Below are 115,343 nucleotides of genomic sequence, written 5' to 3'. Positions count from 1 at the left end.
AGACGATCAGTATCATTAATCCGCCGTGACCAGACACCACTTAAATTATGTTTTAAGGGTTCTGGCTTTCCGAGTCCCTTGTTATAACCGTCACGCTGGATAGATCTAATTAGCTTATTAATTCGCTTTAGAGTTTTCCTATCTTCATTTTGCCAAGCTACGTACTCTTCCCAAGCTTCTTCTTTTCAGAAAAACATCTAATCTTCCCCCAAAAGATCATGCTTCTCAATGCCTTTATCTTGTTTATATTCTGCGTACCGTTTTTCAAGCTCCTTGATATTGGCATCACTGTAAAAAGGACTGGCTTTTATTTCAAAAGGAATTTTTCGTTCATTGACCAATGCTTTGGTGGCAAGGGTAATCCAAACAGAGAAGTTTAATCCCATGTCATCCAAAATATCTTCAGCTTCTTTTTTCAATTCAGGATCCATACGAGCTGACACTTTTGTTGTGTTTGCCATATTAATCACCTCTTGTACCTATATTGTGGCTACATTGTACCCCAAAAATAATGAGAATTTCAAATCAAAAAGCCCGATACATTGCAGTACCGAGCCTAATTTAATTTTGATTAGCCTAACCAAGGATCATGCAAAATAATCGTCTGCTCACGGTCTGGGCCGACTGAGATCGTAGCCAATGGCGTTTGTGACAATTCACAGATCCGCTTTAGGTAGTTCTTGGCATTTTCTGGCAGCTCATCATAACTCTTGATCTGCGTAATGTCGCCTTCCCAACCTGGCAGCTCTTCATAAACCGGTTCGCAGCGATCCAGTTCGGCCAAGCTGGCTGGGTAGTAGTCGATTTCTTGACCATCCAGACGGTAGGCCTTGCAGATCTTGACCGTTTTCAAGCCAGACAAGACGTCAAGCAGGTTCAGACTCAGGTAGGTCATGCCATCAACTCGACGCGCATGGCGCATGGCAACTGAGTCAAACCAACCAACCCGCCGTGGACGACCGGTTACGACCCCGTATTCATGACCAACTTCGCGAATGTGGGCACCAATCTCATCATGTAGCTCAGTTGGGAAAGGACCAGCCCCAACCCGCGTGCAGTAAGCCTTGCAGATGCCAACGACCGTATCGATCTGGTTAGGTCCCACACCCGCTCCGGTTGGCGCTCCGGCAGCTCCCGAATTAGAAGAGGTAACGTATGGGTAGGTACCATCGTCAATATCCAGCATCGTTCCCTGCGCGCCTTCAAACAATACTTTTTTGCCGGCATCCAATTCATCATTGACCAACAGAGAGGTGTCAGTAACGTATTTCTTCAGTTCTTGACCGTACTCGTAATATTCATTAAAGATGTCATCAAATTTGAGCGGCTCAACATGGTAGATCTTCGTAAACAGCTCGTTTTTGGCAGCCAGGTTAGCTCGCAGCTTTTCAGCAAAGACATCGCGTTCCAATAAGTCGCACATCCGAATCCCAGTTCGCGCAACCTTATCCATATAGGTTGGACCAATCCCTTTTTGCGTCGTGCCAACCTTCTTGTCACCCTTAGCCTCTTCTTGGCACTTGTCAAGAAGCAGGTGGTAAGGCAGGGTAACATGGGCGCGGTTAGAAATTCTAAGACCATCCGTGCTGATGCCATTATCATTTAAGTAATGGATTTCTTCAAGCAGTGCCTTAGGGTTTACCACGACCCCATTACCAATCACGGAAAGCTTTTTAGCGCCGAAAATCCCTGATGGAATCAAGCGCAGAGCAAATTTTTTGCCGTCAAAGCTGATGGAATGGCCGGCATTGTTGCCCCCCTGCGAACGAACGACGACATCGGCTTCCTGACTAAGATAGTCGGTCATTTTGCCCTTGCCTTCGTCGCCCCATTGACTGCCGACGATTACTACTGATGCCATTAATTAGTCACCTCATCTAAAATTTCTTTATGAGCACGTACTTACTTAATGATATTATACGATTTACCAAAAATTTGCAAGATATTAACCGAACGTTTTCAAAAACCCTAATCAGAAATGTGCGTTTTATGCTTGACGGCATGAATTTGTTTGTGCATAATAGCTAAGGTTTAACGTATTACATTTTTACCAAAAAGGAGCCTTGACTCATGGAAACTTTTGATTACGATGACATTCAACTGGTGCCTAACAAGTGCATCATCAAGAGTCGCAGCGAAGCCGATACCAGCGTTAAGTTTGGTCCCAAGACTTTCAAGATTCCCGTCGTTCCTGCCAACATGGAGAGCGTAATTGACGAGGATCTGGCAATCTGGCTGGCCCAAAACGACTACTACTATGTAATGCATCGTTTCCAGCCCGAAGACCGTGCCGATTTCGTTAAGCGCATGCACGACCGCGGTTTATTTGCCTCTATTTCGGTTGGAATCAAAGATAGTGAATACGATTTTATCGATCAATTAAAATCCGAACATTTAGTCCCAGAATACATTACAATTGATGTTGCTCACGGACACTCAGACTATGTAATTAAAATGATTCGTTATATTAAGCAACAATTACCTGAATCATTCTTAACTGCCGGCAACGTTGCCACTCCTGAAGCTGTTCGGGAACTGGAGAATGCCGGTGCGGATGCTACCAAGGTCGGCGTCGGTCCTGGTAAAGCCTGCATCACCAAGCTCAAGACCGGCTTTGGAACTGGTGGCTGGCAACTAGCCGCACTGCGTCTGTGCAGTAAGGCCGCCAGCAAGCCGCTGATTGCCGATGGTGGAATTCGGCATAACGGTGATATTGCCAAATCGGTTCGTTTCGGCGCCTCAATGGTCATGATTGGCTCGCTCTTGGCTGGTCACCAGGAATCTCCTGGTCATCTGATCACCATCGACGGCAAGCGCTACAAGCAGTACTGGGGCTCGGCTTCCGAAGTGCAAAAAGGTGCCTACCGCAATGTCGAAGGCAAGCAGATGCTGGTCCCATTCCGCGGTTCAATTAAAGACACGCTGCTGGAAATGCAAGAAGATCTGCAGTCTTCAATCTCATATGCCGGGGGCCGCGACCTTAAGTCAATTACCAAAGTTGACTACGTGGTTGTTAAAAACTCCATCCTAAACGGCGACTACTAACCATGAAAGGATCAGTCTTGCCTGACTGATCCCTTTTTATTTATATTAGCTGCATCAAAAAAGTCGCCCCGCGTTTTGCGAGACGACTCTTTTTGCTATTGGTATTAATGCTTAGGAGACTTACGTCAGTGGATTTAAGGAGTTATTTTGAACTAGCCATCAACGATAACCGTACCCAGCTTGCCAGCCAAGGCATCCTTCAAACCGCTCAGTGAAGTGATGATGGCTTCACGGTCTGGATGATCCTTAACGAATGACATGCAGGCTTCGATCTTAGGCAGCATACTGCCGGCAGCAAACTGCTTTTCGTCGATGTACTTCTTGGCTTCAGAAATCGTTAACTTCTTCAGCGTCTTTTGATCTGGTTGGTTGTAGTGAACATAGACATAGTCAACCGCCGTCAAAATGATCAGCTTGTCGGCATTGATGTTGTCGGCCAGCAGGGCACTCGTCCGGTCCTTGTCGATAACGGCTGGCACGCCTTGCAGACCTTCATCAGTAAAGACAACGGGAACCCCGCCCCCGCCACCTGCGATTACCAAGTCGCCGGCTTCGATCAGCTTGTTGATGCTGTCGATTTCCAAAATCCGCTTTGGCAGCGGTGATGGAACGACTTGACGGTAGCCGCGACCTGCGTCTTCAACAAACGTGTAGCCTTTTTCTTTTTCGATTGCTTCGGCTTGTTCCTTAGTATAGAAATCACCAACTGGCTTCGTTGGATTCTCAAAAGCTTGGTCCTTTGGATCAACAGCAACTTGCGTAACCATCGTAACCACGTTCTTGTTCATCCAGCGACGATGCAGTTCGTTTTGCAGACTTTGCTGCAGGTGGTAGCCGATGTAGCCTTGGCTCATTGCACCACATTCTGGGAATGGGAAGGCAGGTGCCTTGCCATTTTCAGCGGCATAGTTCATACCCAGGTTGATCGCCCCAACCTGTGGACCATTCCCATGACTGATAACTACTTGATTGCCTGAAGATACCAGGCTGATCAAAGACCAAGCCGTGTTCTTAACCAATTCAAGCTGTTCTTCAGGTGTCTTGCCTAAAGCATTGCCCCCTAATGCAACTACTACTTTAGCCATATGCAGTTCCCCCTTGGTAATAGAATCAATTAATAATTTGGATGTTTAATTATTCACCAAGAGTGGCAACCATAACGGCTTTGATGGTGTGCATCCGGTTTTCGGCTTCACGGAAGACAACGGAGTGCTTGCTTTCAAAGACTTCGTCAGTAACTTCCATTTCCTTAAGGCCAAACTTCTTTTCGATTTCACGACCAACTTCAGTGTCCAGGTTGTGGAATGCAGGCAGACAGTGTTCGAAGATAACGTTAGGGTTTTCAGTAGCCTTCATAACGTCCATCGTTACTTGGTATGGCTTCAGCAGCTTGATGCGCTTTTCCCACATGTCGTCGGATTCACCCATGGATACCCAAACGTCGGCGTAGATAACGTCCATGCCCTTGACACCTTCTTTGATGTCGTTGGTTACGACGATCTTGGCACCAGTTTCCTTGGCGATTTCGTTAGCCTTGTCCAGCGTTTCCTTAGTTGGTTCAAGTTCCTTAGGCGTTACAACGTGGTATTCCATCCCCATAACAGCGGCACCCAGCATCAGAGCGTTGGATACGTTATCTTGACCGTCACCAACAAAGGCAAACTTGATGTCTTGGTAGTTCTTCTTCAGAACTTCCTTAGCCGTCAGGAAGTCAGCCAGAACTTGGGTTGGGTGGTCTTCGTCAGTCAGACCGTTCCAAACTGGAACACCAGAGTACTTAGCCAGGATTTCAACGTTGCGTTGGGAGAAACCACGGTATTCAATACCATCGAACATCCCACCCAATACGCGAGCCGTGTCCTTAACGGATTCCTTGTGGCCAATGTGAGAACCAGATGGGCCAAGGTAAGTTACGTGAGCACCTTCGTCTTTGGCACCAACTTCAAATGAACAACGAGTACGAGTAGAACTCTTTTCAAAAATCAGGGCAATGTTCTTGCCTTCCAGACGCTTGCCTTCATTGCCCGTGTACTTAGCCTTTTTCAAATCTTCGGCCAGGTTCAGCATGTATTCCATTTCACGGGTGTTAAAGTCAGCCAGTGTTAAGAAACTGCGGTTACGTAAGTTAAATGACATTTTTAAGTTCCTCCTTCTTAATTACAGTCTCTATCATAGAAACCGTTTTCAATAATCTTCATAATGATTCAAAATACTTCAAAAGAAAAATTTATTTTTTTGGTTATCTTAATCTTGATATATCAAGGAATGTAAACGCTATCTTAGAAATATGCATTAAATCGGTGCATAAAACATTACCACTCAAAAAGGGATGTTGCCAATCAACTAAAAATGTTAAAATTCAAGAAGCATCAAAAAGTTTCCAAAAACTTCAATTTGAGAATGTTTATGCTTTAGGAGGTATTTTTATGAATTTTTACATTGCTGACGATGATCCGGATACCATCGATCTGCTTAGCGATTTGATTGAAAACGACTTTAACAATTCAATCGTTGGCGTCGCCGATAATCCTCAGCAGGCCTATGATGATCTTTTACGGCTGCGCGTCGATATCATGCTGGTCGACTATGGCATGCCAGTAATGTCAGGAATTCAGCTGATTGAGAAACTAAAAGCCGCTAACAGTCAGCCGCATTTTATCATGATGTCTTCGGTAAGTGATTCTAAGACGCGGACAGCTGCCTACCAGGCTGGCATTGACTTTTTCCTGGAAAAGCCAATCAACCTGGCCGAAACCAAGCATGTTATTCGGCTCATTGCCAGCTATACGCTAATGACCGACAAACTCAACCGTATTTTTGAGCTGGTTGGCAGCAGCGCTCCTTATCATCTCCCCCAGTCGCAGCAGCGTCAGCAGGTTGACCGTATCAAATCAATTCTGCGCTTTTTAGGCATCACGGCAGAAACCGGCTGCCAGGATATTATTCGCATTATTTCACTAATGGTGGATCAAAAACTGGGCTTCAACGACATTGATTTTGCCAACGTACTGCATTTTGACGCGCATACCAAAAAAATTGTCTTTCAAAGAATTCGGCGGGCTTTAAAAGTCGGTCTCAACAATCTCGGCAACATGTTTTTGGACTATCCGGAAAATGAGATCTTAATGGAATATGCCAACAACCTTTTCGGCTATAAAAACGTGCATAATGAAGTGCTCAAGCTTAAAGGCGTTCAAACCAATGGCGGACAGATCTCACTGCAGCACTTTTTTGACGGTCTGCTGCAGGAAAGCATCATTGAAAAATAGCCAAAATGGGAAACAGCTGCTACCGTTTCCCATTTTTTAGATCTCTTTTAACTCACGGGCAGCCACCAGATACAGCCAGCGATGCGCAACTTTTTGCCGTTCGATATTCTGCAGCGCGCCGGCATACAGGTTCAACTGACCGCTGTAACGATCAACGATCCGCTGCTCAGAACGTTCCTTTAGCGCCGCCGTTGATTGATCAACATGGTCGGTTTTATAGTCAAACAGTTCCAAACCATCATCACCGACAAAATAGCCGTCGATAATCCCGTGAATCAATACGGGAGCATCCTCTTTTTCATCTGCCAGATTCTTAAAGAGCTGGGCGGCATTGATCAGCATGGAAAAAGGTGCCTCCCGCCGCAGACTGGCCGCGTGCGCCAAAATTCGCTGACCAAGCTCAGTTTGATAGAAGGCTACGATGCCATCAACGTCAATGGCATCGGCCAGCTCATCACTGCTTAGCAACTGATCCATTTTTAATTGAGCAATCGTTTGACTGACTAGCTCAGCATCTACCTTACCGCCGCTTAGGTCCAGTTTTTGAAAAACCAAATGCGTTGCCGTTCCGATTTCAGTTGCCGAGGGCTGATGTTTTTGAGTCATCATAAACTTAGGCTGGGCAAAATCATCACTGCGATACCAGCCGCTTGTCTTGACCTGCTGTTGATCAAAAGTCAGCCGCCCCATTTCACGATCGTCAGGGTCCTGGACGGCAAACAGCTGCTTGATATCGCTGACTGCTTGATAGGCCGTTGTCATTACTGCTTCAGGATGCGAATACTTCATTTCCACGACCTGTTTAAAGGCCTGCTGCTGTTTAGGCGTCAGCTGTGTTGTTGGAGCAGTGGTTTCCTTAGCCTGTTCGCCACGCTGGGCCGCCAGATTCTCAAGCTGTTTTTGAACCTGTGTTTGATTATAGCGCTGAGCAAAGAAATCGCCTTCGCTGGTCTGCCAGGCAGCTTCATCATCGTTGGCCTCCATTCCCAGATCAGCCAGATCAAAATCAGCTGCCCGCACCATTCCCATACCGATCCAGTCCAAAAACGAATGAGCATTGAGCCGAGCCTGGGAGCCAATAACGGCAGTACTGCTCTGCAGGGCCTTTTGCCAAGTTTTGGCGGTCTGCTTCAATCCTGAGCGACCGGTGCCTTCTTTATTTTCATTGACTGAACCAGTAATGATCAAACGCTGCTGAGCCCGTGTCAAGGCAACATACAAGACCCGCAGATCCTCCGCCCGGCTGCTGGCTCGCTGGGCTTCAATAATCAGATTGCGCTGTGGCAGATCATAGAGAATCTGTGGCAATGCGTCAGGTGCCTGGTCCGCGGCTCGACCAAGATACTTGATGCCCAGACCCGCGTTGGCATCAATAATCGCCTTGCCGTTTTCATCCTTAAAGCCGTGCGCCGTGTCGATCAAAAAGACCACGGGAAATTCCAGCCCCTTGGCACCATGGATCGTCATGACGTTAACGGTATCGCTGGCAAGCTGTGCGGGAGCCTCACCAAGATCCTGATTGCGTTTTTGCATGCGCTCGACGAACCGAATGAATTGATACAACCCCTTAAAGCTGCTTTCTTCATAGCCATGTGCTCGTTCATACAAGGCATGCAGATTAGCCTGCCGCTGCTGACCGCCTGGCATACCAGCCACATAGTCCAGATAACCGGTTTCTTGATAGATCGTCCAAATCAATTCAACCAATGAACGTCGCTGGGCAATGTCATGAAACTCATGCAGCTGATCCAAAAAGCGGGCCGTCCTTTGATACAGCGCTGCCAGGTCAATACCATACGGATGATCATCAAGCAGCTTTAAATCATGATAGGTCGTTACGAATCGCTCCAAAGCTTGGAAATACTGGTCATGCCGGTCATTGATGCGCAGATAGGCCATTTCCGGCTCCGTCAGTCCAACGATTGGCGAGCGCAAAACGGCAACCAGCGGAATATCTTGATATGGATTGTCGATAATCTTCAACAATGAAACGATCGTCCGCACCTCGGTCGATTTAAAATAGTTTTCCACGCCATGAACAGTCAACGGAATATTCAATGAGGCAAACTCATTAACCAGCGTGTTGTTGATTGACTTGGCCCGTTCCAAAAGTACGATATCGCCTGGTTTGATGTCACGATGACCATCGGGAGCTTCAGGATCAAAAATCTGTTCATGATTATCCAACATTTGACGAATCCGCATGCCGACCATCCGCAGCTCACCTGACTGACGATCAGCCTCATGACTGGCATTGGCATCGTTGTCCTCAGCATTGGCATCATAGAGCATCACCTCGACCGGCTTAACCTGCTCTTTAGGATACCATTGCGCGGCAAACTTCAAATGGGCCGCCTCATCATAGTCCATCTCACCAACCTGATGATCCATCAGCTGACTGAACAGCAGGTTGGTAAAATCGGTCACGTTAGGCATGGAGCGAAAGTTTTCGGCCAGGTTGATCAGCTCACCTGGTGAATTCGGCTGCAGCTGATCAACACTGACAAACGTTTCATATTTATGCAGAAACATCGTCGGGTCAGCCTGCCGGAACCGATAGATCGACTGCTTGACGTCACCAACCATAAACAGCCGATTAACGCTTGGGTCATGGAGCTGTTGAAGAATCTTTTCCTGCAGCGGATTGGTGTCTTGATACTCATCAATCATAATCTCTTTAAAGTGTCGCTGCAGGTTCTTTAAAGTCTGCTTGCCGGCATTCGTATCAACTGTCAGAATCTGATAGGCATAGTGCTCCAAGTCGGAAAAATCAAGCAGGTGCCGCTGCAGCTTGACTTGCTGATAGTTTTTTCGATACTGCCAGGCTACCTGAACCAATTCATCAACGACCTTTTTAGCCCCCGCCGACAGCTTGACCAGTAGATTGGCATCCATAAAGTAGTGATCATGCAGACTTTGAATCTGTTCGCGCAGCTCGTTGCGTGAATCCTTGATCGCATCATATGCCGCCAATGCAGCCGTTTCATCTTTTTTTGGCCGCCCTTTGATCGTTGGAAACATTTTTTTGGTCAGTTGGGCGCCGATTGCTTCCCAAGTACCGGTTTGCGTCAGCTTTAGCAGCTGCACGACCCGCTCGGCATCGTCAGCCAGCAGCTGTGAGGTCGTTACCAAGTCAGCTGCCTGGGCCTGATGAGTCAGCGTGACAAAATCGGCATGAATCTGCTTTAGTTCACGCTGCAGAACTGGCAGCAGCTGTTTTTGATAAAAGTTCGACTTGGTCGGCTCTTCATCGTTCAGCTCATATAATTTAGGTAACCGCCAAAGCCAGGCCTGCGGGTCAGCCTGCGCGTTGGCAACTCGATCCAGTTCCATGACGATATCGCTCAGCGCGTCATCACTGCGATCATTGACAAAGTTCATCACCAGCCGCTCAAATGGCCGCTGGCTGGGATCCTTAATCAGCGCGTCTCTGGCATACAGTTCTTCTCTAAGATCGTCCCAGACCTGGTCTTGCAAAAGGAGCGTCTCGGTTTCATCGGTCAGGAGGCGAAACTGCGGATCCAAATCAATCAAATAGTAGTAGCGCTTGATCAGCTGTTGGCAAAAGGCATGAATCGTACTGATATGGGCAATCGCCAGCCGGTTGATCTGATCGCGCAGATGACGATTGTTGGCCTCTTTTTCCAAGCGGCGCCGAATCCGATCGCGCATGTTGTCGGCTGCTTCGTTGGTAAAAGTAACCATCAGCAGCTGATCGATGTTGAGATTAGGATCTTCTTTCAGCATTTTGATAACGCGGTCAACCAATACCGTCGTTTTCCCCGCGCCAGCCGATGCCGATACTAAAATATCATGGGTTCTGGCATCAATGGCTCGCTGCTGCTGTGGCGTAAACTTGGTATCACTCATGTTTTTCCCCCTGTGATTCTTGTTTCAGCTTTTCCTGCACGTCGCGTTCGGTTAGTAGAATGTCACGGTAGTTCTTTTGATCCAGCATTGGGTCGAAACGGTAGATGTCTTGATAGTCGCTGTATTGCAGACCATCTCGCTTATCGAGCCGATATGGCCGCAAAGACGTATCCCCAGCAAAGATCTGAGTCGCCGCGTTAACGATGCGTTCCTGATTGCGCTGCAAAAGAGCGGCTAGCTGCGCTTCGTCAACCAGTGCCATGCCGCTGTTAGCCTTAATACTGCCGTTCTTAAAGGCACGCAGGCTCAGAATCTGCGGCTTGAAATTGTCAAAGCCCTGATCCAGATCATTCAGCAATTGCCGATTGTTCAGCAGGACCCCTCGGTAGCGATGACTCTTTAATTCTTCAGATGCCAGACTGCCGCTGAGATCCTCCCATTTAAAGACGGGGTTCTGCAGGTGCAGGTACATAGCCCCGGCGATCTTGGCTGACTGCTGATTCAGTTTAAGCTGGTGGCTGAGGCTGTTTAGATACGACAGCATCTGCAGTGCCAAGCCGTCATAGGCCTCGACCAGATTAAACTGCTGATTGCCAGATTTGTAGTCGACCACCATCAAATACGGCTCCTGATTCAGCTCAACGGAATCAATCCGGTCGATTCGGCCACGCAGATAGACCTTGTGACCATGATCAAGCGGGTAAATCAATGGCGCAAAGCTATGCTGGCCTTGATCATTCAAGTCCATCACGCCGAATTTCTGTTCCGTTACCACGTTTTTGGCACGCGTCAGCTTGGATTGATCACGCAAAACCCGCGTCATTGTTTCTACCAGACGTTCCAGCTGCCGCTTGCGAAAGGCCAATCGCTGATAGTTCTGCGTCAATTGAATCAACTGCGGCTGCTGATCAAAGGCCCAAGCCATTGCCTGATGGGTAAGATGCTGCAGCTGATCATCGGTCAATTGGCTGAGCTCTAAACCTTGTTCACTAAGCAGCCGCATGAAGCAATCCAGACTGTCATGGAAAAACGTCCCGGATTTATCGGCCGAGATTTCCAGCTCTTCTCGTTTTTGAATGCGCAGCCCATATTTAAGAAAGTATTCATATGGGTTGCGATAATAGTCCTGCAATTGAGAGATTGAGGCATACAGCGTGTCATGCTGCAGCGCGGGCACGATTTCTCGTGGCTGTTCGCCATTCTGCAATGCCTGCGTCCGTGCATCCAATGCTTCCGGATCCCATTGGCCATACAGCCGTTCCGCCAAATCAGCCGGCAGCGGCGTCGTTTCGTTGGTATAATCAAGACTTTGTGCCGTCCAGTCATAGCGCTTGACTTTTTGTTCCATCAGCTCGCTTAAAAAGCGCCAGGCCGCGCCCAATGGCTGATGATCATCCAATGCCTGCCGTTTGACCCGCATCAGCGTGCCCAACACTGCAAATGGCGCGCTGACAAATGGCCAGGCAACGGTTGCGGTATCTTGCGGCTGGGCCATAAACGGCAAATCATCTTTGAGGCATTTCTTGTCAGCATCCCACCGATCAAACGCCATTGCCAGATCAATCATATAAGGCGACATGCCAAGCGGTTTTTCATCATTGCCGATCTGCGGTGCCGAAATAATCAAACGCTGACGACCGCTCATAAAGCCTAGATAGTTTAAAAACGGCTCGTTGCGCATTTCTTCAACGCCACTGGCTGGCAGAAACTGCTCATCATCTAGACAGGCATTCAGCAGCTCACGGTCCGGATCACTAAGCAGGCCTGTAGCTGATTTGGCTTCTGGCATAACGTCGCTGGTTGCGCCCATCATAAAGACGACTTTGCGCGTGGTGGTTTGAACGATCCCGGTTTCTGAAATCACGATCTGATCCAGAGTTGACGGAATCTGCGAGTATTGCGCGGCCTCAAAACCAGCCATCAGCAAATCAGCAAACTCATCAATTAAAAATGGCTGCTGCTGACCTAAAATCTGGACGTACTCATCCAACAGATTACAAAAAACCTGCCAGACTTGCTGGGGTTCTTGAGCCCTTGCCAGATCAGAGTGGCTGTCGGCAATTGACCATTCCTCCAGCCGCTTGACAACGCCGGCGCTGACCAAAAAGCCATACAGTGCCTTGGCCGCCGCCGTACCGTTTTCTGCTTGATCAAGCTGGCTGAAGAATTTTTGCAGTCCGCGGACGTAATCCTTGACGACGTTTAACGGTGCCGAGGCATACTGATCGCGTTTCTGCATATCCGGATGGTGCCGCAGCTCTTCGGTATCTACGTTAGGATCAAAATGCCATTTCTGACTGCTCAGCCAATCATCACCTGTACGGCCATACTGGAGACACCAGTTTTCCGTTTGGTAGACGGCCTTTTGGAAATATTTTTGGGTAACGGGCCGTCCCAGATCATCATGCATTTGTTGTGGAATCAGCAGTCCTGTTTTTAAAAGATGCATAACATCGCTGGTCGCAAAATGACGCTGATAGACCTTAAACAACGCTTCGATCAGATTTACCAAGGGATGATTGTTCATTAAGCGCTCAAGGTCATTAAAGATCGGCACCTCATGCGCTTTAAAAACCGACTCAAGCATCGTGGCATAGCCGTCCAGATGACGCGTCAAAATCAAGAAGTCACGGTAGCGGTACTGGCCCGTACTGACCAGCTGACGGATCTTGGCCGCGATCAGATTCAGCTCGGCCACGCGATTGGGCGCCGTAAAGAACTGAATGCTTTTAGAATCTTGAAGCGGCGCGCTCGGCAGTTCATTCAGCATCTGAGCCTGAGCCGCCAAGACACGATCCAGCACCTGCAGATCTGCAGTCACGCGCGGCTGGTCAGCCATCACGTCAGCCAACTGCTTGACGCCCGGCGTTTGTTTGGCGAACTTGGATAAGCGGTAGTACTGACGCCCCGCTTCATAAAATAGATTATGCTCATCCGGCAGCTGACTTTGGTACGGACGATCCAAAACCAGTGCAATCGTAGTCGCCTGGGCATTTTTGATCAGTGCTTGTACGATCTGCAGCTCACGAGCCGTAAACTGTGAAAACCGGTCCAGATAAAAATAGGCATGTGACAGATCCTTTTGCTGCAGATATTTCACCAAAAGCGCGTCAATCTGACTGATATCTTGATAGTCGCCCAGTGCCTTAACGAATTTGCCATAAATCAAAAAAATAACTTTAAGCTTAGCCTGCCAGACGTCATCTAAGATCTGATGATTGTCTTTAGCCCAGGTCTGCGCGCGTTCTATAATGGCAGCATAGTCGGTTGGTGCAATCCGGGCCGTCTGCAGCTCAGTCAGCTGTTGAGTCAGTTCTTTGATAAAACCTGGCCGCTTGATTTCGCCGGCAAACATCTGCATTTCATTTTGATGCTGGTTGACGATCTGAGCCGTCAGCATCGTAAGCCCAGTTGGCGAAAGCCGCGGTGCCTGAAAAGCCGGCGTGTCGCGCAGCAGGTACCAAGCTAGACGACTAAACGACAATACCTGCACCTTCATCTGAGCATATGGCTGATCCTGATCCTGTTCAGCTGTACTTTTCAGCCGATTCAGTACTTCGATTTCAGTTGCAAACTTAATATGGTTGGGAACCAGGTAAAAGAACTCGCCTTTGGGGTCAGCAGCCAGCTGATGTTTCAGCTCAGCCAGCAGATTAGCCTGATGATCATACGCGGCCGTCCCCAAAATAAATCTTAAGCTGCTCATTAAATCGCTCCTCCGTTTTGATTGATTGACTTAATTTTATCATGCACCCCCGCCGTTAAAGACCGTGACTACCAATTCTGTTTTTAATTATAATCAGCAAAGTTTGTGATTTAGTGATCAATAATATCACGCATTAAGAATCCCTTTAATATCAACATTTTTCATCGTTTTAAAATAAAAATCACAAATTTTAATTTCTTGGTTGTCTTTGTTAGATAAAAGTGGTTTAATGTAATTGTTACTTAGTGAGCAATAACTAAGTTAAGGTTAGGACTTCCATCCCAATAAAGTCATCTTTTATCTCAAATTCAAATCTCTCTACTCCATACTTGGTGGTTTTTAATCGCCTCAATGATAACTTTTTTGATATGTCAGTCCAACTGACGTCCTAACCCGTTGAAATAAAAAACACGGTGGCCAATCCTTGGTCATCGTGTTTTTTATTATTCGGTCATCCAGCATTACAGAATCGGTGAGAACAGGCGCGAGAACGTCTGCTTAAAGCGCAGCCATACTGGTTGAGTCGCGAACATTTCCGGCGTCATTACCTTACAGTCGCGAATATCATTGACAAAGATCTGTTCCAGTTGATCCGTTATGCGGTGATCATACATAAAGGCATTGATTTCAAAGTTGAGCTTGAAGCTGCGAAAATCGAGGTTGGCCGACCCAACTGAGGCCATCTTGCCATCCACGACCATGGTTTTGGCATGCAGGAAGCCATTTTGATAAAAGTAGATGGTTGCCCCTTCGTTAGCCAGCTGATGAGCATAGTACTGCGTTGCCCGGTAGACGAAGGGATGGTCCGGTTTGCATGGAATCATGATGCGAACATCAACGCCAGAATGAATGGCAATCCGCAAAGCATCCAAGACACTGTCGTCAGGAATCAGATAAGGCGTTTGAATCCAGATATGATCCTGCGCCGCGTTGATCAGCCGCAGATAGCCAAGCTTGATTTTTTCCAATGGCGATTCTGGGCCATTGGCAACGATCTGCAAAGCGGTGTTGCCCTGCTTAACCGTAATCGGTGGGAAATATGGCCGATAGTGGATGATCTTATCCTGCATGTGGCGCTGAGAAGCGTTCCAGTCACGAATAAATCGCTGCTGCAATGAGTAGACGCCCCCGCCGATCACGCGCAGATGCGTATCACGCCAATAACCAAACTTAGGCAGTCTTCCCAAGTACTGGTCACCGACGTTAAAGCCGCCCACGTAACCAATCTTGCCATCAATGGTGACGATTTTTCGGTGATCACGATAATTCAGTCGAAAATCAAACAAGTTACTGTGTGTCATCAAGAAAGGCTCAGCCAGACCGCCATTTTGTCTTAAAGCATCATAAAAACTGCGCTTGACACCCATTGAGCCCCACGAGTCATATAAAACTCGGACCTCAACGCCTTCTGCTGCCTTCTGCTCCAACAGTGTGCGCAGCTGATTGCCGATCTGGTCGTTATAGATCGTGTAAAACTCAATATGGATGCTTTTTTGGGCATTAGCTAGATCATCAAACATCTTTTGAAACAGCCTTTGCCCATCCGTATAGATATCAACCTGATTATGCCGAGTCAAAAACGCGTTGTCGATGCTTTGAAACAGCATGATCGTCCGTCGATACATGCGCATGGTCTGTTTTTTAGGCCGTGGCATATCCAAAAACTGTTTTTTCTGTTCTTCTAAGGCCGCGCTCAGTTCCAGTTCCGTTTGCGACTGAATCCGTTCCATCTTGTCCTGGGGCAGTTTGCGTCCTAAAAATGCATATAGAATAAAGCCCAGCACCGGGATTAGGGTTAAAACCAGCAGCCATGCCCAGGTCGCGGCAATATCGCGCTTTTCACGAAATACCGTATAAAGCGCGGCAATTTCGTTGATTAAGATAATTCCCCAAATAATCAACTTGATAATCTGCCACGTCGTTAAAAGCATTGTTCTACCTTCCTTTCGCTTGCTTTTTTTATTCTAACGCACCTTTTGATTCGAACCAACAACTTAATTGCGCTATAATTTTTCGAAATATGATAACTATTGTTAAAAAGGAATGAACGACTATGTTTAACTCACTGCCATTGGGAATCGGCCAGTACCATCTGTTTCACGAACTGTTCAAGGCCAATCCACGACTGGCGATTATCGTTTTGGCGCTGATTGTCATTTTGGCAATCTATTTGAATCGACGCCATTAAAAAAAGAGCTGGCTTTTTACCAGCTCTTTTTTGCTTATTCAGCTTTTGGTGCTTGATAGTCTTTGTTTTCGCTAATAACCAGCTTGCCATCCTGCATGTCGGCGCGCAGATGCTTAACGTCCAGGTGATCCAGATAGTAGTCGGTAACCTGGTCGCGAATCTGCTGTTCAACGACCCGCCGTAATGGACGAGCCCCCATTGCCTCATCATAGCCTTGGTCAATCAAGAAGTTCTTGGCTTCCTCGCTGACTGCAACGTCCATGCCTTTCTTAGCCAGGGTCTTGTTGACGTCTTTAAGCATCAGGTCAACGATTTGCTTGAGATCCTCTTTCGTCAGGTGGTGGAATTCGACAATGGCGTTAAATCGATTGAGGAATTCAGGACGGAAGTATGGCTCCAGCCGCTTGGTTAGGCTTTCTTCATTATTGTCAGCCGCCTTGATCATGGCATCACTGGAATAGCCGGCATTGGAAGTGGCAATAATGATCGTGTTCTTAAAGTCAACCGTATTGCCTTGACCATCCGTCAGCCGCCCATCATCCAGCACTTGCAAAAGCAGCGTAATGACTTGCGGATCAGCCTTTTCAATTTCATCAAGCAGCACGATTGAGTAAGGATGACGACGAACCTTTTCCGTCAGCGTATTGCTGTTGTCATCATAGCCAACGTAGCCGGCCGTAGTCCCAATCAGCTTGGAAACGGCCGTCCGATCAGAGTATTCGGACATGTCGAGTCGAATAATGTCGTCTTTGTTGCCGAACATATCCAAAGCCAATTGCTTAGCCAGTTCAGTCTTCCCGACCCCGGTTGGTCCAACGAACAGGAAGCTGCCGATGGGACGATTGCCTTCATCAAAGCCGGCCCGGTTCCGCCGAATTGCACGGGCAACGGCATCAACGGCCTCATCTTGACCGATGACCTTGCTCTTGAGTCGACCAGCCAGGCCTTTAAGCCGTTCAATATCACTGGCGCCCATCTTGGAAACCGGAATGCCAGTCAGCCGTTCAACCGAATCAGCAACATCACTAGGCGTTGCCGTAACTTTTTCAGAAGCCGAGTGATCTGCCAATTCCTTTTTCAGATCGGCAATCTTATCCTTGCACTGCTGAGCCTTTTGATAGTCTTCTTTTTCAGCAGCTTCGTTTTGTTCTTTTTCAATCCGCTTGATCTCGGCTTCAATCTCTTTGGCATCCTTGACTGGGTGCTTAGCTGCCAGGTGTGCGGCCGTCATGTCGACCAGGTCAATGGCCTTGTCTGGCAAGCTGCGCTGTGGAATGTATTGAACCGAATAGTCAATCGCAGCCTTTAAGACATTATCCGGCAGCGTGACGTTGTGATGCTTTTCATACAGACCACGAATCCCCTGCAGGATCTTAAACGTATCTTCCTTGCTTGGCGCGTTAACGACCACTGGATTGAACCGCCGCGACAAGGCTGCATCCTTCATGATCGTGTTGCGGTATTCGTCCTGCGTCGTGGCACCAATAATCGTAATCTCGCCTCTGGACAGGGCCGGCTTCAAAATGTCAGACATCCCTTTTGAGCCATTGCCATCGCCAGAGCTGCCGGCACCAATAATCTGATGAATCTCGTCAAAGAACAGGATCACGTTGCCAGCTTTTTTGACTTCATCAACCAGCTTTTGCATATTTTCCTCAAAGCTGCCTCGGTATTGCGTTCCGGCTTCCAGACTGGAAATATCGATGCTGATGATCTGCTTGTTTTTAATTGCGGCTGGGACATCGCCGTTAACGATGGCTTGGGCCAAACCTTCAACGACCGCCGTCTTACCAACCCCGGCATCACCAACCAAAACTGGATTGTTCTTGATTCGGCGACTGAGGATTTCCGCGGTTTCTTGAATTTCTTTGTTACGACCAATGACTGGATCCAATTTGCCAGCCTTGGCTTCTTCTGTTAAATTGCGCCCCAGCTTTGCCAGCATGCCGCCTTTTTTAGGTGCCTTCGCAGTTGGCTGCTTGGCATCTGCTTGCGGCAGCTTACCGGTTCTTCGATACTGAGCGTACTCTTCTGGGGTCACTTCACGTCCATTGATCAGATAGCGGCGATTTTCGGTATTAAAACCATTCAAGCCGCCCATCATCTGGTTAAAAATGTCATTCATGTCATCGAATGGATCTACTGGAATTTGTGCCATAAGCTATTCCCCCTATTGTTGATATTCAATTGTAGTTCGCTAAATCAGTGGTCAATAAAAGGCCCAATGCTGTTACACTCGACCTCCTACTGCTACACTATGCGATTATCGCTCTAAGTAATGCTCTTCCAGCTCTTTTAGCACTTCCCACATTTTGCGGTGCTGTGCTCGCGCCAAAGCATCCAAGTCGCGCAGATTAAGCGGCGTGGCACTGGTCTGCTCCTTGTTGAACGATTTGTGCAAGGTCGTGTAGCCGTAGCCGGATCGCTTGGACACTTGATAGATCGTCAAGTGATTCACGTCCAAATAATGCTTGATGTCGATTCGCACCATGCTCACTTCCTTTACGTTTTTTATTATATCACGTTTGTGCTATAACACAAGTGTAAAATAACACATTTGTGAAATATTTTTTATCAAATTAAAAAGTTCTCTTCCCTTTATATGCTTAGTTTTGGCACCGCTTTTAAAAAATGTTGAATCAATGACTGGGCAAACTGACTGATGACGGCCATCTTCGTGCATAGAAAAATGGATAAAAAATTTTAATCATTTTCTCACTTTATCTGTCAATAACATGAAATACCGTTACGCAAACGTTTAGCGCAAGTAGGCATTCGATAATCTGCTTTGTTTATCTTTTGCATAAAACTAAAAAAATATAAAGGATTGTTGACTTTTTATTCGTTTTTCTGTATATTTAATGACAATTTATAAATCAATTATAAATTAAGAGCAATCAGAAACAGAAATATCGGAGGAAGAACTTATGAAACAAGAAAAGGAAAAAATCGTTTTAGCTTATTCTGGCGGCCTGGATACCTCAGTCGCTATTGCCTGGCTTAAGAACAAAGGCTACGACGTAATTGCATGCTGTATTGACGTTGGTGAAGGCAAGGACCTGGAAGCCATCAAGGCCAAAGGAAGTCAAGTCGGCGCCTATGCATCCGTCGTTATCGATGCCAAAGAAGACTTTGCGGAAAACTTTGTCCTGCCCGCTCTGCAAAGTAATGCCATGTACGAACAAGAATATCCCCTGGTTTCTGCTCTTTCCCGACCTCTGATTGTTCAAAAGCTCGTTGCCGTTGCCAAGGAATACGGTGCTACCGCCATCGCCCATGGCTGCACTGGGAAAGGCAATGATCAGGTTCGCTTTGAAGCCGGCATCCATGCACTGGCTCCCGACATGAAGATTGAAGACCCAATTCGTGACTGGCACTGGTCACGGGAAGAAGAAATCGACTACGCCAAGAAGAATGGCATTCCCGTTCCAATCACCATGGAAAGCCCCTACTCGATTGACGAAAACCTGTGGGGCCGTGCCAATGAATGTGGGATTCTTGAAGATCCATGGGCCAGCGCTCCAGAAGACGCCTATGACCGGACCAACCCAATTGAAAAAACGCCGGACACGCCAGAAATCATGGAGATTCAATTCGCACACGGCAAGCCGGTTGCCCTTAACGGTGAAGCCATGCCACTGGCCGAACTGATCATGAAGCTCGACAAGATTGCCGGCAAGCACGGAATTGGCCGGATCGATCACGTTGAAAATCGGCTGGTCGGTATCAAGTCGCGTGAAATCTACGAATGTCCTGCAGCTACGGTTCTTTTGAAGGCGCACAAAGATCTGGAAGACCTGACTCTGGAACGTGAAGCAGCTCACTTCAAGCCGGTCGTTGAACTGAAGATGGCCAACCTGATTTACAATGGTCTGTGGTACTCGCCATTAATGAAAGCCATTCAAGCATTCATTAAAGAAACGCAAAAAGACGTCAACGGCACGGTTCGGGTCAAGTTGTTTAAAGGCAACGTTGTCTGTGAAGGTCGGAAGTCACCTAATTCCTTATACGACAAGAATCTGGCTACCTACACCTCTGCCGATGAATTTGATCAGGAAGCTGCTGGTGGCTTCATCAAGCTTTGGGAACTGCCTGACAAGGTCTATGCTCAAGTGCAGGCCAATGCTGCCAAGAACCAATCTGAACCTAGCGTAAAGGGGGAAACCATCAGTGCCGATTAAGCGGATGTGGGGTGGACGGTTTGAAGAGTCTGGCTCCGATTTGGTAAATAAATTCGGGGCTTCAATCACCTTTGACCAAGAGATGGCCCAAGAAGACATTCAAGGATCATTGGCCCATGTCAAGATGCTTAAGGCAACCAAGATCCTTGACGCTGCCGACGCCGATGCCATCATCAAAGGACTGGAGACGCTTGCTGAAAAGCTGAAGCAAGGCAAACTGTCTTTCAATATTGAAAATGAAGACATTCATATGAACATTGAGGCACTCTTGACGGCAGAAATCGGTCCGGTAGCCGGCAAGCTGCACACTGGGCGGAGTCGAAACGACCAGGTTGCCACCGATCTGCATCTGTACGTCAAAGAGCGGCTGCCTCAAGTAATTACGGCCATCAAGCAGCTGCAGCAGGTCCTGGTTGACAAGGCCAGCGACAATGTTGAAACCATCATGCCGGGCTATACTCACATGCAGCATGCCCAGCCGATCTCATATGGTCATTATCTGATGGCATATTTCCAGATGCTGCAGCGTGACGCTGAACGATTCCAATTCAACATGCAGCATACCGACGTCTCTCCGTTGGGCGCGGCGGCTTTGGCGGGAACGACCTTTCCAATCGACCGTCAATTGAGTGCGAAGTACCTTGGTTTCTCAGATATTTATCACAACTCGCTGGACGCGGTATCTGATCGTGACTTTGTCTTGGAATTTCTCAGCAGCGCCAGCATTTTGATGATGCACCTGTCGCGGATGTGCGAGGAATTGATCTACTGGTGCAGCTATGAATTCGGCTATATTGAGCTTTCCGATGCCTACTCCACGGGCAGCTCAATCATGCCGCAAAAGAAAAATCCCGATACGGCCGAACTGATTCGGGGCAAGACTGGCCGGATCTATGGCGACTTGATGGGACTTTTGACTACCATGAAGGGCCTGCCGCTCGCATACAATAAAGACATGCAGGAGGATAAGGAAGGCGTTTTTGATGCCGTTAAAACCATCATCCCTAGTCTCAAGATTATGGCCGGCATGGTTGAAACGTTGAAGGTCAACCAAGCTAAGATGGAGCATGCTGTCCACAATGATTTTTCAAATGCTACTGAGCTGGCGGACTATCTGGCCAGCAAAGGCCTTCCATTCAGACAGGCTCATGAAATCGTTGGCGAGCTGGTCTTAAAGGGATTAAAGACCGGCAAGAATCTTAGCGATATCAGCTTGGCGGAATATCAAAAGATCAGTCCTCTGATCACTGAAGACGTTTATCACGTGCTGCAGCCCAAAGTAGCCGTTGAACGTCGGAATTCAGCCGGCGGTACCGGTTTTACCCAAGTTGAGGCTCAGATCAAAGCTGCCAAAGAACTATTGAAAGATTAAGAAAAGTCCTGCAAGGCTCATGAAGTTTTGCAGGACTTTTTATGTTTTTGCCATCATTGACAGAAGGACTCGCAGTCAGCTATCCATTATGCATCCCTAATCGCTATTTCATTTGTTATATAGAAACATTAAACGTTTTACATACTTCAGCAAGACACTTGTTAGGGCTTTGTCGATTGATTTTTGCTGCCTAATCCGTTTCGATATTATATGTGGATACTTGCAAATATTAGGGAGACTCAAATTGAAGTTAAAAAAATTAACCATTAACTGGTTCAGCATCCTTTGGCTGACGGTCCTTTTGCTCATAACAACCGCAGTCAGCACTACCGCTCGCCAAATGCTCTCTCATGCTGCTGGCCAGTCTTTTTTGTTTTTATGGCTGATTAAAAACGCGGCCGCTTTGAGCGTGTTGATTCTGCCAATGATGCTGGGAGCTTTTAACATCAAGATTCCGCATCGGCAAACCGCCGTGATTCTATCAGCGGGAACCGGCCTGATCTTGTTTGGCTTGGCCAATCACCTTACGCAGCCGGCCGTTTTGGAAAGCGTCCCTTCTGCTGAGCGCTATGTCGTCCAAAATATCTTTGTGACCTGGTTAGCCTATTTGGCACTGCTGCTTTTCGCTCCCCGACTGAAAAAATGGCTACATCAATTCACGATCAAACAGCGCCGGCGCATTTTAATTATCTTGACGCTAACGATTTGGCTGCTCAATCTCAACCATGCCGTGGGGGTCTTAGGACTGGCAGGCGGCAGCAGCTTTTTATGGTTTGCCTATCTTTTTGCCATGGGTGATTGGCTGAACAGCGATCAGGCACTGCTGCAGTTATTAAAGACTGGCTGGCTGATAATTAGCGATCTGCTGGTCTTTTTGGCAATGTCTCTGGCTGCCTGGTTTAATATCAACCAACTGACCTATAATCCGCATGATGGTCTGCTTTTGACCACTCACTATCAAGTTGCCATCAATGCCTTTCAAAACGTCTATCTGGCAATGGCAATCCTAGTCATCATCACGCTGGTTAAGCTGTTGCCGTCACGATCGTTAAGCGGTTTTTATGGCATTTTGGGCGGTTTGATGCTTAATCTGCTGGCCATTCCTAAATTGTTCGTGCCGTTCTTAAAATATCAGCCGCGCTGGCATCTACTGATTGTAATTGCAGCAAGCTGGGCAATCAGCTGGGGGCTGGCGGTTTTGCTCAGTCAGTGGACGGTCCGCTTTGACTGGCAGCTTAAGCTTGATTTAGCCGTTTGCTGGGATGTTTTAAAGAACGCCTTTGCCAAATACTGGCCAATTTTATTGACGACCGTTGTTATCTGGGGAATGACAATCTGGTCGTTTGGCTACCTGTGGAACTGGCAGCTCAACATGCTGCAGTGGATCATCACAGATCATAATGCCATCGTCTGGGCCAATGTAATGATCATGATGGCCCTGGCTGGGATTATGATGGCGCTAACCAATCGTTGGTATCTTAGCAGTGCTTTAACGATCATCATCTATGGTGGCTGGCTGACGGCCTCGCTGCTTAAGATTCAGGCACGGGCTGAGCCAATTCTGCCAACCGATCTGGCTACGCTGACTGCACCTAAAGAAATGCTGGGCATGGTCGAGCCAACGATTCTGCTGGCCGCGGGCATTGTCATCATCATCCTGCTTGGCTTTGCAGTGGCAATTGAAATTCGCCATGGTCGAAAATGCCGCCTTAAGATCCAGTGGCGCTATCTGATCGGCGCGGCTGCTATTCTTTATTTAAGCGGCTTTGCTTTTATCAACCACACCAATTCACCAACCTATCGCTGGGCTGAAAAAATCAACGACACGCCTTATTTTTACGCGCAGCTGCGTGGTGCCAAGGTTAACGGCACGCTCCTGCAGTTTGCCAATAACGTAGACGTCCGCGTAATGGACAAGCCAAAGGGATATTCAAAAGATCGCATGGAAAAAATCGGTCAAAAATATCGTAAGCAAGCTAAAATCATCAATCGGCAACGAACCCATGCCACCGTTGGCAATCAGCGGCTCGTCTTTATCCTCAGCGAAAGTTTTGCCGATCCACGACGCGTGCCAGATCTAAAAGTCAGCGGCAACCCGCTGCCCTACTTGGATCAGCTCAAGCATCGCACGACCAGCGGCTTGATGATCAGCACTGGTTATGGTGGTGGGACGGCCAATATGGAATATCAAGCCTTGACCGGACTTTCAATCGTCAACTTCTCGCCAACCATGCCAACGCCATATTCACAGCTGGTCCCCTATCAAAAACGCGCCGTGGCCATCAATCAACTGTTTTCTTATAGTGACGGGATTCATCCGTTTACCGCCAATCTATACAGTCGCGTAAAAGTCTATCGCAAATTCGGCTTCAACCGTTTCTATCACCTTGATGGCGGCAGCCGCCTTTCCTATACGCATAAGATTGATAACAGTCCTCGTATTGATGACTGGTCAGCTTATCAGCAAGTATTGTTAAACCTTAAAAATCATCATGGCAATCAATTTATTCAATTAGCTACCATGCAAAATCACATGCCATATGACAATTTTTATCATCACAATAACTACAAGGTCAGTGGAACGGCCTATCGAACTCCTCAGGCTCAGCAGCAGATTGAGACCTACACGCAGGGCATCCACTATACTGACGAGGCACTCAAAAAATTCATCAGCCGTTTAGATCAAAGCAACCAGCCGACCACCGTTGTCTGGTATGGCGATCATTTGCCTGGCATCTATAATGGCGTTTCGATGGCTAAACATGGTCTGGTCATGCATGAAACCGACTACTTTATCTACAGCAATCCTGCCGCTCAAAAATTCAATCACAGCCGCGTTGACAAAACCAAAATCGTCAGCCCCAACGAGTTTATCCCAATGGCAATGGCGCAGATGGATCTGAAGGTTTCGCCATATTACGCACTCTTGACGCAGGTTCATGAAAAGCTGCCGGCCATTACGTTGGACACCAACGTTCACAGTCACAGCAATCGTCCGCACAGCACGGCCGTTGAATACGTTGATCAAGATGGCCTGCAGACGACGCTTTCTTTAAAGCAGATGCGGTTGTTTGACGACTATCGAATGGTTCAGTATGATCTGACGGCCGGTCATCATTACCTGCTGCATAACTGGTTCATGCTTAAGGTACCGCATTAAGTTCAATCACTGCCAAATCAGATCAAGAGCAGCTCATCATAACCTAGCGAACTGATTTCCGCCCTTTCTAAAAAAGACGCTCAGCAATTGAGCGTCTTTTTATTTGATTCGATCAGCCACCTCGTCAATGACTGCCTGCAGCGTAATCTGCTTCATCATAGCTTCTGCAGCCGCTTGAATCTGATCATAAGCCTTGCCTAATACTGGCTGAATGTTTTTGCCAACTGGACACTGCTGATTGGTCTGTTCATCAACATGCAGCAGATGGTGATTTTCTTCGACCGCGTAATAGACATCCAACAGCGTAATTTCAGTCGCCGGACGACTCAGCTGTGGTGCCGGCGCGGCTGACTTTGGCTTGAGAATGCCGGCCTTGACCATTTTGGCAATCAGACTGCGAATCAGACTGGGATTGGCATCCACACTGGCTGCTAGATCCTGACTACTGATTTTTTGCCCATGATAGATCTCCAGGTAGGTCAGAATATGCACGGCATCACTTAAACGATGAGAATACTTCATAATTCAGCGCACCTTTATTTATGATAGGGAAGACCATTGATAATCGTAAATGCTCGATAGATCTGTTCGGTTAAAACCAGCCGCATCAATTGGTGAGGCAGCGTAAAGCGTCCGAAGGAGATCTGCTCGTTGGCCCGTTTTAAGACAGCCGGACTCAACCCCAAAGAACCGCCAATCACAAACGTAATGTCGCTATGACCATAAGTTGCCAGCTGATTAAGCGTCTGGGCAAATTCTTCCGAGCTGCGTTCTTTGCCGTTAATTGCCAAGGCAAAAACATACTCGCGATCCTTAATCTTGCTTAGGATGCGTTGACCTTCCTTGAGCATGACTTCATCCATCTCGGCTTGACTCAGCGATTCGGGTGCTTTTTCATCCGGAACCTCCACGATCTCAAACTTGCAGTATCGCCCCAGACGCTTGGCATATTCGGCAATTCCAGCCTTAAAATATTTTTCCTTTAATTTGCCAACCCCAATTATCTTAATGTTCATTTAAAACTCCTTTTAATCAATCGTTCGGTAATTACACCAATTTAGCTCCCAACTAACCACGGTTGGTTATCCACAGCTTAAAACCAAAACAGCCGTTTGTATTTAACCGTCAAATCCATTGATATAACAGCATTTATCAATCATCAATAAATATGATAAAGGGTTTTCCACAATTCTGCAATCTTTACTTGTGGATAACTAAAAGTACCGATATTAATGAATTTGATTCTTATTTTCCAAGCCACCATCTTTTACACGAAACGTGGCGTTGAAAATGACCATTTTATAGTTATCCACTATTTTTGGAACATTTATCCACAGAAATTGTGGATAATTCGTCAAATAAAAAACGTGATCTTAACAATCAATTAATCATTAAGAACACGTTTTTACGCTACTGGTTGTCTGATGAGCTGCTGCTGTCGGCGCTGGCAGATTGAGTCAGCTTAACCGATACCGTCTGCTGCTTGCCTTGCCGATACAGCGTCAGCTTAATCGTGTCGCCAACCTTGTACTTGTAGAGCTGAGTCTTCAGATCACCGCCATCATTGACTTTTTTATTGTTGATCTTGGTGATTACGTCATACTTTTGAATTCCCGCCTGATCAGCTGCCGAGCCGCTCTGAGTCTTCATAACCACGACCCCTTTAGTAATGCTCTTTGGCAGTTTCAGGATGTCTTGCTGATCCTGACCATCCACGTTGCTTAGATCGATCATCTCAATGCCAAGCGATGGTCGCGTAATCTTGCCATTGGCTACCAATTGATTAATAACCCGCACGACCTCATTGCTTGGAATCGAGAAGCCCATTCCTTCTACGCTGGTCCCTTGACTGTCGCTGGCTAGCTTCATTGAGTTGATGCCGATGACCTGACCAGCCATGTTGATTAGCGGACCACCTGAATTACCGGCATTGATCGCCGCGTCGGTTTGGATAACCGTGGTATTGGTACCTGAGTTGCTTGAGCTGGCGCTGATCGTTCGTTTTGGTGCCGAAATGATCCCTTTCGTAACCGTATTGGCATATTCACTGCCCATTGGCGAGCCAATTGCCAAGACGTCTTGACCAGCCTTGATCGAGTTGGAATTGCCGAACTTGGCAACCGTTGTTACATTAGCAGCACTGATCTTCAAAACGGCCAGATCAGTCGTTGAGTCCGTACCAACCAGTTCAGCTTGGACCTTCTTGCCGTTGCTCATGATTACCTGCAGCGCGCTGGCTCCAGAAACCACATGATTATTGGTAACGATATAGGCAGTATTGCCTGACTTCTTATAGATTACCCCTGAACCTTCACTAGCCGTCTGCAGCGAACTGGAATTGGAGCTTGATGAATCTGAATCTGCACCAAATATCGACAAAATATCATTGTCATCAGAGGAGCTGGTCTGCTTGTTAATGACGCTGACCACGGCCCCTTTGACTGCGTTATAGGCCTCAGTTGACTGATTGCTCTTGGTGTCTTCATTTTTATTGATCTTAGTGCCCCCGGATTTGTTTGATCCAGATGGCACTTTGGTAGCTTCGTTTTGCTGATGAGTGACGATTGCATTACCCACGCCATACGAAACACCGCCACCAACCAGGCCCGCTAAAAGTCCTACCCCTGCAACTTTGACGATTAACCGCTTGCCTGCCATAATCTAATACTTCCTTTGTTTTTTTTCAGTATAACAAAAAAGTATGAATATTAGTTGAAATATTTACAAAGCCAACAGTTCACTTGGCTGGTCAGGCTCGGCATCCTTTAAGTCAAAGTCCTGATCCACACCCAGATCATGCTGCTCTAAAATCGTGGCAACCGTTAGATGAGCCAACGAGCGGATATTGTTGTGCTGACTGCGGTGACCCAAAAAGACCTGTTTTGTGTTAGTGCCGATTACATCCAAAAGCGCCTGGGCACTCTCCTCATTGGAAAGATGACCTTCATCGCTTAGAATCCGCTGCTTGAGCGGCCAGGAATATGGTCCCATTCTAAGCATTTCAGTATCATGGTTGCACTCCATCAAGTAGGCATCAGCATTTTCAATCGTTTTAGCTACGCGCTGCGAAACATAGCCCGTATCTGTCAAAATACAGAAAGTCTGATTATCATGATGCATCTGATAAAACTGAGGACAGGCAGCATCATGCGAAACGGCAAAGCTTTCGACTTCCAGATCACCAAAATCCTTCACTTTGCCGGGCTCAATAATATTTTTCTGAGCCAGCGGAATCTCGCCCACTTTTTTGGCCATTGCCTGCCAGGTCTTAGCATTGGCATAAACATCCATACCATAGCGCCGTGCCAAAACGCCGACGCCCTGAACGTGATCGCTGTGCTCGTGCGTTACGAACAGCGCCTCAACGTCTTTAAGTGAGCGGCCAATCGCCTGCATTCGCTCTTCCAAACGCTTGCCGCTAAGCCCCGCGTCAATCAGAATTCGATGATGAGCGGTCTCTAGATAGGTAGCATTACCTGAGCTGCCACTGGCTAAAATGCTGTAATAAAGCTTGTCATTCGAATTTGTCACTGCTGTTTTTCCTTCTTTTGGTTATTGATTCAGCTGCGTCGTATCGATTTCTTCTGGCGTATCGCGCATCAGTGTACTGTTGAATGCATTGACCCTGAGGCGTTGGACGTCATCAGAATTTTTAGTCTTGATCTCAACATACCAGGTTGGCACATAGACTGCTTGATCCTTAGTCAGTAAGGTTTTGGTATAGCCAAGTTTTGCCCAGCGAATCTTTGAGTTGTTGGGAATATAGTTATGCTTATACAGCCAAGTCACGGCTTCCTGCTGACTGATCGTGACTGTGCGTGGCCTTAAGACTTGAATGGCGTTCAGATAAGTTTGTGTATAGGCATAGACTTTATGATTCTTGCTGACCTTAAAGCGCAGCTGCCCCTCACCGCCAAACACCGGACGTCCTTCCATCATCTGGGTATAGACGATCGTGTTGGAACTGGACAGGGCTTTATTGTAGAAATAGCGCGATCCATATAAAACGTGATGCGAATTTTTAATATAGTCGTTCAGCTGCCGTTCCGGATGCAGCATGCTGACTTTAAACGGCACGTTCAGTTCACTGATTAAGGTTCCATTATTCAGGCGCACTGTCTGATCGTCAAGCTTAGCGGCCGAGCTGGTCAGCTGATTGTTGGCCCGGTTGGCGGAAATATAATATCCCATCGGCTGCTTGGTTGAAAGTTCAGCAAAACTGATCTCATCATTATGCATTTCCTTTAAGATCAGCTGCTGTTGACTCTGCTGCTTGACCATCGCCGTAAAATGAGTGCCGATTAAAAAATAGCTGGCTAAGACGATATCAAAGATCGCAAAGGCAATCACGAAGATCCATTGAATTCGTTTAAAATTCATGCTGCGTCCTCCTATTTATCGTCGATCAGCGTCTGGTAGGCAACCCACTTGCCATGATAGTAGACATAGTAGGTTGGCTCCAGTTTAACGACTCTGCCTGCATTCTGATCATCCCAGCGATAGCCGATTCTTAAGCCAGTAACATCCTTATCCTTGTCAGCCTGCCGCAGCTCATTATAGACAACTGAAGAAGGCGGCAGCTTGACTTGCGCTTTCTTGATCGGCAACGGCACGCCCAACCCAAACAATGACAACTGACAGCGTTCGACGCCATCTGCATTGGCCTGCAGTTTAACCGCACCATAGCCATGTTCATTAAAGATTGGGAAGCCTTCTACATAGCTGCGGAAAACGATGGTCTGCTTTTTTTCGCTGACCGAATCAAAGCGCATCCAATCAAGCGTCGTCCCAGTAGCCGTCAAGCGTTTATATAGATGACGATACAGGCTGGCTCCCTGATAGGTGCTATCCTTGCCCAGGTAGTTGTTAAAACTGACCGTATGCGTATCGCGATGATAGTCAAGCCGCTTGCTGGCCCCATCCATATAGGTCGTATCATTGCCCTTTTTCTTAACGGTAAACGCCGCAGCATTAGTCGACCGCAGCAGATTCTGCGTCAGATTGTCGATATTCTGCGTTGACAGCTGGTAGGCAAACACCGGCAGCTTAATGGCATGTGGATAGGTCACGATTGGCTGATTATCAACGATTTTGTGATCAACGTCGATCCGTTGTCCCGATTTTTGTACCAGCTTTTTGATTTTAGATCGGTTGGCATTTTGCGTAATATTCAATCGATAGACCGTAAAATCATCATCATCAAGCAGATAGACCACGTCACGACCCTTAAGCGGTATCACAATATGATTGATATGCGAAATTTTTTCGGTATCGATCGACTGTGAAAATGTCTGATTAAAGATCCCAGTTGCCATGGCATCTGGATAAGACAACATGATTGAATCATCATTGCGCAGATAGTTTAGATAATCTGAAGAATCATTGCGAGCAACGCGGCGGAAACCGGCCAGCTGCCATTTTTGCATCTCCTCGCGCAGAGTCAGTACCAGATTCTTTTTTTGTCCATATAAAAGCTTTTGCGACTCATCAGAATTGGTTAGGATCACCTGCGTTGGCAGATAGATATCACCGACCGACTGCAGGGCCGTCTGCTGCGATGATCCTTTTTCCGAATCGTTATTGGCAACTCGTTCATAGCCAAGCGAGTTCGTCCACAGCAAAGCCGAAAAGATCATACTGAGAATGACGACCACAGCCAATAGAATGCTCAGCCAGTTTTCTTTGATTTTGGCCATTAATCCCAGTCATCTCCTTCATCATCATAAGGTACATAAGGCAGTGAGATATAAAATGTTGATCCCTTACCTTCCACACTGTCGACCCAGATCTGACCGCCCAGCATGTTAACGACTTCCTTTGAGATCGCCAGGCCAAGCCCGCTCCCGCCTTGCTTGCGGCTGCGGGCCTTGTCAACCCGGAAGAAACGATCGAAAATGTGGCTCAGATCCTTTCTTGGAATCCCCAGCCCTTGATCGCTGATACTTAAGATCACATGGTTATGCGTTTCCAGCAGACGCGCTGTAATCACGCCACCATCCGGCGAATATTTAACGGCATTGTTCATAATGTTGTCCACAACCTGCGTAAACTTATCCGGATCGATCTCAACCCAAAGATCCTTGCGCGTAAAGTGCCGCTCAATCGTATAACGCTTCTTTTGAGGATCCTCTTCTTTTTTGATGATCATATCAAAACGATCCAGAATATAACTGAACAGCTCGTTGATGTTTACATATTCCAGATTCAGTTTGGCCGTTCCCGAATCCATCCGTGACAGACTTAACAGATCATTGATCATCCGAATCATGCGCTCGGTCTCATCCTGCACAACCTTCAAAAACTGGGGTGCAATCTCAGGATCTTTCCAAGCGCCATCGCTTAACGCCTCAACGTAGCTCTTAACGCTGGTCAATGGCGTCCGCAGCTCATGTGAGACGTTGGAGACGAACTCCTTGCGCTCACGTTCTTCTTTTTGCTGGCTGGTAACGTCATGCAAGACACATACTAAACCAGAGACAAAGCCTGATTCGCGCTGAATTGGCGAAAAATAGGCGCTCAAGATCATGTCATTGCCATCAACGTTTAAATCAAACAACGTCTGCTGCTGAGAATTGTCGATCAGCTGACGTACCGTATAGTCGCGCCGTACGTCTAAGACATCCAAAATCGACTTGCCCAAGACGTCATCTTCTGAATCAATATCCAGCATCTGCAGGGCCATATTGTTGATAATCGTAACGTTGCCGCGTCGATTGGTTGCCAGCACCCCATCGCTCATATGTGACAAGACGCTGTCCAAACGCCGCCGCTCAGAATCAGTTGACTCTTGAGCCTCTTCAACGCGGACGGACAGGTTGTTGACCGCCCCCGCCAACTGCCCCAGCTCATCGTTTCCCATAACTTTGACCTGACCAGAATAGTCGCCCCGCGCGATTCTTAATGCCTGTTTGCGCATTTCTTCAATTGGCCGCGTAATCTCACGCGAAATCAAGACCGCCAGCCCAAGCCCAAGCACCACGGTAATCAAGGCCGCGGAAAGATAAATCAATGAAATACCATTGACGCTGTCATAAACGCTCTCCAAGTTGGCCCGCAGATAAACGGCGCCCACGACATTATTGGTTGCCGCGCCAACTAACGGAATAACGTTAACGTAGTAGCGGTTATGACTGGAATTGTCATAAATATTTTCAGTATGGGAACGATTATTGAGCAGCGTATTCTTAACCGCTTCATCAGTTGTTCTTTGTCCAATAACGTCTTGATTGCCGGCATTGCTGGTACCACGTACGATCCCCTTGGCATCAACCACGCGAATCTCAGAGATGTTGTTGTTCTTGACTTCAGAGAGAATCTGCTTAATCTGCCGGTTAGCAGCCTTTTCGTTGGTGCGGCTCAGCTGTTTGGCCAATGAGCTGTCAACATAGGTCGGCAACTCGATCTGCTGCTTGAAGGTATTGAGGTTTTCCTGCTCTAACTGACGCACAAAAACCGCCCCAACGACTTCTAAGGTCAGCATCAGCATTAAAGCAAACACTAGGGCGATTTTAAAATGAATAGTTTGATAAAATTTGATTTTGCTGTTCAAAACTAACGAACCTTTTTAGTTTTGGCTTGGGTTGGCCAGATAGTAGCCGACCCCACGACGAGTAATCAGCCATTGCGGATGACTTGGATTATCCTCGATTTTTTCGCGCAAGCGCCGAACCGTTACGTCAACCGTCCGCACATCGCCAAAATAATCATAACCCCAAACCGTCTGCAACAAATGCTCACGATTGATAACCTGACCGATGTGCTGTGCCAAATAATACAGCAGTTCAAACTCACGGTGCGTCAGATTGATATTTTCTCCGCGCTTGGTGACCGTGTAGGCATCAGGATGAATCGTCAAATCACCAACCTGAATATCGGCATTCTGGGCTTCAGCTGCTGGTGCCGCGGCGGCTTCTTGACGGCGCAGGTTGGCTTTAACTCGCGCTACCAGTTCACGATTGGAAAATGGCTTGGTAACATAGTCATCGGCCCCCAGCTCCAAACCTAATACCTTATCCAGCTCAGAGTCCTTCGCCGTTACCATGATAATCGGCGTTGTATGCTTGGCCCGGACGCGTTTGGCCACTTCCAAGCCATCGATTTTAGGCAGCATCAAATCCAAAACGATCAGATCCGGCTGCTCGCTTTCAACTTTTTCCAAGGCTTCCTCGCCATCATAGGCAACTACGACTTCATAGCCTTCTTTTTCCAAGTTAAACTTAATAATATCCGAAATCGGTTTTTCGTCATCAACTACCAATATCTTTTTCGCCATTGATTATTCCTCCATGGAGTTATTGATTTACGCTCAAACTTTAATTTTATCGATTCGCAGAGGTTATTTTTTACCATAAATTGCGGTTCTATTATAGCATAATTGAAGAAGTGCTTTTAAAACTGTTATTTTTTTTTGCTAAAACCGTTGACAAATTACCTCAAAGCATTTAATATATATAACTGTTGTTGATGTTCAACAGCACTTAACATTTTGGGCAGTTAGCTCAGCTGGCAGAGCAACGGACTCTTAATCCGTGGGTCCAGGGTTCGATCCCCTGACTGCCCATCAGAGGTTTACAAAGCGATTGATCATTTGGTCAATCGCTTTTGTTTTTGCCATAAACGTTCATTTTAATTTGATTTTTCGTTGATTGCAACTTTTTTCAGCTTTTTCTCGGGAAAAGTATTGCATTAATATTATATATCTGATATTATAATATTCGTTGTTAAGGACATGGGCAGTTAGCTCAGCTGGCAGAGCAACGGACTCTTAATCCGTGGGTCCAGGGTTCGATCCCCTGACTGCCCATCATGTCGCCATCGGCTCTTGGTCGATGGCTTTTTTATTACTTAAATTCAAACAAGCTATTAAAAAAGATCGCGTTTTAACTGACGCGATCTTTTTGTTTAGTCTGCTAAATCAGCCGCGGTTGGGATAACTTTAGCGTGCTTAAGCCGACTGATTTTATTTTCCTGGCCGGCGTTGACTTCAAACTCATCCACAAAGCCACAGTTAACGCAGGCCACCACGATCTGATAGCGCTGTGAATGATCTGAATTAGTCGCTTCCCAATTGCGTTCGGCAATCACCAACGGCTTTTGATGACACTTGCTGCAGGCAATCTTTAAACTCCGGTCTTCGCGAAAGGGATCGCCAATCTTGCCGACCATCCCCCAGCGATCCTCACCGGAAATCTGATCAAAGTTATTGTAAAACATAATCTCACCCTGAATTATCAGAACTGTTCGGCAGCATGCTGGCGAGCCATCACCACCGCAATGACTACAGCCTCTACTGCCAAAATTGAAACCGCACAGATAATAAATAATGGCCGATACGAAAATCTTTCAATAATCAAACCGCCAAACAACGGTCCAATCGCCTTGCCGGTCGAAGCAAAGGCATTCAGCATTCCTTGATACTTTCCTTTATCGTCAACTGGTGACAAAAGATTGATAATTGCGGGAATCGTTGGAAAGGCGGTTGCCTCGCCTAAAGTCAGGACAACCATCGCCAACACAAACATCCCATAGCTTTTGGCAAACAGGAGCAGGATAAACGACAAACCGCACGTCATAATACCAAAATAGACAAAGTAATAGTCGTTGGTAATTTTTTTAGTCAGCCAGCTGATGATTGCCTGGAACAAAACGATCAAAATCCCATTGATCGTCCACAGCATACTGTACAGCGTCATTGAAATCCCCATATCCGTCATATAAACCGACATGTTGCTTGACCATTGCCCATACATGATCCAGATGATGGCAAATGAAACAAAGAGCGTCCAGATAATCTGCGCATTGGCCGCTGGCATCTTGCCTTGATGCGGGCCAAAATCGACGTCGACCGTGTGATGCTGACGCGGCTTGATCGGCGTGATCTGGAAAAACATAATTACGACCAAGAGGAAAAAGGCATACATAATCACCGTAATGGCAAACAAAGGCGACACGCTGTTATGTGCCAATTGATAAAGCGGTCCGACAATCGTAGTTCCCAAAACCATGCCCAAGTTGTTGGCAAAATACAGCATATTGAAGACAAAGCGACCGTCATGACTGCGGACACGAGTGCCAAATGAGTTGACCATCGTAATGATCCAACCATTAAAAAAGCCGATGATCGTCAACATTACCGGATAGATTGGCCAGCCATTGCTAAAGATCAAGACTGCCATCGAAATCATCGCCAAAATCAGGCCGCCGATCATTAAATGACGCGGATTTTTCCGGTCAAACAATAGTCCCGCGATGTAGCTACCCACAACATTGGCGCCAGAATAAAAAAGCAGTACGACCCCTGAAACGGTCAGCGACTGATGCAGCTGATCGTGAATATAGATCGTTGTCAATGGCCAGACAAAGCTATTACCGATGCTCCCCAAAAACGATCCTAAAAGCAGCCACTGCAGTTTAAAACCTGTTTTTTTCATTTATCTGCTCCTTTCCTTCTCAATAATCCTCTCTTAATTTTAGTGCGAATTTGTTGCAAGACAACAAACAAGCAGCTGCTGATCACTCAACTGCTGCTTGTCGTTTAAGCCGGTTCGGTGTGTTGATAGTCAACCGCCGCGAACTTGTTATAGGCTTTGTTAAAGAGCAGCTTGACGGTTCCCCGTGGGCCACTCCGGTTTTTTTCAATAATGATCTCGACTTCGCTAAGACTTTGATCGGGATCATTAAAGGTCTTCTCTTCTTTTTCGTCATCATCATCGGCGCCTTCGCGTTCATAATAGTCGGCCCGATACAAAAAGCTGACGATATCGGCATCCTGTTCGATCGATCCTGACTCACGAATATCAGAAAGCACCGGCCGCTTGTCCTGACGTTGCTCAACGCCACGCGAGAGCTGCGAAAGAGCAATTACCGGCACACTGAGCTCTTTGGCAAGCTTCTTTAGCTGCCGCGAGATTTCTGAGACTTCCTGCTGCCGGTTTTCCGGATTGCTCCCTTCAATCAGCTGCAGATAGTCAATCACAATCAGCCCCAGATTACCGTTTTCTTTAGCCAGCCGCCGACACTTGGCGCGAATTTCTGGAACCTTGATGCCCGGCGTATCGTCAATGTAGATGTTTGCCTGTGCCAAGACACTTGAGGCAACCATGAAGTTGTTCCATTCATCTTGATTCAACTGACCGGTTCTTAAATGATTAGCATTAATATTTCCCTGTGCACAAAGCATCCGGTTGACTAGCGATTCAGCACCCATTTCCAGACTGAAGATCGCCACCGTTGCATCGGAGCTGGTTGCTACGTTTTGCGCAATGTTAAGAGCAAAAGCAGTCTTACCCATGGCTGGACGGGCGGCAATAATTACCAGCTCATCTTCATGCAGACCCGTCGTCATTTCATCTAATTGCGGATAACCAGTCGGCAGACCCGTAACGTCGCTTTCGTTTTTGGACAGCTCATAGACATGATTGATCGAATCATTTAAGACAGTATCAATACGTTGAAATCCGGCCCGATTGCTGGATTCCGAAACGCGCAGAATCGAGGTTTCGGCTTCATCCAGCAGCTCATTGACGTTTTCTTGACCATCATAGCTTTTTTGAACGATTTCCGTTGCCACATCAATCAGACGTCTAGCCGTTGCCTTATCATGAACGATCTTGGCATAATAGCCAACATTAGCCGCAGTTGGCACCGAGCCAGCCAGCTCCGCCAAATATTCAGTACCACCAATGTTATCCAATTGATGTTCGCTTTCCAACTCAGCTTGCATCGTTAAGACATCAATTGGCTTTTCTTGGTCGTTAAGCTTAACCATCGCCGCAAAAACAATCTGATGCGCGCGCTGATAAAAGTCATTGGAGGAAACGAATTCCATTGCCTCCTCAATCGCTCCATGCGACAAAAAGGCCGCACCTAAAACGGCTTTTTCCGCGGCCAGATCACGCGGTGCGGTACGCGTTGAACTTAAACTGGCATTGTCCATTTATTGACGGCCTTTCATTTATTTAGCAGCCACATGCACGTCAATGGTTGCTTCAACATCATGATGCAGTTTGATCGGCACGTGGACAAAACCAGTTGCCTTAATTGGTGCAGGCAATTCAATCTTGCGCTTATCGATCTTTAAGTTAAATTGATCCTCCAAAGCCTTGGCAATCTGTTTGGAAGAAACCGAGCCAAAGATGCGGCCATCAGTACCCGCTTTGGCACTCAGTTCAACAACCGTGTCTTCGCTTTCCAGTACTTCCTTTAATCGCTTGGCTTCAGCAAGTTCTTCAGCCTCGTGCTTTTGAGCGGCCCGCTGCTGTCCTTTTAATTCGCTCATAGCAGCTTTGGTTGCCTCCTTGGCCAGGCCGCGCTTGATCAGGTAGTTTTGAGCGTAGCCATCTGGGACTTCTTTTAACTCACCGCGCTTGCCACGGCCACGTACGTCTTTAATAAAGATAACCTTCATACTTAGTACTCCTTTTCTGTTTCATCTGCTGACTGATCACCAGTCGTCAGCAGCTTAATCAGCTCAGCTTTTACTTCACTGACGGTTTTACCGGCAATCTGAGTTGCAGCATTAGCCAGGTGACCACCGCCACCCATTTTTTCCATAATAATCTGAACGTTGATGTTACCCATCGATCGAGCCGAGATGCCAATCTTGTCGTTAGCACGTTTGGCAATTACAAATGACGCATCGACTCCATCCATCTGCAGCAGGGTGTCGGCAGCCTGAGCAACAATGACCGGATCATAGGTACGATCATCTTCACCGGCACATAACGCCATTTTATCATTATTCAAAAACTCAACGGTAGCAATCAGATGATTTCTTTCCATAAAACTATGGACATTTTCTTTCATGAAATATTGAATCATCAAACCATCTGCCCCAGCTGAACGCAGATAGCTGGCTGCCTCAAACGTTCGGGTCCCAGCCTGCTGTGTAAACGACTTGGTATCAATCTGAATTCCCGTCAGCATTGCCGTGGCTTCCAGCTTGTTTAGCGACTCGCTCTCCCGCGGCTGATACTCAAACATTTCCGTAATCAGTTCACAAGTCGAGCTGGCATAAGGTTCAATGTAGACTAAAAGCGGATTTTCAGGGAATTCCTCGCCACGGCGGTGATGATCAATAATGATCGTTCGGTCCGCCAGCCGCTCATAAAGCTGTGGCGAAATTGACATGCTTGGCTTGGAATGATCGACCATTACCAAAAGACTGCTGTCGGTTGCCTTGCTGATTGCTTCATCTGGGGTAATGATCCGATCGCGAATACTTTGATAGTCATTGATTTCCATCATTAAACGGGCAATATCGCTATGAACCTTTTCCTTATCCAAAACGATCCAACACTCGTGACCATTCATTTCAGCAATTCTTCTGATTCCCAGACAGGCCCCTAAAGAATCCATATCTGGGTTGGAATGTCCTATTACAAAAACTTGATCGGCCTGGGTCATCAATTCCTGTAGTGCCTGGCTGATCATCCGGGCTCTGACTCGAGTACGTTTTTCCATTGGATTGGTACGGCCACCATAAAAGCGGGCCCGATGATCTTCTTCTCTGACCACGACCTGATCGCCACCGCGTCCCAATGCCAGGTCAAGGTTGCGCTGCGCCATGTCGGCTAGTTTGATCAAGTCGCTTTGACCATACGCGATCCCTACGCTTAGCGTTACTGGCGAATTCTGCTTTGAGGTGTTTTCGCGAATGATGTCTAAAATCTTAAACTTTTGCTTTTCCAATTTAACCAGCGATTGATAATGACCGATTACAAAATAGTTGTCTTCATTGATCACTCGCAACAGCAAATGGTTGTCTTTTGCCCAGTGACTCAATTCCGAAGTAACGTAATTATGCAGGTTGGAGACTGCCGAATCATTCATTCCTTGAGTCAGCTCAATATAGTTATCCAAATAAATATTTCCCAGGAAAATCTGCTCATGCTGATAACGCTCGCTGATCTGTTCATATTTGGTAACATCCAGTAGGTAACAGACATGATAGCGGTCCTGTACTAAAAACTCAAATCGATGATCACGCCATGAAACAACGACCGGTCCTTTATCATGACGATGCTCATCAATCAACTTGGCCAACTCATCATCAGCCTGCGTCAATGGCTTGCCAACAACATGCTCAAACTGAAAATAGCGCGCCATATATGGATTGATCCAGCTGACGATGCCGCGATGATTCAGCATCACCATTCCAATCGGCATCTCTAAAAGCGCCTCTTGCTGACCTCGTTGAACTTGGTAGGTTAGATTATTGATATATTCTTCAGTATCAACTACCAGCCGACGCAGCTGATGGGCACTGATCCAGATGCCCACAAAGGCAATTACCAATAATACCGTTCCTAGAATCCAGCTGGTTTTAAAAGCCAGCATCAGACAGATAATCGTCATCAAAGCCAGATAACAGAAATTCCAGCGGACTGCGTGATTCTCAATTAAAAAATTCCAATTGTTATGTCGAAAGAAATTACCCATATTTTTCTCCTATAACGACAATCTAGATATTCCTATCTTATCACAATCGGCTCTTTAACTCACCGTTCACGTTTTTGGCTACTAATTTGAATAAAAGCAAAAAAAAACATGATGACACTGGCCATCATGTTTTAAATTATCAGCTGAATTAGTCTTCAGCAACGAATGGCAGCAGACCCATGATCCGTGCACGCTTGATAGCGACCGTCAGACGACGTTGGTTCTTGGCGCTGGTACCCGTTACTCGACGTGGCAAAATCTTGCCCCGTTCAGAGATGAAACGCTTCAGCAAATCAGTGTCTTTGTAGTCAATGTATTCAATGTGGTTAGCGGCGATAAAGTCGACCTTGCGACGACGACGACCGCCACGACGTTGTTGAGCCATGAAATTACCCTCCTTAAATCATGTATTTGGTTTTAAATTAAAATGGCAAATCATCTTCAGCCGTGCTGTCAGCAGACTTGGCATCATTTGACTTTGGTGCTGCACTGGCATTATCTGAATCAGCGGCAGGCTGGCCATTGGTTGGCAAAACGCTGTCGTTTAGATCAAACGTAGCGACATCATTGTTTGATGGCGCAGCTGGCTGAGAATCTTCATTGCCGAATGGAAAATCATTGTGCACTGGCGTTTCTTGACCAGGCATTGGCGCATTTTCAAAGGGATTGTTGAATCCGCCTTGATTGCCAAATGATGAATTCCCCATTGGTTGAGAAGCACGACCGTTGTCAAAGCCTTGCTGATAGCCGCCATTATACTGTGACTGATTGTTGTTCCAGTTGCCTTGACCATTGCCAAAGTTTGACTGAGAACGACCGCCACTGTATGGCTGACCGCCATTACGACGCGGTTCCAGCAATGCAAAGTTATCAACCTGCACTTCTGTTACGTAAACGCGTTGGCCTTGATTGTTTTCGTAGCTGCGTGTCCGTAATGAACCATCAATTCCTACCAAGGCACCTTTATGGGTGAAGTTGGCAAAATTTTCGGCTGGCTTTCGCCAGATAACACAGTTGATAAAGTCGGCATCACGCTCACCTTGAGCATTCCGAAACTGACGATCAACGGCCAGCGTGAAGGAGGCCACTGATGTGCCGCCTTGAGTGTAGCGCAATTCAGCATCTCTTGTCAGACGACCGGTTAATACGACGCGATTAAGCATGGACCTCGTACTCCTCTCTAAAACTTATTCAATTTGGATTGCAACGCGATTTAGGCTTCGCGCTTAACAATCATGTGACGCAGAATGTCGTCGCTGAACTTAGCCAAACGGTCAAATTCGTTCAGAGCTTCGTCACTGTCAGCAGTCAGGTTGACTACGTGGTAAGTACCTTCAGTGTACTTAGCGATTGGGTAGGCAAACCGACGCGTTGACCAATCCTTTGAATCGATGATGTTGGCACCATTGTCAGCCAGAATCTTGTCGAAGCGAGCTACCAGTTCGCTCTTAGCAGATTCTTCGATGTCTGGACGAATGATGTAAGTAATTTCATATTTGCGTGTTTCCATGAATGTTACACCTCCTTATGGACTCTGGCTCTTATTTTTAAGATTAATAAGAGCAAGGAGAGCAGACGTCTTTACGTATACTCACAGACAAAGATATTAGCATAAATAAAAATCAATTACAAGTGATTCAATCATCTAATCAAAAAAGCTGAATTGCGGCCCTCTGATTAAACTATATGCCGTAATTCAGCTTTTGCATTTTATTTAGTTGTTTTCTGTTTCAGCTGAATCTTCTTCAGCAGACAAAGCATCATTATCTTGGTCTGTCTGGGCTTCCTTAGCTACCTTAGCCATCGTAGCTACCTTAGAGTCATCATCCATTCTGATTAGGTGAACTCCCACAGCGGCACGACCAGTCTGCGAAACGGTTTCGATGCCAAAACGAATGATCACGCCTTTATCGGTTACCAGCATGATATCCTCATCGCCCTTGACCGTTGTCAGACCAGCCAATAGACCATTCTTTGCCGTTATGTTGACCGTCTTGATCCCTTTACCGCCACGACCCTTGATTGGGTATTCAGCAGCTGGTGTCTGCTTGCCAAAGCCATTCTCACTAATCACGAAAACATTGCTGTCCGAATCAAGCGGTGCGGCGCCAATAACGCAGTCGCCATCCCGCAGCTTAGCTCCCCGTACGCCGGCAGCCGAGCGACCCATGGAACGAACGTCTTCGGCATTGAAACTGACTGCATAGCCAAGCCGCGTCCCTAGGATCATGTTCTGCTGTCCATCAATAATGTTGACATGAATCAGCTCATCGCCATCATGCAGATGAATTGCCTTCAGACCATTACTGCGAATATTGCGAAAGTCATCGACTGGCGTCTTCTTGACCGTTCCCTGCTTAGTTACAAAGAACAGGAACTTATCGGCATCATCAGCAGCGTTCGAAACGTTGATCACCGCAGTAATCTTTTCATGATTGTCGATGCCAAGCAGGTTGATGATTGGAATTCCCTGAGCTGAGCGGCCATATTCTGGAACCTCGTAGCCCTTCATAGAGAAGACTTTGCCTGAATTGGTAAAGAACAGCAGAATATCATGCGTAGAACTGGAGATCAGATGCTCAATAAAGTCATCCTTGTGCACACCCATTCCTTTAACACCACGACCGCCACGATTTTGCGACTTGAATTCATCGACCGGCAGCCGCTTGATGTAGCCGTTATGAGTCAGTGTGACAACGATATCTTCTTCTTCAATCAGATCTTCGTCTTCAATATCCGTAATATCACCGACCTGCAGCTCAGTCCGGCGCGGATCACCAAACTTGCGCTGAATTTCCAGCAGCTCATCGTAAATGATCTGATTGATGCGTTCTTCATGTGCCAAGATGTCTTGGTAGTCAGCGATTGCCTCAGTGAGCTTTTGATGCTCGTTTTCGATCTTTTCACGTTCAAGTCCGGTCAGCCGTACCAGCCGCATGTCCAAGATTGCCTGAGCCTGACGATCATCCAGCGTATAGCGGTCGATCAGCTGTTCCTTGGCAATCTCGCTGGTCTGCGCCTCGCGAATGATTTTAATGATCTCGTCAATATGATCAAGGGCAATCAAGAGTCCCTGTACGATATGATCGCGACTCTGCGCTTTTTTAAGATCAAATTCCGTCCGCCGCCGAACCACGTTGATTTGATGTTCGAGATAGTGCTGCAGGATCTGCTTGAGACTTAAGACTTTTGGTGCTCCGTTGACGATGGCCAGCATATTGAAATTAAAAGTTGTCTGCATCAGCGTCATCTTGTACAGATTGTTTAAGATGACCTCAGCACTGGCATCACGCCGGACGTCAATCACGATCCGCATCCCTTCACGATCGGTCTCGTCATTAATATCGGTAATGCCCTCGATTTCTTTTTCACGAGCCAGTTCGGCAATCCGCTCAATCAAGCGTGCCTTATTGACCATGTAAGGAATCTCGTGAACGACGATGCGCTGACGACCATTCTTGGATTCTTCAATATCAACCTTGGCGCGGACAATAATCGTTCCGCGTCCCGTCTCGTAGGCTTTGCGGATTCCAGATTTGCCCATGACTACGCCGCCGGTTGGAAAATCAGGTCCTGGCAGCACCTTCATCAATTCTTCAGTCGTAGCATCCGGATTCTGCATCAGCAGATGAATGGCATCAATTACCTCGCCTAAGTTATGCGTGGGAATGTTGGTTGCCATCCCGACAGCAATCCCAGAGGCACCATTGACCAAAAGATTAGGGAATCGAGCCGGCAAAACGGTTGGTTCCTTTTCACTGCCATCATAGTTGTCTTGGAAGTCAACCGTATTCTTATTGATGTCACGCAGCATTTCAACGGCAATCTTACTCATTCTGGCTTCGGTATAACGCATGGCGGCAGCCCCGTCGCCATCAACCGAGCCAAAGTTACCATGTCCATCAACCAGCATGTAGCGATAGCTGAAGTCCTGCGCCATCCGCACTAAGCCTTCATAGATCGAGGAATCGCCATGGGGGTGAAACTTACCCATAACGTCACCAACGATACGTGCGGATTTTTTATATGGCTTGTCAGGCGTCACGCCCAGTTCGTTCATCCCATAAAGAATTCGCCGTTGAACTGGCTTCAGACCATCTCTAACGTCTGGAAGGGCCCGGGCAACGATGACGCTCATTGCATAATCCAAAAATGAATTTTTCATCAATCCAGTCAGATTGACATCAGTAATGCGCCCTGGCATATCTTGATCTGCCACGTTTTTTCCTCCTTAGCTGATTTTACAGATCCAAGTTCTCGACAAACTTGGCATTTTCTTCAATAAATTCGCGCCGCGGACCGACTTTGGTTCCCATCAGCATTGGGAAGATCTTTTCCGCTTCAGCAGCGTCATCCAGGTCAACTCTCAGCAGATGACGTTTTTCTGGATCCATCGTCGTTTCCCAGAGCTGTTCGGCATCCATTTCACCCAGCCCCTTGTAACGCTGAATAACCGGCTTAGGGCTTGGCTGCAGCGTATTTAAGACATTCTGCAGCTCTTCGTCTGATTCAACGTACTTGACGAATTTACCCTGCCGAACCTGATACAGTGGTGGCTGTGCAATATAGACATAGCCATTGGTGATCATTGGCTTCATGTAGCGATAGAAAAGCGTCAGCAGCAGCGTTCGAATGTGAGCACCGTCCACATCGGCATCAGTCATAATGATCAGCTTGTGATAGTTGGCCTTAGTAATGTCAAAATCACCGCCAAAACCGGTCCCTAAGGCCGTAAACAGCGAACGAATCTCATCATTGGCCAAAATACGATCCATCCCGGCTTTTTCAACGTTGAGAATTTTACCACGAATTGGCAAAATCGCTTGCGTCAAGCGGGAACGCCCCTGCTTGGCACTACCACCGGCTGAGTCACCCTCGACGATGAATAATTCTGAAATTTCCGGATCCTTACTGGTGTTGTCGGCTAATTTCCCGGGTAATCTTGAAATTTCCAAGCCGCTCTTCTTACGCGTAACTTCACGAGCTCGTTTGGCGGCTACCCGTGCTTTAGAAGCCAGCATGCCCTTTTCAATAATCTTGTGCGCAGTATCCGGATTTTCCATCAAGAAGCGCGTGAACATCTCACTGAAGATATGATCAGTTGCCGTCCGCGCATCCGAGTTGCCCAGCTTGGTCTTGGTCTGTCCTTCAAACTGTGGATCAGGATGCTTAATCGAAACAACTGCCGTCAATCCTTCACGCACGTCATCACCAGAAAGCGTCGTATTGCCCTTCAGCTGACCGCTCTTTCGGCCATAGTCATTGATAACGCGCGTCAAAGCGGTCTTAAAGCCGGTTTCGTGCGTTCCGCCTTCATAAGTGTGGATATTGTTGGTAAAAGTCATCAGCGTGCTGCGGTAACCTGTCGTATACTGCAGGGAGACCTCAACCGTAATGCCCTTGTTCTCGCCTTCCACATAGATTGGCGGATCAAACAGTACTTCTTGACCCTCGTTTAAGAATTCAACGTAGTGCCGAATCCCGCCTTCATAATGAAAATCTTGCCGCGTGGGCTTGTCTTCTCGCTTGTCCTCAATCGTAATCTTTAGGCCCTTGTTCAAAAAAGATAGCTCGCGAATTCGATCCGTCAGCGTCTTGATGTTGTAGACCGTTGTTTCACGGAAGATTTCTGGATCCGGCTTAAAATGAACCCGCGTGCCGTGCTTTAATTCCGAAATGCCTTCTTTAACAACCTTCATTGGCGTCTTAACGTGGCCATGGTCAAAGTCCATGTAGTATTCCTTACCTTGCCGCGTTACGTAGACATCCAGCTCGGTTGACAGTGCGTTGACGACTGAAGCACCAACCCCGTGCAGACCACCAGATACCTTGTAGCCGCCGCTGCCAAACTTACCACCGGCGTGCAGAACGGTAAAAACCGTTTCTAGTGCCGGCTTGCCGGTTTCTTTTTGAATATCGACCGGGATTCCCCGCCCGTTATCGGTTACCGTAATGCTGTTATCTGGTTCGACAACGACATTGATCTCATCACAAAATCCGGCTAATGCTTCGTCAATACCATTATCGACGATTTCCCAGACCAGGTGATGCAGCCCTTGAGCACTGGTGGAGCCAATGTACATCCCTGGGCGCTTCCGGACTGCTTCCAGCCCCTTTAAGACTTGAATCTGGCTGGCATCGTACTCACTGGCCAGTTCCGCTTTCTTTTCTGCTTCAAGTTCTTTATCGCTCACTTTTTATCCTCCTTGTCAATCGTTCCATGGGCAATCTGAAAAATCGTTGGGCGATTGATCAATTGTCGTGCTACACCGCTTAAACTGGTCGTTGTCAAAAACGTCTGAACCTTATCCTGAATAGCTGTCAACAGATGGGTCTGACGATCATCATCAAGTTCGGATAAGACGTCATCCAGCAGCAGCAATGGGTACTCACCGGTCTGTTCATTCATCAGATCAATTTCTGCCAGCTTGACCGCTAATGCCGTTGTCCGCTGTTGTCCTTGAGAACCAAAGCGATGAACATCTTGATCATTGACCAAAAAACGAATATCGTCGCGCTGTGGTCCATAAAGCGTCGTTCCCAGCTTGATTTCTTGCGGCTGATGCTCGTGGTATAGCGTCTGCAGCTGCTCGGCGATTTCTTTTTCAGCCGTTTTCTCATCAATCATAACCTGGGAAATATATTTCAGCTTTAGGACCTCTTTTTGTTGGGAAATATGCTCGTGCAGCTGAGCCGACCATGTTTCCAGTCGCTTGAGCAGCTTAAAGCGCATTGCCATTACCGCCGCACCGCTTTCTGCCAGCTGATCAGATAAGACCTCCAATAATACTTGATCGACTCGGCTGCCATACTTCAGCTGTTTTAAATATTCATTGCGCTGCTTTAGGAGGCCTCTAAACTGACTGATGGCATATAGGTAGCGGCTGCTCATTTGACTGAACTCCGTATCCATAAACTGACGCCGTTCTTGAGGGGCTCCCTTAACCAGCGCGAGATCTTCTGGAGCAAATAAGACTACGTTTAGATTGCCGATATAAGTCGACAGCCGCGATTGGAAAAGATGATTAACCTTGACTCGTTTGCCGTGCGTACCCAGCAGTACTTCCAACGGCACCCGTCCCGTCTGCTTGATAACCGTGCCCTTAACCATGGCTTCTTTAGCCTGCCAGTTGATCAGCTCGCGATCATTGGCGGTTCGGTGGCTGCGCGTCATTGCCAAGACATAGATGGCCTCCAGCAGATTGGTCTTGCCTTGCGCATTTTCCCCAATAAAGACGTTGATGCCTGGGGAAAACTCAACTTGACGGTTCTCATAATTTCTAAAATTACGCAGCTCGATTTCCGAAAGATACATTGATTATTCAGCTACGATCTCAACGTCTTCAATACCGCTGATCTCGATTTGATCGCCAACGCGCAGCTTGCGACCACGACGCGCCTCTGATTCGCCGTTGACCTTGACTTCATGTTCCCGCAAAAACCACTTGGCAGCTCCCCCGGTGGGAATAATGCCTTCTTCTTTCAGCAGCTGACCAAGCGTAATGAATTCACTGCTGATTGCGACTTTTTTTGTATTTTGCATACTTTTCACCTACTTTATGCTTGCTGTTTTATTATAGCTTTTATAGGACGTAAAAACAAATTAAAGGGCATTTTTAGGCCGTATCAGCAAATCTTATCCCAATTAATCATTTTTATCTAAAACAGGTTATCTTTGCTCAGACGGCAAATTTTAGTGATTTAAGCGCTATCTTAAACCCGGGAATGATTTATCCACCAAATTTCGCCAATTTAGTCACTTTTCCACAACAAAAAAGCATCCACCGTGGATAAGTGGATGCTTTTTCAACAGATTTATTTGAATTTAGTAAGTCCGAACCGGCGTAATCAACTGAACAAAGTTGGCTTTCTCTTCAGTTGGCACCAGAGTAAATGGCCGCAGCGCCGTCGTAAACGAAATTAGAATCTTAGTTTGCCCAAATGACTTTAAGGCATCCCGCATATAGTCAGGGTTGAACGAAATTTCCAATGGGTTGCCTACGATCTGGTCAGCATTGATTTCCTCTTCAACGTTACCAACATCGGCTGACGTACCCGAAACCGTTGCAATCTTGTTTTCTGGATTGACGCTCAGCTTAACTACATTGTTGCGACTTTCATGAGACAGCAGCGAGGCCCGCTCAATCGAAGCCAACAGATCACTGGCCGTAATTTCCAAACGCGTGTCGGATGATTCTGGAATCAAGCGGCTCGTTTCTGGATAGTTGCCCTCCAGCAAGCGCGAGTAAAAATGCGTATTGCCAAAAATAAACAGGGCTTGATTTTCGGTAATCTGCATCTTAACGCCATCTTTTTCATCGGCAATCATTTTAGCCAGTTCCGTCATTGAAGCTCCTGGCAAAACGATGTCAAAATCACGATCAGCTGTTTCTGGCAATTCAACCTTACGTTGTGCCAAACGGTGACTGTCGGTAGCCACCGCAGTTAAAATGCCATTATTTAAGGCTACGTGAATCCCAGTCAGGATTGGCCGGCTTTCTTGTTTGGAAACGGCAATCCGTGTCTGATCAATAACTTCGCGCAGCATGTCAGAAGCCAGTTCAATCGTATTTTCGCTTTCAACTTCCGGCAGATGTGGATAATTGTTGGCATCCTGACCGTTGATCGTAAATTCGGCCGTTCCTGAGGTAATCCGCACTTGCAGACCATTAAAGACTTCAATCGTAGCCTGTTTGTCTGGCAGCTTTTTGATCACTTCATTAAAGAAGCGAGCTGGCAAAACAATTGCGCCAGGTTCTTCAATTGACAAGCCGTAGCTGCTATCGCTGGCATCCAGAGTTGATTCGATCGTAATATCGGCATCGCTACCAGTCAGGATGACGCTATGATCAGTTACGACCATTTTCAGACCAGTCAGAATTGGAATCGTGGTTTTGGATGAGATTGCTCTTAAGACATTGTTAAGCTGATTAATAAAGGCTGGACGATTAATGGTGAATTTCATAAATGAATCTCTCCTTGTTGCTATATATATATTATATAAGTTTAGTAGTAGTAATAGGACCTGTGGATAATGTGGAAAACTAGCCTAGATTCAGTAGTCATAAGTTTTCATAACTGTGGAAAAGCTGTGGATATCTTGGGGATAACTTTTTAGTTTTCCACAATCAAGGCTGCAGCTCCATTCTAAGGTTACGGATGTCGTCTTGTAAATTATCATCCTCGGCCAGCTGTTTTTCAATCTTATCGATGGCATGGAGAACCGTGGTATGATCTTTGCCGCCAAATTCTTTGCCAATTTTAGGCAACGAGCTTTCGGTCAATTCCCGCGCCAGGTACATGGCAATCTGACGGGGAAAGACGATCTGCTTGACGCGTTTTTTCCCCACGATATCAGACTGACGGATATTATAATAAGCCGCAACCTTTTTTTGAATCAAGTCGATCGAGATTACAGCCTCATCGGTAGCTTCCATGCCCTTGAGCGTTTCATTGGCCAGTTCGATCGTGATGGGCGCGTGATGAAGCTGAGCGGCTACGCGAACTCTTAGCAGCGCGCTTTCCAATTCGCGGACGTTGGTGTCAACCTTGCTGGCAATAAAGCTTAAAACGTCATTGGGAACGTTGATCTGTTCTTCTTCAGCCTTGCTGCGCAAAATAGCGGTCCGTGTTTCCAGATCTGGCGAGGTGATCTCAACCGGAACTCCCCAGACAAAGCGTGAGACCAACCGATCAGTTAAATCTGGGATCTGTTTGGGATTCCGGTCGGCTGTCAAGACGATCTGCTTGTTGTTATCATGCAGCGAATTAAAGGTATTAAAAAATTCCAGCTGGGTTCCTTCCTTATTGGAAAAGAACTGGACATCATCGACCAACAAAGCATCCAGATCACGATACTCGCGTCGGAACTGCTCTTGGTTGTTGTTTTTGATTGAATTGATGTAGTCATTGGTGAAAGTTTCGCTGGTAACGTATTTGATCTTAGCGTTAGGGTTATGCCGCAGCATGTTGTTGGCAATGGCCTGCATTAAGTGTGTTTTGCCAAGGCCAACGCCGCCATAGATCAAGAGTGGATTATAAAGTCCGCCAGGCTGTTCAGAGGCAGCATAGGCTGAGGCATAAGCCATCTGATTGCTGCGTCCTTCAACGAAAGCTTCAAATGTATATTCTGGATTTAAGGGCGTCTGTTTGGTCATGATTCCACCGACTGGCGAAGATGGAGTCATGAGCTCTCTCTCAAGCGTGTAGCGTGGCTCAATATGAACCAGGGTTTCGTTGAACAGCAGGTCTTTGAGCTTAGTAGTCATTTCGTTTTGCCAAAAGTCTCGGTGAGATTTGGTTGGCAGCTCAATGGTCAGCTGATTGTTTTCGAGAGAAATTGCTTTGGCTGGGGCAATTAGGTTGTTATAGGTTACGCTGCCAGTGGTCTTGCGAAACTCTTTTTGAACCGATTCCCAGAGCGAGTTTAGCTCAATCAAGTAAATTCCTCCTCATGCTAATTAAAAATCCAAAGAATATTTTAGCATTGTCTGGTAGTTTTCCACAAGGCTGTGTAAAAACTATTAACAAAATTCACAGACATGTTGATAAGTTTTCCACAAGGCTGTGGATTTGTGGAAAAGAAAAAGGCAGAATTAAGTTAATCACTGGCAAACTGTGGATAACTTTAGTCAGTTAAAAGTGCAATAATCATGTTTTCATAATTATCCACAGAGCTGTTAATAACTTTTTCCACAACCTGTGGGGAACTCTTTTTGCTTTGGATAACTCTGTGGATAAATAAAAAAGTCCCCAGTTTTATTTAGGCACTTGTGGAAAAAATTGGGGATAACTGGCCAATTTGAAACAGTAAAAAACGCTAAAATAACGCAAGATAATCATTTATTCTTGGCGTCGGATGTGTTATACTTCAAAAGTATGTTTGAAGAGATTGTCTTTTTGGACTGTAAATAAAATAATAAATACAAGCGAGGAGGTGCACTCAATGAAGCGCACATTTCAACCAAAGAAGCGTCACCGCGCACGCGTTCACGGCTTCCGCAAGCGTATGAGCACGAGCAACGGCCGTAAGGTATTGGCTCGTCGTCGTCAAAAGGGCCGCAAAGTATTATCTGCATAAAATCGGCCACTATTTAATTAGTGGCTTTTTTTCTAAAAGGGGCCGGGGCATTCATCCACTGCATCACATGCGGTTGTGCCTCAGTCCTTTTTGTATTTTTAAAGGTTGGAGCGAACATGCGAAAGTCATACCGAGTAAAAAAGGAAAGTGAATTTCAGCGGGTCTTTGAAACTCATGATTCTGTAGCCAATCGAAAATTCATCATCTATCAAATGCAAAAACCAGGTCAAAAGCATTTTCGGGTCGGCATCTCAGTCGGCAAGAAAATCGGTAATGCCGTACACCGCAACTGGCTGAAGCGGCGGATCCGCCAAACGCTGCTGGAGGTTAAACCGGCAATCAAGCCAGATGTTGACTTCCTGATTATCGCGCGGCCAGCTGCTGATGGCTTGGAAATGGCAGAAGTTAAAAAGAATCTGGTTCATGCACTGAAATTGGCCCATCTGTTAAAAGAAGATTAAGAGAGGATCGCACTTTGAGAAAAGGACACAAGAAAATCCTAAGCCTGGCGGGGATTATGAGTCTGGCAGTCTTTTTGGCTGCTTGTTCCAATTCACCAATTACCAGCCACAGTACCGGCTTTTGGGATCATTACATCATCTATAACTGCTCACGGTTCATAATCTGGCTGTCCAACAATTTTGGCGGCTATGGAATGGGGATCATCATCTTTACGATTATCGTGCGGATTATCATTCTGCCATTGATGGTGTACCAGACCAAAATGTCGGTCAAGATGCAGGAATTAACGCCACAGCTTAAGGAGATTCAAAAGAAGTATCCTGGACGCGATCGTGAATCACTGGAAAAGATGCAGGCGGCGCAACAAAAGCTTTATAAGGATGCTGGCGTGCACCCGTTTGCTTCGATGCTGCCACTGCTGGTTCAGCTGCCGGTTATGTGGGCGTTGTATCAAGCTATCTGGCGGACGCACGTTTTGCGTAGCGGGAGTTTCTTATGGCTACAGCTGGGCCACAATGACCCATACTACGTGCTGCCGATTTTGGCGGCTCTGTTTACGTTTATCAGTTCCTGGCTGTCGATGGCTTCAATGCCGGAACAAAATGCCATGACCAAATCAATGACCTGGTTTATGCCAATCATGGTCTTTTTCATGGCACTGGGCTTTAGTTCGGCGATTACGCTTTACTGGGTAGTGTCCAACGCCTTCCAGGTTCTCCAGGTGCTGATCTTCCAAAATCCGTTCAAGATTCGTCGCGAACGTGAAGAAAAACAGGCTGCTGAACGTCGTCACCGTAACAAGATTGCTAAGGCTAAGCGCAAAGCCTACCGCAGCAAGCGGAAATAATTGAGCAACGAGGGCGGCTTGACCGCTCTTTTTTGATAATGATTGAGGGGGAGCTTTATGGAAACTTTTGAGGCGCAGACAATTGATGAAGCAATCGCAGCCGCATCAGCCGCCTTTAAAGCCAATCGTGATCAATTAGACATCCAGGTCTTGGAGCAGCCACGACATGGTTTTCTTGGTTTTGGCCGCCGAAATGCTAAAATTCAGGCTGAATTAAAACGGCCGGTCCAGTCGCAAAAGCCAAGCGCAAAAAAGCTGGTCGCTAAGTCTAAGCCGGTCAAAAAAATGGTTTCGGCTAACACTGCTAAGCAGACAGCTAAAAAACGAAACGTCAAGCCGGCAGCCGATGATTCAAATGAGCCAGATGCCTTGGAAATGGAGCGTCGTCATCAAGCCAACGTGCACAAGATGAATCAAGCGGCCCAAGCACTTTGCGGCTACCTGAAAGACGTGCTGGCAGCGCTTGGAGTGACGGCTAAGCCTAAAATCGTCAAGCTGCGGACTCATGAATTGGTTGTTGATCTGCAGGCTGATAATTCAGGGCGAGTCATCGGTTTTCATGGACGGCGAATCAATGCCTTGGAACAGTTGGGAACGGCCTTTTTAAGCTATCATGGCGTTGATGATCCGGGACTGGTCCTGGATACATCGAATTACCGTCAGAAACGGCAGCAGTCGTTGGAAAAACTGGCTGCGCGCTGTGTCACTGAGGTAATTGCTACCGGCCAGGCTGTCTTTTTGGACCCGATGCCGGCTCGTGAACGCAAGTATCTGCACCACATCTTGGAAGACAATCCGCGGGTCAAAACCTATTCGCATGGTCGCGATCCATATCGCAGCGTCGTGGTAGCACCAAAGAATTAATTGATTGACAACCAAACGCTGAAAAACTAAAATAGCGATGTTAATTGAATTTACCGTTAGTTAGAGTAGTGAAAGTGCTTTGACCATGTTGATCCCAGAGTGGGGAGAGCGTGGACTCGGCGCTTTTTTTATTGCAGCGGAAAGGAGCAAAAAATGGCAAATTCAGAATTTGATACAATTGCAGCCATCTCGACCCCAGTTGGCGAAGGGGGCATCTCAATTATTCGGATTAGCGGTGAGGAGGCCATTGCCGTTGCCAAAAAGCTGTACCACGGCAGCAAGGATCTGGCAAAGGTGGCAACCAACACCATTAACTATGGGCACATCGTTGATCCCGACAGTGGTACGGAAGTTGATGAGGTCATGGTTTCAATCATGCGGGCCCCACATACCTACACCCGAGAAGACGTTGTTGAAATCAACTGTCATGGCGGACTGCTGGCCACCAACCGAATTCTGCAGCTGACGCTTAGCCATGGGGCACGACTGGCTGAACCGGGTGAGTTTACCAAACGGGCCTTTTTAAATGGTCGGTTGGATCTTTCACAGTCTGAAGCCGTGATGGATCTGATCCGTGCCAAAACTGACAAATCAATGAAGGTCGCTCTCAACCAGCTGGATGGTGATCTGTCCCGCTTGATCAAGGCTTTGCGCAAGGATATTCTGGACGTTTTGGCACAGGTTGAGGTTAACATTGACTATCCAGAATATGACGCGGTTGAAGAAATGACGACCAAGATGCTGAAAGAAAAAGCCCAAGAGGTTCAGCAACGCATTCAGGCCCTTTTAAAAACTGCCAAGCAAGGTAAGGTCTTAAGAGATGGTCTGGCAACGGCAATCATTGGGCGGCCAAACGTCGGCAAGTCCAGCCTGCTTAACACGCTTTTGCATGAGGATAAGGCGATCGTGACCAATGTGGCCGGAACCACGCGTGACGTGATTGAAGAATACGTTAACGTAGAGGGCGTGCCATTAAAGCTGATCGACACGGCGGGGATTCGGCATACGGAAGATACGGTCGAAAAAATCGGCGTTGAGCGCAGTCGCCAGGCAATCGACACGGCCGATCTGGTGCTGCTCTTGATCGATAGCTCCAATGCATTAACCGATGAAGATCGGGAACTGATCAAGCTGACGGCTGGCAAGCCACGAATCGTCATCTTGAACAAAACCGACCTGCCTAACCGGATCGATCTAAACGAGCTGCGTCAGCTAACGGCTGGTGATTGCGTGATTAAGACCTCGATTGTTGAGCATGAAGGAATGGAAGAATTAGGCCGTACGATCAGCCATATGTTCTTTGATGAAGGAATCGAAAGCTCGCAAAATACCGTTATGGTTACCAACGCCCGCCACATTGGACTGCTTCATCAAGCTAATGACGCTTTGAATGACGTTTTGAGCGGCATTGCAGCTGGGATGCCGGTCGATTTGGTCCAGATTGATATGACGCGGTGCTGGGAACTGTTGGGTGAGATTACCGGCGACAGTTATCAAGACGAACTGTTGGATCAATTGTTCAGTCAGTTCTGTCTAGGAAAGTAAAGGAGATAAAAATGCAGATTTCACAAGGTAAGCCGTTTGATGCCGGCAGCTTTGACGTAATCATCGTTGGAGCTGGACATGCAGGATCAGAAGCGGCATTGGCGGCGGCACGTATGGGCAATAAGACGCTGCTTTTGACGATCAGTCTGGAAATGGTTGCCTTTATGCCGTGCAATCCATCAGTTGGGGGACCGGCTAAAGGGATCGTAGTTCGTGAGATTGATGCCTTAGGTGGTGAAATGGGCCACAATATCGACAAGACCTATGTTCAGATGCGGATGCTCAATACGGGGAAAGGTCCAGCTGTCCGCGCGTTGCGAGCTCAGGCCGATAAGCATGCCTATCACCGAGCCATGAAACAGACGATGGAAGAAACGCCTAATCTAACGCTGCGGCAGGCCACGGTTGATCAGCTGGTGGTTGAAGATGGCGTCTGCAAAGGAGTCATTACCAATACCGGGGCTCGCTATTTTGCCAAGGCTGTGGTATTGGCAACAGGAACGGCAGCCCGTGGCAAGATCATTATTGGCGAATTGATGTATGAATCTGGTCCAAACAATACACAGTCAGCCACCAAGCTGTCCGAGAATCTGGAAGAACTGGGCTTCGATCTGCAGCGATTCAAGACAGGGACGCCGCCACGCATCAACGGCAATACGATTGATTATTCAGTTACCGAAGAACAGCCTGGTGACGAAAAACCGCATCATTTCAGTTTTGATACGCCAGACAGTCAATACATCGCAGTTACTGATCAGATTTCCTGTTGGCTGACCTATACCAATCCAACCACGCATCAGATCATTCGCGACAACCTTGATCGGGCGCCAATGTTTACTGGGGTGATCGAAGGGGTCGGTCCACGATACTGCCCTTCCATTGAAGACAAGATCGTGCGGTTTGCCGATAAGGATCGTCATCAGGTCTTTTTGGAACCAGAAGGCCGCGATACTGATGAATGGTACGTAGACGGAATGTCAACCTCGATGCCTGAAGAAATTCAAGAAAAAATGCTGCACTCTGTAAAGGGGCTGGAAAATGCCAAACTGATGCGGCCTGGCTATGCAATTGAATATGACGTGGTTGCGCCATATCAGCTGCACCCAACCTTGGAAACCAAGCTGGTCAAGAATCTGTTTACAGCTGGTCAGACTAATGGCACCTCAGGATATGAAGAAGCCGCTGGTCAAGGACTGATTGCGGGCATCAATGCCGGGCTGCGTGCTCAGGGCAAGGGACCGTTCGTGTTGAAACGCTCGGATGCCTACATCGGCGTCATGATCGACGACCTGGTAACCAAGGGCACTAAAGAACCATATCGACTGCTGACCAGTCGGGCCGAATACCGGCTGATCCTGCGTCACGATAATGCTGATCTGCGCTTAATGGAAAAAGGACACGCGATTGGATTGGTTTCTGATGAGCGCTTAGCTAAAATGGAGCATAAAAAAGCTTTAGTTGAAGCAGAAATCGCTCGTTTGAAAAAGATTCGCATCAAGCCAACCAACGAGGCGGCCAATAATCTGATTGAAGCGCACGGCGACAATCCATTGAAAGATGCCATCGCGGCCGCCGACTTTTTGAAGCGCCCATATGTTGACTATCAAACACTGATGGAATTGATTCCTGATCCTGACGAGCCACTCAGCCGCGAAGTAATTGAACAAGTTGAAATTCAGCTGAAGTACGAAGGCTATATCAAAAAAGAAGAAGTCAAGGTAGAACGGTTGAAGCGCATGGAAGCTAAAAAGATTCCAGCCGATCTGGACTATTCGGCAATTGATGGCCTGGCTACGGAAGGCCGTCAGAAGCTTGAGAAGATTCGACCCGAAACTTTGGCTCAGGCATCACGAATCAGCGGCGTCAATCCAGCTGATCTGGCTATTTTAAGCGTTTATCTGCGTCAAGGACGTTTAGCTAAGCTTAAGGATTAGAGAAGCCCTTGAAGGTACCTTGGGTTTGGATTATCATTAAGGTTTCAGGGGGCGTTTTTTAAGGCGCCGTTTAGACAGTATCACTAGAAAAATATGAGGATGATTTTAAAGTGAATGATCAAATTGATTTCCAGCCAATTCTGCTGGGAACGGATTTTAACTGCTATGGCATGGCACGTTCTTTTTATGAAGCCTATGGAATTAAAAGCATTGCCTATGGAGTTACACACATGGCACCAACTCGCTATACCAAGCTGGCTGATGTGCATGTAATTGAAGGATTTAATGAAGATCCAGGCTTTATCAAGTCGATGCGGGAGATTGCCAAGAACTTAAAGCCGGATAAAAAATACCTGCTGCTGTCCTGTGGGGATGGCTACACGGAGCTGATCGCCAAGCATTTGGACGAGCTGAAGCAATGGTTTGTCTGCCCATACGTTGACTATGACATGTTCCAAAAACTGGGTACCAAAGAAACTTTTTACGCCGCTGCGGAAAAGCATGGCCTGCCTTATCCAAAGACCAAGCTGATTGAGGCGGCTGAGTTTACGAAGCCAAAAGAAATTAAGCTGCCATTTGATTTTCCGATTGCCCTGAAGCCTTCCGACAGTATCGCCTGGCTGGACATTCATTTTGCCGATCGTAAAAAGGCCTATGTCTTGGATACGCGGGATCAGTTTGATAAGCTGCTGCCTGAGATTGCTCAGGCCGGCTATACCGGAAAGCTGATCGCCCAAGACTTTATTCCCGGCGATGATTCCAACATGCGCGTGGTCAACGCCTATGTTGGTCAGGATCACAAGGTACGCATGATTTGTCTTGGTCATCCCCTGCTGGAAGATCCATCGCCAGTGGCAGTCGGCAACTACATGGTGATCATTCCAGAAAAGAACATGGAAATCTATCAAACGATTCAAAAGTTCCTGGAAGAAATCAATTACGTTGGATTTGCGGACTTTGACATGAAGTACGACCGGCGCGATGGCAAATTCAAGATTTTTGAGATCAATCTGCGTCAAGGCCGCAGCAGCTACTACTGTACTTTAAACGGCTACAACCTGGCCAAGTACGTGGTTGACGATGCCATCTATCATCGTCCGTATGACCATACTGATTATGCAGACGGCAACAAGCTGTGGCTGAGCGTGCCTAAGAAAGTCTTCTATAAGTATGCTAAAGAAGGCCCAGACAAGGAACGCGCCAAGCAGATGCTCGAATCCGGCAATTGGGGTACGACGGCCTTTGACAAGCATGATACGCTCAAGCAGCGGCTGTTGATGCACTACGCCTTTTCATTAATGCCTAAGAAGTACAAGGAATACTTCGTGCAGCGCTAATTTATTCAAGAACATAGGAGAGTCATTATGTGTGGAATTGTTGCATTTGTGGATAATGAAAAACCACAAGTCAAAGAAAGCCTAATTCAAAAAATGATGGACCGGATCATCCACCGTGGTCCCGATGATGCCGGCCAATTCGTCGATGAACATGCGGCTTTGGGACATCGACGCTTGAGTTTCGTTGATGTTAAGAGCGGTAAGCAGCCGATCTTTAATGAAAACGAAAACCTGGCTATTTTGTTTAATGGTGAAATCTACAACTTCCAGCCACTGCGCGAGGAACTGATTGCTGCTGGCCACCATTTCTCGACCAAGACGGACACGGAAGTCATTCTGCATGGCTATGAGCAATGGGGCGATGATGTCTGCAAGAAGCTGCGGGGAATGTTTGCCTTTGTTATCTGGAATCGGCAAACCCAAGAAATGTTTGGGGCCCGCGATCACTTCGGCATCAAGCCGCTGTATTACGCCAAGATGAATGGGACGTTCTTTGTCGGCTCAGAAATCAAGGCCTTCTTGGAACACCCTAACTTTGACAAGCAGCTGAACAAAGAAGCGCTCAAACCATATCTGACGTTCCAATACCCAATTACCCGGGAAACGTTCTTTAAGGGCGTCTACAAACTGCCAGAAGGTCATTCTTTCCACTACACCAAGGATGGTCAGTTCTCAATGACCGAATACTGGGATGAGGACTTTGAACCGGCCGATGAGACCTTTGATGAGGCCGTTGACAAGATTGAAGCTGCCGTTACTGAATCAGTCAAGGCGCACTCTTTTGCTGACCAGGGCATCAAAGTTGGTTCGTTTCTTTCGGCTGGGGTTGACTCCAGCTATGTTACGGCCATGATGCGTCCTGACAACACGTTCTCAATCGGCTTTGACAGCACCTACGATGAAACCAAGGAAGCACGGGAACTGGCAGCCAAGCTGAATCTTAAGAACACGGATGCCAAGCTGACCAACGAGGAAGCCTTCCATACATTCCCATTGATTCAATACTATTTGGACGAACCCGATTCCAATCCATCCGTTGTGCCATTGTACTTTTTGACCAAGCTGGCTAAGGATAATGGCTATAAGGCAATGCTTTCAGGAGAAGGGGCCGATGAGCTGTTTGCCGGCTACATTGACTATGGCTTCTACACCAAGTCCAAGCTGATTCGTTGGATTACCGATCAACTGAAGAAAAAGCCGCGGCAAAAGCGCTACGAGATTGCCGAAAAGCTTAAAAACAAGCATTTCCATGGTCAGGCGCACATGTATGCCAACCTGGCGCCAGCCCGTGACACCTTTATTGGTGAAGCCTATATCTTCAGTCCAGAACAGGCCCAAAGCATTCTGCAGCCTGAATACAACTGTGGTCCAACGGTTAAGCAGATCGTTGACCCATACTATGACAAGGTTGAAGACAAAGATATTGATGAAGTTGCTAAAAAGCAATATTTGGATCTGCACTGCTTTATGCCAGGTGATATTTTGCTGAAGGCCGATAAGATGAGTATGGCCAACTCGCTGGAACTGCGGGTGCCTTTGCTGGACCGTGAAATGATGAAGGTTGCTCAGACCACGCCAACCAAGTACCTGTTTAACGCTAAGGGTACCAAGTGGGCTTTCCGGATGGCTGCCAACCGTCACTTGCCAGAAGAATGGGCAACGCGGCCTAAGATGGGCTTTCCTACGCCAATTCGGGCCTGGCTGCGTGAAGACAAGTACTACCAAGAAGTTCGCGAATTATTCAGCCAGGATTTTGTTAAAGAATTCTTTGATCAAGACAAGATCTTGAAGATGGCTGAAGACAACTTCCAAGGCAAGACTGACGATCGGCGTAAAATCTGGACCGTCTACACGTTCTTAGTCTGGTACAAGCTGTACTTTATCGACAACTTCAAGCCTGATGAATCAGCAATTGATCAAACCAAGCAAAAGGCGGCGAACTAAATGCTGACGGTTAAACAGACGGTAGCCGCTCTCAAGGAACGAGACTTGTTTAAGGAAATCATCGTTGACGGTCAGTGGCTGTATGATGTACCAGAAAAAATTGCTGATGTTGAGTTCAAGCAGCTTTCGTATGACTCGCGCGCAATTGAGCCGCAGACGCTTTTTATCTGCAAGGGTCAGCGCTTTAACCCACAGTATCTGGTGGATGCAATTCAAAAAGGCGCCACGGCTTGTCTGACTCAGCAGGTGTATGACGAGGAACTGGCTGGTCAGAACGTCTGGCAGCTTGTCGTTACCGATGTGCAAAAAGCCATGGCAACAGTGGCAAGAGCTTTTTATGGCGATCCCGAAAAAGAGCTGACGCTGATCGGTTTTACTGGTACCAAAGGCAAGACGACTTCAGTCTACTTTACGCGGCATATATTGGCGCATGTCTTTGATGATCGGGTAGCGCAGTTTTCTTCGATTGCTGAGTGCCTGGACGGTAAAAACTTTATCGAATCGCATTTGACCACGCCTGAATCATTAGATTTGTACCGGATGATGCGCCAGGCGGTCAACAATGGGATGAAGTATCTGGTAATGGAGGTTTCTAGTCAAGCCTACAAGAAGTCACGGGTTGATGGCCTGCATTTTGATATCGGCGTTTTCTTGAACATTTCGCGTGATCATATCAGCCCAGTTGAGCATCCAAGCTTTGACGACTATCTTTGGTGCAAGAGCCAATTGGTAAAAAATGCCGATAAAATGATTATCAATCGTGAGATGCCTTACTTTGATCTGTTAGCCCAAAAAACGCACGCCTTTGGCAACCAATTGATCACCTATGGCAGCGATGAGTCTGATGCCGACTATCGTTTTACCTTAGGCGAGCATGGTAACTTCAAGGTTGCTTCGTTTAATGATCAGCTACCGGCCGTAAATGGCGATTTTCGGGTCATGCTGCCAGGATCGTTTAACTGCAGTAATGCAACGGCGGCTTTGGCAGTTGCCGCGCAGCTAAGCGACAAAACCAGTGAGTTTGCGGCGGGGCTTTTAGAAACCAAAGTACCGGGCCGCATGGAAATCTTAAAGAACGAAAAAGGCTATGTGGCCTGTGTCGACTACGCCCATAACTACTTAAGCATGAGTGAGAGCTTCAAGTTCTTAAAGCATGAATATCCAGACGGCCGCTTGATCGTGGTTACTGGTTCAGTTGGCAGCAAAGCTGAGTCACGACGGCAGGATATCGGCCGTGCCTTATCTGAATATGCCGATGTGGCCATCCTGACTGAAGATGACAACTACTTTGAAGATCCTAAAAAGATTATTCAGGCAATTCGCGATCATATCGTGGATCCTCACGTTGAGATTCATGAAATTATCGATCGTGAAGAAGCCATCAAAGCTGCTTTTCAAATGGCGCGGCCTGGTGACGTCATGTTTATGGCCGCTAAAGGACGGGAACAATTCCTGCGCGAGAATGGTCATGATAAGCCTTATGTCGGCGACTACCAGCTGACAAAGCAGTTGATGAAAGCGTATAATTAAATATGACTGTTAGGGAAGTCGATACTTTGACAGTTAACTGAAGATAAGGTCCAGTCTGTGGGTGCGTATACAGACTGGACCTTATTGTCGTCTTTTAAAGACATCTTAAAGGCAAGTTCTTGATGCTTTCGTTGGGATTTCGCATTTTTTTCATAATCTTGTGTCAGAATACGAAACATGATCGAAAGGCAAAGAACGTTTAAATGAAAGGTGGGGGAGAAATGCTGACGCTTAATCAAGCTGCCAACATTTTAAAACAGGATCAATTGCTGCGTGAAATCGTAATTGGTGATGATTGGCGCTTCGCGGTTCCAGCCAATCTCAAAGATCGCAAGCTCCAATTCTTATCTTATGATTCGCGCCACATTGCACCTGATACGCTGTTTATGTGTAAAGGACTAAACTTCAACGAAAAATATCTTGAGGATGCGATTGCTAAGGGAGCCATTGCCTGCGTGACTGAAAACGTCTATGCCGGCAAAGATCAAGATCAAGTCGTTCAGCTGGTAGTCAATGACGTCCAAAAAGCAATGGCTCTGTTGGCACGCGAGTTTTACAACAACCCGCAGCAGGAACTGAAAGTGATTGGTTTTACTGGGACCAAGGGAAAAACGACTTCAGTATACTTCGCACGTCATTTGATGAATGAGGTTTTTGATTGTAAGGTAGCTCAATTGTCATCAATTGCTGAATGTCTTGATGGCGAGCATTTTGAGGAAGCTCATTTAACAACGCCAGAGTCACTGGATTTGTTCCGGATGATGCGTCAGGCTGCCGATAATGGCATGAAGTATCTGATCATGGAGGTTTCCAGTCAAGCCTATAAGAAATCAAGAGTTTATGGTCTGCATTTTGATATTGGCGTCTTTTTAAATGTTGCTGCCGATCATATCAGTCCGGTGGAACATCCAAGCTTTGAAGACTACCTGTACTGCAAGAGTCAGCTGATGCTCAACTCATCCAAGGTGGTCATCAATCGTGAGTGCCCTTATTATGAGCTGCTGGCCCAAAAAGCGCTGGCCGCTGGCAATCAGGTAATCTCATTTGGCAGCAGTCAGTCTAATGCCGACTATCGTTATGTAGTCGATTCGCCGCATGAGTTTCACGTGGCTACGTTCAGCAACCGCCAGCCTGAGCTTAATGGTGAGTTTAAGATCAATATTCCAGGTACGTTTAACGACAGCAATGCTCTGGCAGCACTGATCGTGGGTCGTCAGTTCAGTGATGATACAGCAGCTTTTGCCAAGGGGTTGGAAGAAACAACGGTACCTGGCCGCATGGAGATGCTCAGCAATCACCACGGGCTGTTGGCTTGCGTTGATTATGCGCATAACTACCTAAGCTTAAACGAAAGCTTTAAATACATGAAAAACACGTATCCCAACGGTCGCTTGATCGTAGTGATCGGCGCGGCTGGCGGTAAGGCCGAGTCACGCCGTAAGGATATTGGCGAGGTGCTGGCCAAATATGCTGACGTGGCCATTCTAACCAGTGAAGACAATTTCTTTGAGGATCCGCACAAGATCGATGAAGAAATCAAATCACACATTGATAATCCTGATGTTGAGGTACATATCAACGTTGATCGCGCCAAAGCCATTCAAGATGCATTTAACATGGCGCGGCCTGGCGACGTCATGTTTATGGCTGCCAAGGGACGCGAGCAGTTTATGCATGAAAAAGGCCATGACATTCCATATGTTGGCGATTATCAGCTGACCAAAAAATTGATGCGCGAATATGATGAATAAGTTGTTAGTTACTGGCAAAGTGTATTAAAATTGCCGTTAGAAATCTAATCTGGGAGCAATTTTGATGAAAGCTTTTAAAGAATTAATGAGTTGGATCGTGCCAATTGCGATTGGTCTGCTGCTGGCATTGCTGATCAAGCAGTTTGCTTTTCAGTTTGTCCGGGTTGATGGTCCATCCATGCAGCCTAATCTGCAAAATAACGAGCGCGTGGTCTGTTTAAAGCAAGCCAAAATTCATCGCGGCAGCGTAGTGGTTTTTGATGCTAATGGCGTTGATCCGCAAGTTTCAGTAAAGACTGAGTATGTAAAGCGGGTTATTGGTCTGCCAGGCGATACGGTTGAGGCCAAAAACGGCAATCTTTACGTTAACGGCAAAAAGGTTGATCAAAGCTACATCAGTAAGAGCGAGCGTTCCAGCGGTACCGGAACCTGGACGCTGCACAGTATTTCCCAGGAAAACAGCTGGGTGCTGCATAACGGGGCCTACAAGGTACCTAAAGGCGAGTACTTTGTCTTGGGTGATCACCGCAGTGTCTCTAACGACAGCCGCTATTGGGGATTCGTACCTAAGAGTAAGATCGTCGGCGTGATCAAGGTAGGTTTCTGGAATCGTACGCAGCCGGCCAAAAATAATATCAATCAGCAATGGAAGCATTTCTTTGCCGACAACTAGTAATGAGCAGCGTTCTTTAGCGAGGGCGCTGCTTTTGAGTTGCCGATGATTTTGCTTTAGAATTATCAATAAAAGATTGTAAGTAAGGAAGATTCAACATGTTAGAGTTTGAAAAGTTAACGTCGCATCAGCTGCAAAGCTACGAAGCCGATTTTAAGGCTCGGCCAAATGCTGCTGTAATCGCGCGGGCTGTGATGAAAAATGGTATTAAGGCGGCTAGTGAGGACCAAAATGTTAGTCAGCGCAACCACCGCGTTTTTTCATATGAAGTCAAGACGGGCAAGGTATCCAATCAGCGGCATAGCGGTCGCTGCTGGTCGTTTGCCACACTGAATACGCTACGGCACTTCTTTGCCAGTCGGTACAACTTCAAGGATTTTGAATTGTCGCAGAATTATTTGTTTTTCTGGGATCGGGTTGAACGGGCTAATATGTTTTTACAAAATATTATTGCTACGGCTGCGCTGCCATTTCATGATCGGCTGGTCGATTTTTATGTGGCATTTGCGGAAAATGATGGTGGTCAGTGGGCCAATGCCGCCTCAATCATTGAAAAATATGGCGTCGTACCAGAATATGTAATGCCAGACACCTACAATACCAAGAATACTGACGATATTGCCGGGGTAATGAAAGACCTGATGCATAAAGACGCATTGATACTGCGAAAGATGATCAATGAGCAGCATGCTGATCAGGCTACAGTTCAGCAAGCCAAGGAAAAAATGGTCAGTGAAGTCTACCGGTTGGCCGTTTATGCTTTTGGAATGCCGCCTAAGCAGTTCGATCTGGAATATCGAGATGACGATCATCAGCTGCATCGGCAGGCTAACCTGTCGCCATTGGAGTTCTTTCATCAATATTGGCAAGTAGATTTGCGTGACTATGTGGTTTTGACCAACGCGCCGGATCATAAGCTCAATCAGGTCTACTCAATGCCGCAGCAGGAGAATGTCGTTGGCGGAATCCCGCTGCAATTTGTCAACGTACCGTTTGAAAAACTGCAGGAAAGTGTAGTCAAGCAGCTGAAAGCAGGAGAAACCATATGGGTCGGCAATGACGTCTTACAGCAGATGGATCGCAAGCGGGGAATTATGGATGCTGAGCTGTACAAAACAGAAGCGCTTTTGGGCATTGATTACGTTATGAACAAAAAAGAACGGCTGGAAACCAGACAAGCCTGCGTTTCTCATGCCATGACGCTGACTGGTTTTAATGAGGTTGACGGTCAGATTGATCGCTGGAAGATTGAGAATTCATGGGGCGAGGAAAATGGCGAAAAAGGCTATTTCGTCATGACACAAAAATGGTTTGAAGACTACACCTATGAAGCCGTGATCAACAAGCGCTACCTTAGCCCAGAACTGCTGCAGCTGACTAAGCAGCCGCCGGTTCAACTGACGGCTTGGGATTCGCTGCAGTAAAAAACAGCCCTGATCAGAATTTGATCAGGACTGCTTTTTGAAATTTCCCCTATTATAACGCGTTTGTCCCTAAAATGATGAAAGATCTATCTTAGCTTCTAAAAGGCGTAAAAAAGCGCTTAATGAGGCTGAGAAGATAATAAAAAGCTGTTTGGCAGATGCCAGACAGCTTTTTTGATTAGTCTTCACGTGAGTAGGTAGCAATGTCGTGCAGAATTTCATCCATGAAGGTATCTACCGTCATGCTGTTTTGATCTTTTTCACCGTACTTACGAACGGAAACTGAGTTGTTGGCCATTTCATCTTCACCGACAACCAGCGTGTATGGAACTTTTTGCGTTTGGGCTTCCCGAATCTTGTAGCCCATCTTTTCGTTGCGGTGATCAACCTTGGCCCGAATCTGAGCGGCTTTTAACTTCTTAGCCAGTTCATCGGCATAGGCACCATGCTTTTCATCGGAAACTGGGATGATTACGACTTGTTCAGGTGACAGCCAGGTTGGGAAGGCACCCTTGTAGATTTCCGTCAGGTAGGCTACGAAACGTTCCATCGTGCCGACAACCCCACGGTGAATCATAACTGGCCGGTGCTGCTTGCCATCTTCGCCGACGTAGTGCAGATCAAACTTTTCAGGCAGCATAAAGTCCAGCTGAATCGTGGACATCGTTTCTTCGTTGCCCAGGGCCGTCTTGGTTTGAATGTCCAGCTTTGGACCGTAGAAGGCAGCTTCACCTTCAGCTTCGTAGTAATCTAGACCCAGTGAGTCCATGGCAGCCTTCAGCATGGATTGCGAACGTTCCCACATTTCATCGTTGGCAAAGTACTTTTCCGTGTTCTTAGGGTCACGGTATGACAGACGGAAAGTGTAGTCGGTAATGTCAAAGTCTTTGTAGACGTCCATGATCAGTTTCAGAATCTTGGCAAATTCGTCTTGGATCTGTTCCAGAGCAACGAATGTGTGGCCATCGTTCAGCGTCATTTCCCGAACTCGCTGCAGACCGGAAAGTGCGCCAGACTTTTCGTAACGGTGCATCATACCCAGTTCGGCAATCCGCAGTGGCAGTTCACGATATGAGCGGATGTGGTGCTTGTAGACCTGAATGTGACTTGGGCAGTTCATTGGCCGCAGTTCAAGCATTTCGCCATCACCCATGTCCATTGGCGGGAACATGTCTTCGCGGTAGTGAGCCCAGTGACCGGAAGTCTTGTAGGCATCCAGGTTCATCAAGACTGGCGTGTAGACGTGCTCATAGCCGTCAGCCAATTCCTTGTCAATGATGTAGCGTTCGATCGTCCGACGAATCGTTGCCCCTTTAGGCATCCAGTATGGCAGACCGGCACCAACCTTAGGATCAACGAAGAACAAGTCCAGCTGGTTCCCAATGACACGGTGGTCGCGTTCCTTGGCTTCTTGACGGGCCTTCAGATCAGCTTCCAGATCGTCTTTTTTGTAGAAGACCGTTCCGTAGATCCGCTGCAGCATTGGGTTGGAAGACATACCCTTCCAGTAGGCGCCAGCCACGCTGAGCAGCTTGTAGTTCTTAACCAGGTTGGCATATACCAGAACCGGTCCATTGGCAACTGCCAGTACGCCATCCAGATCGTACATGGCAACCTTGCCGTCCTTAGCATTTTCGTTGATCAGTTCGGTTGAGAATTGGTCGTCCTTGACGCTGGCCAGGGCTTCTTCAACGCTGACTTCTTTAAACTCAACCTTGGCTTCTGACTTGGCAATTGCCTTGATGGCAGCTTCCAGTTGAGGCAGTTCGTCAGCAGAAACCTGCTGTTCGTCTTTGTCAGAGTCAACATAAAAGCCGTCTTCTTCAGCAACGTCGGCACCAAGACGAATACCGGTAAATTCCTTTTGCAGAGCCGCCTTCAGCATCAGAGCGGACAGTTGACGCAGGGCGTCCAAACTTTCTTTTGAGTCGCGGTCAATCTTGTTGACTGAGCCATCGACGTTCATAACAGCAACTTGAGCCATGTAAAATCTCTCCTTTGTGGTAATAAAAAACGTCCCTTTGATTGCTAAAAACAATCAAAGGGACGTTGGTTGATAACATAATCAGCGTGGTTCCACCCTAATTTACGGCGCACTAATGGCGTCGCCTCTTAAGTGTGGTAACGGGCACGACCCGACTGACCTTATTTCGGCCAGTGACAATTCAAAAAGGTGGTACGCTGATGTGCTTGGTTAACGGTACTTCCAGCCAAGGTACCGACTCCCTGAATAACCAGCCGCATCAGGCATGTCCTTTGTCATTAGTTTGAATTATATGCACCAGGCAGGACCGTGTCAAGACCGTTTTGAAAATCTTGGCTATTGCGCGGCCCCGGATTGAGTTGGCCCACCGGTATTGCCGCTGACGGATTCTGAAGACGTATTGGTATTGGTTGAACTGCTGTTGCCGTTGCTATTGCCACTATTGCCAGAGTTACCATAGTTGCCGCCGCCTTGATAGCTGTTGTTGCCCTGATAGCTGTTGTTGCCATTGCCGGTCGTCTGATTACTGTTGTTGGCAGTTGTTTGACTGGATGAGCTGGCCGCTGGAGCAGATGATGAATTCGTCGTAGTACTTGGTACGTAATACGAATCCTGATCATTGTTGTCGTAGTTGGCTTCATAAGATGAGCTGGAAGAAGAATGCTTCTTTTTGTGGCTGCTGGACTTCTTTGAGCTGCTGGATTTTTTCTTAGAAGACGTGGAGACCGTCGTATCGCTAGAATTGTCGGTTACGGGATCCTGCTGCTTGACGGCAAAGACGATGACCATGACGATCAAGACTGCTAAAAGGATTCCCAAAGCAATTTTAAAGGGACGATGACCAGGCTTTTTGTTTTTTGGTTGCTTGTTTTTGCCTGATTTAGCGCCTAAGCTGGTCATTTTAGCGGCAGTTGCCTGACCATTGCGCGAGCCCAGTCGATCCTGGCTGCGACGGGAACGAGTGTCATTGCTGATTGGCTGGGAGTTCATGCCAGAGCGCGTACCATTAGTAGTTGGCTGAGCATTAATACTCAGATCGGAATTGCTTTGCGATGAGCGCTTGGCTTGCTTATCTAATTTAAACGTTGGCGCAGCTTCTTTTTTAGCCGTGCGATCAGCTTTTTTATCAAAGAAGAAATGCGTCTTTTTTTCTGGGCGCTTGTTTGGTTGATCGTATAGTTCAACTCGGCTTGGGCGCCGCTTTTCTTTATTATCGTGGTTGTCCAAAATATTCACCTCAAAATTATTTTGGCCGCGCAGTCAGCATAACGCGGCTGATGCCTAAACACAGGATATTATACACCAAAAATACTAAAAACCGTTCGAAGCAAAGCGTTCAAACGGTTTTTTATTGATAAATTAAAATATTTATTTTATTAATCTTGACTAGCTGGCTTTTGATCATCTTTGGATTCCCAAGGATGATGAATGCCTTCAGCGACTAAACGCTTGTTGCCCTTATACATATCGTAAATTGTCCAAGCCAACAGCAGGAGGATAACGATGATGGTAATCCAGGCCAGCAGATCAGACGTGCTCTTTTTCCAGATGCCAAAGCCTTCAAAAGTACTTGGCAGGTTGTAAAGGTTTAAGAACGTCAGCGAAACGACCGACAGCCAACCGCAGACTTTAACCCAGCCGGAATTTTTGAACTCACCCATTTCATCCTTGCTGTCAGTCATCAAAAGCAATGGCAGCATTGAGAATGGCAAAGCAAAGGCCAAGAAGACCTGTGAGTTTTCCATCAGCATGTTTAATGCCGCGTGTTGCTGAATTGCATTGTCTTTAGCAGTCATAGCAACACATAGCAGTACTGGAACGACAGAGATCAGACGCGTTACCAGGCGCCGTGCCCATAATGGCATCTTCATGTGAACGAAACCTTCCATGATAACCTGCCCAGTCAAGGTACCAGTGATCGTGGAATTTTGCCCAGAAGCCAGCAGCGCAACTGCAAACAACGTAGACAGCAGTCCGGATTTGGCTACTGAGATCAGAATTGGATTACTCAGCATTGAAGTATTGCTTAAAGCTTCATACAGACCAAAGAAAGAAGTATCCTTAACCGTACCAGATTTAAATACGGCAACCCCCATAATCAAAAGCAAACAGTTAACTAAGAAAGCGGCTGATAATTGGATGTTGGAGTCCCATGCCGTAAAGCGGATCGTCTGCTTGATGTCTTCAGCATCAGTGTGGTCAATCTTACGAGTTTGCGAAATAGCTGAATGCAAGTAGAGGTTATGAGGCATAACGGTTGCCCCAATGATCCCTAATGAACCCGACAAAGGAGTGATTCCCAGGCGTTCAGGACTGGTAGCAACGGCAGCAGACGAAGGGAGCAGTCCCGCAAAAGCAGCGCCCCAGTTAGGGTTTGACAAGGCAACCTCATATACAAAGACAAACAAGATAACTAAAATCAGGCAGACAACAATTGCTTCGATCTTGCGGAAACCGATTTTAGTCAACAGCAGCAGAACTAAGACGTCCAATACCGTGATGAAGACTGCTGGAATCAATGAAATATGGAATAAAAGATTTAAGGCGATGGCCGCCCCAATAACTTCGGCAATATCGGTTGCCATAATTGCAAGCTCGGTCATAATCCATAAGACAATACCGAGCGCCTTCCCTGTACGAGCTCGAATGGCTTGCGCCAAGTCCATTTCACTCACGATCCCAAGTTTGGCAGCCATGTATTGAAGCAGCATCGCAATCAAACTTGAAATCAGGATGGTCGTCATTAAGGTATAACCGAATGCCTGACCACCAGTGATCGAAGTAGACCAGTTGCCGGGATCCATATAGCCGACAGCCACTAATGCGCCAGGTCCAGAATAAGCTAAAAGCGTCTTCCAGAAACCTTTACCTTTTGGAACTTCAACGGTGCCGTTGATTTCTTCAAGTGATTTGCCGTTAGCATACTCAATCAGTTTGTGCTTGCGGCGTTGGTCATTCGTGTTGTTATCCACGGTAAACCCACCTTTCTTAATTAAAGATTTGCATTACCCAATAAAAAACGTTTAATGCAATAAAACACCTTTGTTAGGCTAACATAAAAATTAAAGTCCTGCAATGGAAGAATGCCTGTCTAACGGTATTTTACAGCAATTTTACATTGACAATCAAATGATAGCAGTCTTGATATGCTTAATATTGAAACGCTTACGATTTTTTGTCGCGAAAACTTCAAAAAAGTTAACTACTGAAAATCAAGCGTTATCGTATAGTTAAACGATTGCTTAATGTCAAACGATTATCAAAATGAATGATAACCGGTTGACATACGTTTGAGATTTGGATTATACTATTGACAAAATTTAAATTAATGTTTTCACAAAGAAAGAGGTATAAATCGATGAAGGCACTTGTATTACAAGGAATTAAAGATCTTGCCGTTCAAGAATATGACGTTCCTGAAATCAAGCCAGATGAAGTTTTGATTCACACGGCCTACGCTGGCATCTGTGGTACTGACAAGGCTCTGTACGCTGGTCTGCCTGGCTCTGCTTCAGCGGTTCCACCAATCGTATTGGGTCATGAAAACTCTGGTGTCGTAGCCAAGGTTGGGGCTGCCGTTACTAATGTTAAGGTTGGTGACCGCGTGACCGTTGACCCTAACATCTACTGTGGTCAATGTAAGTACTGCCGCACTTCACGGCCAGAACTGTGTGAACACTTGGATGCCGTTGGGGTTACCCGTGACGGTGGCTTTGAGGAATACTTTACTGCTCCTGCCAAGGTTGTCTACCAAGTTCCTGACAACGTTTCATTAAAGGCAGCTGCCGTTGTTGAACCAATTTCTTGTGCAATGCATGGTGTTGACTTGCTGACTACGCACCCATACCAAAAAGCACTGGTTCTGGGTGATGGCTTTGAAGGTCAGCTGTTTGCACAGATTCTGAAGGCACGCGGGATTCATGAAGTAACGCTGGCTGGCCGCTCTGACGAAAAGCTGGCTAACAACCGTGAACACTTTGGCGTTAAGACGATCAATACGACTAAGGAAGAAATTCCAGCCGATGCGTTTGACATTGTCGTTGAAGCCGTTGGTCTGCCACAGACTCAAGAACAATGTCTGGCAGCCGCTGCGAAGGGCGCTCAAGTGCTGATGTTTGGTGTTGGTAACCCTGACGCTAAGTTCTCTGTTAACACTTACGATGTCTTCAAGAAGCAGTTGACGATTCAAGGTGCCTTCATCAACCCATACACGTTTGAAGACTCAATTGCACTGCTGGCTAGCGGCAAGGTTGATCCATTGCCACTGTTCTCTCACGAACTGGAATTTAATGAAGTTGAAGACTTTGTCAGCGGCAAGTTGGGCAAGGTTTCCAAAGCCGTTGTCAAAGTTGGTGGCGAAGAAGCCTAACTCACTTAGATAAAATATTCAAAGCAGTCGTCAAAATGGCGGCTGTTTTTTTATTATCTAAAGTTGACATGGTGTCACTATCGCGGTATGATCGCATGGTAGTTGACACGGTGTCACTTAATTAGGAGGGGAATTCAGATGCCGACCAGTACTTTTGAAAATTTGAATCATGAAAAACGGCAAAAAATTGAGCAGGCCCTGTTGCATGAGTTTAGTGAGCATTCACTGGCAACGGCACAGGTAGCGCGGATCGTTAAAGAGGCCGAAATTGCTCGTGGCGCATTCTATAAGTATTTTGCCGACTTAAAAGATGCTTATCAGTATCTGTACGCCAAGGCAATGCAGGATATTCACCAAAACGTGGCAACCACGCCGCACCAGTTGATGAGTGCCCAGGACTATTTTGAACGGACGCGTGAATTCGTGCAAAAGGTCCATGGCAGCCGCTATTATGATCTGATCAAGCTTCATTTGCGGTGTAACGAAGGAATGCTGCCGATGCATCCAGTTTCGAAAGTCCCGGCCTTGCAGTGGACCATCATGACGATCAATCATGCGGCAATCAAGGAGTGCCTGAATTTTCCTGATGAACAGACAATGATTTTACAGCGCTTGTTGCAGGCTCTGCAGCGCTTATTAGAAAACGAAGGTGATAAAAATGTTTCTGGCCGTTAAGGAAATTCGTCATGAGAAGTTAAGATATGGTCTGATTATTGGCATGATTGTCTTGATCGGCTACTTGATGTTTATGCTGATGGGCATGATGCTGGGGCTGGCCAATGAAAATACGGCTGCGATCGATTCGTGGGACGCCAAGAGCGTGGTTTTAAACAAGAATTCCAATATCAATCTGAGTCAGTCGCTGATCGCCAAGCCGGATCTGCCTAAGCTAAACGATCACCAGGCATTAGTCGGGCAGACGCCGGCAGTGATTGAAAGAGCCAAGGGAACGACCGCCAAGCAGACGATTCAGTTTGTTGGTCTAGACAGCTCGCAGTTCATCTACCAAAAGAAACTGAAGCTCAGCCGCGGTCACAAGCCGCATGACAAAAATCAGGTTGTGCTTGATGAAGGATTAAAGAGCAAAGGCTATCGGTTGGGCGATCAGATCACGCTTAACGGCAGTACGCAAAAATATCGCGTTGTGGGTTTTGCTAAAGATGCCAAACTGAATATTGCTTCAGTAGTCTACGGCAACCTGTCAATCTGGCAGACCCTTAAAGGAACGGGGGATCAGTTCGCGGCTAGCGGAATTTTTTCTGATCAGCAGCAAACGGTCAAAAACAAAAATCTCAAGCAATACTCAATCAGTACCTTTATTGACAAATTGCCAGGCTATGCAGCGCAGAACATGACATTTGAGTTTATGATCGCCTTTTTGATGGTGATCTCGTTGATTGTTATCACCGTTTTCTTATATATTTTGACGATGCAAAAGATTCCCAACTATGCAGTCCTAAGAGCACAGGGCATCCCAGCAGCTTACCTGATCGGGGCAACGATTGATCAGGCCGTGGTTCTGATGGTCAGCGGCACGCTTGGCGCCTTGCTGCTGATGATTGTTTCCAAGGCAGTTATGCCAAGCTCGGTACCAATGCTGATCAACTGGCCGCTGACTGGGATCCTGAGTCTGGCATTGGTCGTTTTGGGCGTTGCCGGCTCATTGCTGCCGGTCCGCATGATCAGTCGAATTGACCCATTAGATGCAATGAGATAGAGGTGAGCAGGATGACGGCAATTGAATTAAAAAATATTAACAAAGACTATGGGACTGGCATCAGTAAGGTTCAGGTGCTTTCAGACGTCAGCTTCAAAGCACACAGTGGCGAACTAAGCTTGGTTTTAGGGCCCTCTGGATCAGGCAAGAGTACTTTTCTGACGATTGCCGGTGGTCTGCAGCGACCAACCAGCGGCCAGGTACTGATTGATGGCCAAGATATCAGTCAATTTTCCGAAAAGCAGCGGGATGAGATTCGCTTAAATCAAATCGGTTTTGTACTTCAGTCTTACAATCTGCTTTCCTATCTGAGCGTTGCGGATCAGTTTGCCTTGGTTGATCGCGTTCATAGAGGAAACCTCAGTTCGGATCGGCTGGAAAAATTGTTGCAGGAACTGGGCATCGATCAGCTAGTCAATAAATACCCCGATGAGCTTTCGGGAGGACAGAATCAGCGAGTCGCCATTGCCCGTGCGCTGTATACCGATCCAGCAATTATCCTGGCTGATGAACCAACAGCTGCTTTAGACAGCGAGCGAGTCAAGGTCGTAGGGCGCTTGATGAAGGAAATGGCAAAGCAGTATGACAAGGCAGTGGTCGTTGTCACGCACGATTTGCGGTTAAAGGATTTTGCCGATCGCATCTATCAGATTATGGATGGCAAGATGACTGAGCAGCTGCTGAATGCTTAGATAACTGCTAATTTTATGCTAAAACGCATTATGCCGGTCAACAACTGGAGTAATGCGTTTTTGATTTTAAGGGCTGATAAGAATAATTGCCCGAATAAACTGGATCTTTTACAATTTGAGAAACAGCTTTTGAAGATAATAAAGTGTAAGGAGTTTTTTATGGCATATTTGGAGCTTCATGATATCCATAAGTCATATTTCCTGGGAAAAGAAGAGTTTCCGGTTCTGAAAGGAATCGATCTTGAATTTGAACGGGGAGAATTTGTCTCAATCCTTGGGGAATCGGGGGGCGGCAAATCGACGCTGATGAACATCATTGGCGGCTTGGATCGTGAATTTGATGGTGAAGTCATTGTTGATGGTCAAAAATTGGATCATCGGCAGGAAAAACAGATGGATAACTACCGGCGGGCGACGATTGGCTATATTTATCAAGCCTATAATTTGATCACGCATCTGACGGTTTTGGAAAACGTGCTGATTTCTTTGGATATGACGGATCTATCAGCAGAAGAGCGAAAAAAACGCGCTGTGTCTTTATTGGAACAGGTTGGGTTAAAAGGCCAGCTGCGTAAGTATCCACATCAGCTTTCCGGTGGGCAAAAACAGCGGGTTGCGATTGCCAGAGCCTTAGCCAGTGATCCACAAGTCATTATTGCTGATGAACCAACTGGGGCCTTGGATCGTCAAAATACGCAAGAAGTTCTGGAACTGCTGGATGGTATCGCCAAAGATGGTAAGCTCGTCATTGCGGTGACCCACTCTCAAGACGTTGCCAACCACGGGACACGAATCGTTCATCTGGCAGACGGCGTTATCGATGGTGATCAACGCTTGCGGCCGGCCTATACGCTGCCAAAGGATCCTACGCGGCTGAAATCGCGTCCTTTACCGGCATTGGCTAGCTTTAAGACTGCTTTTAAGCATTTTAAATATAACTTTTGGCGCAACTCGCTAATTATGCTGGGAACGGCGATCGGTTTATTTGCCGTGCTGCTGTTCAGTGGCTTGGGTAATGGTGTCAACGGCTACATTGAAAATCAGATCAATTCGCTGGCTAATCCACAGGTTATTACGGTCCTGCGCAACACCAACGGCAAAAAGCTGAACCAGGATCAGCTGCAGGCCTCGATGCAGAATATGGCAGCCAATCCGCAGGCAATGTTTTTAGGGGCTCAGGATTTGAACCGCTTGAAAAACATTGCTGGAGTTGCAAAAGTTCAGCCAGGGTACTCGATTGCTGCTTATAAAATAAACTATCAAGACAAGGTGCAAAGCGGTACCAATCTTAACAGCTGGAGCAAAGCCTATACCACGAACTCAATCAAAAAAGGTCACGTACCGCATGCCAACCAGATTGTTTTAAATAAGCAGCAGGCAATTCAGCTGGCGGGTGCAAAACATTATCAGCGTTTGTTGAATCAAACCGTGACGATTACGTTTAACTGGGTCAATGCTGACGGTCAGCCAACGCAGTCAACGCGTGCAGTGAAGGTAGTCGGCTTTGCTTCGGGAGTTTCGGCCACCACGGCGATGAGCTATCAGACAATCAAAAGCATGCTTAGCGAAAGCAATGCGTCAACGCAGCCAAACTATGCTGCCGTCAGTGTGAAGTCACTGGACCAGGTTGATAAGACGGCTGCTAAGATCAATAATCTGCGGGATGCGAAGACCAATAAGCGAATTTTAGGCGCGATTACAGTTGGTTCGATGCTCAAGACGGTCAACACTTACGTTCAGCTGGCAACGATCGTTCTGGCAGCGATTGCTGGTATCTCCTTATTGGTGTCGGCTTTAATGATTATCGTAACCATGTACATGTCGGTTTCAGAACGAACCAAGGAGATCGGTGTGTTGCGGGCGCTAGGGGAACGCAAGGTGGATATCAGACGACTGTTTACCGCTGAATCGCTGTTTATCGGCTTTTTTGCGGCAATTTTGGCTTTGGTCTTGGCATATGGTGCGCAGCTGATCTTGAATCATGAGCTGTACCACTTGATCAAGTACGATATCGTTCAAATTTCACTGGGCAATGTCGTATTTGCTTTGGTTAGCGCCTTGCTGATTGCTTTTCTGGCCGCCTTATTGCCAGCTCGGCGTGCTGCTAGATTAAATCCAATCAAGGCTTTGGCGGCTGATTGATTGCATAATATTCCGTTATCTGAAAAAAGCCGAATAAAAACGGCAGACTGGCTTTTAAGTGCTTTCAATTCATAGTATTATAAAAGCAGTGAATTATTATGCATGTTGGAGGGGTACAATGGATCGTAAAGAAAGACGTCAATTGATTCAAGAACTGGTAACTCAGCAACGGATCAACACGCAGCATGATTTGTTGGCAATGTTGGCTGAGCATGGCATTGATGCTACCCAAGCCACGATTTCTCGAGATATTCACGCTTTGAACATTGTCAAGGTTAGTGATCAGCATGGACATACCTACTATTCAATTCTGCATACCCATGCGGATGAATATCAGCGGCTGTTTGATGGCATTAGTCACAACGTTGAGAAGGTTACCAACGTTCAATTCATCAATGTTATTCAAACGACATTGAACTCCAATTATGCAACCGTGCTGGCGGGTCTGTTTGATAACGCGCAGCTTCCGGAAGTCGTTGGTACGCTTGCCGGTAATGATACGCTTTTGACCATCAGCAAAAATAATGAGGATGCTCAGGCGATCAATCGTTTGATCAAAGAGCACATGACTGAAGACTAAAAAACGCACTGGTTTTTTTCCAGTGCGTTTTTTTATGATGATTTAACGATTTTTTCGGCATGGCTAACGACATCGGCAATCAAGGTCATGACTTTAGGGTCCTGTAAATGATAGATGATGGTCTTGCCATGCCGGATCTGCTTAACCAGTCCATATTTGCGCAGCAGCTGCAGTTGATGAGAAACGGCTGACTGTTCCCAGCTTAAGGCTTTGCTGATTTCTGAGACGCTCATTGAATGCTGAATCAGCAGATAGAGCAGCTGCAGCCGTTTTGGATGGCCTAAGAGTTTAAACAAACGGCTGATTTCATCCAAGTCTTCGATTTCCATTGAACGGTAATTGATCACAACACCACTTACTTTCTTGGTAACGATGTACTAAACGTTATGCTTTCAATAATAGGTCGTTGCCATTTAAATTTCAAGCAGCGCGAAACGGTGTGTCAAGCGCTAAAATGATTTTGATAAAACAGCCAGTCGGAGATGAATCCGACTGGCTGTTAAGGGTAAATGCGATGAATTACAGTCTCAGCTTCTGGCCAACGAAAATGACGTTTGGATCGCTGATGCCGTTTTGCTTGGCCAATGTCCGCCAGTTCAAGCCATTAGCCAAAGCGATGCCGTAAAGCGTGTCGCCGGACTTGACCGTGTAGCTGCCGCTGCTGGTTGAAGAAACAGTCTGAGAGCTGGCGGCGGTTACAGTCGCGCTGACCTTGATTACCTGACCCACATAAATGTCATTTGGGTTACTGATGCTGTTGGCTGATGCCAGTGCCTGATAGGTGGTACCGTATTTGGCAGCGATGGCAGACAGCGTATCACCAGCCTTAACCGTGTAGGAAGAGGCAGTCGTTACAGTGTTGTTTGCAGAAGAACTGGTTGAACTGCTGGTCGAGGCATTTGAGCTGACTTTAAGTACTTGACCGACATAAATCAGGTTTGGATTGCTCAGTGAGTTCAGTGAAGCCAGCGTGCTGCTGGAAGTACTGTAGCGAGATGCAATGGCAGACAGCGTATCACCAGCTTTAACGGTATATGTACCAGCAGTCGTTGCAGCGGTTGATGACGATGTTGCCGATGACGAATTGGTTGTCTGGCTGTCTTTAAGCTTCAAGACTTGACCAACGTAGATCAGATTTGGATTGCTCAACTGGTTAAGCGAAACAATCTGGTTAACCGTCGTATTATGTTGGCTGGCAATGGTAGACAGCGTGTCGCCTGATTTAACAGTGTAGCTGGCAGCTGATGCATCCGTATTCGTTGCAGCAGAACTGGACTGACTGGAAGAGCTGGAGTCTGAGCTGCTGTTTTGGTTAACCAACAGACGCTGTCCAACATAAATCAGGTTCGGGTTGGAAATGCTGTTCAATTGTGCCAGCTTACTGGAAGTCGTGGAGAACTTCAAGGCAATTCCAGACAGCGTGTCGCCGCTTTGAACGGTGTAGTAGCCGTTGGAGCTGTCGGCATTGCCGCTGTTAGAGTAGTTATAGTCATTCTTGTTGTTGATAACGGGCTGCTTGCCAGAAAAGGCAATGTTATCAAGCTGAGTCAGATTGTACATTTCGACCAGCTTGATCAAAGATGAGGCATATGATGGGTCGGTAGCATAGCCATCTGCCTGCAGCTTGCGTGCTACGCTAGCATAGGACTGATCGCCCAACAGGTTGGCGTAGCGGCTGTTGCTGTAAAGAAAGTTGCCATGATCTTCAACGGATTCAGAGTTATTGGCATACTTACGGAAGTTATCATAGATGTAATAGCTTTGACCATTGTAGACTTCCCGCGTCTGCATCGTAACGTACTGACCATTGTAGCTGCCCTTGATTCCAAACAGGTTGTGAGCTTGAGTGGAAAGTGCAGATTGTCCCCAGCCGCTTTCTAAAATAGCCTGGGCAACGGTAACCGAAGGCAGGACGCCATACTTGGTCCAGCCGTTGATGGCACCTTGCGCAACGCTTTCGATGAAGGCTTGCGACTTAGCATTGCTGCTGAAGTAAAGGGAGCTCAAGTCAACCTGATTGCTGGCCTCGTCGGCACTGGCAGCCGCTAAAGTCGTAGTTGCTGTGGCTGCTTGGCTGGCACTGGATGCAGAATCGCTGGCTTGACTGGCAGCAGCGATTTGAATCTCATTGCTGGAACTGGCAGCAATGGTGCTAGATACGGCCGCCGTGGTTGATTCAGCGGCTGAGCTGGCTTGAATAGCGGTGCTGGCAACGGCACTGGTAGCCGCAGCAGTGCGTTCAGAAGCCGTTTGAGCACTTGCAGTACTTTCTGCACTGGCTTGGCTGGCATTGGATGCGGCATCGCTGATCTGGCTGGTTGCCGAGCTGTCAGTTGCGGCACTGCTGTCAGAATCTTGACTGGCATCTGAGCCATTAGCACTACCAGAGACTGTAATCTGATGAGTGGTTTGATCAGTCTGATCGGCATGGGCAACTGAGCCGGCCGCCGTCAGCATGGTTAAAGCGGCGATGCTGGCAAAGACCCATTGTCGGCCGCTCTTGTACATCTTATAATGCTGATGCGTTTCGTTGATGATTGGATTTTTCATACGTGGGCATACTCCTTAAAAAACTAGCTGATCAGTGGTTAAGTCGGCTATATATTTAGAAATTATATTTTTTAATAATTCGTTAAGAATAGCAGCTAATTAAAAAGTAGCATTCACAACGGGTTACGTCAATTGATTTTTCAATGAAAGCGACTAAAATCTACTATAAATTAATAGACTTTTATGCTTGAGAAATTTCTTCACTGATCACACTCTTAAACAAAGAATCACTTTTTGACTATTAAAAGTATGAAAATAAGATTTGAGAGCCGCGAAAGCGATTCGAATCTTTTTGATAAACGATTGACAAAAGAAACTAAAACAAGTTAAAATAAGTTTTGATGAAATTGATAAACGTTTATCAAAATGTCTGTTGAGAACGTTAAATATAACTTTTAGGGGAAAACAACATGGACAACAAAAAGTCGATTGTGACGAAACTGGCTTTCCTGTCGGTTTCTTTCATGGTGACCAGTGCGTACGCGATTCAGGGATCGTTGCCACAGTTGAAGGCAGCTTTGCACATTACGCAAACGCAGTCTGAATACCTGGTTACGACACCATCTTTTGCCGTTATGATCTTTGTGGTACTTTCACCGCTGCTGCAGTCTTGGTTCCACATTTCTGACAAGAAGATCATCATGCTGGGGGTCTTCATTGTTGGTTTGGCTGGGCTGGTGCCGATGTTTGTCAGCAACTATGGCATCGTCTTGGCATCGCGATTAGTCTTGGGGGCTGGTTATGGTCTCTATAACTCGCAGGCCATTTCGATGATCTCAGTTTGGTATGAGGGTAATGAGCGAGCTCAAATGTTGGGTTGGCGGGCAGCTGCCGAACAGATCGGCCAGGCCACGACCCTGTTTATTGCCGGCCTGCTTTTGAGCTCATTTGGCTGGCGGCAGTCATTTCTGGTCTACGCACTGGCCTTCTTGGTTCTGCTGTTCTTTGCTGCTCGTGTTCCGGACGACAGCAAGGTAGAGGCAGCTGAGAAAAAGGAAGAAGTACAAGAAGCAGAATTGAAAGAAGCTATTGAAGGCGAAGGTAATGGCAAAATCAGTCCAGTCGTCTATCTGCTCATCTTGTTTGCCTTCCTGCTAGTTGTTGACTATGTCGGCATGGAAAACCGTTTCTCTGGGATAGCAGTAGCCATTAAGGGTGCCAGCTACACTGGATCTTCCAACTTCTTGTCACTGATGCTGATTGGAGCAACGCTGGGTGGTTTGTTCTACGGCTCGATTAAGAAGGTTATGGGATTTGGGACGGTTTACTTTGGTCTGATTCTGATGGCAATCTCGAACTTCCTGTTTGCCTATGGTGCCAGTCACCGCAGTTTCGTGATGCTGGTTATTGGTCTGCTTTTGATTGGGTTCCCATTACAGCTGGTCTCTCCTTTGATTTTTAACCTGCTGCCTGATCTTGCGCCTGCTAATCGGCAACCATTGATCACTTCAATGGTTCTGATCGGTTTTAACTTTGGGGCCTTCTTCTCACCAACGATTGCTGAATGGACCAACCACATGATGGGACAGCCGCAAACTGGTTTGAGCCTGGCTGCACCGTTCGTACCATATGGATTTGGACTGTTGGTTATTGCCTTGGTTATCTTTATTGCTACTCGTCGCCAAGTTAAGAAAAACTAATTTACATTTTTGGAGGATTAAACATGCCAATTAAGAACAAAGCCATGCTGATCACCTATTCTGACTCGCTGGCTAAAAACATCAAGGAAACTCATGAAGTCTTGAACGAATACATCGGTTCGGCAATCGGTGGCGTTCACCTGCTGCCGTTCTTCCCATCAACTGGTGACCGCGGCTTTGCACCTTACGACTACACGGTTGTTGATCCGGCTTTTGGTAACTGGGACGACGTTGAAGCATTGGGTGAAGAATACTACCTGATGTTTGACTTCATGATCAACCATATTTCCAAGAAGTCGGTTATGTACCAAGACTTCAAGAAGAATCATGATGACTCCAAGTACAACGACTTCTTCATTCGTTGGGAAAAGTTCTGGGCAGCTGCTGGTCCCGACCGTCCTACTAAAGAAGATGTTGACTTGATCTACAAGCGTAAGGACAAGGCCCCGATGCAAGAGATCAAGTTTGATGATGGTTCCGTTGAGCATCTGTGGAACACGTTTGGTGAAGAACAAATCGACATCAACGTTAAGAGCAAGGTAGCCCAAGAATTCTTCAAGCAAACGCTGACTGACATGGTTAAGCATGGCGCTGACCTGATTCGTCTGGACGCCTTTGCCTACGCTGTTAAGAAGATTGGTACTAATGACTTCTTCGTTGAACCAGAAATCTGGGATCTGTTAAATGAAGTGCGTGAGATTCTGGCTCCTTACAACGCAGAAATTCTGCCAGAAATCCATGAACATTACACGATTCCTGAAAAGATCTCTCAACACGGCTACTTTGTATATGACTTTGCTCTGCCAATGACGACGCTGTACACGCTGTACTCTGGCAAGACCAACCGTCTGGCTAAATGGCTGAAGATGAGTCCAATGAAGCAGTTCACGACGTTGGACACGCATGATGGAATTGGGGTCGTTGACGCACGCGATATCTTGACTGATGAAGAAATCGACTATGCTTCCAACGAATTGTACAAAGTTGGTGCCAACGTTAAGCGTAAGTACTCTTCAGCTGCCTACAACAACCTGGACATCTACCAGATCAACTCAACGTACTACTCCGCATTGGGTGATAACGACCGTGCATACTTGCTGGCACGTGCCTTCCAAGTATTCGCCCCTGGTATCCCAATGGTTTACTACGTTGGTCTGTTGGCTGGCTCCAATGACCTGGAACTGTTGGAAAAGACTAAGGAAGGCCGGAACATCAACCGTCACTACTACACTAAAGAAGAAGTGGCTAAGGAAGTTCAGCGTCCAGTCGTTGCCAACCTGCTGAAGATGCTGAGCTGGCGCAATGAATTTGCTGCCTTTGATCTGGATGGCTCAATTGACATTCAAACGCCAACCGAAACGACGATTACGATCACTCGTAAGGATAAGGAAGGCCAAAACGTAGCAGTCTTGGAAGCCGACGCAGCCAACAAGACGTTTACGATTACGGCTAATGGCGAAAAGGTCATGGAACAAAATTAATTAAAGGTCTGTTTCAACTGATCTGCCGAATAGTTCACAAAAATCGCATGAGCTTAAAGCTGATGCGATTTTTTATTTTAAAAATGACGAATTGTCGTAAATTGGTCTATAATAGTGTGACAATCATTTCAACGAGGTCAAGAATATGGTAGCTAAACTAAAAGACGTTGCTAAGCTGGCTGGCGTCTCAGTCACGACGGTTTCCCGCGTCATCAATAACTATGGATCGCTAAGCGAAAAAACCATTAACAAAGTACATGCGGCAATGCGTGAGCTGAACTATCAGCCCAATGCTCTGGCGCGAGCGATGCAGGGTAAGCCATCTAAATTTATCGGCTTGATCTTCCCTAACATTATTAACCCGTTCTACGCGGAATTAGTAAATGATCTGGAATATCGTCTATTTGCCAAGGGCTATAAGACGATTATTGCCTCATCAGCCCAAAATCCAGATATTGAGCATGACTATTTGGCGATGCTGATGGCTAATCAGGTCGATGGCATTATTTCAGGATCGCATAATCTTGGAATTGAGGAATATCAACGGATTAAGGCTCCAATCGTATCGTTTGACCGCTATCTGGCCGACAATATTCCAATCGTGTCGGCTGACAGCTATCGTGGCGGAAAGATGGCTGCTGAGTACCTGATTGCTAAAAACGTCAGGCATCCGGCAATTCTGATTGATGAGGATACCTCAGTCTCGCCAACGATTAATCGAGTCCAGGGTGCGATTGACTGTTTTTCCGCACACCAAATCGAGTATGTGCCGCTAGATGCCAAGAAAACGAATCTTGAAACGACATTTCCTGGGGAATATGATGGCGTGATGGCAACCAATGATGTCGATGCCTTAAAGATCATGCGTCTGGCGGTACGGGCCGGTAAACGCATCAATGAGGACTTCCATGTTACAGGGTATGATGGCTCCAAGATGATTTGTCAGCTGGCGCCGGAATTACCAACGATTCAGCAGCCAATCACCGAATTGGCAGACCTGCTGATCGGTACACTGATGGAACGCATCAAGAATCCAGAGGCTAAGCTGGCACCGGCACCGTTAGCGGTGGCTTTTCACTATCCAGAAGACCAGTAAACGAAAACCGGGGTGTAATTGCCTAATTTTGGCGTTTTACGGCTGGTCAATGAACAATTGGATAGAAATATAATGCAAAGAAAAAACGCGCCTGTTAAGACGCGTTTTTTCTTTGTTAATGCTTGGCCTGCATGAAGCGCCGCAAGAGACTGGCTTCCTCATCAGTAGCAATATCGCTTTGTGACTTGATATCATGCACGCGCTCAACTGACAATTGACTGCCAAATGCAACCTGGTTGTCAGTCATTGCGTGGACCCGTTCAAATTCGATGATTTCTGCTGCAAGACTGTTGACTGGTTCGCTCATTAAAACTTTCTCCCTTCCTGGTCATCATTCATAATAACGATGGCTGCATACGTACGATATTACAATATTTATTGTAAACTTTTCTTTTCGTAGATGCTAGAAGGCTTGAATAATCTTTACGATTCCAATCACGATCAAGTAGAAAGAAATCAGCCAAACCATGGTGATTGCTGAAAGCATCGGCGAGAAGAGCAAAACTACGCCGATAATCAGTCCCAGAATGTCGAGGATAAACAAAAGCCAGTAGTAGCCTACGTTTAACTGACGGAAGAACCCTGCAATCGTCAGTTCGTTAGCTGAGCTGATAATGAACCAAAGTGCGAAGACTACGGCGATCACGGTCGTACCAAAGTTTTGATATACCAAAAAGACGATCCCCAAGATAATGTCTAAAATACCGGTACCGAGCAGCCAACCGGAACGATAGCCGAGCCACTCCTGCATCTTACTGCGGGCCCATAGCTCGTAGATTCCCAATAGCAGCAAGCCCACGCCAACTAAGATGCAGAGCAGATGCAGCGATTTGTCTGGGTGCATGATTGAAACGCAGCCCAATACCACCAGTACAATTCCCAAAAGCAGACTGGCCCAGTCAAAACGCTTTTTGTATCCGTCCATTTCCATAATCATTACCCCCTTAGAAATCGGAATGCAAACACATCATGGATAATTGCAAAAATATAAAGAGACAATAACTAATCAAATGTTAACTATACTAGCCACATCACCACTTTTACAGGTGAAAGCGTTTTTATTTATACTTCTATTGTAACTTATTTTATTAATAACGGCATGAGAAATAAGGAACAATTGCCGCAATGTGTTACAATTTATGTATAGATTTTTTTGTTGTCTGACGCACGAATACGGTCATTGATTTAGGAGCAAAAAATTATGAATTGGAACTGGTTGGGATGGCTGCTTTGGATCGCGGCCATTGTTTTTATGATCTGGGTTACTCACTACATCCGCGTCAAGCAACTGATGCTGATTGCCAAGACGAAGCATCGTTTTGACAAAAAATTGTTTGTACGTTACGTAGTGCTGGTCGTCTTGGCGATTGGCTGGTTGGGCGGAATGGCATATTTATCGTTTTTCCGGCGCGTTTCATATGACGATACCCAAGCCGTTAAGATAACGACTGAATATGAGGCGCTACAGCTGAACAGTCAAGACAACGATTACTACTATGTGATTGCCAAGCATGCCCAGGGCGGCACGCGGCCGATCGTTTCCTACACCTACTGGACGGATAATGCCAAGATGACGACTGACGCACGGGGAACCACGATCGTTGACAGTGATCGCCTGGTTACTGGTCAGGCAGTTGGCTATCCTTGGAATATGAAAAAGCTAAAGGCCTATGACTCAAAGACGGGTCATGCTTTCGTTGCTGTAATGACGATCAAATATCGCAATACGGTCTTAAATGGGATGGGCATTCGCTGCGGCAAGCTGGCTGATACGCATACGCTGATCAGAATTCCGGCTGCTAATATGGTTGATCAAAAAAAGTAAATAAATAAGTGGGTTTGCCAAAGCAAATCAACTGATTACATGATATAGTAAAAGGTGGATGCTAAAATTGCGACAGTGCAATGGCGAGCACACGATAAAAGGCGATGAACGACGCCTCGATCGCGAAAATTTGAACGATCAAAAGCTCACGGTAAACGTGATCAAGTTCAGTAATTAATAAAAGGAGTACTTAGTACAATGATTCAAACGATTGATTTGAAAAAGGGCATGGTTTTTGAACGTGACGGCAAGCTGTTGAAAGTTTTGCAAATCAACCACCACAAGCCAGGCAAGGGTAACACGTTGATGCAAATGGACATCCAAGACGTTCGGACTGGCTCCATTGTGCACACGACGATGCGTCCTTCTGAAAAGGTTGAACAAGTCAACGTGGACAAGAAGAATGCTCAATACCTGTACGATGAGGGCAACACGGCGGTCTTCATGGACATGGAAACTTACGAACAATACGAAATCAGTGATGAACAGCTGACTGAAGAAAAGAAGTACTTGGTTGAAAACATGCAAGTGCAAATGGACTTTGTTGGCAGCGAACTGGTTGGTATTGAACTGCCAACGACGGTTGTTCTGACTGTTGCCCAAACTGAACCAATGATTAAGGGTGCTACGATCGATGGTGGTGGCAAGCCTGCTACGATGAGCACTGGTCTGGTTGTCAACGTGCCATCCTTCATCAAGAACGGTGACCAAATCATCGTCAACACGATGGATGGCAGCTACAAGTCGCGTGCCTAACTAATAAAAACGATTCGTCAAAACGACGAATCGTTTTTTATTGGGGAAATAAGCACGGTTAAGGGGCATCTATTTCAATTAAAACTAATCTTGATTGTTAGCCAGCTCATGCTCATCAATCCAATAAGTTCCCATATCGTCAGCAATGACTACGCGACCGGCATACTGAGGACCCTCGTTTTGGGTGAGCCCGATTTTGTTAAAGGCAAACGTAACAGTTAAATCAGCTTTGACGGCAATTCCCATAATCGTGCCAGTATCAGTATTGATTCCAGAAGGCATGTCAACGGCGACTCGAAAAGCCTGAGCGGCATTCATGGCTTTGATAACGTCGACGTAGTGTCCAGCAACCGGCCGATCAATACCAATGCCAAAAATTGCATCCACGACCAGTGAGGCGTCATCTAAAATGCTCAAGTCACTGGTTTGAGGGATGCGATAGTATTGGCAGATGCGGGCTTGAACCTGGTGTTCTTGGGAAGCGTGGTCGGGATTGCCAACGTTAAGAATCGTTACTTTAGCACCAGCAATCTTCAGTAAACGGGCGACTGCCAGACCATCGCCGCCGTTATTGCCACTGCCGGCGACGACGACGACATGACTTAAATAGATCGGCAAAGCATTGAGAATTTCATCGCGAACGGCAAGGGCAGCTCGTTCCATTAAAACCAATGAAGGAATGCCGATATGATTGATGGTATAGCTGTCGCAGCGTTTCATCTGAGCTGCGGTAACGATTGGTTTTTCCATAAAAATTACCTCCAAGATTTGTTTTCTTTTAGCCTACCACTTTATTGAACCAACCTAAAAGCGGTACACTAAACATACTCAAATAAAAGAAGGTGAGCCTATGGATTTAAATGTCTACCTGCCATATTTCAAAAGCATGATCGATCGTAAAATCGGCTGGACTATCAGCAATCCAGAAGATGGCATCGTGCGGGTTGGCTACCCGCTGTATGACAAACCGATGCTTGAATTCACGCGTAAGTTTCGCGCCAGTGCAGAATATGATCCCTATTACCGCAAGTCTTTAAAAGTCAATCGAATTAAGCCGCGCGTAGATGAAGCAACCGTTGCGCAAGTCTTAAAGTCAGATGATGTCAGCTTGATTGGCGCGATGATCTCGTTAATCGTTGACTGGGAAGATGTTGAAGAAGGAACCTGGGCTCAGGCGCTGCAGTCCGGTGAATTGTATCATTTGACCAAGCGTTTGGCGGAACTGACCAGTCAGCGTCCACAGCCAGAAAAGTAGAGGAATTTTGATGAGCAAAAAAGATCAATATCCGGTCAGTCGCTATACGGGGCTGCCAGTTGAAGATGATGGCAATGGCGGCTATCAGCTGCACTATGATGCTAATGGCCAGATCCGGCTGCATACATGGCGGACAGGGAAACATACCAAAGGAAAATTTCGGCAGATCGGTCAGTTGATGCTGACAGAAAATGGCTTGATGGTCATGATCGTTAAAAGTGAACCGATGGCATTCAAGGATCGTCACAGCGAGGTACCACTGGGACGATTCCTTTCAGTTGATGCTGATTCAGCAACGCTAGCCAAGGGACTGATGATTCTGGATCAGCAGTCATAAGACAGGGCGCAATCGTGACGGCAACGATTGCGTCTTTTTTTTTAATAGCGTTAAAATATTTATAAATTCAGCTTTTGCTTGATAAGCTCGGCTAAGATAATTCCTTGGTTATGCTGCCGATCTTTTGCGCCATAAAGCAGAATCACGTTTTCGGTCTGCAGATGTTTTTTGATGCTTGCCAATAATTCTAAATAAGCAGGATTGCCGGCTAGTTCCTTTAAGTAGCGTTCCTTGAATTCGGCAAATCTAGCAGGATCGTGATTGAACCATTTGCGCAGTTCTTCACTTGGGGCGGCTTCTTTAGCCCATTCATCCAAGTGGGCGTTAGTTTTAGAAATACCGCGGGGCCAGCGCCGATCAATCAAGATGCGCCAGCCGTTCAAATCAGTTGGCTTATCATAAATGCGGTCAAGTTTTAGTTTCAATGTTGGTCACCTCTTAGAAAAATAAATCATAAGACCATTAAAGCACTTTTAAAAAGGATGGTTTCGAATGCTTTCAGAATATCAAAAATTTTTTACGACGCGCCCAACCCCACAGATCGCTAAGGACCTCCTAGGACGGCTTTTGGTTTTCCATGGTCGCAAAGGCGATGTTGGCGGTTGGATCGTTGAAACCGAGGCCTATATAGGTGAGCAGGATTCAGCATCGCATGCTTTTGGGGGACGGCGAACTGACTATTCAGAGTCGCTTTACGGCATGCCTGGCAATCTTTATATTTATCAGATTCGCTCGCATTACTGTGTTGACATTGTAGTTCAGGACCAAGAAGAGCCGCAGGGTATCTTGATTCGCGCGCTAGAGCCGGCATTAGGCATTGAGCAGATGATTGAGAATCGTGGTCAGGATGGTTTCAATCTAACCAATGGACCAGGCAAGCTGATGCAGGCGCTTGGCGTGCAGTCGCGGTCAATGGATGGTCAGCCGATGGAGCATGCCGCGCTGCAGATTGACTTAAGCGCTAGACGTCGGATTCCCGAAAAAATCATTGCTGGACCGCGAATTGGCGTTAATGCGCAAGGAAAGGATGCCTTGAAAAACTACCGCTTTATCGTGGCCGGCAATCCATATGTCTCAAAGATGAAACGTCGTGATGCAGATGATTTAACGCATGGTTGGAGATGATTTGAATGTCGCTTAGCTATCAACAAATGAAGATTGCGGTACCATTGGTTATCAAGGCTGGTAATGTACCCAGTATCGTTGGCGAAGCTGGAATTGGCAAGTCGGCGCTGGTTAAAGAGATTGCCGCGTCAATGGGGGCCAAGCTTTATACGACGGTTGTCAGTCTATCGGAAAAAGGAGATCTGGCGATTCCAGTGCCACCGTTGACGGATCGTTCGTTTGTAACCACCCAGCATTATGGCACGCTGGCTAATGTTCAGTTTGGTTATTCAGAAACGTTGGTGGCAATCGTCAAACAGGCTGAAGCACACCCTAACCAGCCAATTATCTGGTTTTTGGATGAGTTTAATCGCGGTACGCAGGCCGTGCAAAGTGAATTGATGAATCTGGTTCTGCAGCGGCAGGTCAACTCATTGAAGCTGCCAGATCAGGTACATATCGTCATTGCCGAAAATCCGGACAGTACGATGGAAAATTTTGCTGACAGCGACTATGGCGTAACCGCTGGGGATGCCGCCATTCGCGATCGGACCGTACGCCTGGTCATGAAAGCTGCAGTTGATGACTGGCTTTTATGGGCTCAACAGCTTCAGCCAGATGGGCAGCCACGCATTCATGAACTGGTAGCTAAATATATTCGCCTGCACCCAAATCTTTTGGCACCAGCTGATCATGAAAAAGACCTTTATCCAACACCGCGATCCTGGGCACGGGTTTCTGGCAACTTACGGCAGCTGGAACAATTGGATGAAGAAACGCAGGCAAAGCTGTCTGCTGATCTGTTTAGTGGTGATCTGGGATCGGAAGTCGGGACTGCTTTTGCCAAATTTGTTGCACAGCATGGTCAGCAGCTATCGGTTGCTGATTTGATCGATCATTCAACGCAGCTGCAGTTTGTTGCTGAAGTCGATCGTTTGACGGCGGTCAGACAGTGGATCAAAGAACTGACCAAGTATCCAATCACCCAATATCCGGCTCAATTTAAGAACTGTCTGTACGCGCTCAGTCCGGACGGTCGTTTTGCCGTGGTTCAAGAACTCGGTGAGCAAGAGGCAGCAGTTGATCAGATTAAGGAACTTTATCAGGCAGCTAATGAAAACCCAGGCGGCGATGCTGAACAGCTGTATCGTCTGTTGGAGAAAATTACCGTTGAAGCTGGTGATTAAATGACTGATTTAAATGAAGCCGCTAAGCAACGACTGACCAAGGCCGTTGTTCATCTGCTGACAACGCAGCGCTTGAGTGGCGAGGTGCTGTTGGAGATGCCCCGCACTAAGAATCAGAATCTGGATGCGCCAGTTGGTCTGGCTTGGCAGGACAATCAGCTGGTCTTGGAATATAACGATCAACAGCTCAGTGAACTGTCTACGGATCAATTAAATGTCAGATTGCAGCATGAGGTTTTGCATGCAATCTGGCAACACCCATTACGATATGTCAGCAGTACGCATCCTCGCAAGGTGGCCTTAGCAACGGATATTGCCGTGAATCAATACCTAAAGACGCCGCCACAGGGAACCATGACTTTGGCCGATTTGGAAAAACTGCTGCAGCGACCTCTGGCAGCACATCGAGACTCCAGGTACTATCTGCGAATCTTGACACATTTGACGCCGGCCGAGCAGGGACGAATCGAAAAAGCTTGGGGAAAACTGGATGACGATGAGCAAAATGACCAACAACACAGTCGAGAAAAGGCCGGTAAAGCGCAAAAAGCCGCGGCCAGTCATCAAGGATGGCAAACCGATCAGTCGCTTGCCAATCCAGATCTGCAGAAGGCACGTTTAAAGTCGCTGCTGTCTAAAGCCTGGAAAAGTCTTAGTCAAAAAAATCGTGGTCTTTTACCGGGCGAGATTCAAGAAGAACTTGAGCATTTGAGCAATCCTGAACCGTTAAATTGGCGTCAGCTTTTAATGCGGCTGCTGGGCAGAATCCCAAGTGGCAAACAGGATACGCGTGCCAGGTTTAATCGTCGTCAGCCGCTAAGAATGGAGCTGCCAGGGCAGATTGATCGCCTAAATGCTGATATCTATGCATTCGTTGATAATTCTGGCTCAATGAGTGATCAAGAAATTGCGGGTGTATTAACGGAGTTGCAGTATTTAACCGTTCAGCTGAATTCTCAAGTTGAAATCATTCCTTTTGATGCCAGAGTACACAGTGATCATGCAACCCGTCTGCAGCCTGGAAAAAACGTGTCATACCATCGGACTGGCGGTGGCGGGACTTGTTTTCAAGCTATTTTTGACTGGCTTCAAAAGCAGCACGTCAGTCGACAGCAGGCAACAATCGTGATTCTAACGGATGGCTGGGGCGAAAGCGAGCTTGAAATCCATGGCTATCGCAACGTTTTATGGCTGCTGAGCACAGAGAGCGAGTTATCGGTGAAGAGTCCAATGATGCGTTCCGTTAAGATTGGAGGAATTTAAAGATGAACGAGTATCCATTGCTTTCACCAAGCTATCTGATGGCAGCGATGAGACATGATCAGACTTTCCAGCATGCCGCAGCAATGCTTCATGATGATTGGGATCCCAATGAAGGTGGCTTGTTTAGAGAGATGCTGCAGGCGTCTGACATCGAAATGGCGCGGGCACTGCAACAGGCTGGCATGGTTAAGGGAAGATGGCAATTAGATGACTATGAACAGGTAAAAGATCTACTGGCGTTGCATGCCGAGTGGTTCTCGCCAACGGCCCGCAATACGCTGCTGGCCCCGTTTGAATAGTCAAAATATTGCCTGGTGATTTTGTTTCACGTGGAACTTAAAAATTGTTATGATTGTTTTCATAAAAACGATGGATGGAGTGATATGATGACGATTGATTTAGTAAAGGCCAAAGATGATCTTTATGAAGCCGTTAATGGCGAATGGCTAGAAACGGCCAAGATTCCTGCAGATCGGCCAGCAACTGGCGGGTTTAACAGTTTGGTTGATGATATTGATAAAACGCTGATGGATGATTTCGATGCGTTTTTGAACAAACAAAAAACCAGCTCAGATGCTCGCTTTAACGAGATGATCAAGCTGTATGGCTTAGCCAAGAATTTTAAGCGACGCGAGCAGGAAGGTACGGCCCCATTAAAAAAGGCTCTGCAGCCAATTGAAAATCTGCAGAGCTATGCTGACTATCAAGCTCACTGGGCCGAGTTGATACTTAATGGTGTGGCTTCTCCCGTGGCTTTTGATATTGATGCCGATATGAAAAATGCGCAGGTCTATGCTTTGTTTGCTGGAGCTCCCAGCTTGATTTTGCCAGAAAAGAACTACTATGATCCTAAAAATCCTCAAGGCCCACAATTAATGCAGCTATGGACAGCGATGATGACCACGTTGCTGGATAAATTGGGCTATGAAGCAGCAACGGCTCAAAAGATGATTGAAGAAACCAAGCAGTTTGATGCGTTGCTGGTTCCCCATGTCAAGAGTGCGGAAGAATCAGCTGACTACAGCAAGATGTACAATCCACAATCGCTGGCGGAGTTTGCTGGTCACACCAGTCAATTGAACCTGGCCGCGGTGGTTAAGGATTTGATTGGCGCTAAGCCAGAACAGGTTATCGTAATGGAGCCGCGATATTTGGCTGCACTCGATGAGATCTTGACAGGTCACTTTGAATGGTTCAAGAGCTGGCTTTTGATTAATGCAATCAGTTCAATGGCTGGGCTTTTGACTGATGAGCTGCGTGAAATCAGCGGCCGCTTTAGCCGAGCACTTTCTGGTGCCAAGCAACCTGCTGACCAGCGTAAGTTTGCCTATCGTCTGGCGCGGGGCACGTTTGATCAAGTAGTTGGCGACTATTACGGCAAATCTTATTTTGGACCACAAGCCAAGGCCGACGTACATCATATGGTTGAACAAATGGTGAAAATCTATCAGCAGCGGCTGGCCCAAAACGACTGGCTTGGTGAAAAAACGCGTGCCAAAGCGATTCTTAAGCTGGATCGGTTAGGAATTCAAGTTGGTTATCCAGATCAGATTCCAGCGCTTTATGATCAATTAAAGGTTGACGAGCAGACCACGCTTTTAGAAAATATGATTCAATTGGGCAAAACGGCCGCTAAGGAAATGTTTAGTCGCTGGAATCAGCCGGTGGATCGTCTGCGTTGGGAAATGAGCGCGGCTACGGTCAATGCATACTATCACCCGTTTAAGAACATTATCGTTTTCCCAGCCGCTATTCTGCAGACGCCATTCTACAGCCTAAAGCAGACCAGCAGTGAAAACTATGGCGGAATCGGCGCGGTAATCGCACATGAGATCTCCCATGCCTTTGATAATAACGGGGCTTTGTTCGACGAATATGGCAATCTGAATAATTGGTGGACTGAAGCTGACTTGAAGCACTTTAAGCAGTTGGCGCAAAAAATGATTGCTGAGTTTGATGGGCTGCCGTTTGCCGGGCAAAAGGTAAACGGCAAGCTGACCGTTTCAGAAAACATTGCTGACGCGGGCGGCTTGAGCTGTGCTTTAGCCGCTGCTAAAGAAGAAGCTGACTTTGATGCACGGCAGTTTTTCATTAACTGGGCCCGGATCTGGCGGATGAAGGCAACCGATCAATACATGCAGCTGCTGCTTTCAATTGACGTTCATTCGCCCAATAAGCTGCGCGCCAACGTCCAGGCGCAAAATCAAGCTGAGTTCTACCAAGCCTTTAGCGTTCAGGAAGGCGATGGCATGTACCTGGCTCCAGAAAAGCGGGTCAATATCTGGTAGCAGTTTGGAAAGGCGGGATAAAATGGCTAAGACGATTAAAGTGGAACGTGGCGACATTACCAAATATCAGGTTGATGCCATCGTTAATGCGGCCAATACCACGCTGATGGGCGGCGGGGGCGTTGATGGCGCTATTCATCGGGCGGCCGGACCAGCTCTCTATGCAGCTTGCGAAAAGTTTCATGGCTGTCCAACGGGTGAGGCTCGGATCACGCCTGGCTTTCATCTGCCGGCTAAATACATCATCCATACGCCTGGTCCGATTTGGCATGGCGGTGAACATGGTGAGGCTGATTTATTGAGGAACTCATACCGCAATAGTCTGCAGTTGGCTGAGCACTATCATTGTCAAACGGTCGCCTTTCCGTCAATCAGTACGGGCGTCTATGCGTTTCCCGTTGAGCAGGCGGCAGCCATCGCAATTAAAACGATTCGTGAATTTCTGATCGGCAGCCATTGGATTCAAGAAGTCATCCTGGTGGCTTTTGACCCTAAAACTGAGGCCGCCTATCAAAAAGCATTGTAAAAAAGACCCCTGGTTGGACAAGCCGGGGGTCTTTTGAAACAGAGTAGAAATCAGATGGTGTAAGTTAGGCAGATTGAATCTGAGCGGACAATTCAGACTCAATTTTCCACTTATCCACAAGATGTTGTGGATAAGTGACGATATCTGTGGAAAACCCACAATATCTTGTGCTACCAACCTGCAACGTCATTTAGTATAACGATATCAAAATTAATTCGCAAGCTGCAAGAATGCAAATTGATCAAGCGACCAGTCCAATTGAGGCCATCATTTAAACCTTTATATCGATTGAAGAATTTTTGGATTTGATCAATCTGACTGGTTTGACTTAATCGACTTCATCTTGATTTACCTTGACAGAAACGACCTTAACCTGATATTCTCCCTGCGGCGCGGCAACCAAAGCAGAATCTCCCGCGCTGAGCCCAGTAATTGCTTTGCCTAATGGCGAGTCAAATGCCAGTTTGCCCTGCAGAATATCGGCTTCTTGACGGCCAACCAGCGTATAGGTCTCTGTTTCAGCGTCGTCATACTGCAGCGCAACCGTGGACCCCATGCCGACTTTTCCGGTATCTTGCGGGGTGATGATTTTGGCATAGGTCAGTTGTTTGTTCAGATAGCGCAATCGGCTTTCTAAATGCCTTAGATCACGTTTGGCGGTGCTGTATTCGGTGTTTTCGGAAAGATCGCCTAAAGCTCGAGCAGCTTTAAGCCGTGCAATCTTTTCAGGTCGTTGTTTCTTAAGATCCTCAATCTGGTCTTCGATTTGCCGGTAGCCGGCTGCCGTCATTTCTTGATAATAGAAGTCAGGGACTTTGATTTTTTTGGATGGCATTTAAATTCCTCCAATTTTATGAATAGTGAGCGAACGTGTGTACTAAGTAATTATGTTATGATAGTTATTGAAATTCAAGTTGAAGCAACAGGAGATGATCAACTGTTATACAAAATATAGAATAAAATAGAATTATACGTTATGATGTAACCATAGAAAGAAAAAATGTAGGTGGTTATTGTTATGACGATGATGAAACCAAAAGAAATGGCTGAACGATTGGGCGTTACGGTTAGAACCTTACAGATATGGGATAAAAAAGGGATTCTAAAAGCTTATCGAACACCCACTAATCGAAGATACTATACAGAAGAACAGTACTTGGAATATACTGGTCAATCATTACAAAACAAGCGTCTAATTGTTGCTTACGCTAGAGTGTCTAATAATAGCCAAAAAGATGATTTAAAAAATCAAATTAGCTTTATTAGACAATACGTTAATGCCAGGGGCGTTATTTTAGATGACGTAATCACTGAGATCGGCAGTGGAATTGACTATAACCGTAAAAGGTGGAACGAACTGCTAGAAAAAGTAATGCAGAACAAAATTGACACAATCTATATTACATATAAAGACAGATTTGTTCGCTTTGGTTATGAATGGTTTGAACGATTATGTAAAATGCACAACACGAAAATTGTGGTGCTGAATAACGTGGAAACTAGCCCCACCCAAGAAATAATTGATGATGTGGTCAGTATCGTACATGTTTTTTCTGGTCGTTTATCTGGTCTGCGAAAGTATAAGATTAAAATTCAAAACGATAAATCTTTGAAAGGTGATGAACCAGGTGATCCGAACGCAAATGGTCAGGCTGTATCCGAACAAAACGATGCAAAAGGTGATTGATCAGCTTTGCGATTATCGACGCTACTGTTGGAATCAAGGCTTGGCGCTTTGGAATGACATGTACGATGCTTCGTTGATTCTAGAAGACAAAAAGTTGCGTCCGAATGAGCGCAAGGTTCGTGATGAACTGGTCGCCAATAAAGCCGACTGGCAATATCAGCTATCTGCTCGGTGCCTACAGCTTACAATTTCTGATCTTGGCAAGACTTGGAAGAACTTCTTTAATAAGGCTCAACCAGATTGGGGCAAGCCCAAGTTCAAATCAAAGAAAGCACCAAGACAAGGATTTAAAACCGATCGGGCGAAGATTGTTGATGGCAGGTTGCGCTTAGATAAGCCGCATGGTGTTAAGGAATGGTACGACATTCGGTTTAAAGGTGCTAAATCTTTAGATGGTGAATTAAAAGTCGTTTCAGTTTACCGCGAAAACGGTAAGTATTGGGCTAGTTTACCCTTTGAAATAAAGACAGAAGCAAAAGCTGACACCGCTAAAAAGACGGCAGTTGATGTCAATGTAGGGCATTTTAATTATACTGACGGGCAGATTAGCACTTTACCGCATAATCTAAATAATTTATACAAGCGTATCAAGCACTATCAACGGTTATTAGCTCGCAAAAGAAGTGTCAACGGTAAATTAGCTGCTCAAAGTAATAATTACGTTAAGACGAGAGCCAAGTTGCAGCGTAATTATCGGCGGGTTGCTAATATCCAACATGATATTATTCAAAACTTTACTACCAAGTTGGTTAATGATTATGATCAGATCGTTATTGAAGATTTGGATGTAAAGCAAATGCAGATGAGCCATGTTGCATCTAAAGGATTACAGCGGTCGTTATTTGGTTATTTCAGACAGGTTTTAACTTATAAATGCGAATGGTATAACAAGCATTTATTGTTAGCCGATAAGTTTTATCCAAGCACTCAACGGTGTTCTCGATGTGGGTTTGTTAAGACAGGTAAAGATAAAATCGGTCTTAATGGCAACATCAAACATCACACTAAGCATAACGAATATATTTGTTATGCATGCGGTGCTGTTATGGATAGAGATAAAAATGCAGTAATGAACTTGCTTGCATTACTGTAAAGAATCAATGGGTGGGCTACACCCGCAAGCTATAAGAGTTAGTCAATGTCATTACCCTCTAGTTAGGATATGGGAATACTAATGCAGACGATAGTAAATAAAATTAAGAAAGGAAAACTATATTCTTTCTAATAACATAGAAAATCATAATATATTTTCTATGTTATTCTACATTTTATATAGCAGTGAAAGTTTTAATGGAGTATCAACAGAATCAAGCCCACGTACAAGCATTTTTAGTCGACGCGGCGTTTGATCGGTTGTCAAAAAATCAGCAGGAACATGCACAAAAGATTTTGCAGCAAGTCAACCAATTAATGGCAGCTCGCCATCAGCTGGATGATTGTCACTGGACTGGTGCGGCATTGGCAGCCGTTTTGGATCACGAACTCTATCAGGATGGGCAGGCACCATATCGCCAGGTGATTTCGACCATCCCGGTTTTAAAGGCCTATCAAAAGTTTTTAAAAGTCGATCATGCTAAAGAGCTGGCTCAGGTAATGGATGAGCATCGCAAGACCATGCAGGCAAACTGGAAAGCAGCTACCGATCAACCAACTGCTGAAAAAGCACCCCAAGAATGGACGCCAGAAAGCTACCTGGCCTGGCAAAAAACGATGGTTGCCGTGGCTCCTAAAGCCGCCGTATTAAAAAATATCGAAGGTCTTGATGAAACTGATGAGCAGTATCTGATTGATGAATTTTTGACTTTGATGAATCAAGAAGCACATCAATGGCCTGATGGCTGGACTTTTGAAGCTCTGCAGCAAGTGCTGGGGATGACAATGCCTTTGGATCCACATATCAGGCCATACCAAATCGTCAAGATCGTGGCTTTGTTTGATGCCTTTTTTGACTATCTGCATCAACAAGGTGATCTTAATGATGATCAATATACAATCGCCAAACGGACGCTGTTGCATATGCAGCCAGCCCAAGAAGCACTGGCCTCGCTTGATCGCAAGGATCGCTTGACGCAGTTGGTATTGTCATTGGCTCAGGCGGAGGGTGTTGACATCAATGATCGTGAAAATGCGCAAAAATGGATGGCAAACCATCGGACGCTTTTGACCAGTTTTATCGGGACGATCATGCATCCATGGCGTGACTATGATGCTCGTGAACAGAATAATGAGATGGCCAAGCGCGTTGCCGAAAAAAGAACAGCTTCCCCAACGCCAGCTGCTAAAACCGCTAAGGGCAAAAAGCACCCGCCAGTTGGCATTTCATTTCGGAATCGCCGGCAGAAAAGCCGTCGCAAGCACTAGAAACCGAGGGGATTTTTATGAGTATTCAAATTCCAGAAAACATGGAAGAAGTTGCAATGAAGATTGCACAGTATCAAGTTCATGGCCAGCATTTGGAAATGGATGACGTCATTAAGGATGCTGTGCGTGATACTTTGCAGGAATTTATGGATGAAGCCTTGGAAGGTCATTATGACGACGTTGCCTGGGCAGGTGAAGATCTAGTGGTGACCGATATCATGGGCGAAAAAGTTGGCTTGGCCTCACCGGTTCGTAACAGTTTTATTGAAGACTTTAAGGCTGATGCTGATGAATTGGTGCTGCGCTTAGAACAACAGGCCGCTCAGATTGTTGGCGGCCGCTAAGCTGTTGCAGTCAACAATATCTTGACATGACCTTAAATAATGGCGAGAGACCTTGCTAAGCAGCGGGGCAGCTTATTATTAATCATGATTATTCAATAAAAAACGTCGAATCAGCTTGCTGACTCGGCGTTTTTTTGACTAAAGATGCTCTTTGACGTCATAAGGCTGGGCTTTGGCATGGTCAGCCGGCAAGGCGTCCTTGGCATAAAAGATGGCATATTCTTCATCATCAGGACCTTTGGCGATAACCAGGTCGTCGATTTTGCGTTCTTTTTTAAAAATCTGTCCCTTGCGTACGGCTTCGTTGTAGTCATGAATATTGGCAATCGAGTCGCCGGGATTAAAGAAGATTCTTGTCTCCATATAGACACCTCCATCAGCGTTAGATTCCAGAAAACGCTTGCTTTTGGTTTATTATACCATTAGTCACGGTACTTATGACGCAATGCTTGTAGATCAGAGTCAGAAAGCTGCATGACTTCTTTAAGATACTGGGCAACGGAGCCGCTGATTTTTTGAATGGCATCCTGGGCCGTCTGTAGGTATTCACGCTTAACACTGGCCATATCAAGCGAATTTTGGATGTAGTTTGACGAAAAATGACCAGCAGTCAGTTTCTGCTTGATGTCTTGTTGAACGTCTTTAACGAGCTCATTGGTCAGCAGGTAGTCTTTGATGATGACATCAGGCTGCACTTCTAAGGCATTTAACAGCAGATAGGCGCCAATACCGGTCCGATCCTTGCCGGCAGTACAGTGAAACAGCACGGGGCGATCAGCCGGTGCGCTTAGCAGCTGTTGGAAAAATTCGCGGTAGGCCTGTTGTGGACCAGGCTCAGCGATCATTTCATGATAGACAGTGCGCATGTGCTGGCGGCCACGTGTCGGATCAGCATTCAATTCATCGCTAAAAGATGAGATTGGCTGTGAAACTCTGGTTTCGTCGGTTGAAAAAATAGGGTTAGCGATATATTCGGCAACGTCTGGAACTTGGTCAGGCTCTTTTTTGGTTTCTCGCGGCGAGCGTAGATCAATATCTTTAGCCAGCTTCAGATCAGAAAAGTATTGCAGATCCTGACTGGTTAGGCGGTGCAGACTGCCAGAACGCAACAGCCGGCGCCACTTGATGGTATGACCGTCAAGAGTGGGATAGCCGCCAAGATCACGATAATTGTAGCCGCCGCTGATTGGCAGCCGACGAGTGGGAATTGGCATGAAAATCGCTCCTTTGTTTGACTTGGCAGGTTGTGCCGAAATAACTAGCTGTTATTGCTGATTTTTGTTCAACAGCGTTGCCAAAACTGGCGTTAAATGCTGGGCAATCTGCAAAGAGCCTTTTAGGTCGGGATGCAAGCCATCGGTAAATGACTGACACCAGTTTTTGGTAGGAATGAATTTAGTATGACATTCCAACGCGGTTTCTTCAATGATATCAGCATAGGTCTGAGCAAAAGGCACCATTAAGGCCAGCGGAACGTTTGGATAAGTGCTTTGTACCTGTTTGACAAATGCCAGGTAGGCTTTTTGAAACTGTTGGCTGGCAAAATGCCGATCATTGACGCCCAGATTGATTAAAACCAGTTCGGGCATGATGCTGGGCTGCCATGGCGTTTGGGCGTCCAGACGACTCAAAAACTGGGCTGCTGGGGGAACATTACCCACCGCGGATCTTAAAACGCCGCCTGCTGAATAGGCGATCCGCTCGACATCGATTCTCAAGGCATCACTGACAAGTCCAATATAGCAGCTTTCTGGGCGATAGTCGCTACTGGGACGTTTGCCGTTCACCCAACAGCCGGCCGTGATTGAATCCCCAATGACCGTTACGCGTTTTTGCGACTTAGGCGGGGTAATGACGGCTTGATCGGCAATTGTGACCGAAGCAATGGCTAGACCTTGATTGCCAAGCCAGACATCATCAAGGTCGGTATTACCAGCCGTGATGATCTCAATTTCAGCATTGTTGGGTACCTGCAGTTCAAAAAAAGCATCACGGGTCGACCAGCGCTGCCAATTTCCATGATTAACTCGTACAGCCCAATATTGTGGCGGCATTTGCGGATTGCCATTATCTAGAACCTCAATCTCTAAAAATGGACTGTTTTGAAGATGAAACTTGATCAGGCTGCCAAGATTGGTTGTATATAAGACCCTTTTTCCATGCAGCTGTTTAGTGGTCCAGCGGCCGAGCAGCAGAGTCTGTGCTTTTAATTGATCTGGGAGAATTTCTTTCATGGACGGGCATCCTTTCTCAGATTCTTTTGTTAAGTAAAATTTATTTTAACATAAAAAATGGCGCAAACTGTTGCTAAATAAGGATTGTTAAAAAGTATACAAATCCCTCGAAAATAATAATGTAAGCGCTTATTGACAAATCGGAACGGGGGGCGTAAGCTAATATTTAGTAAAAGTTTACTAACCGTTTATGGAGGTAGCTAGAGATGGATAAGCAACAATTACTAAAAGAATATCAAGATGTTTTTAAGGGTGAAGCTAAGGATGTCTTCTTCTCACCAGGTCGAATCAATGTAATTGGCGAACATACTGATTACAATGGCGGACACGTTTTCCCATGTGCCATCAGTCTGGGTACGTTTGGCGTCTATGGTCCGCGTGATGATGACAAGGTTCAGCTCTATTCAGCCAACATGGAAGGCAGCACGGTCGTTGAATTCAGCATCAATGACGAAAAGCCAGAAACGGACGCTGACAAGACTTGGACCAACTACTTTAAGGGGATGCTGGTCTACTTAAAGCAGGCTGGCTACCAGATCGACCATGGCTTCAATCTGCTGGTACACGGTAATCTGCCATACGGCGCGGGGCTTTCTTCATCAGCTTCCATTGAGCTTTTGATGGGCAATCTGCTGAAAGATGAATTCAACTTGGATATTGATGAAATTTCGCTGGTTAAGCTCGGTCAAAAAACGGAAAACGATTTTGTCGGCTTAAACTCCGGAATCATGGATCAATTTGCCGTTGGGATGGGTAAGAAAGACAACGCCATCTTCTTGGACTGCAGCACTTTGGAATACCAATACCTGCCATTGAAGCTGGGTGACTACGAAATCGTGATCATGAGTACCAACAAGAAGCACTCGCTGGCTGGCTCCAAGTATAACGAACGTGTTGAACAATGTGAAGAAGCAGTTAAGCGCTTGAACCAAAAGCTGAACATCGAGAAGCTGGGCGAACTGGACGAAAACACGTTTGATGAATACTCCTATTTGATTAATGATGACGTTTTGATTCGCCGGGCCCGTCATGCAGTTGCTGAAAACCAACGGACGCTGCGGGCAATCGAAGCTATGAAGGCAGGCGACCTTGAAAAGCTGGGCCGTCTGATCAATGCTTCCCACGTTTCATTGCACTTTGATTATGAAGTAACTGGCAAGGAACTGGACACGCTGGCAGAAACGGCTTGGGAACAGCCAGGCTGCCTTGGTGCTCGGATGGTCGGCGGCGGTTTTGCCGGCAGTGCCATCGCAATCGTTAAGAAGGACCAAGCTGATGCATTTAAGGAAAACGTTGGCAAGGTCTACCGGGAAACGATCGGCTATGATGCCAGCTTCTATGATGCTGAAATCGTTGATGGCCCACACAAAATCTAATATTTAGGTCAGGTTTTGAGAAAGAGGTTTGTGACATGGAACTCATTGAAGAATTTGCAGAAAAAGCAATTGCCAGTGGTGCTTTTCAACCAATGGATAAGATTTATGTGATGAACAAGATTCGGGCGCTGGTTGGTGATGAAGATGTTAAAGCACAGCCAGACACGCCTTTAGCTAGCCAGTTGGTAGAATTGGCAGTTCAGCGTGGCAAGATTGAGGACGGTCAGACAGCGCGTGAAATCTTAAATGATCAGCTGTATGATCTGCTGACACCAACGCCATCGCGGGTCAATGATACGTTCTGGCAAAAGCATGAACAGGCTCCTGAACAGGCAACGGATTGGTTTTATGATCTGTGTACCAGTAATGACTATGTTAAGGTATCCGCAATTAAGAAAAATATTGAGTTTACTAAAAAAGTCAATGATGGCAACGAACTAGAGATTACAATCAATCTTTCTAAGCCCGAAAAAGATCCTAAAGCAATTGCCGCCGCTGCTCATGATACGCAAAAGAAGTATCCACAATGTGCGCTTTGCATGGAAAATGAAGGCTACTTGGGACGTCTGGGACATGCAGCCCGCAGCAACCATCGAATCATTCGGATGACGATTGGCGGCAAGCAATGGGGCTTCCAATACTCACCATATGCTTACTTCCATGAACACTGCATTTTCTTGGATGCCAAACATGAACCAATGGAGATTAATCAACAGACGTTAATCAACCTGATTGAAATTGAAAAACAGCTGCCTCACTACTTTGTCGGCAGCAACGCAGATCTGCCAATCGTTGGCGGCTCCATGCTGGCCCATGAGCATTATCAAGGCGGTCGGCACACCTTCCCAATGATGAAGGCGCCAATTAAACAAGAACTGGAATTTAAAGACTATCCAGACGTCAAGGCCGGCATTGTTGACTGGCCAATGAGTGATCTGCGTTTGACCAGTACCAACGACCAGGCTTTGATTCAACTGGGAACGCATATTATTGACGTCTGGGATCACTATGACGACTCAGAACTTTCATTGAAGGCCTTTGATGGCGAAACGCGGCACCACACCGTAACGCCGATCATGCACCGCAATGGCGATGAATTTGTGCTTGACTTGGTTTTGCGAGACAATAATACTAGTAAAGAGTACCCACTGGGCATCTTCCACCCACATGAAAAGCTCTGGCACATTAAAAAGGAAAACATCGGCCTGATTGAAGTCATGGGCCGGGCCATTCTGCCAGCTCGTTTGAAGAGTGAATTGGAAGAAGTCAAGAAGTACTGGCTCAATGAACCAAACAAGATTGCCGACAGTCATCTGCCATGGGCTAAAGAAGTTCAGGCACGGCATGATGATATCAATGCTGAAAACGTTGAAGAGATTTTGGAACAAGAAGTTGCTCAAGTCTTTGGCGATGTCTTGGCTGATGCCGGTGTCTTTAAGCGCGATGCCCAAGGTCAAGCTGGCTGGCAGCGGTTCGTTGAACAACTGTAACCAATTTTGACCAAGGAAGGGATGGTTTTTAAATGGCAGTAACGTTAAAGGACATTGCAGATCGTGCGGGGGTTTCACTGGCAACAGTATCGAGAGTTTTAAACAATGACCCTCAGCTGTCAGTTGGTGAAGAGACACGGCGCAAGATTCTGACGATTGCCGAAGAGCTGTCCTATACTAAAAAACATCGGCGCAATGCTGCTACCGGCCATAAGATTGCCGTTATTCAGTGGTATTCACCAGCGCGGGAACTGGATGATCTTTACTATATGAATATTCGCCTGGGGGTTGAAAAAGAAGCTCAGCAGGTTGGGTATACGACGGCAACGGTTTTCGACACGCATTTGGAACAGATTCCTAATGATGTCAGCGGTATTGTAGCAATCGGCAAGTACAGTCAAAAACAGATCGACCAGCTGCAGCGTTTCAACAAGCCAATCGTTGTGATTGACTATGATGAACTGGCCAATGGCTGTGATTCGGTTTTGCCGGATTTTGATGGCGGCATTAAGCAGGCTGCTGACTTTTTGGCCGATCGATATACCAAAATCGGCATGATTGCTGGTCAGGAAAAAACGACTGATCAAAAGCCAGTCAACGATTCACGACGCGAAACTTTTGCTCAGACTTTAAAAACTAAAAATCTTTACCGCTCAGAATGGTTTATGATGGGCGATTACTCAGAAAAGAGCGGCTTTGACCAGATGCAGCGCCTTTTGCAGCTCGCTGATCGTCCCCAAGCCGTTTTGATTGCCAATGATGCTATGGCAGTCGGTGCTTTGCGTGCTCTACATGAAAAGCAGATCGACGTGCCACATGAAATGGCGCTGATCAGTTTTGATGACACGTCAATTACTCATTACACTTATCCAACCCTGACCTCGATTCACGTTCCGACCGATCAAATGGCGGCGATGGGACTTGAACTGCTGGGTCGCCGCCTGCAGAACCCAGATCTGGCTCCGCAGCGCGTAGTAGTCGGTACCAAGTTGGTTTTGCGACAAAGTACCGAAAAATGATCAAAAAATCCTAAGTTACACATTAATAATTGCTGACTCCTGCTGGGCCATTTTGGCTGGTGGGAGTTTTATTTTAAAAACTTACTTTTTATAAGCTAAAACCATTTACAAAAAGTAAGTAACAAGATATAATACAAACAACAAATCATCAGAAAAAGAGGAACGACTATGACAAATCAATTTACTCAACTTCAAGAAAAGCGCCGCTCCATTTATGCATTAGGCAAAAACGTTAAAGAAGACAAGCAGACGCTAGTTGATCTGATCGAAAAAACGATCGAGCTGTCGCCATCCGCATTTAACAGTCAAACGGTGCGTGCGGTAATTACTTTTGGTCAAGATTCCGACCGGGTTTGGGATATCGTATTGGCTGAGTTGCGCAAAGTTGTAAAAGATGATGAAGCATTTGCTAAGACGCAAGCCAAGGTTAACAGTTTTAAGGCTTATGGTACGATTCTATACTTTACTGAGACCGCAACCGTTAAACAGTTGGAGAATGATTTTCCAGCATATGCCGCTAACTTTGCAGGTTGGGCGGAACAGGCAATTGGCGGAGCTCAGCAGGCAGTTTGGGAAGCCTTGGCCGTTCAAGGACTAGGGGCGTCACTACAGCACTATAATCCGCTGATTGATGAAGCGATTGCCAAGGCGTTTGATATTCCAGAGACTTGGCAGTTGCGGGCTGAAATGCCTTTTGGATCCGTTGAGGCACCAGCCGGCGAAAAAGACGTCATGTCTGCTGAAAAGCGGTTTAAGGTATTTGGCGCTTAATAAACTTAATAATAGAGCGATCTGAGAAATTCAGGTCGCTTTTTTGATAGCGTAGGCATATTTTTACGCCAAAACGATGCCAAATGATACAATGACCAAAATCAAAACGCTGAATGATAAGCAATCAATCGTTTGACAAGTATGAAATGAGGGATTGAGATGACTGACAAAAACAAGCTGACTGAAATGCAGTACCGCGTTACACAAGAGGCCGCTACTGAACCGCCGTTTACCGGCAAATATGATCAATTTTTTGAAAAAGGCATCTATGTTGACATTGTCAGTGGCGAGCCGCTGTTTTCTTCACTGGACAAGTTTGATTCGGGCTGTGGCTGGCCAGCATTTACCAAACCAATTGCCAAGCTGAAAGAAAAGCGCGATCAGTCGTTTGGTATGGAAAGAACAGAGGTGCGCAGTCTGCAGGCTGATTCGCATCTGGGACATGTTTTTTGCGATGGGCCACTAGATCGCGGTGGTCTGCGCTACTGTATCAATTCGGCCGCCCTGCGCTTTATTCCGTTTGATCAGCTTGAAGCAGATGGCTATGGTGATTATCGCAGTCTATTTGAAGCAGATGATAAGTAACATACATAAATAAAAACCGTACCGGCAGCTGTCAGTACGGTTTATTTATTGTTGATGCTATTAGTCAACGGCTTTAACGATAAACATGTCAGCGTGGAAATCAGATGGTACCTTTGGCGATTGCAGGCGGTTCATGACGCGTGGCACGAAATAGCCGGCATTCATCAATTCGGCACCGGAGAAGACTTCTGAACCATCATTGACCGTGTAGCGACGTTCTGGATCCAAGCCTTTAAAGTAATAGCGGATGTAGGCAGGGTTGGCACCGTTAAGGATTTGATAGCGCATGCCGATAGCCGTCTTTTTATCCGGACTGACGGTTTCCCAGCCATAGACGTTTTCGTTGGTGTCTGGCGTTTCTAGACGATAGAATGTTCCAAACTGGAAAAGCTTGCGATATTGCTTATAAAAAGCTACCTGCTGCTTGATAGTAGCCTGCTCTTTATCGCTGAGCTTAGTAACGTCCAACTCGTAACCAAACGCGCCAAAGTAAGCTACCTTTGCCCGCGTATCGATTGAGGTCAACCGGCCGACTTGATCATTTGGTACGGCTGAAACGTGGGCGCCCCACATTGAAGGCGTGTAGCCATAGGAGGTGCCATCTTGGATCTTGATGCGTTCAATAGCATCAGTGTCATCGCTGCACCAGGCTTGCGGCGCGTAGTACATCATGCCCAGATCAAACCGGCCGCCACCAGAGGCACAGGATTCAAACAAGACATTCGGGAAGGCTTTGGTCAAACGGTCATAGAGGTCGTATACGCCTAAGATATAGCGATGCGAGAATTCCAACTGCTGATCGAAAGGCAGGTTGGCCCCGTACATTTCGGTGATATTACGATTCATGTCCCATTTGATGTAGTCCAGCTTGGCATCTTGAATGATGTGGCTCATCAACTCAAACAGATAGTCAACGACTTCCTTGCGGCTCATGTCCAAGACGAATTGGTGACGGCCCGGCGTCTGACCGCGGCCCGGCGTCTTGATCATCCATTCTGGGTGAGTCTGATAGAGCTTGCTGTCAATTGAGATCATTTCCGGTTCAAACCAGAGTCCAAACTTCATGTCGAGATCGTGAACGCGCTTGGCAAATCCGGCAATGCCATGATTGAACTTCTTTTCGTCAACGAACCAATCACCCAAGCTGGAGCGGTCGTCATCGCGATGTCCAAACCAACCATCGTCAAGCACGAACATTTCAATTCCCAGTTCCTTAGCACGCTTAACGATTGGCATTAATTTGTCTTCGGTAAAGTCCATGAATGTGGCTTCCCAGTTGTTGATCAGAATTGGCCGTTCCTGGTGGGCAAAACGAGGGTTAATCAAGTGCTGGGCATAAAAGACGCCCAACTGCTGAGAAAGCGCGTTGAAGCCATTGTCGGTATAGCTGAAGATGGCTTCTGGAGTTTGGAAAGAGTCGCCTTCATTAAGCTTCCAGCCGAATTCATCAGGGTTGATGCCAATCAAAACGCGCGTGGTATCAAATTGGTCAACTTCGATCGAATCCAAAAAGTTGCCTGAGTAGACAAAGTTAAAGCCGAAAACAGCCCCTTGGTTATTGTCAGTGTGTGGCCGGGCCAGCATAAAGAATGGATTTTCCTGATGACTGGAAGCCGTCCGCAGACTCGAAATGCTTTGCGTGCCGGGACGCAGGCGATTACGGTGCAGGTGCCGTTCCCGTGACCAGGAGCCGGCAAACTGAATGAAGTCGTAATCCGCATCCGGCAAATCGAGTTGGGCACTCAAGGCGCGATTTAAGAAGACAGTTTTGCCATGGTTGATAAACGTTGCACTGCGGACAATTACGTCTTCATCAGCAAAAACGGTGTAGTGCAGCTGCAGCTCTAAATCGCCATCTGCCAAATTAACGGTCAGCGTCTGAGAATCATTGCTGTCATCGGCAAAGGTTGAGGGAAGGCCATTCAGCCGTGCTTTGCCATCTTTGATCTCATAGTCGCGGTATTGGAATTCCGAGGTCCGTGAGCCGTTTGGATACGTGATCTGAAAAGCAGGATAGCGGTAGTCGCCCTTACCCAGTCCGGCATATTCCTGTTTTAACAGTTCAGCTTGAAACTCAACGTCTTCATCAGTCCGCGTGTTGGTACAGTCATGTTCTTCACGCGTGTTGAGGTTGGCGTAGTCGTCTTTGAAGGGAATCTTTGGACCATAATAAAGCTGACCTAACGAGCCATCCTCAATGACATGAAAAATATAGCTGGTGTGCTTGGTCTGCAGGTGAAATAGTTGATTGTTGGCATTAACTTGGATACTCATATTAAATTCCTCCATGAATAAATGACAAACAAAAAGCCCGACTGCTGCAGCCGAGCTTTTTTAAGGCCAACCGACTTTTTGATCATTCAATTAGTCTAATTAGTCTTTCTTGACTTCGATTTGCATAATGGTGTCGCCTACTTTGACTTCGCCATCTTGTTTGACATAAGTCAAGGTATACTTAGGCGATTTTTCGGACTTGGTAAAGGCAATCATGACCGTATCATCATGTCCTGCTTTTTTAATTGCAGGTGCCCAGAATTCCATCAGCTTTTCTCCGCTGGCAACATGCTGGCCTTTGGTAACATAGCTGATAAAGCCGGTCCCACGCATTTGAACCGTATCAACACCGACGTGAATCAAGACCGGAACGCCATTATCGGTTTCCAGACCAATTGCGTGACGAGTGGTTGGGAAGTCAGCAACAACGGTTCCTGAGAATGGAGCAAAGACTTGGCCATCAGATGGCTTAATGGCAATTCCTAAGCCCATAGTACCATCAGCAAATGGCTTAGAGCCGACTTGAGACAGTGGCATCAAATTACCGCTGACTGGAGCTTTGAAGTCGATAACCAGATCTTTGGCCAGGTTGGCATCTTCAGCCAGTTCTTCACGAACGCTGTCATTGCCTTCCAGGTGTTGGTGCCAGGATTGTTCCAGTTCGTCAACGATTTGAGCGTGCATCTTCTCATCCAGCTTAACCTTGCTCTTGAAGCACAGAACACCTAAAAGAATCAGAATTGCAGGAACGGCGAACATCATGAGTTTGAAGATTCCCGCACCGTGAGCCGTAATGTCGGATGCCGTAGCACCAGAGATCATACCGGCAGCCGTAGCCGTCATCCCAACGACACCACCGGCAACGGCACCACCGAACTTGTCCAGCAGTGGACGAACGGAAAGCGTAACGGCTTCGTCACGGTGACCAAGCTTCAATTGACCGTATTCAACCGAGTCAGTAATGATCATCAAAACAACCATAAAGATCAGTGGCTGTGGCAACATGTAAATGGCACCACCAAGAATAACCATTGGCAGAGATTGACCAGCAAAGGCAAAGATTGCCAAACCAATCAGCAGAACCAAAATTGAGTAATAGAAGACCTTCATCCGACTGAACTTCTTAGCCAGCGCAGGGAACAGAGCAACCGTAACGGCACCGATAACACCGTTGATCAGTGCATACAGCGTGTAGGTGCTTGCCCGCCCCAGAATGTAGGTGAAGTAGTAAAGTTGGAAAGAATTAACGATCTGAACCCCAGTCGTGTAAACCAGGTAGGTAACAGCAATTGCCATTAATTGGTCATTATGAAGCAGAACGCCAAAGACCTTCTTGAAAGTAGTGTTTTCTTTGTTTTCACGCAGTTCATTCTTCTTCTCGTGCGTGAAAACACCAACCCCGCAGGCCGTGATTGCTGAGATTGCAGCTACGATAGCGGCAAATGCGAACCAACCGCGACTGTCACCGGAACCGCCATTCGAGCTGATGGAAAATGCCAAGACGATTGGCATAACAACCACACCGACCAGCTGGCCGCCAAGCGTTGAACCAACCCGGGCGAAGGTAGCCGTCTTTTCACGTTCTGCCGAGTCAAATGAAATAGCAGGAATCATTGACCAGAAAGCCACGTCGTTAAAGGAATAGAAAATATCCATCGTAATATATAAAATTGCAAATACGACGAGGTACAAAACTGGATTCTTGTAGGTCAGACCCCACAGATTAGTGAACAGCAGGGAAATTGCAACGGCAGAAACGATCCCACCGGCAACGACCCATGGCTTAAAGTGACCCCACTTAGTATCGGTCTTGTCGATAACGTTACCGATAAATGGGTCAATGACCAATTCAACGATCCGCAGCACCATAATGGTAATCGTAATGAAAGAAACCATGTGGGCTGCTTGGCCACCACTGTTGCTGTTGAACAGGTGACCAGTAACAAACATCATAAAGTAAGTCGACAGCATCCCATAGAACATATCGTGCCCGAAAGCACCAAATGAATATGCGATCCGAGAAGCCATCGATTGTGACTTAGAACTCGCCTCATTCATAATCTAGCCTTCCTCCTTGAAAAGACATTTACTTAAAACTCTCTGGGATTATATTAAGCGCTTTCAAAGATTAAATCAATAAAAAATAGTAAAAAATTTAGTTAAAAATATTGTTAAGAGATGATCAAAACGTTTCCAAGGCGTCATGACGGCTTTTATACCGTGGATAAAAAATTTGGCGAACCTTATTAATTTAAGACTTGATTATTTTCGGAAATTATTAAAATTCCACTCTGAGAAATCGTTTACAATAAATGGGAAATCCGGATGCTACACAACTTGTTACCGAACAAATCAGTTTAATATAAAAATAATTGTTCACTTTTTATAAATAACAGTGTAAAATAAGCTTTCGGATACAGCTGAACTTAATTTGTGAGTGAAATAACGATACAAAAACCAAAATTTTTACGTACTTTTGCGACCGCATGTTTTTAATAATTCGTACCAGATAGAGTGGGCTTTGCTGGAACTGATTCTGGTGTGGCCCATTAATTTGGAAATAATTTGAACGCGGCCGGTTATTCAACCATAAACTTATGAATGCATCGTTAATACAATCCAAATAAGCGGAAGGATGGAACATCATATGAAACGTTATCGCTTTGGCCGATTATCGCTCGGTTGGCAGATTATGATCGGACTTGTTTTAGGGATTATTGTTGGGGCTATGACCTATCAAAATACTGGCGCCATCAAGGTAATGCAGAGTCTGGGTACGATCTTTCTGCGACTGATCCAGATGATCGTAATGCCGATCGTAATCTCATGTTTGACGGTAGGGATTGCCAATATCGGCGACATTAAGAAACTTGGCCGAATCGGGGTTAAGACTTTGATCTACTTTGAGGTTTTGACAACGATCGCGCTGCTGTTGGGGATGGTTGCCGGTAACATTCTGCATCCCGGGACCTATATCAACATTCACGAATTGCATGCATCAGATATCTCTCAATATCTGACCACGGCTAAATCTGCATCCAAGCACAGTGGCTTTTGGGATTTGCTGATTGCAATCGTGCCAACCAATATCTTTAAGTCGATTGCAGATGGTGACATGCTGCCGGTAATCTTCTTCTCAGTCTTCTTTGGAATGGGCGTGGCTTCATTAGGCGAAAAAGGCAAAATCATTATTGATTTTATGAATGCCGTTTCGGAAACCATGTTCAAGGTAACGAACTGGGTAATGAAGTTCTCGCCAATTGGGGTCTTTGGCTTGATTGGAATGACGATTGCCGAAATGGGGCTGAAAGCATTGCTGCCATTGGGGCTATTTGTGGTGATTGCTTACGTAACGATGATCGTTTTTGTGGTTGTCGTTTTGGGAATTGTTGCCAAAATTTTCCATCTGCGCTATTGGAAAACGATGCATGTAATAACGGAAGAAATCATCCTTGCGTTTTCAACGGCCAGCTCTGAAGCAACTTTGCCGCGGCTGATGGCTAAAACGCAGAAGATGGGTGTTGATAAAGGGATTGCCTCGTTTGTAATTCCAACCGGTTATACGTTTAATCTGGATGGTTCGGCAATCTACCAGGCTTTGGCTGCGTTGTTCTTGGCTCAGGCTTATGGCATTCATCTGACGATTGCCCACCAGATTACGCTGTTGGTTGTCTTGATGATTACTTCTAAAGGGATGGCCGGGGTGCCAGGGGCTTCGTTTGTTGTCTTGCTGGCTTCGGTATCAACGATTGGCGTACCGGTTGCCGGGTTGACGTTTATTGCCGGGATTGACCGGTTTGTCGACATGGGCCGGACGGTGGTCAACGTGGTCGGTAATACGATTGCAACGTTAGTCATTGGTCAATCTGAAAAATCGTTGGATCACGAAAAATACAATCAATATTTGGATAACTATCAAGGCTAAAAATAAAGCATCGCTGAGAAATCCGGCGATGCTTTTTTGTATAATTAAGTAAGTTAGATTAAAGAAAGGACGGAAAACAATGGAAAAACAGCTTAAACGCAACGAAGTACCTAAAGCACTTAAATGGGATCTGACGCTGTTGTATGAATCAGATGAGGCAATGAAGCAAGCTCTTGCCAAAACGCAACAGAAAGCTGCTGAGCTTGCCAAAACGGCTGGTCGCTTTGCCAGTGATGGTCAGACCTTTTTAAGAAATCTAAACGAAAACAAAACGATTGACGAAGAGCTGGAACGCGAATTTGTCTATGGTATGCTGCGACGAGACAGTGACACGACGGATTCAGCGGCGGTAACGCTCTATGGTCAAGTCGTCAATGCTGCAACTGCAATCGAAGCTGAATTAGCCTTTATTCAGCCAGAATTGACGGCTATTGACGATGAGGACTTTGCCAAGCTGATGGAAAGTGAGCCGGGACTTACCGAGTATCAATATGAGATGACCAAGTTGCGGCGGCAGAAAAGACATGTGCTCTCCAAGGCCGAAGAAACGCTGCTGGGCCATTTGAACAAGTCGCTGGACAGTGCTGAAGAAATCTACAATACGCTTAATGACGCGGATCTGAAATTTGGCAAGGTTCATGATGAAAAGGGGCAGTTGGTTGAACTGACACATGGTAATCGCAGCCAGTTCAATGAGTCGCAAAATCGTTCCGTGCGCAAGGAAGCCGTTTTGGCATATGAAAAACCGTACCATGAGCTGCGCAATACCTTTGCTCAAACACTGAACAGCTTTATCGGCACGGAAAGCGCACTGGCTAAGATTCGCCATTATCCAAGTGCACGCGCGGCCGCTTTAGGAGCCAACAATATTCCAGAAAGCGTCTACGATACGCTGGTGGCGACTGTCAATCGGCATCTTGATCTGGTTTATCGTTGGTATGAGCTGAAGAAGCGGGTTCTTGGTCTGGACAAGATGTACAAATATGATGTAAATGTACCGTTGGCTGGTGAGGACATGCTGAAGACGACTTTTGAGCAAGGCAAGCAGTTGACGTGGGAAGCATTGCAGGTAATGGGGCCAGAGTATCTGAAGGGCTTAAAAAACGAATTTGACCATCGCTGGATCGACGCGGCTGAAAATCTAGGCAAGCGCTCTGGTGGCTATCAAGTAGGTGTCTATACGGCAAATCCATTCATTTTACTTAATTGGACTGATAAGCTTTACAGCACGTTTGTTTTGGCGCATGAATCCGGTCATGCCATGCACAGTTGGTTTGCTCAGCAGGCACAACCATCGGAATATGCTGATGCACCGATCTTTTTGGCAGAAGTGGCATCAACGTTTAATGAAAACATCTTAACCGACTATCTGTTGGAAAAATACCGGGATGATCCTAAAAAGCTGATCTTTATTCTGGAACAATATATTACCGGCTTCATCGGTACGATTTATCGGCAGACGCAATTTGCTGAATTTGAAGACGCGGCCTACAAAGCAGAGCAAAATGGCCAGACGCTGACGGCCGACTATTTGGATCAATTAAGCGGTGAGCTGGTTAATAAATACTATGGTCCAGCAGTTGAAGAAACTGGCACGCGAACGCAGAGCTGGGCTTATGTACCGCATTTTTACATGAACTACTATGTCTATCAGTATGCAACTTCCTGGGCAGTATCAACGGCGCTTTCTGAGGCAGTCTGGCAGCATGAGCCGGGAGCTCTGCAGCGTTACCTGGATCTGCTGCGGGCTGGCGGCAGTGATGATCCCGTAACACTGTTAAAACATGCGGGAGTTGACGTTACTGACAGTCAATATTTGGAGCGTGCGTTTGCCTTATTTGAAGAACGTCTGGATCAGATTGAAAAAATGCTTTAATAGGAATTTACAGGATTTGCATTATTGACTCAAAAAACGCCTGCGATCATGACCGCAAGCGTTTTTTTTAGTTTTTAATTTCTTCTGGCTGCGGCAATTTAACGCCTCGATGATCGACGCTGGTTGAAAAGACGATCTGAGTACTGGTTTTGCCAAAGCGCTGCTGGATTTCGTTGATAAAGTTATCAAGGTCTGAAGTGGAAGGGAAAACGACTTCCATAACCTCGGAAAAATCACCGGTGACGCAATTGCATTCAATAACATTGGGAACCTGAGCAATATAAGGATAAAATTCCTTCTTTTGGCGTGGTTCCAATTGCAGCTGAACGAAGGCCTTAACGTGATAATCCAGTTTTTCCAGATTTACGCTGGTGTGAAAACCGGTGATGATGCCGGACTTTTCCAGCTTGTTGATTCGAGCGGCAATAGCTGGTGAAGAGATGTAGCAGGCTGCTGAAAGCTCCTTTAATGAGACACGGGCGTTTTCCTGCAGCATGTTGATAATTTGACGATCGATCTTGTCCAATGAAATCCACTCCTTTTAACTAATCACAAAATAATGTCTTTAAATTGTGAAAAAATACAATGTAAATGGTTTATTGTCAAAATAATTTAACTAATTATTGCTTTTTCGCCCATAAAAATCAAATGATTCCGCTGTCATTATGGTACAATAGGGATAACAATTAAGTCGTGTGAATTGGAGGTCATAACTATGAATCAAGAATATCAAAACATTCTCGTCCCTGTTGATGGTTCCAAGCAGGCAGAACGGGCACTGAACAAGGCAATTGCAGTTGCAAAGCGTAACGATGCACACATTGATATCCTCAATGTTATCGACACGCGGGCAATGGCTTACAACTTTGCCGGTATGTCAGACAGCAGTATCGCTTACCAGCTGGTTGACAAGTCAAAGGACTATCTGGATGAACTGTATGACAACGCAAAGCAAAAGCAAGGCTTTGACAACATTGACATTCACATCCGTCTGGGCAACCCAAAGACGGTTATCTCCTTTGACTTCCCACGCGATCACAAAAACGATCTGATCATGATGGGTGCTTGTGGGCTGACTCGTCTGCAGCGGGCAATGGTTGGTTCAGTTACATCCTTTGTTAAGCGGAATGCTCCCGTTGACGTTTTGGTAGTGCGGACCGACTTAAACAACGAGGTACCAGCTGACGAAAAGGACGCTAAGAAGAAATAAGCTTAATTAAATAAACCATTCAAAGGTCGTAATCCAAGGTGTCGGGTTACGGCTTTTTGCTATTTTAACACTCATTTTGATATGTGACGATTATGTTTTTAATAAATTTCTCATCTTTTCTTGCCAAAAAGTTGGCTTTTCCCATATAATGAGCTTGCATCAAACGAATTTGGAGGGATATTTATTTATACGATTCGCAAGGCCGAGCCTGAAGACGCCGGCCAGATAGTACCGTTAATGTCTTTGATTTATGATGAAATGGAACTGGAGGAATTTGAGTCGGTTCCCGACGAAGACCCCCAGAGGATGATTTATAATGCTTACCGCGACCGGGCCTTGCTTGGCTATGTGGCAACCACGTTTGTCGCAGAAGTCGATGGTCGAGTCGTGGGGATGGCGTTTGGCTATCCAGACAACAACGAAACTGCGGTCAACCGAGTATATCAAGAAGCCGCGGCCCCAATTCCATCAATTCGCGATGTTGATTTCTTCGCGGATCCGGAGTCATTTGCCAACGAGTTTTATCTGGATTCACTGGCAGTTGATGCTGATTATCGCGGGATGGGGATTGCAACGGCTCTGATTGATGCGATTATTAAACATGCAGCCGCTTTGGAATACGAAACGATCGGCTTAAACGTCGATGTCGCCAACCCGAAAGCAGAGCGGCTGTATCGTCGCTTAGGATTTGATGACGCGGGCCAGATTATGATAGGTGATCATTGGTATCGCCACTTGCAGCGATCAACTTCCCAAGCACTGTTAACTGAATAATAAA

General features: G+C 46.5%; 96 protein-coding genes, 2 tRNA genes and 2 pseudogenes (1 of these 100 running past the window's edge). 52 read left to right on the top strand and 48 right to left on the bottom strand.

The window, feature by feature from the left end:
* From ACLUWI_RS01445 to ACLUWI_RS01435, 3 genes and pseudogenes are all read right to left on the bottom strand, one after another.
* Positions 1–182, bottom strand: a pseudogene (locus tag ACLUWI_RS01445) (Txe/YoeB family addiction module toxin) (its annotated part extends 67 nt beyond the left edge of the window); the annotation flags it as partial.
* 15 nt (positions 183–197) lie between these two features.
* Positions 198–461 carry a type II toxin-antitoxin system RelB/DinJ family antitoxin gene (locus ACLUWI_RS01440; protein ID WP_272215936.1) on the bottom strand — a complete coding sequence of 88 codons (264 nt, stop codon included), beginning with the start codon at positions 459–461 and terminating at the stop codon, positions 198–200.
* A gap of 110 nt (positions 462–571) precedes the next feature.
* Entirely contained in the window at positions 572–1,861 is a 1,290-nt protein-coding gene (locus ACLUWI_RS01435) for an adenylosuccinate synthase (RefSeq protein WP_412145857.1), read from the bottom strand.
* A gap of 209 nt (positions 1,862–2,070) precedes the next feature.
* On the opposite strand from ACLUWI_RS01435, the gene ACLUWI_RS01430 reads away from it, so the two are divergent.
* Positions 2,071–3,045, top strand: coding sequence for a GMP reductase (locus tag ACLUWI_RS01430; protein ID WP_033934575.1), 975 nt, complete (start codon positions 2,071–2,073; stop codon positions 3,043–3,045).
* A gap of 152 nt (positions 3,046–3,197) precedes the next feature.
* On the opposite strand, the gene arcC is transcribed toward ACLUWI_RS01430, so the two are convergent.
* Together arcC and argF are read right to left on the bottom strand one after the other, a co-directional pair.
* Positions 3,198–4,130: a carbamate kinase gene (gene arcC / locus ACLUWI_RS01425; RefSeq protein WP_412145856.1), complete on the bottom strand. Its 933-nt coding sequence runs from the start codon at positions 4,128–4,130 to the stop codon at positions 3,198–3,200.
* A 49-nt stretch (positions 4,131–4,179) separates the two neighbouring features.
* Positions 4,180–5,181 (bottom strand): ornithine carbamoyltransferase, encoded by a 1,002-nt coding sequence (gene argF, locus ACLUWI_RS01420; RefSeq protein WP_006500908.1) that lies wholly within the window; start codon positions 5,179–5,181, stop codon positions 4,180–4,182.
* Between the two features lie 290 nt (positions 5,182–5,471).
* On the opposite strand from argF, the gene ACLUWI_RS01415 reads away from it, so the two are divergent.
* Positions 5,472–6,314: a DNA-binding domain-containing protein gene (locus ACLUWI_RS01415; protein ID WP_412145855.1), complete on the top strand. Its 843-nt coding sequence runs from the start codon at positions 5,472–5,474 to the stop codon at positions 6,312–6,314.
* Positions 6,315–6,350: 36 nt separating this feature from the next.
* On the opposite strand, the gene addA is transcribed toward ACLUWI_RS01415, so the two are convergent.
* The 3 genes from addA to cls all read right to left on the bottom strand — a co-directional run bounded on the left by addA (position 6,351) and on the right by cls (position 15,821).
* Entirely contained in the window at positions 6,351–10,184 is a 3,834-nt protein-coding gene (addA, locus tag ACLUWI_RS01410) for a helicase-exonuclease AddAB subunit AddA (protein ID WP_412145854.1), read from the bottom strand.
* Positions 10,177–13,890, bottom strand: coding sequence for a PD-(D/E)XK nuclease family protein (locus ACLUWI_RS01405; RefSeq protein WP_412145853.1), 3,714 nt, complete (start codon positions 13,888–13,890; stop codon positions 10,177–10,179). Before ACLUWI_RS01405 ends, addA begins: the two co-directional genes overlap by 8 nt.
* Positions 13,891–14,351: 461 nt before the next feature.
* Positions 14,352–15,821, bottom strand: a complete 1,470-nt coding sequence (cls, locus tag ACLUWI_RS01400) for a cardiolipin synthase (RefSeq protein ID WP_412145852.1) — start codon at positions 15,819–15,821, stop codon at positions 14,352–14,354.
* 122 nt (positions 15,822–15,943) lie between these two features.
* Between cls and ACLUWI_RS01395 the strand changes: the two genes are divergently transcribed.
* Positions 15,944–16,078 (top strand): hypothetical protein, encoded by a 135-nt coding sequence (locus ACLUWI_RS01395; RefSeq protein ID WP_412145851.1) that lies wholly within the window; start codon positions 15,944–15,946, stop codon positions 16,076–16,078.
* Between the two features lie 34 nt (positions 16,079–16,112).
* Here ACLUWI_RS01395 and ACLUWI_RS01390 read toward each other — a convergent pair whose 3' ends face one another.
* A complete protein-coding gene (locus ACLUWI_RS01390; protein ID WP_412145850.1) occupies positions 16,113–18,236 on the bottom strand; it encodes an ATP-dependent Clp protease ATP-binding subunit in 2,124 nt (707 codons plus the stop codon).
* Positions 18,237–18,341: 105 nt separating this feature from the next.
* Positions 18,342–18,566 (bottom strand): hypothetical protein, encoded by a 225-nt coding sequence (locus tag ACLUWI_RS01385; protein ID WP_033934622.1) that lies wholly within the window; start codon positions 18,564–18,566, stop codon positions 18,342–18,344.
* A gap of 439 nt (positions 18,567–19,005) precedes the next feature.
* Between ACLUWI_RS01385 and ACLUWI_RS01380 the strand changes: the two genes are divergently transcribed.
* The 3 genes from ACLUWI_RS01380 to ACLUWI_RS01370 all read left to right on the top strand — a co-directional run bounded on the left by ACLUWI_RS01380 (position 19,006) and on the right by ACLUWI_RS01370 (position 24,791).
* Complete coding sequence (locus ACLUWI_RS01380; protein ID WP_006500899.1) at positions 19,006–20,259, top strand: argininosuccinate synthase; 1,254 nt, start codon at positions 19,006–19,008, stop codon at positions 20,257–20,259.
* Positions 20,249–21,631: an argininosuccinate lyase gene (gene argH / locus ACLUWI_RS01375; protein ID WP_412145849.1), complete on the top strand. Its 1,383-nt coding sequence runs from the start codon at positions 20,249–20,251 to the stop codon at positions 21,629–21,631. The genes ACLUWI_RS01380 and argH overlap by 11 nt, the downstream gene beginning before the upstream one ends.
* 244 nt (positions 21,632–21,875) lie before the next feature.
* Positions 21,876–24,791, top strand: a complete 2,916-nt coding sequence (locus tag ACLUWI_RS01370; RefSeq protein WP_412145848.1) for an LTA synthase family protein — start codon at positions 21,876–21,878, stop codon at positions 24,789–24,791.
* 99 nt (positions 24,792–24,890) lie between these two features.
* Here the strand turns inward: ACLUWI_RS01370 and ACLUWI_RS01365 are convergent, their stop codons facing one another.
* The 8 genes from ACLUWI_RS01365 to yycF all read right to left on the bottom strand — a co-directional run bounded on the left by ACLUWI_RS01365 (position 24,891) and on the right by yycF (position 33,063).
* The gene (locus ACLUWI_RS01365) at positions 24,891–25,313 is read right to left on the bottom strand and encodes an Rrf2 family transcriptional regulator (RefSeq protein WP_412145847.1); all 423 of its coding nucleotides are present in this window, start codon (positions 25,311–25,313) and stop codon (positions 24,891–24,893) included.
* Positions 25,314–25,327: 14 nt separating this feature from the next.
* Positions 25,328–25,807 (bottom strand): 23S rRNA (pseudouridine(1915)-N(3))-methyltransferase RlmH, encoded by a 480-nt coding sequence (gene rlmH, locus ACLUWI_RS01360; protein WP_412145846.1) that lies wholly within the window; start codon positions 25,805–25,807, stop codon positions 25,328–25,330.
* A 394-nt stretch (positions 25,808–26,201) separates the two neighbouring features.
* Entirely contained in the window at positions 26,202–27,449 is a 1,248-nt protein-coding gene (locus ACLUWI_RS01355) for a S1C family serine protease (protein WP_412145845.1), read from the bottom strand.
* A gap of 63 nt (positions 27,450–27,512) precedes the next feature.
* Positions 27,513–28,322 (bottom strand): MBL fold metallo-hydrolase, encoded by an 810-nt coding sequence (locus ACLUWI_RS01350; RefSeq protein WP_412145844.1) that lies wholly within the window; start codon positions 28,320–28,322, stop codon positions 27,513–27,515.
* Between the two features lie 21 nt (positions 28,323–28,343).
* Complete coding sequence (locus tag ACLUWI_RS01345) at positions 28,344–29,171, bottom strand: two-component system regulatory protein YycI (RefSeq protein WP_412145843.1); 828 nt, start codon at positions 29,169–29,171, stop codon at positions 28,344–28,346.
* Positions 29,172–29,182: 11 nt separating this feature from the next.
* Entirely contained in the window at positions 29,183–30,487 is a 1,305-nt protein-coding gene (locus ACLUWI_RS01340) for a YycH family regulatory protein (RefSeq protein WP_412145842.1), read from the bottom strand.
* Entirely contained in the window at positions 30,487–32,340 is a 1,854-nt protein-coding gene (walK, locus tag ACLUWI_RS01335; protein ID WP_412145841.1) for a cell wall metabolism sensor histidine kinase WalK, read from the bottom strand. The genes ACLUWI_RS01340 and walK overlap by 1 nt, the downstream gene beginning before the upstream one ends.
* 15 nt (positions 32,341–32,355) lie before the next feature.
* Complete coding sequence (yycF, locus tag ACLUWI_RS01330) at positions 32,356–33,063, bottom strand: response regulator YycF (protein ID WP_006500887.1); 708 nt, start codon at positions 33,061–33,063, stop codon at positions 32,356–32,358.
* Positions 33,064–33,278: 215 nt separating this feature from the next.
* Here yycF and ACLUWI_RS01325 point away from each other — a divergent pair.
* Together ACLUWI_RS01325 and ACLUWI_RS01320 are read left to right on the top strand one after the other, a co-directional pair.
* A tRNA-Lys gene (locus ACLUWI_RS01325) sits at positions 33,279–33,351 on the top strand.
* A gap of 170 nt (positions 33,352–33,521) precedes the next feature.
* Positions 33,522–33,594, top strand: a tRNA-Lys gene (locus ACLUWI_RS01320).
* Positions 33,595–33,692: 98 nt separating this feature from the next.
* On the opposite strand, the gene ACLUWI_RS01315 is transcribed toward ACLUWI_RS01320, so the two are convergent.
* The 14 genes and pseudogenes from ACLUWI_RS01315 to dnaA all read right to left on the bottom strand — a co-directional run bounded on the left by ACLUWI_RS01315 (position 33,693) and on the right by dnaA (position 49,669).
* Positions 33,693–34,004, bottom strand: coding sequence for a hypothetical protein (locus tag ACLUWI_RS01315; protein WP_412145840.1), 312 nt, complete (start codon positions 34,002–34,004; stop codon positions 33,693–33,695).
* A gap of 17 nt (positions 34,005–34,021) precedes the next feature.
* The gene (locus ACLUWI_RS01310; protein WP_412145839.1) at positions 34,022–35,221 is read right to left on the bottom strand and encodes an MDR family MFS transporter; all 1,200 of its coding nucleotides are present in this window, start codon (positions 35,219–35,221) and stop codon (positions 34,022–34,024) included.
* 104 nt (positions 35,222–35,325) lie between these two features.
* Positions 35,326–36,726 (bottom strand): replicative DNA helicase, encoded by a 1,401-nt coding sequence (gene dnaB / locus ACLUWI_RS01305; RefSeq protein WP_412145838.1) that lies wholly within the window; start codon positions 36,724–36,726, stop codon positions 35,326–35,328.
* An 18-nt stretch (positions 36,727–36,744) separates the two neighbouring features.
* Complete coding sequence (gene rplI, locus ACLUWI_RS01300) at positions 36,745–37,197, bottom strand: 50S ribosomal protein L9 (protein ID WP_006500883.1); 453 nt, start codon at positions 37,195–37,197, stop codon at positions 36,745–36,747.
* Positions 37,198–37,199: 2 nt separating this feature from the next.
* Positions 37,200–39,230 (bottom strand): DHH family phosphoesterase, encoded by a 2,031-nt coding sequence (locus ACLUWI_RS01295; RefSeq protein ID WP_412145837.1) that lies wholly within the window; start codon positions 39,228–39,230, stop codon positions 37,200–37,202.
* Positions 39,231–39,378: 148 nt separating this feature from the next.
* Positions 39,379–39,615 (bottom strand): 30S ribosomal protein S18, encoded by a 237-nt coding sequence (gene rpsR / locus ACLUWI_RS01290; RefSeq protein ID WP_006500881.1) that lies wholly within the window; start codon positions 39,613–39,615, stop codon positions 39,379–39,381.
* Between the two features lie 139 nt (positions 39,616–39,754).
* Positions 39,755–40,393: pseudogene (gene ssb / locus ACLUWI_RS01285) on the bottom strand (single-stranded DNA-binding protein); the annotation flags it as partial.
* Positions 40,394–40,443: 50 nt separating this feature from the next.
* On the bottom strand, positions 40,444–40,740 hold the full coding sequence (rpsF, locus tag ACLUWI_RS01280; RefSeq protein ID WP_048345664.1) for a 30S ribosomal protein S6: 297 nt from the start codon (positions 40,738–40,740) through the stop codon (positions 40,444–40,446).
* 204 nt (positions 40,741–40,944) lie between these two features.
* Positions 40,945–43,449: a DNA gyrase subunit A gene (gene gyrA / locus ACLUWI_RS01275; RefSeq protein ID WP_412145836.1), complete on the bottom strand. Its 2,505-nt coding sequence runs from the start codon at positions 43,447–43,449 to the stop codon at positions 40,945–40,947.
* A gap of 22 nt (positions 43,450–43,471) precedes the next feature.
* The gene (gene gyrB, locus ACLUWI_RS01270) at positions 43,472–45,424 is read right to left on the bottom strand and encodes a DNA topoisomerase (ATP-hydrolyzing) subunit B (RefSeq protein WP_412145835.1); all 1,953 of its coding nucleotides are present in this window, start codon (positions 45,422–45,424) and stop codon (positions 43,472–43,474) included.
* Positions 45,421–46,545 carry a DNA replication/repair protein RecF gene (gene recF, locus ACLUWI_RS01265; RefSeq protein WP_412145834.1) on the bottom strand — a complete coding sequence of 375 codons (1,125 nt, stop codon included), beginning with the start codon at positions 46,543–46,545 and terminating at the stop codon, positions 45,421–45,423. Before recF ends, gyrB begins: the two co-directional genes overlap by 4 nt.
* 3 nt (positions 46,546–46,548) lie before the next feature.
* The gene (gene yaaA / locus ACLUWI_RS01260) at positions 46,549–46,773 is read right to left on the bottom strand and encodes a S4 domain-containing protein YaaA (protein WP_412145833.1); all 225 of its coding nucleotides are present in this window, start codon (positions 46,771–46,773) and stop codon (positions 46,549–46,551) included.
* A 282-nt stretch (positions 46,774–47,055) separates the two neighbouring features.
* A complete protein-coding gene (gene dnaN / locus ACLUWI_RS01255; protein ID WP_412145832.1) occupies positions 47,056–48,195 on the bottom strand; it encodes a DNA polymerase III subunit beta in 1,140 nt (379 codons plus the stop codon).
* 163 nt (positions 48,196–48,358) lie between these two features.
* Positions 48,359–49,669, bottom strand: a complete 1,311-nt coding sequence (gene dnaA / locus ACLUWI_RS01250) for a chromosomal replication initiator protein DnaA (RefSeq protein ID WP_412145831.1) — start codon at positions 49,667–49,669, stop codon at positions 48,359–48,361.
* Between the two features lie 506 nt (positions 49,670–50,175).
* Between dnaA and rpmH the strand changes: the two genes are divergently transcribed.
* From rpmH to ACLUWI_RS01190, 12 genes are all read left to right on the top strand, one after another.
* Positions 50,176–50,310, top strand: coding sequence for a 50S ribosomal protein L34 (gene rpmH / locus ACLUWI_RS01245; RefSeq protein WP_003665227.1), 135 nt, complete (start codon positions 50,176–50,178; stop codon positions 50,308–50,310).
* A gap of 116 nt (positions 50,311–50,426) precedes the next feature.
* The gene (gene rnpA, locus ACLUWI_RS01240; protein ID WP_006500872.1) at positions 50,427–50,771 is read left to right on the top strand and encodes a ribonuclease P protein component; all 345 of its coding nucleotides are present in this window, start codon (positions 50,427–50,429) and stop codon (positions 50,769–50,771) included.
* Positions 50,772–50,785: 14 nt separating this feature from the next.
* Positions 50,786–51,619, top strand: coding sequence for a YidC/Oxa1 family membrane protein insertase (locus ACLUWI_RS01235; protein WP_033934551.1), 834 nt, complete (start codon positions 50,786–50,788; stop codon positions 51,617–51,619).
* Positions 51,620–51,676: 57 nt separating this feature from the next.
* On the top strand, positions 51,677–52,483 hold the full coding sequence (jag, locus tag ACLUWI_RS01230) for an RNA-binding cell elongation regulator Jag/EloR (RefSeq protein WP_412145830.1): 807 nt from the start codon (positions 51,677–51,679) through the stop codon (positions 52,481–52,483).
* A gap of 153 nt (positions 52,484–52,636) precedes the next feature.
* Positions 52,637–54,028, top strand: a complete 1,392-nt coding sequence (mnmE, locus tag ACLUWI_RS01225) for a tRNA uridine-5-carboxymethylaminomethyl(34) synthesis GTPase MnmE (RefSeq protein WP_412145829.1) — start codon at positions 52,637–52,639, stop codon at positions 54,026–54,028.
* Positions 54,029–54,039: 11 nt separating this feature from the next.
* The gene (mnmG, locus tag ACLUWI_RS01220) at positions 54,040–55,962 is read left to right on the top strand and encodes a tRNA uridine-5-carboxymethylaminomethyl(34) synthesis enzyme MnmG (RefSeq protein ID WP_412145828.1); all 1,923 of its coding nucleotides are present in this window, start codon (positions 54,040–54,042) and stop codon (positions 55,960–55,962) included.
* A 110-nt stretch (positions 55,963–56,072) separates the two neighbouring features.
* Positions 56,073–57,299: a carboxylate--amine ligase gene (locus tag ACLUWI_RS01215; protein ID WP_169461572.1), complete on the top strand. Its 1,227-nt coding sequence runs from the start codon at positions 56,073–56,075 to the stop codon at positions 57,297–57,299.
* A 27-nt stretch (positions 57,300–57,326) separates the two neighbouring features.
* Positions 57,327–59,243, top strand: a complete 1,917-nt coding sequence (asnB, locus tag ACLUWI_RS01210; RefSeq protein WP_412145827.1) for an asparagine synthase (glutamine-hydrolyzing) — start codon at positions 57,327–57,329, stop codon at positions 59,241–59,243.
* On the top strand, positions 59,244–60,773 hold the full coding sequence (murE, locus tag ACLUWI_RS01205; protein ID WP_412145826.1) for a UDP-N-acetylmuramyl-tripeptide synthetase: 1,530 nt from the start codon (positions 59,244–59,246) through the stop codon (positions 60,771–60,773).
* A gap of 221 nt (positions 60,774–60,994) precedes the next feature.
* Positions 60,995–62,524 (top strand): UDP-N-acetylmuramyl-tripeptide synthetase, encoded by a 1,530-nt coding sequence (murE, locus tag ACLUWI_RS01200; RefSeq protein ID WP_412145825.1) that lies wholly within the window; start codon positions 60,995–60,997, stop codon positions 62,522–62,524.
* A gap of 64 nt (positions 62,525–62,588) precedes the next feature.
* Complete coding sequence (gene lepB / locus ACLUWI_RS01195; RefSeq protein WP_412145824.1) at positions 62,589–63,197, top strand: signal peptidase I; 609 nt, start codon at positions 62,589–62,591, stop codon at positions 63,195–63,197.
* Between the two features lie 98 nt (positions 63,198–63,295).
* Positions 63,296–64,621 (top strand): C1 family peptidase, encoded by a 1,326-nt coding sequence (locus tag ACLUWI_RS01190; RefSeq protein ID WP_412145823.1) that lies wholly within the window; start codon positions 63,296–63,298, stop codon positions 64,619–64,621.
* Positions 64,622–64,799: 178 nt separating this feature from the next.
* Here the strand turns inward: ACLUWI_RS01190 and thrS are convergent, their stop codons facing one another.
* The 3 genes from thrS to ACLUWI_RS01175 all read right to left on the bottom strand — a co-directional run bounded on the left by thrS (position 64,800) and on the right by ACLUWI_RS01175 (position 69,577).
* Positions 64,800–66,605, bottom strand: a complete 1,806-nt coding sequence (thrS, locus tag ACLUWI_RS01185; RefSeq protein WP_412145822.1) for a threonine--tRNA ligase — start codon at positions 66,603–66,605, stop codon at positions 64,800–64,802.
* Positions 66,606–66,941: 336 nt separating this feature from the next.
* Positions 66,942–67,832 carry a hypothetical protein gene (locus tag ACLUWI_RS01180; protein ID WP_412145821.1) on the bottom strand — a complete coding sequence of 297 codons (891 nt, stop codon included), beginning with the start codon at positions 67,830–67,832 and terminating at the stop codon, positions 66,942–66,944.
* Positions 67,833–67,981: 149 nt separating this feature from the next.
* Complete coding sequence (locus ACLUWI_RS01175) at positions 67,982–69,577, bottom strand: Nramp family divalent metal transporter (protein WP_412145820.1); 1,596 nt, start codon at positions 69,575–69,577, stop codon at positions 67,982–67,984.
* Positions 69,578–69,963: 386 nt separating this feature from the next.
* Here ACLUWI_RS01175 and ACLUWI_RS01170 point away from each other — a divergent pair, with 386 nt between their 5' ends.
* The 6 genes from ACLUWI_RS01170 (at position 69,964) to ACLUWI_RS01145 (ending at position 76,105) form a co-directional block, all read left to right on the top strand.
* Positions 69,964–70,974 carry a zinc-dependent alcohol dehydrogenase family protein gene (locus tag ACLUWI_RS01170; RefSeq protein WP_412145819.1) on the top strand — a complete coding sequence of 337 codons (1,011 nt, stop codon included), beginning with the start codon at positions 69,964–69,966 and terminating at the stop codon, positions 70,972–70,974.
* Between the two features lie 138 nt (positions 70,975–71,112).
* Positions 71,113–71,649, top strand: coding sequence for a TetR/AcrR family transcriptional regulator (locus ACLUWI_RS01165; RefSeq protein WP_412145818.1), 537 nt, complete (start codon positions 71,113–71,115; stop codon positions 71,647–71,649).
* On the top strand, positions 71,633–72,691 hold the full coding sequence (locus ACLUWI_RS01160) for an ABC transporter permease (RefSeq protein ID WP_412145817.1): 1,059 nt from the start codon (positions 71,633–71,635) through the stop codon (positions 72,689–72,691). The genes ACLUWI_RS01165 and ACLUWI_RS01160 overlap by 17 nt, the downstream gene beginning before the upstream one ends.
* An 11-nt stretch (positions 72,692–72,702) precedes the next feature.
* Positions 72,703–73,383 (top strand): ABC transporter ATP-binding protein, encoded by a 681-nt coding sequence (locus ACLUWI_RS01155; RefSeq protein ID WP_412145816.1) that lies wholly within the window; start codon positions 72,703–72,705, stop codon positions 73,381–73,383.
* 159 nt (positions 73,384–73,542) lie between these two features.
* Complete coding sequence (locus ACLUWI_RS01150) at positions 73,543–75,525, top strand: ATP-binding cassette domain-containing protein (protein WP_412145815.1); 1,983 nt, start codon at positions 73,543–73,545, stop codon at positions 75,523–75,525.
* A 118-nt stretch (positions 75,526–75,643) separates the two neighbouring features.
* Positions 75,644–76,105 (top strand): arginine repressor, encoded by a 462-nt coding sequence (locus ACLUWI_RS01145; RefSeq protein ID WP_006500851.1) that lies wholly within the window; start codon positions 75,644–75,646, stop codon positions 76,103–76,105.
* A gap of 32 nt (positions 76,106–76,137) precedes the next feature.
* Here ACLUWI_RS01145 and ACLUWI_RS01140 read toward each other — a convergent pair whose 3' ends face one another.
* Together ACLUWI_RS01140 and ACLUWI_RS01135 are read right to left on the bottom strand one after the other, a co-directional pair.
* The gene (locus tag ACLUWI_RS01140) at positions 76,138–76,434 is read right to left on the bottom strand and encodes an ArsR/SmtB family transcription factor (protein WP_412145902.1); all 297 of its coding nucleotides are present in this window, start codon (positions 76,432–76,434) and stop codon (positions 76,138–76,140) included.
* Positions 76,435–76,624: 190 nt separating this feature from the next.
* Positions 76,625–78,655, bottom strand: a complete 2,031-nt coding sequence (locus ACLUWI_RS01135; protein ID WP_412145814.1) for a LysM peptidoglycan-binding domain-containing protein — start codon at positions 78,653–78,655, stop codon at positions 76,625–76,627.
* Positions 78,656–79,065: 410 nt separating this feature from the next.
* On the opposite strand from ACLUWI_RS01135, the gene ACLUWI_RS01130 reads away from it, so the two are divergent.
* The 3 genes from ACLUWI_RS01130 (at position 79,066) to ACLUWI_RS01120 (ending at position 82,872) form a co-directional block, all read left to right on the top strand.
* A complete protein-coding gene (locus ACLUWI_RS01130; protein ID WP_412145813.1) occupies positions 79,066–80,295 on the top strand; it encodes an MFS transporter in 1,230 nt (409 codons plus the stop codon).
* Between the two features lie 23 nt (positions 80,296–80,318).
* Entirely contained in the window at positions 80,319–81,776 is a 1,458-nt protein-coding gene (gene gtfA, locus ACLUWI_RS01125) for a sucrose phosphorylase (RefSeq protein WP_412145812.1), read from the top strand.
* Between the two features lie 145 nt (positions 81,777–81,921).
* Positions 81,922–82,872: a LacI family DNA-binding transcriptional regulator gene (locus ACLUWI_RS01120; RefSeq protein ID WP_412145811.1), complete on the top strand. Its 951-nt coding sequence runs from the start codon at positions 81,922–81,924 to the stop codon at positions 82,870–82,872.
* A 115-nt stretch (positions 82,873–82,987) separates the two neighbouring features.
* On the opposite strand, the gene ACLUWI_RS01115 is transcribed toward ACLUWI_RS01120, so the two are convergent.
* The gene (locus ACLUWI_RS01115; RefSeq protein WP_412145810.1) at positions 82,988–83,179 is read right to left on the bottom strand and encodes an LBP_cg2779 family protein; all 192 of its coding nucleotides are present in this window, start codon (positions 83,177–83,179) and stop codon (positions 82,988–82,990) included.
* A gap of 96 nt (positions 83,180–83,275) precedes the next feature.
* The gene (locus ACLUWI_RS01110) at positions 83,276–83,809 is read right to left on the bottom strand and encodes an HdeD family acid-resistance protein (protein WP_412145809.1); all 534 of its coding nucleotides are present in this window, start codon (positions 83,807–83,809) and stop codon (positions 83,276–83,278) included.
* 264 nt (positions 83,810–84,073) lie between these two features.
* Here ACLUWI_RS01110 and ACLUWI_RS01105 point away from each other — a divergent pair, with 264 nt between their 5' ends.
* Entirely contained in the window at positions 84,074–84,697 is a 624-nt protein-coding gene (locus ACLUWI_RS01105) for an LVIS_2131 family protein (protein WP_412145808.1), read from the top strand.
* Between the two features lie 198 nt (positions 84,698–84,895).
* Positions 84,896–85,453 (top strand): elongation factor P, encoded by a 558-nt coding sequence (efp, locus tag ACLUWI_RS01100; RefSeq protein WP_074503669.1) that lies wholly within the window; start codon positions 84,896–84,898, stop codon positions 85,451–85,453.
* Between the two features lie 84 nt (positions 85,454–85,537).
* Here the strand turns inward: efp and ACLUWI_RS01095 are convergent, their stop codons facing one another.
* Positions 85,538–86,203 carry an NAD(P)H-hydrate epimerase gene (locus ACLUWI_RS01095; RefSeq protein WP_412145807.1) on the bottom strand — a complete coding sequence of 222 codons (666 nt, stop codon included), beginning with the start codon at positions 86,201–86,203 and terminating at the stop codon, positions 85,538–85,540.
* 100 nt (positions 86,204–86,303) lie between these two features.
* On the opposite strand from ACLUWI_RS01095, the gene ACLUWI_RS01090 reads away from it, so the two are divergent.
* Both ACLUWI_RS01090 and ACLUWI_RS01085 read left to right on the top strand, forming a co-directional pair.
* Positions 86,304–86,708, top strand: a complete 405-nt coding sequence (locus ACLUWI_RS01090; protein WP_412145806.1) for a hypothetical protein — start codon at positions 86,304–86,306, stop codon at positions 86,706–86,708.
* Positions 86,709–86,718: 10 nt separating this feature from the next.
* The gene (locus ACLUWI_RS01085; protein WP_412145805.1) at positions 86,719–87,045 is read left to right on the top strand and encodes a hypothetical protein; all 327 of its coding nucleotides are present in this window, start codon (positions 86,719–86,721) and stop codon (positions 87,043–87,045) included.
* A 59-nt stretch (positions 87,046–87,104) separates the two neighbouring features.
* On the opposite strand, the gene ACLUWI_RS01080 is transcribed toward ACLUWI_RS01085, so the two are convergent.
* Positions 87,105–87,470: a DUF488 domain-containing protein gene (locus ACLUWI_RS01080; RefSeq protein WP_412145804.1), complete on the bottom strand. Its 366-nt coding sequence runs from the start codon at positions 87,468–87,470 to the stop codon at positions 87,105–87,107.
* Positions 87,471–87,537: 67 nt separating this feature from the next.
* Here ACLUWI_RS01080 and ACLUWI_RS01075 point away from each other — a divergent pair, with 67 nt between their 5' ends.
* The 6 genes from ACLUWI_RS01075 to ACLUWI_RS01050 all read left to right on the top strand — a co-directional run bounded on the left by ACLUWI_RS01075 (position 87,538) and on the right by ACLUWI_RS01050 (position 93,413).
* Entirely contained in the window at positions 87,538–88,170 is a 633-nt protein-coding gene (locus tag ACLUWI_RS01075; RefSeq protein WP_412145803.1) for a DNA-3-methyladenine glycosylase, read from the top strand.
* A 5-nt stretch (positions 88,171–88,175) separates the two neighbouring features.
* Positions 88,176–89,336 (top strand): ATP-binding protein, encoded by a 1,161-nt coding sequence (locus tag ACLUWI_RS01070; RefSeq protein WP_412145801.1) that lies wholly within the window; start codon positions 88,176–88,178, stop codon positions 89,334–89,336.
* Positions 89,337–90,599: a DUF2201 family putative metallopeptidase gene (locus ACLUWI_RS01065; protein WP_412145800.1), complete on the top strand. Its 1,263-nt coding sequence runs from the start codon at positions 89,337–89,339 to the stop codon at positions 90,597–90,599.
* A 2-nt stretch (positions 90,600–90,601) separates the two neighbouring features.
* A complete protein-coding gene (locus tag ACLUWI_RS01060) occupies positions 90,602–90,898 on the top strand; it encodes a hypothetical protein (protein WP_412145799.1) in 297 nt (98 codons plus the stop codon).
* Between the two features lie 87 nt (positions 90,899–90,985).
* Complete coding sequence (locus ACLUWI_RS01055) at positions 90,986–92,887, top strand: M13 family metallopeptidase (protein WP_412145901.1); 1,902 nt, start codon at positions 90,986–90,988, stop codon at positions 92,885–92,887.
* Between the two features lie 22 nt (positions 92,888–92,909).
* Complete coding sequence (locus tag ACLUWI_RS01050; RefSeq protein ID WP_412145798.1) at positions 92,910–93,413, top strand: O-acetyl-ADP-ribose deacetylase; 504 nt, start codon at positions 92,910–92,912, stop codon at positions 93,411–93,413.
* 328 nt (positions 93,414–93,741) lie between these two features.
* Here the strand turns inward: ACLUWI_RS01050 and greA are convergent, their stop codons facing one another.
* Entirely contained in the window at positions 93,742–94,248 is a 507-nt protein-coding gene (greA, locus tag ACLUWI_RS01045) for a transcription elongation factor GreA (protein ID WP_412145797.1), read from the bottom strand.
* Positions 94,249–94,431: 183 nt separating this feature from the next.
* Between greA and ACLUWI_RS01040 the strand changes: the two genes are divergently transcribed.
* From ACLUWI_RS01040 to ACLUWI_RS01025, 4 genes are all read left to right on the top strand, one after another.
* The gene (locus tag ACLUWI_RS01040) at positions 94,432–95,100 is read left to right on the top strand and encodes an IS607 family transposase (protein ID WP_412145796.1); all 669 of its coding nucleotides are present in this window, start codon (positions 94,432–94,434) and stop codon (positions 95,098–95,100) included.
* A complete protein-coding gene (locus tag ACLUWI_RS01035; protein WP_412145795.1) occupies positions 95,084–96,193 on the top strand; it encodes an RNA-guided endonuclease InsQ/TnpB family protein in 1,110 nt (369 codons plus the stop codon). The genes ACLUWI_RS01040 and ACLUWI_RS01035 overlap by 17 nt, the downstream gene beginning before the upstream one ends.
* 197 nt (positions 96,194–96,390) lie before the next feature.
* The gene (locus ACLUWI_RS01030) at positions 96,391–97,461 is read left to right on the top strand and encodes a hypothetical protein (RefSeq protein ID WP_412145794.1); all 1,071 of its coding nucleotides are present in this window, start codon (positions 96,391–96,393) and stop codon (positions 97,459–97,461) included.
* A gap of 17 nt (positions 97,462–97,478) precedes the next feature.
* Positions 97,479–97,805 (top strand): hypothetical protein, encoded by a 327-nt coding sequence (locus ACLUWI_RS01025; protein WP_412145793.1) that lies wholly within the window; start codon positions 97,479–97,481, stop codon positions 97,803–97,805.
* 138 nt (positions 97,806–97,943) lie between these two features.
* Here the strand turns inward: ACLUWI_RS01025 and ACLUWI_RS01020 are convergent, their stop codons facing one another.
* Genes ACLUWI_RS01020 through ACLUWI_RS01010 form a run of 3 tightly spaced genes read right to left on the bottom strand, consistent with a single transcriptional unit; the run spans position 97,944 to position 100,039 of the window.
* Positions 97,944–98,168: a hypothetical protein gene (locus ACLUWI_RS01020; protein ID WP_006500827.1), complete on the bottom strand. Its 225-nt coding sequence runs from the start codon at positions 98,166–98,168 to the stop codon at positions 97,944–97,946.
* 59 nt (positions 98,169–98,227) lie between these two features.
* Positions 98,228–99,019: a tyrosine-protein phosphatase gene (locus tag ACLUWI_RS01015; RefSeq protein ID WP_412145792.1), complete on the bottom strand. Its 792-nt coding sequence runs from the start codon at positions 99,017–99,019 to the stop codon at positions 98,228–98,230.
* A gap of 51 nt (positions 99,020–99,070) precedes the next feature.
* Entirely contained in the window at positions 99,071–100,039 is a 969-nt protein-coding gene (locus tag ACLUWI_RS01010; protein ID WP_412145791.1) for an SGNH/GDSL hydrolase family protein, read from the bottom strand.
* Between the two features lie 206 nt (positions 100,040–100,245).
* On the opposite strand from ACLUWI_RS01010, the gene ACLUWI_RS01005 reads away from it, so the two are divergent.
* The 5 genes from ACLUWI_RS01005 to msrB all read left to right on the top strand — a co-directional run bounded on the left by ACLUWI_RS01005 (position 100,246) and on the right by msrB (position 105,280).
* On the top strand, positions 100,246–101,415 hold the full coding sequence (locus ACLUWI_RS01005) for a galactokinase (protein ID WP_412145790.1): 1,170 nt from the start codon (positions 100,246–100,248) through the stop codon (positions 101,413–101,415).
* Between the two features lie 35 nt (positions 101,416–101,450).
* Positions 101,451–102,905 (top strand): UDP-glucose--hexose-1-phosphate uridylyltransferase, encoded by a 1,455-nt coding sequence (locus ACLUWI_RS01000; protein ID WP_412145789.1) that lies wholly within the window; start codon positions 101,451–101,453, stop codon positions 102,903–102,905.
* Positions 102,906–102,937: 32 nt separating this feature from the next.
* Positions 102,938–103,924 carry a LacI family DNA-binding transcriptional regulator gene (locus ACLUWI_RS00995; protein ID WP_412145788.1) on the top strand — a complete coding sequence of 329 codons (987 nt, stop codon included), beginning with the start codon at positions 102,938–102,940 and terminating at the stop codon, positions 103,922–103,924.
* Between the two features lie 168 nt (positions 103,925–104,092).
* The gene (locus ACLUWI_RS00990) at positions 104,093–104,695 is read left to right on the top strand and encodes a nitroreductase family protein (RefSeq protein WP_412145787.1); all 603 of its coding nucleotides are present in this window, start codon (positions 104,093–104,095) and stop codon (positions 104,693–104,695) included.
* Between the two features lie 159 nt (positions 104,696–104,854).
* The gene (gene msrB / locus ACLUWI_RS00985) at positions 104,855–105,280 is read left to right on the top strand and encodes a peptide-methionine (R)-S-oxide reductase MsrB (protein ID WP_412145786.1); all 426 of its coding nucleotides are present in this window, start codon (positions 104,855–104,857) and stop codon (positions 105,278–105,280) included.
* A 60-nt stretch (positions 105,281–105,340) separates the two neighbouring features.
* Here the strand turns inward: msrB and ACLUWI_RS00980 are convergent, their stop codons facing one another.
* Positions 105,341–107,554, bottom strand: a complete 2,214-nt coding sequence (locus tag ACLUWI_RS00980; protein ID WP_412145785.1) for an alpha-galactosidase — start codon at positions 107,552–107,554, stop codon at positions 105,341–105,343.
* A 99-nt stretch (positions 107,555–107,653) separates the two neighbouring features.
* On the bottom strand, positions 107,654–109,612 hold the full coding sequence (locus ACLUWI_RS00975) for a glycoside-pentoside-hexuronide (GPH):cation symporter (RefSeq protein WP_412145784.1): 1,959 nt from the start codon (positions 109,610–109,612) through the stop codon (positions 107,654–107,656).
* Positions 109,613–110,201: 589 nt separating this feature from the next.
* On the opposite strand from ACLUWI_RS00975, the gene ACLUWI_RS00970 reads away from it, so the two are divergent.
* Positions 110,202–111,479 (top strand): dicarboxylate/amino acid:cation symporter, encoded by a 1,278-nt coding sequence (locus tag ACLUWI_RS00970; RefSeq protein WP_412145783.1) that lies wholly within the window; start codon positions 110,202–110,204, stop codon positions 111,477–111,479.
* Between the two features lie 79 nt (positions 111,480–111,558).
* Positions 111,559–113,355, top strand: a complete 1,797-nt coding sequence (pepF, locus tag ACLUWI_RS00965) for an oligoendopeptidase F (RefSeq protein WP_412145782.1) — start codon at positions 111,559–111,561, stop codon at positions 113,353–113,355.
* 67 nt (positions 113,356–113,422) lie between these two features.
* Here pepF and ACLUWI_RS00960 read toward each other — a convergent pair whose 3' ends face one another.
* Positions 113,423–113,881, bottom strand: a complete 459-nt coding sequence (locus ACLUWI_RS00960; RefSeq protein WP_412145781.1) for an Lrp/AsnC family transcriptional regulator — start codon at positions 113,879–113,881, stop codon at positions 113,423–113,425.
* Positions 113,882–114,070: 189 nt separating this feature from the next.
* Between ACLUWI_RS00960 and ACLUWI_RS00955 the strand changes: the two genes are divergently transcribed.
* Together ACLUWI_RS00955 and ACLUWI_RS00950 are read left to right on the top strand one after the other, a co-directional pair.
* On the top strand, positions 114,071–114,565 hold the full coding sequence (locus ACLUWI_RS00955) for a universal stress protein (RefSeq protein ID WP_412145780.1): 495 nt from the start codon (positions 114,071–114,073) through the stop codon (positions 114,563–114,565).
* A gap of 237 nt (positions 114,566–114,802) precedes the next feature.
* A complete protein-coding gene (locus ACLUWI_RS00950) occupies positions 114,803–115,339 on the top strand; it encodes a GNAT family N-acetyltransferase (RefSeq protein WP_412145779.1) in 537 nt (178 codons plus the stop codon).
* Positions 115,340–115,343: the final 4 nt, after the last annotated feature.

It is taken from the genome of Limosilactobacillus mucosae (assembly GCF_046939755.1).
GTDB classification, from domain to species: Bacteria; Bacillota; Bacilli; order Lactobacillales; family Lactobacillaceae; genus Limosilactobacillus; species Limosilactobacillus mucosae_A.
This window is presented reverse-complemented; position numbering and strand designations above follow the sequence as displayed.

Bases quoted from the DNA above. Each gene is read 5' to 3' on its own strand.
- rpmH (WP_003665227.1), top strand. From the start codon at position 50,176: ATGAAGCGCACATTTCAACCAAAGAAGCGTCACCGCGCACGCGTTCAC.
- ACLUWI_RS01380 (WP_006500899.1), top strand. From the start codon at position 19,006: ATGAAACAAGAAAAGGAAAAAATCGTTTTAGCTTATTCTGGCGGCCTG.
- ACLUWI_RS01040 (WP_412145796.1), top strand. From the start codon at position 94,432: ATGACGATGATGAAACCAAAAGAAATGGCTGAACGATTGGGCGTTACG.
- rlmH (WP_412145846.1), bottom strand. From the start codon at position 25,807: ATGAACATTAAGATAATTGGGGTTGGCAAATTAAAGGAAAAATATTTT.
- lepB (WP_412145824.1), top strand. From the start codon at position 62,589: ATGAAAGCTTTTAAAGAATTAATGAGTTGGATCGTGCCAATTGCGATT.
- thrS (WP_412145822.1), bottom strand. From the start codon at position 66,605: ATGGCTCAAGTTGCTGTTATGAACGTCGATGGCTCAGTCAACAAGATT.
- mnmE (WP_412145829.1), top strand. From the start codon at position 52,637: ATGGCAAATTCAGAATTTGATACAATTGCAGCCATCTCGACCCCAGTT.
- ACLUWI_RS01155 (WP_412145816.1), top strand. From the start codon at position 72,703: ATGACGGCAATTGAATTAAAAAATATTAACAAAGACTATGGGACTGGC.
- pepF (WP_412145782.1), top strand. From the start codon at position 111,559: ATGGAAAAACAGCTTAAACGCAACGAAGTACCTAAAGCACTTAAATGG.
- ACLUWI_RS01295 (WP_412145837.1), bottom strand. From the start codon at position 39,230: ATGGGTAATTTCTTTCGACATAACAATTGGAATTTTTTAATTGAGAAT.
- rpsR (WP_006500881.1), bottom strand. From the start codon at position 39,615: ATGGCTCAACAACGTCGTGGCGGTCGTCGTCGTCGCAAGGTCGACTTT.
- yaaA (WP_412145833.1), bottom strand. From the start codon at position 46,773: ATGCAAAATACAAAAAAAGTCGCAATCAGCAGTGAATTCATTACGCTT.
- ACLUWI_RS01135 (WP_412145814.1), bottom strand. From the start codon at position 78,655: ATGAAAAATCCAATCATCAACGAAACGCATCAGCATTATAAGATGTAC.
- rplI (WP_006500883.1), bottom strand. From the start codon at position 37,197: ATGAAGGTTATCTTTATTAAAGACGTACGTGGCCGTGGCAAGCGCGGT.
- ACLUWI_RS00955 (WP_412145780.1), top strand. From the start codon at position 114,071: ATGAATCAAGAATATCAAAACATTCTCGTCCCTGTTGATGGTTCCAAG.
- ACLUWI_RS01090 (WP_412145806.1), top strand. From the start codon at position 86,304: ATGGATTTAAATGTCTACCTGCCATATTTCAAAAGCATGATCGATCGT.
- addA (WP_412145854.1), bottom strand. From the start codon at position 10,184: ATGAGTGATACCAAGTTTACGCCACAGCAGCAGCGAGCCATTGATGCC.
- ACLUWI_RS01130 (WP_412145813.1), top strand. From the start codon at position 79,066: ATGGACAACAAAAAGTCGATTGTGACGAAACTGGCTTTCCTGTCGGTT.
- ACLUWI_RS01035 (WP_412145795.1), top strand. From the start codon at position 95,084: ATGCAAAAGGTGATTGATCAGCTTTGCGATTATCGACGCTACTGTTGG.
- asnB (WP_412145827.1), top strand. From the start codon at position 57,327: ATGTGTGGAATTGTTGCATTTGTGGATAATGAAAAACCACAAGTCAAA.
- ACLUWI_RS01070 (WP_412145801.1), top strand. From the start codon at position 88,176: ATGTCGCTTAGCTATCAACAAATGAAGATTGCGGTACCATTGGTTATC.
- ACLUWI_RS01390 (WP_412145850.1), bottom strand. From the start codon at position 18,236: ATGGCACAAATTCCAGTAGATCCATTCGATGACATGAATGACATTTTT.
- ACLUWI_RS01345 (WP_412145843.1), bottom strand. From the start codon at position 29,171: ATGAATTTTAAACGAATTCAATGGATCTTCGTGATTGCCTTTGCGATC.
- ACLUWI_RS01160 (WP_412145817.1), top strand. From the start codon at position 71,633: ATGTTTCTGGCCGTTAAGGAAATTCGTCATGAGAAGTTAAGATATGGT.
- ACLUWI_RS01015 (WP_412145792.1), bottom strand. From the start codon at position 99,019: ATGCCAATTCCCACTCGTCGGCTGCCAATCAGCGGCGGCTACAATTAT.
- ACLUWI_RS01355 (WP_412145845.1), bottom strand. From the start codon at position 27,449: ATGGCAGGCAAGCGGTTAATCGTCAAAGTTGCAGGGGTAGGACTTTTA.
- rnpA (WP_006500872.1), top strand. From the start codon at position 50,427: ATGCGAAAGTCATACCGAGTAAAAAAGGAAAGTGAATTTCAGCGGGTC.
- ACLUWI_RS01165 (WP_412145818.1), top strand. From the start codon at position 71,113: ATGCCGACCAGTACTTTTGAAAATTTGAATCATGAAAAACGGCAAAAA.
- ACLUWI_RS01005 (WP_412145790.1), top strand. From the start codon at position 100,246: ATGGATAAGCAACAATTACTAAAAGAATATCAAGATGTTTTTAAGGGT.
- ACLUWI_RS00975 (WP_412145784.1), bottom strand. From the start codon at position 109,612: ATGAATGAGGCGAGTTCTAAGTCACAATCGATGGCTTCTCGGATCGCA.
- ACLUWI_RS00950 (WP_412145779.1), top strand. From the start codon at position 114,803: ATGTCTTTGATTTATGATGAAATGGAACTGGAGGAATTTGAGTCGGTT.
- ACLUWI_RS01150 (WP_412145815.1), top strand. From the start codon at position 73,543: ATGGCATATTTGGAGCTTCATGATATCCATAAGTCATATTTCCTGGGA.
- ACLUWI_RS01430 (WP_033934575.1), top strand. From the start codon at position 2,071: ATGGAAACTTTTGATTACGATGACATTCAACTGGTGCCTAACAAGTGC.
- ACLUWI_RS01140 (WP_412145902.1), bottom strand. From the start codon at position 76,434: ATGGAAATCGAAGACTTGGATGAAATCAGCCGTTTGTTTAAACTCTTA.
- ACLUWI_RS01055 (WP_412145901.1), top strand. From the start codon at position 90,986: ATGACGATTGATTTAGTAAAGGCCAAAGATGATCTTTATGAAGCCGTT.
- dnaN (WP_412145832.1), bottom strand. From the start codon at position 48,195: ATGAAATTCACCATTAATCGTCCAGCCTTTATTAATCAGCTTAACAAT.
- ACLUWI_RS01415 (WP_412145855.1), top strand. From the start codon at position 5,472: ATGAATTTTTACATTGCTGACGATGATCCGGATACCATCGATCTGCTT.
- ACLUWI_RS01020 (WP_006500827.1), bottom strand. From the start codon at position 98,168: ATGGAGACAAGAATCTTCTTTAATCCCGGCGACTCGATTGCCAATATT.
- murE (WP_412145826.1), top strand. From the start codon at position 59,244: ATGCTGACGGTTAAACAGACGGTAGCCGCTCTCAAGGAACGAGACTTG.
- ACLUWI_RS01310 (WP_412145839.1), bottom strand. From the start codon at position 35,221: ATGAAAAAAACAGGTTTTAAACTGCAGTGGCTGCTTTTAGGATCGTTT.
- dnaB (WP_412145838.1), bottom strand. From the start codon at position 36,726: ATGGACAATGCCAGTTTAAGTTCAACGCGTACCGCACCGCGTGATCTG.
- mnmG (WP_412145828.1), top strand. From the start codon at position 54,040: ATGCAGATTTCACAAGGTAAGCCGTTTGATGCCGGCAGCTTTGACGTA.
- ACLUWI_RS01170 (WP_412145819.1), top strand. From the start codon at position 69,964: ATGAAGGCACTTGTATTACAAGGAATTAAAGATCTTGCCGTTCAAGAA.
- efp (WP_074503669.1), top strand. From the start codon at position 84,896: ATGATTCAAACGATTGATTTGAAAAAGGGCATGGTTTTTGAACGTGAC.
- murE (WP_412145825.1), top strand. From the start codon at position 60,995: ATGCTGACGCTTAATCAAGCTGCCAACATTTTAAAACAGGATCAATTG.
- gtfA (WP_412145812.1), top strand. From the start codon at position 80,319: ATGCCAATTAAGAACAAAGCCATGCTGATCACCTATTCTGACTCGCTG.
- argF (WP_006500908.1), bottom strand. From the start codon at position 5,181: ATGTCATTTAACTTACGTAACCGCAGTTTCTTAACACTGGCTGACTTT.
- ACLUWI_RS00970 (WP_412145783.1), top strand. From the start codon at position 110,202: ATGAAACGTTATCGCTTTGGCCGATTATCGCTCGGTTGGCAGATTATG.
- ACLUWI_RS01030 (WP_412145794.1), top strand. From the start codon at position 96,391: ATGGAGTATCAACAGAATCAAGCCCACGTACAAGCATTTTTAGTCGAC.
- recF (WP_412145834.1), bottom strand. From the start codon at position 46,545: ATGTATCTTTCGGAAATCGAGCTGCGTAATTTTAGAAATTATGAGAAC.
- ACLUWI_RS01000 (WP_412145789.1), top strand. From the start codon at position 101,451: ATGGAACTCATTGAAGAATTTGCAGAAAAAGCAATTGCCAGTGGTGCT.
- ACLUWI_RS00995 (WP_412145788.1), top strand. From the start codon at position 102,938: ATGGCAGTAACGTTAAAGGACATTGCAGATCGTGCGGGGGTTTCACTG.
- ACLUWI_RS00980 (WP_412145785.1), bottom strand. From the start codon at position 107,554: ATGAGTATCCAAGTTAATGCCAACAATCAACTATTTCACCTGCAGACC.
- greA (WP_412145797.1), bottom strand. From the start codon at position 94,248: ATGCCATCCAAAAAAATCAAAGTCCCTGACTTCTATTATCAAGAAATG.
- ACLUWI_RS01065 (WP_412145800.1), top strand. From the start codon at position 89,337: ATGACTGATTTAAATGAAGCCGCTAAGCAACGACTGACCAAGGCCGTT.
- arcC (WP_412145856.1), bottom strand. From the start codon at position 4,130: ATGGCTAAAGTAGTAGTTGCATTAGGGGGCAATGCTTTAGGCAAGACA.
- ACLUWI_RS01440 (WP_272215936.1), bottom strand. From the start codon at position 461: ATGGCAAACACAACAAAAGTGTCAGCTCGTATGGATCCTGAATTGAAA.
- ACLUWI_RS00990 (WP_412145787.1), top strand. From the start codon at position 104,093: ATGACAAATCAATTTACTCAACTTCAAGAAAAGCGCCGCTCCATTTAT.
- ACLUWI_RS01405 (WP_412145853.1), bottom strand. From the start codon at position 13,890: ATGAGCAGCTTAAGATTTATTTTGGGGACGGCCGCGTATGATCATCAG.
- yycF (WP_006500887.1), bottom strand. From the start codon at position 33,063: ATGGCGAAAAAGATATTGGTAGTTGATGACGAAAAACCGATTTCGGAT.
- ACLUWI_RS01365 (WP_412145847.1), bottom strand. From the start codon at position 25,313: ATGAAGTATTCTCATCGTTTAAGTGATGCCGTGCATATTCTGACCTAC.
- ACLUWI_RS01110 (WP_412145809.1), bottom strand. From the start codon at position 83,809: ATGATTATGGAAATGGACGGATACAAAAAGCGTTTTGACTGGGCCAGT.
- ACLUWI_RS01060 (WP_412145799.1), top strand. From the start codon at position 90,602: ATGAACGAGTATCCATTGCTTTCACCAAGCTATCTGATGGCAGCGATG.
- ACLUWI_RS01145 (WP_006500851.1), top strand. From the start codon at position 75,644: ATGGATCGTAAAGAAAGACGTCAATTGATTCAAGAACTGGTAACTCAG.
- ACLUWI_RS01085 (WP_412145805.1), top strand. From the start codon at position 86,719: ATGAGCAAAAAAGATCAATATCCGGTCAGTCGCTATACGGGGCTGCCA.
- ACLUWI_RS01025 (WP_412145793.1), top strand. From the start codon at position 97,479: ATGAGTATTCAAATTCCAGAAAACATGGAAGAAGTTGCAATGAAGATT.
- rpsF (WP_048345664.1), bottom strand. From the start codon at position 40,740: ATGGAAACACGCAAATATGAAATTACTTACATCATTCGTCCAGACATC.
- ACLUWI_RS01095 (WP_412145807.1), bottom strand. From the start codon at position 86,203: ATGGAAAAACCAATCGTTACCGCAGCTCAGATGAAACGCTGCGACAGC.
- ACLUWI_RS01340 (WP_412145842.1), bottom strand. From the start codon at position 30,487: ATGGCCAAAATCAAAGAAAACTGGCTGAGCATTCTATTGGCTGTGGTC.
- ACLUWI_RS01075 (WP_412145803.1), top strand. From the start codon at position 87,538: ATGCTTTCAGAATATCAAAAATTTTTTACGACGCGCCCAACCCCACAG.
- cls (WP_412145852.1), bottom strand. From the start codon at position 15,821: ATGCTTTTAACGACGTGGCAGATTATCAAGTTGATTATTTGGGGAATT.
- ACLUWI_RS01105 (WP_412145808.1), top strand. From the start codon at position 84,074: ATGAATTGGAACTGGTTGGGATGGCTGCTTTGGATCGCGGCCATTGTT.
- jag (WP_412145830.1), top strand. From the start codon at position 51,677: ATGGAAACTTTTGAGGCGCAGACAATTGATGAAGCAATCGCAGCCGCA.
- ACLUWI_RS01115 (WP_412145810.1), bottom strand. From the start codon at position 83,179: ATGAGCGAACCAGTCAACAGTCTTGCAGCAGAAATCATCGAATTTGAA.
- ACLUWI_RS01315 (WP_412145840.1), bottom strand. From the start codon at position 34,004: ATGTTTTACAATAACTTTGATCAGATTTCCGGTGAGGATCGCTGGGGG.
- ACLUWI_RS01190 (WP_412145823.1), top strand. From the start codon at position 63,296: ATGTTAGAGTTTGAAAAGTTAACGTCGCATCAGCTGCAAAGCTACGAA.
- msrB (WP_412145786.1), top strand. From the start codon at position 104,855: ATGACTGACAAAAACAAGCTGACTGAAATGCAGTACCGCGTTACACAA.
- ACLUWI_RS01395 (WP_412145851.1), top strand. From the start codon at position 15,944: ATGTTTAACTCACTGCCATTGGGAATCGGCCAGTACCATCTGTTTCAC.
- ACLUWI_RS01435 (WP_412145857.1), bottom strand. From the start codon at position 1,861: ATGGCATCAGTAGTAATCGTCGGCAGTCAATGGGGCGACGAAGGCAAG.
- ACLUWI_RS01120 (WP_412145811.1), top strand. From the start codon at position 81,922: ATGGTAGCTAAACTAAAAGACGTTGCTAAGCTGGCTGGCGTCTCAGTC.
- ACLUWI_RS01050 (WP_412145798.1), top strand. From the start codon at position 92,910: ATGGCTAAGACGATTAAAGTGGAACGTGGCGACATTACCAAATATCAG.
- ACLUWI_RS01010 (WP_412145791.1), bottom strand. From the start codon at position 100,039: ATGAAAGAAATTCTCCCAGATCAATTAAAAGCACAGACTCTGCTGCTC.